The sequence below is a fragment of the Cellulomonas sp. URHE0023 genome (assembly GCF_000688475.1).
GTDB lineage: Bacteria > Actinomycetota > Actinomycetes > Actinomycetales > Cellulomonadaceae > Cellulomonas.
This window is the reverse complement of sequence record NZ_JIAN01000006.1, coordinates 56,776-169,236: the sequence shown is the minus strand read 5'-3', so window position 1 is coordinate 169,236 and position 112,461 is coordinate 56,776. Positions and strand designations below refer to the sequence as shown.

118 protein-coding genes and 1 riboswitch (2 of these 119 cut by a window edge) are annotated in these 112,461 nt (G+C 70.7%); of the genes, 31 read left to right on the top strand and 87 right to left on the bottom strand.

Features of this window, described 5'->3' with window-relative positions; translation table 11 throughout:
* Window positions 1–254, top strand: the 3' portion of a protein-coding gene (locus tag N553_RS0110075) for a PspC domain-containing protein (protein ID WP_028046415.1). The gene continues 7 nt to the left of window position 1, outside the view; 254 of the gene's 261 nt are visible here — the last part of the coding sequence; the start codon falls outside the window, past its left edge; its stop codon occupies window positions 252–254.
* 23 nt (window positions 255–277) lie between these two features.
* On the opposite strand, the gene N553_RS0110070 is transcribed toward N553_RS0110075, so the two are convergent.
* A complete protein-coding gene (locus N553_RS0110070) occupies window positions 278–1,144 on the bottom strand; it encodes a sigma-70 family RNA polymerase sigma factor (RefSeq protein ID WP_028046414.1) in 867 nt (288 codons plus the stop codon).
* Between the two features lie 137 nt (window positions 1,145–1,281).
* Between N553_RS0110070 and N553_RS0110065 the strand changes: the two genes are divergently transcribed.
* Window positions 1,282–1,662 carry a VOC family protein gene (locus N553_RS0110065; RefSeq protein WP_028046413.1) on the top strand — a complete coding sequence of 127 codons (381 nt, stop codon included), beginning with the start codon at window positions 1,282–1,284 and terminating at the stop codon, window positions 1,660–1,662.
* Window positions 1,663–1,666: 4 nt separating this feature from the next.
* On the opposite strand, the gene N553_RS0110060 is transcribed toward N553_RS0110065, so the two are convergent.
* Window positions 1,667–2,212, bottom strand: a complete 546-nt coding sequence (locus N553_RS0110060; RefSeq protein ID WP_034621722.1) for a hypothetical protein — start codon at window positions 2,210–2,212, stop codon at window positions 1,667–1,669.
* A gap of 138 nt (window positions 2,213–2,350) precedes the next feature.
* Between N553_RS0110060 and N553_RS0110055 the strand changes: the two genes are divergently transcribed.
* Both N553_RS0110055 and N553_RS0110050 read left to right on the top strand, forming a co-directional pair.
* A complete protein-coding gene (locus N553_RS0110055; RefSeq protein WP_028046411.1) occupies window positions 2,351–2,857 on the top strand; it encodes a sigma-70 family RNA polymerase sigma factor in 507 nt (168 codons plus the stop codon).
* Complete coding sequence (locus tag N553_RS0110050) at window positions 2,854–3,540, top strand: zf-HC2 domain-containing protein (protein ID WP_028046410.1); 687 nt, start codon at window positions 2,854–2,856, stop codon at window positions 3,538–3,540. Before N553_RS0110055 ends, N553_RS0110050 begins: the two co-directional genes overlap by 4 nt.
* Window positions 3,541–3,567: 27 nt before the next feature.
* Here the strand turns inward: N553_RS0110050 and N553_RS0110045 are convergent, their stop codons facing one another.
* Genes N553_RS0110045 through N553_RS0110020 form a run of 6 tightly spaced genes read right to left on the bottom strand, consistent with a single transcriptional unit; the run spans window position 3,568 to window position 10,238 of the window.
* Entirely contained in the window at window positions 3,568–5,145 is a 1,578-nt protein-coding gene (locus tag N553_RS0110045) for a triacylglycerol lipase (protein WP_028046409.1), read from the bottom strand.
* Window positions 5,146–5,203: 58 nt separating this feature from the next.
* The gene (locus tag N553_RS0110040) at window positions 5,204–5,542 is read right to left on the bottom strand and encodes a UBP-type zinc finger domain-containing protein (protein WP_028046408.1); all 339 of its coding nucleotides are present in this window, start codon (window positions 5,540–5,542) and stop codon (window positions 5,204–5,206) included.
* Complete coding sequence (locus N553_RS0110035) at window positions 5,539–7,029, bottom strand: ATP-binding protein (protein WP_028046407.1); 1,491 nt, start codon at window positions 7,027–7,029, stop codon at window positions 5,539–5,541. The genes N553_RS0110040 and N553_RS0110035 overlap by 4 nt, the downstream gene beginning before the upstream one ends.
* A 28-nt stretch (window positions 7,030–7,057) precedes the next feature.
* Window positions 7,058–8,731: an FAD-dependent oxidoreductase gene (locus tag N553_RS0110030; RefSeq protein WP_028046406.1), complete on the bottom strand. Its 1,674-nt coding sequence runs from the start codon at window positions 8,729–8,731 to the stop codon at window positions 7,058–7,060.
* Between the two features lie 59 nt (window positions 8,732–8,790).
* Window positions 8,791–9,267: a YbaK/EbsC family protein gene (locus tag N553_RS0110025; protein WP_028046405.1), complete on the bottom strand. Its 477-nt coding sequence runs from the start codon at window positions 9,265–9,267 to the stop codon at window positions 8,791–8,793.
* Window positions 9,264–10,238: a pirin family protein gene (locus N553_RS0110020; RefSeq protein WP_034622006.1), complete on the bottom strand. Its 975-nt coding sequence runs from the start codon at window positions 10,236–10,238 to the stop codon at window positions 9,264–9,266. The genes N553_RS0110025 and N553_RS0110020 overlap by 4 nt, the downstream gene beginning before the upstream one ends.
* Window positions 10,239–10,301: 63 nt before the next feature.
* Between N553_RS0110020 and N553_RS0110015 the strand changes: the two genes are divergently transcribed.
* The 3 genes from N553_RS0110015 to N553_RS0110005 are packed head-to-tail and all read left to right on the top strand — an operon-like array spanning window position 10,302 to window position 11,738.
* Window positions 10,302–10,778 carry an RNA polymerase sigma factor gene (locus tag N553_RS0110015; RefSeq protein ID WP_197030005.1) on the top strand — a complete coding sequence of 159 codons (477 nt, stop codon included), beginning with the start codon at window positions 10,302–10,304 and terminating at the stop codon, window positions 10,776–10,778.
* Complete coding sequence (locus tag N553_RS0110010) at window positions 10,775–11,383, top strand: methylated-DNA--[protein]-cysteine S-methyltransferase (RefSeq protein WP_028046402.1); 609 nt, start codon at window positions 10,775–10,777, stop codon at window positions 11,381–11,383. Before N553_RS0110015 ends, N553_RS0110010 begins: the two co-directional genes overlap by 4 nt.
* A gap of 10 nt (window positions 11,384–11,393) precedes the next feature.
* On the top strand, window positions 11,394–11,738 hold the full coding sequence (locus N553_RS0110005) for a DUF2277 domain-containing protein (RefSeq protein ID WP_028046401.1): 345 nt from the start codon (window positions 11,394–11,396) through the stop codon (window positions 11,736–11,738).
* On the opposite strand, the gene N553_RS0110000 is transcribed toward N553_RS0110005, so the two are convergent.
* Window positions 11,735–12,013, bottom strand: a complete 279-nt coding sequence (locus N553_RS0110000) for a hypothetical protein (RefSeq protein ID WP_028046400.1) — start codon at window positions 12,011–12,013, stop codon at window positions 11,735–11,737. The two genes, N553_RS0110005 and N553_RS0110000, sit on opposite strands and share 4 nt — an antisense overlap.
* A 14-nt stretch (window positions 12,014–12,027) precedes the next feature.
* On the bottom strand, window positions 12,028–13,536 hold the full coding sequence (mqo, locus tag N553_RS22115; RefSeq protein WP_231505233.1) for a malate dehydrogenase (quinone): 1,509 nt from the start codon (window positions 13,534–13,536) through the stop codon (window positions 12,028–12,030).
* Between the two features lie 146 nt (window positions 13,537–13,682).
* On the opposite strand from mqo, the gene N553_RS0109990 reads away from it, so the two are divergent.
* The gene (locus N553_RS0109990) at window positions 13,683–13,889 is read left to right on the top strand and encodes a hypothetical protein (RefSeq protein WP_028046399.1); all 207 of its coding nucleotides are present in this window, start codon (window positions 13,683–13,685) and stop codon (window positions 13,887–13,889) included.
* 5 nt (window positions 13,890–13,894) lie between these two features.
* On the opposite strand, the gene N553_RS22110 is transcribed toward N553_RS0109990, so the two are convergent.
* The 3 genes from N553_RS22110 to N553_RS0109975 all read right to left on the bottom strand — a co-directional run bounded on the left by N553_RS22110 (window position 13,895) and on the right by N553_RS0109975 (window position 16,932).
* Window positions 13,895–14,950: an App1 family protein gene (locus N553_RS22110; protein ID WP_231505232.1), complete on the bottom strand. Its 1,056-nt coding sequence runs from the start codon at window positions 14,948–14,950 to the stop codon at window positions 13,895–13,897.
* Between the two features lie 180 nt (window positions 14,951–15,130).
* On the bottom strand, window positions 15,131–16,009 hold the full coding sequence (ligD, locus tag N553_RS0109980; protein ID WP_028046398.1) for a non-homologous end-joining DNA ligase: 879 nt from the start codon (window positions 16,007–16,009) through the stop codon (window positions 15,131–15,133).
* Window positions 16,006–16,932: a DNA ligase gene (locus N553_RS0109975; protein ID WP_369796714.1), complete on the bottom strand. Its 927-nt coding sequence runs from the start codon at window positions 16,930–16,932 to the stop codon at window positions 16,006–16,008. Before N553_RS0109975 ends, ligD begins: the two co-directional genes overlap by 4 nt.
* A gap of 113 nt (window positions 16,933–17,045) precedes the next feature.
* Here N553_RS0109975 and N553_RS22105 point away from each other — a divergent pair, with 113 nt between their 5' ends.
* The 4 genes from N553_RS22105 (at window position 17,046) to N553_RS0109955 (ending at window position 19,878) form a co-directional block, all read left to right on the top strand.
* On the top strand, window positions 17,046–17,900 hold the full coding sequence (locus tag N553_RS22105) for a Ku protein (RefSeq protein ID WP_051640056.1): 855 nt from the start codon (window positions 17,046–17,048) through the stop codon (window positions 17,898–17,900).
* Window positions 17,897–18,943, top strand: coding sequence for a PHP domain-containing protein (locus N553_RS0109965; RefSeq protein ID WP_051640055.1), 1,047 nt, complete (start codon window positions 17,897–17,899; stop codon window positions 18,941–18,943). The genes N553_RS22105 and N553_RS0109965 overlap by 4 nt, the downstream gene beginning before the upstream one ends.
* 144 nt (window positions 18,944–19,087) lie before the next feature.
* Window positions 19,088–19,369: an HU family DNA-binding protein gene (locus tag N553_RS0109960; RefSeq protein ID WP_028046395.1), complete on the top strand. Its 282-nt coding sequence runs from the start codon at window positions 19,088–19,090 to the stop codon at window positions 19,367–19,369.
* Window positions 19,370–19,470: 101 nt separating this feature from the next.
* The gene (locus N553_RS0109955) at window positions 19,471–19,878 is read left to right on the top strand and encodes a Fur family transcriptional regulator (RefSeq protein WP_028046394.1); all 408 of its coding nucleotides are present in this window, start codon (window positions 19,471–19,473) and stop codon (window positions 19,876–19,878) included.
* Between the two features lie 18 nt (window positions 19,879–19,896).
* Here the strand turns inward: N553_RS0109955 and N553_RS0109950 are convergent, their stop codons facing one another.
* A complete protein-coding gene (locus N553_RS0109950) occupies window positions 19,897–20,385 on the bottom strand; it encodes a DUF6328 family protein (protein WP_034621995.1) in 489 nt (162 codons plus the stop codon).
* A gap of 37 nt (window positions 20,386–20,422) precedes the next feature.
* Between N553_RS0109950 and N553_RS0109945 the strand changes: the two genes are divergently transcribed.
* Entirely contained in the window at window positions 20,423–21,505 is a 1,083-nt protein-coding gene (locus tag N553_RS0109945; RefSeq protein WP_051640054.1) for a low specificity L-threonine aldolase, read from the top strand.
* Window positions 21,506–21,556: 51 nt separating this feature from the next.
* On the opposite strand, the gene N553_RS0109940 is transcribed toward N553_RS0109945, so the two are convergent.
* Together N553_RS0109940 and N553_RS0109935 are read right to left on the bottom strand one after the other, a co-directional pair.
* The gene (locus tag N553_RS0109940) at window positions 21,557–23,332 is read right to left on the bottom strand and encodes a DEAD/DEAH box helicase (protein WP_028046391.1); all 1,776 of its coding nucleotides are present in this window, start codon (window positions 23,330–23,332) and stop codon (window positions 21,557–21,559) included.
* Between the two features lie 257 nt (window positions 23,333–23,589).
* Complete coding sequence (locus N553_RS0109935) at window positions 23,590–24,006, bottom strand: CoA-binding protein (RefSeq protein WP_028046390.1); 417 nt, start codon at window positions 24,004–24,006, stop codon at window positions 23,590–23,592.
* Window positions 24,007–24,118: 112 nt separating this feature from the next.
* On the opposite strand from N553_RS0109935, the gene N553_RS0109930 reads away from it, so the two are divergent.
* From N553_RS0109930 to N553_RS0109895, 8 genes are all read left to right on the top strand, one after another.
* Window positions 24,119–24,703 carry a CDP-alcohol phosphatidyltransferase family protein gene (locus tag N553_RS0109930; RefSeq protein WP_028046389.1) on the top strand — a complete coding sequence of 195 codons (585 nt, stop codon included), beginning with the start codon at window positions 24,119–24,121 and terminating at the stop codon, window positions 24,701–24,703.
* A gap of 62 nt (window positions 24,704–24,765) precedes the next feature.
* A complete protein-coding gene (locus N553_RS22100; RefSeq protein WP_231505230.1) occupies window positions 24,766–25,677 on the top strand; it encodes a DUF881 domain-containing protein in 912 nt (303 codons plus the stop codon).
* Complete coding sequence (locus tag N553_RS0109920) at window positions 25,674–26,006, top strand: small basic family protein (protein ID WP_028046388.1); 333 nt, start codon at window positions 25,674–25,676, stop codon at window positions 26,004–26,006. Before N553_RS22100 ends, N553_RS0109920 begins: the two co-directional genes overlap by 4 nt.
* Window positions 26,007–26,008: 2 nt before the next feature.
* Complete coding sequence (locus N553_RS24270; RefSeq protein ID WP_051640052.1) at window positions 26,009–27,256, top strand: DUF881 domain-containing protein; 1,248 nt, start codon at window positions 26,009–26,011, stop codon at window positions 27,254–27,256.
* Window positions 27,257–27,387: 131 nt separating this feature from the next.
* Window positions 27,388–27,852 carry an FHA domain-containing protein gene (locus N553_RS0109910; RefSeq protein ID WP_028046387.1) on the top strand — a complete coding sequence of 155 codons (465 nt, stop codon included), beginning with the start codon at window positions 27,388–27,390 and terminating at the stop codon, window positions 27,850–27,852.
* Between the two features lie 34 nt (window positions 27,853–27,886).
* Window positions 27,887–28,663, top strand: a complete 777-nt coding sequence (locus N553_RS0109905; RefSeq protein ID WP_231505229.1) for a MerR family transcriptional regulator — start codon at window positions 27,887–27,889, stop codon at window positions 28,661–28,663.
* Window positions 28,664–28,731: 68 nt separating this feature from the next.
* A complete protein-coding gene (locus N553_RS0109900) occupies window positions 28,732–29,244 on the top strand; it encodes a bifunctional nuclease family protein (RefSeq protein WP_034621715.1) in 513 nt (170 codons plus the stop codon).
* A gap of 148 nt (window positions 29,245–29,392) precedes the next feature.
* Entirely contained in the window at window positions 29,393–29,986 is a 594-nt protein-coding gene (locus N553_RS0109895; protein ID WP_028046384.1) for a MerR family transcriptional regulator, read from the top strand.
* 17 nt (window positions 29,987–30,003) lie between these two features.
* Here N553_RS0109895 and N553_RS0109890 read toward each other — a convergent pair whose 3' ends face one another.
* Window positions 30,004–30,768: a ParA family protein gene (locus N553_RS0109890; protein WP_028046383.1), complete on the bottom strand. Its 765-nt coding sequence runs from the start codon at window positions 30,766–30,768 to the stop codon at window positions 30,004–30,006.
* A gap of 93 nt (window positions 30,769–30,861) precedes the next feature.
* Here N553_RS0109890 and N553_RS0109885 point away from each other — a divergent pair, with 93 nt between their 5' ends.
* The 3 genes from N553_RS0109885 (at window position 30,862) to N553_RS0109875 (ending at window position 32,269) form a co-directional block, all read left to right on the top strand.
* Entirely contained in the window at window positions 30,862–31,497 is a 636-nt protein-coding gene (locus N553_RS0109885; protein ID WP_028046382.1) for an MBL fold metallo-hydrolase, read from the top strand.
* 62 nt (window positions 31,498–31,559) lie between these two features.
* The gene (locus N553_RS25060) at window positions 31,560–31,700 is read left to right on the top strand and encodes a hypothetical protein (RefSeq protein ID WP_156043797.1); all 141 of its coding nucleotides are present in this window, start codon (window positions 31,560–31,562) and stop codon (window positions 31,698–31,700) included.
* Between the two features lie 62 nt (window positions 31,701–31,762).
* Window positions 31,763–32,269, top strand: a complete 507-nt coding sequence (locus N553_RS0109875; protein WP_231505228.1) for a GNAT family N-acetyltransferase — start codon at window positions 31,763–31,765, stop codon at window positions 32,267–32,269.
* Window positions 32,270–32,290: 21 nt separating this feature from the next.
* Here N553_RS0109875 and N553_RS0109870 read toward each other — a convergent pair whose 3' ends face one another.
* From N553_RS0109870 to N553_RS0109855, 4 genes are all read right to left on the bottom strand, one after another.
* Window positions 32,291–33,502, bottom strand: coding sequence for an RNA polymerase sigma factor (locus N553_RS0109870; RefSeq protein ID WP_034621714.1), 1,212 nt, complete (start codon window positions 33,500–33,502; stop codon window positions 32,291–32,293).
* Window positions 33,503–33,505: 3 nt separating this feature from the next.
* The gene (locus N553_RS0109865) at window positions 33,506–33,916 is read right to left on the bottom strand and encodes a YciI family protein (protein ID WP_028046379.1); all 411 of its coding nucleotides are present in this window, start codon (window positions 33,914–33,916) and stop codon (window positions 33,506–33,508) included.
* Between the two features lie 130 nt (window positions 33,917–34,046).
* Window positions 34,047–34,688 (bottom strand): helix-turn-helix domain-containing protein, encoded by a 642-nt coding sequence (locus tag N553_RS0109860; RefSeq protein WP_028046378.1) that lies wholly within the window; start codon window positions 34,686–34,688, stop codon window positions 34,047–34,049.
* Entirely contained in the window at window positions 34,688–35,254 is a 567-nt protein-coding gene (locus tag N553_RS0109855; protein ID WP_028046377.1) for a dihydrofolate reductase family protein, read from the bottom strand. The genes N553_RS0109860 and N553_RS0109855 overlap by 1 nt, the downstream gene beginning before the upstream one ends.
* A 127-nt stretch (window positions 35,255–35,381) precedes the next feature.
* On the opposite strand from N553_RS0109855, the gene N553_RS0109850 reads away from it, so the two are divergent.
* Window positions 35,382–36,509: an epoxide hydrolase family protein gene (locus N553_RS0109850; protein WP_028046376.1), complete on the top strand. Its 1,128-nt coding sequence runs from the start codon at window positions 35,382–35,384 to the stop codon at window positions 36,507–36,509.
* A gap of 149 nt (window positions 36,510–36,658) precedes the next feature.
* Here the strand turns inward: N553_RS0109850 and N553_RS0109845 are convergent, their stop codons facing one another.
* The 3 genes from N553_RS0109845 to N553_RS0109835 form a co-directional block, all read right to left on the bottom strand.
* Window positions 36,659–37,087: an iron chaperone gene (locus N553_RS0109845; RefSeq protein ID WP_028046375.1), complete on the bottom strand. Its 429-nt coding sequence runs from the start codon at window positions 37,085–37,087 to the stop codon at window positions 36,659–36,661.
* A 119-nt stretch (window positions 37,088–37,206) separates the two neighbouring features.
* Window positions 37,207–37,644 (bottom strand): iron chaperone, encoded by a 438-nt coding sequence (locus tag N553_RS0109840; protein WP_028046374.1) that lies wholly within the window; start codon window positions 37,642–37,644, stop codon window positions 37,207–37,209.
* Window positions 37,645–37,706: 62 nt separating this feature from the next.
* Window positions 37,707–40,058, bottom strand: coding sequence for an excinuclease ABC subunit UvrA (locus N553_RS0109835; RefSeq protein WP_231505227.1), 2,352 nt, complete (start codon window positions 40,056–40,058; stop codon window positions 37,707–37,709).
* A 125-nt stretch (window positions 40,059–40,183) separates the two neighbouring features.
* Here N553_RS0109835 and N553_RS0109830 point away from each other — a divergent pair, with 125 nt between their 5' ends.
* The 3 genes from N553_RS0109830 to N553_RS0109820 all read left to right on the top strand — a co-directional run bounded on the left by N553_RS0109830 (window position 40,184) and on the right by N553_RS0109820 (window position 43,522).
* A complete protein-coding gene (locus N553_RS0109830; protein ID WP_028046372.1) occupies window positions 40,184–42,454 on the top strand; it encodes an LLM class flavin-dependent oxidoreductase in 2,271 nt (756 codons plus the stop codon).
* Entirely contained in the window at window positions 42,451–42,933 is a 483-nt protein-coding gene (locus N553_RS0109825; RefSeq protein WP_028046371.1) for a heme-degrading domain-containing protein, read from the top strand. The genes N553_RS0109830 and N553_RS0109825 overlap by 4 nt, the downstream gene beginning before the upstream one ends.
* 76 nt (window positions 42,934–43,009) lie before the next feature.
* Window positions 43,010–43,522, top strand: a complete 513-nt coding sequence (locus N553_RS0109820) for a hypothetical protein (protein ID WP_028046370.1) — start codon at window positions 43,010–43,012, stop codon at window positions 43,520–43,522.
* A gap of 1 nt (window position 43,523) precedes the next feature.
* On the opposite strand, the gene N553_RS0109815 is transcribed toward N553_RS0109820, so the two are convergent.
* On the bottom strand, window positions 43,524–44,459 hold the full coding sequence (locus N553_RS0109815) for an aldo/keto reductase (RefSeq protein ID WP_028046369.1): 936 nt from the start codon (window positions 44,457–44,459) through the stop codon (window positions 43,524–43,526).
* 173 nt (window positions 44,460–44,632) lie between these two features.
* Here N553_RS0109815 and N553_RS0109810 point away from each other — a divergent pair, with 173 nt between their 5' ends.
* On the top strand, window positions 44,633–44,977 hold the full coding sequence (locus tag N553_RS0109810; RefSeq protein ID WP_028046368.1) for an RNA polymerase-binding protein RbpA: 345 nt from the start codon (window positions 44,633–44,635) through the stop codon (window positions 44,975–44,977).
* A gap of 17 nt (window positions 44,978–44,994) precedes the next feature.
* Here the strand turns inward: N553_RS0109810 and N553_RS0109805 are convergent, their stop codons facing one another.
* The 10 genes from N553_RS0109805 to N553_RS22085 form a co-directional block, all read right to left on the bottom strand.
* The gene (locus N553_RS0109805; protein ID WP_028046367.1) at window positions 44,995–45,762 is read right to left on the bottom strand and encodes a polyprenol monophosphomannose synthase; all 768 of its coding nucleotides are present in this window, start codon (window positions 45,760–45,762) and stop codon (window positions 44,995–44,997) included.
* Window positions 45,759–47,324 carry an apolipoprotein N-acyltransferase gene (gene lnt / locus N553_RS0109800; protein WP_034621710.1) on the bottom strand — a complete coding sequence of 522 codons (1,566 nt, stop codon included), beginning with the start codon at window positions 47,322–47,324 and terminating at the stop codon, window positions 45,759–45,761. The genes N553_RS0109805 and lnt overlap by 4 nt, the downstream gene beginning before the upstream one ends.
* A 429-nt stretch (window positions 47,325–47,753) precedes the next feature.
* On the bottom strand, window positions 47,754–49,391 hold the full coding sequence (locus tag N553_RS0109795; RefSeq protein WP_028046365.1) for an amidohydrolase: 1,638 nt from the start codon (window positions 49,389–49,391) through the stop codon (window positions 47,754–47,756).
* Between the two features lie 19 nt (window positions 49,392–49,410).
* Window positions 49,411–52,293 carry an RNA helicase gene (locus N553_RS0109790; RefSeq protein ID WP_028046364.1) on the bottom strand — a complete coding sequence of 961 codons (2,883 nt, stop codon included), beginning with the start codon at window positions 52,291–52,293 and terminating at the stop codon, window positions 49,411–49,413.
* 56 nt (window positions 52,294–52,349) lie between these two features.
* Window positions 52,350–53,267, bottom strand: coding sequence for a diacylglycerol kinase family protein (locus N553_RS0109785; protein WP_028046363.1), 918 nt, complete (start codon window positions 53,265–53,267; stop codon window positions 52,350–52,352).
* A complete protein-coding gene (tatC, locus tag N553_RS0109780; protein WP_028046362.1) occupies window positions 53,264–54,052 on the bottom strand; it encodes a twin-arginine translocase subunit TatC in 789 nt (262 codons plus the stop codon). The genes N553_RS0109785 and tatC overlap by 4 nt, the downstream gene beginning before the upstream one ends.
* Before the next feature lie 43 nt (window positions 54,053–54,095).
* Window positions 54,096–54,389 (bottom strand): Sec-independent protein translocase subunit TatA, encoded by a 294-nt coding sequence (tatA, locus tag N553_RS22090; RefSeq protein ID WP_034621708.1) that lies wholly within the window; start codon window positions 54,387–54,389, stop codon window positions 54,096–54,098.
* A 62-nt stretch (window positions 54,390–54,451) separates the two neighbouring features.
* On the bottom strand, window positions 54,452–54,781 hold the full coding sequence (locus N553_RS0109770; RefSeq protein WP_028046361.1) for a hypothetical protein: 330 nt from the start codon (window positions 54,779–54,781) through the stop codon (window positions 54,452–54,454).
* A 1-nt stretch (window position 54,782) separates the two neighbouring features.
* Window positions 54,783–55,757: a YafY family protein gene (locus N553_RS0109765; RefSeq protein WP_028046360.1), complete on the bottom strand. Its 975-nt coding sequence runs from the start codon at window positions 55,755–55,757 to the stop codon at window positions 54,783–54,785.
* Window positions 55,750–56,787, bottom strand: coding sequence for a YafY family protein (locus tag N553_RS22085; RefSeq protein ID WP_034621704.1), 1,038 nt, complete (start codon window positions 56,785–56,787; stop codon window positions 55,750–55,752). Before N553_RS22085 ends, N553_RS0109765 begins: the two co-directional genes overlap by 8 nt.
* Window positions 56,788–56,821: 34 nt before the next feature.
* On the opposite strand from N553_RS22085, the gene N553_RS0109755 reads away from it, so the two are divergent.
* On the top strand, window positions 56,822–57,955 hold the full coding sequence (locus tag N553_RS0109755; protein WP_028046359.1) for a DUF3866 family protein: 1,134 nt from the start codon (window positions 56,822–56,824) through the stop codon (window positions 57,953–57,955).
* On the opposite strand, the gene N553_RS0109750 is transcribed toward N553_RS0109755, so the two are convergent.
* The 27 genes from N553_RS0109750 to N553_RS0109620 all read right to left on the bottom strand — a co-directional run bounded on the left by N553_RS0109750 (window position 57,945) and on the right by N553_RS0109620 (window position 85,011).
* Window positions 57,945–58,175: a hypothetical protein gene (locus N553_RS0109750; protein ID WP_028046358.1), complete on the bottom strand. Its 231-nt coding sequence runs from the start codon at window positions 58,173–58,175 to the stop codon at window positions 57,945–57,947. The genes N553_RS0109755 and N553_RS0109750 overlap by 11 nt on opposite strands.
* Before the next feature lies 1 nt (window position 58,176).
* Entirely contained in the window at window positions 58,177–58,632 is a 456-nt protein-coding gene (locus tag N553_RS0109745) for a PH domain-containing protein (RefSeq protein ID WP_051640051.1), read from the bottom strand.
* Window positions 58,620–59,468, bottom strand: coding sequence for an ATP phosphoribosyltransferase (gene hisG / locus N553_RS0109740; RefSeq protein ID WP_028046356.1), 849 nt, complete (start codon window positions 59,466–59,468; stop codon window positions 58,620–58,622). Before hisG ends, N553_RS0109745 begins: the two co-directional genes overlap by 13 nt.
* Window positions 59,469–59,484: 16 nt before the next feature.
* On the bottom strand, window positions 59,485–59,748 hold the full coding sequence (locus N553_RS0109735; protein ID WP_028046355.1) for a phosphoribosyl-ATP diphosphatase: 264 nt from the start codon (window positions 59,746–59,748) through the stop codon (window positions 59,485–59,487).
* Window positions 59,745–60,239 (bottom strand): 6,7-dimethyl-8-ribityllumazine synthase, encoded by a 495-nt coding sequence (gene ribH, locus N553_RS0109730; protein ID WP_028046354.1) that lies wholly within the window; start codon window positions 60,237–60,239, stop codon window positions 59,745–59,747. Before ribH ends, N553_RS0109735 begins: the two co-directional genes overlap by 4 nt.
* The gene (locus N553_RS0109725) at window positions 60,236–61,591 is read right to left on the bottom strand and encodes a bifunctional 3,4-dihydroxy-2-butanone-4-phosphate synthase/GTP cyclohydrolase II (protein WP_028046353.1); all 1,356 of its coding nucleotides are present in this window, start codon (window positions 61,589–61,591) and stop codon (window positions 60,236–60,238) included. The genes ribH and N553_RS0109725 overlap by 4 nt, the downstream gene beginning before the upstream one ends.
* Window positions 61,588–62,211, bottom strand: coding sequence for a riboflavin synthase (locus tag N553_RS0109720; RefSeq protein ID WP_028046352.1), 624 nt, complete (start codon window positions 62,209–62,211; stop codon window positions 61,588–61,590). Before N553_RS0109720 ends, N553_RS0109725 begins: the two co-directional genes overlap by 4 nt.
* On the bottom strand, window positions 62,211–63,278 hold the full coding sequence (gene ribD, locus N553_RS22080) for a bifunctional diaminohydroxyphosphoribosylaminopyrimidine deaminase/5-amino-6-(5-phosphoribosylamino)uracil reductase RibD (protein WP_034621985.1): 1,068 nt from the start codon (window positions 63,276–63,278) through the stop codon (window positions 62,211–62,213). Before ribD ends, N553_RS0109720 begins: the two co-directional genes overlap by 1 nt.
* Before the next feature lie 75 nt (window positions 63,279–63,353).
* Window positions 63,354–63,486: riboswitch (FMN riboswitch) on the bottom strand.
* An 84-nt stretch (window positions 63,487–63,570) separates the two neighbouring features.
* Window positions 63,571–64,233 (bottom strand): ribulose-phosphate 3-epimerase, encoded by a 663-nt coding sequence (gene rpe / locus N553_RS0109710; protein ID WP_028046351.1) that lies wholly within the window; start codon window positions 64,231–64,233, stop codon window positions 63,571–63,573.
* A 20-nt stretch (window positions 64,234–64,253) separates the two neighbouring features.
* Complete coding sequence (locus N553_RS0109705) at window positions 64,254–65,750, bottom strand: RsmB/NOP family class I SAM-dependent RNA methyltransferase (protein WP_034621695.1); 1,497 nt, start codon at window positions 65,748–65,750, stop codon at window positions 64,254–64,256.
* On the bottom strand, window positions 65,747–66,685 hold the full coding sequence (locus N553_RS0109700; protein WP_028046349.1) for a methionyl-tRNA formyltransferase: 939 nt from the start codon (window positions 66,683–66,685) through the stop codon (window positions 65,747–65,749). Before N553_RS0109700 ends, N553_RS0109705 begins: the two co-directional genes overlap by 4 nt.
* A 10-nt stretch (window positions 66,686–66,695) precedes the next feature.
* Complete coding sequence (locus N553_RS0109695; RefSeq protein WP_028046348.1) at window positions 66,696–67,310, bottom strand: HAD family phosphatase; 615 nt, start codon at window positions 67,308–67,310, stop codon at window positions 66,696–66,698.
* Window positions 67,307–69,355: a primosomal protein N' gene (locus N553_RS0109690; RefSeq protein WP_051640143.1), complete on the bottom strand. Its 2,049-nt coding sequence runs from the start codon at window positions 69,353–69,355 to the stop codon at window positions 67,307–67,309. Before N553_RS0109690 ends, N553_RS0109695 begins: the two co-directional genes overlap by 4 nt.
* Window positions 69,356–69,452: 97 nt before the next feature.
* On the bottom strand, window positions 69,453–70,655 hold the full coding sequence (gene metK, locus N553_RS0109685) for a methionine adenosyltransferase (RefSeq protein WP_028046346.1): 1,203 nt from the start codon (window positions 70,653–70,655) through the stop codon (window positions 69,453–69,455).
* A 37-nt stretch (window positions 70,656–70,692) separates the two neighbouring features.
* Complete coding sequence (coaBC, locus tag N553_RS0109680) at window positions 70,693–71,889, bottom strand: bifunctional phosphopantothenoylcysteine decarboxylase/phosphopantothenate--cysteine ligase CoaBC (RefSeq protein WP_028046345.1); 1,197 nt, start codon at window positions 71,887–71,889, stop codon at window positions 70,693–70,695.
* A 9-nt stretch (window positions 71,890–71,898) separates the two neighbouring features.
* On the bottom strand, window positions 71,899–72,162 hold the full coding sequence (rpoZ, locus tag N553_RS0109675; protein ID WP_028046344.1) for a DNA-directed RNA polymerase subunit omega: 264 nt from the start codon (window positions 72,160–72,162) through the stop codon (window positions 71,899–71,901).
* A 40-nt stretch (window positions 72,163–72,202) separates the two neighbouring features.
* On the bottom strand, window positions 72,203–72,772 hold the full coding sequence (gene gmk, locus N553_RS0109670) for a guanylate kinase (protein ID WP_028046343.1): 570 nt from the start codon (window positions 72,770–72,772) through the stop codon (window positions 72,203–72,205).
* 67 nt (window positions 72,773–72,839) lie between these two features.
* Entirely contained in the window at window positions 72,840–73,151 is a 312-nt protein-coding gene (mihF, locus tag N553_RS0109665) for an integration host factor, actinobacterial type (protein ID WP_028046342.1), read from the bottom strand.
* A gap of 171 nt (window positions 73,152–73,322) precedes the next feature.
* Window positions 73,323–74,165 carry an orotidine-5'-phosphate decarboxylase gene (pyrF, locus tag N553_RS0109660; protein ID WP_028046341.1) on the bottom strand — a complete coding sequence of 281 codons (843 nt, stop codon included), beginning with the start codon at window positions 74,163–74,165 and terminating at the stop codon, window positions 73,323–73,325.
* On the bottom strand, window positions 74,162–77,506 hold the full coding sequence (gene carB / locus N553_RS0109655) for a carbamoyl-phosphate synthase large subunit (protein ID WP_028046340.1): 3,345 nt from the start codon (window positions 77,504–77,506) through the stop codon (window positions 74,162–74,164). The genes pyrF and carB overlap by 4 nt, the downstream gene beginning before the upstream one ends.
* Window positions 77,506–78,699, bottom strand: coding sequence for a glutamine-hydrolyzing carbamoyl-phosphate synthase small subunit (gene carA / locus N553_RS22075; protein ID WP_034621691.1), 1,194 nt, complete (start codon window positions 78,697–78,699; stop codon window positions 77,506–77,508). The genes carB and carA overlap by 1 nt, the downstream gene beginning before the upstream one ends.
* Window positions 78,696–79,241 (bottom strand): hypothetical protein, encoded by a 546-nt coding sequence (locus N553_RS0109645; protein ID WP_028046339.1) that lies wholly within the window; start codon window positions 79,239–79,241, stop codon window positions 78,696–78,698. The genes carA and N553_RS0109645 overlap by 4 nt, the downstream gene beginning before the upstream one ends.
* Window positions 79,238–80,557: a dihydroorotase gene (locus tag N553_RS0109640; RefSeq protein ID WP_028046338.1), complete on the bottom strand. Its 1,320-nt coding sequence runs from the start codon at window positions 80,555–80,557 to the stop codon at window positions 79,238–79,240. Before N553_RS0109640 ends, N553_RS0109645 begins: the two co-directional genes overlap by 4 nt.
* Window positions 80,554–81,555 carry an aspartate carbamoyltransferase catalytic subunit gene (locus tag N553_RS0109635; protein ID WP_028046337.1) on the bottom strand — a complete coding sequence of 334 codons (1,002 nt, stop codon included), beginning with the start codon at window positions 81,553–81,555 and terminating at the stop codon, window positions 80,554–80,556. The genes N553_RS0109640 and N553_RS0109635 overlap by 4 nt, the downstream gene beginning before the upstream one ends.
* A complete protein-coding gene (gene pyrR / locus N553_RS0109630) occupies window positions 81,552–82,136 on the bottom strand; it encodes a bifunctional pyr operon transcriptional regulator/uracil phosphoribosyltransferase PyrR (RefSeq protein ID WP_028046336.1) in 585 nt (194 codons plus the stop codon). Before pyrR ends, N553_RS0109635 begins: the two co-directional genes overlap by 4 nt.
* A gap of 62 nt (window positions 82,137–82,198) precedes the next feature.
* Window positions 82,199–83,617, bottom strand: coding sequence for an aminotransferase class V-fold PLP-dependent enzyme (locus tag N553_RS0109625; protein WP_028046335.1), 1,419 nt, complete (start codon window positions 83,615–83,617; stop codon window positions 82,199–82,201).
* Window positions 83,614–85,011, bottom strand: coding sequence for an MFS transporter (locus N553_RS0109620; protein WP_028046334.1), 1,398 nt, complete (start codon window positions 85,009–85,011; stop codon window positions 83,614–83,616). Before N553_RS0109620 ends, N553_RS0109625 begins: the two co-directional genes overlap by 4 nt.
* Window positions 85,012–85,128: 117 nt before the next feature.
* On the opposite strand from N553_RS0109620, the gene N553_RS22070 reads away from it, so the two are divergent.
* Window positions 85,129–87,414, top strand: a complete 2,286-nt coding sequence (locus tag N553_RS22070; RefSeq protein WP_051640050.1) for a bifunctional diguanylate cyclase/phosphodiesterase — start codon at window positions 85,129–85,131, stop codon at window positions 87,412–87,414.
* Window positions 87,415–87,471: 57 nt separating this feature from the next.
* Here N553_RS22070 and nusB read toward each other — a convergent pair whose 3' ends face one another.
* The 25 genes from nusB to alaS form a co-directional block, all read right to left on the bottom strand.
* A complete protein-coding gene (gene nusB / locus N553_RS0109610; protein WP_028046333.1) occupies window positions 87,472–87,888 on the bottom strand; it encodes a transcription antitermination factor NusB in 417 nt (138 codons plus the stop codon).
* A 1-nt stretch (window position 87,889) separates the two neighbouring features.
* A complete protein-coding gene (gene efp, locus N553_RS0109605) occupies window positions 87,890–88,453 on the bottom strand; it encodes an elongation factor P (protein ID WP_028046332.1) in 564 nt (187 codons plus the stop codon).
* Window positions 88,454–88,600: 147 nt separating this feature from the next.
* A complete protein-coding gene (locus N553_RS0109600) occupies window positions 88,601–89,041 on the bottom strand; it encodes a type II 3-dehydroquinate dehydratase (RefSeq protein WP_028046331.1) in 441 nt (146 codons plus the stop codon).
* Window positions 89,042–89,090: 49 nt separating this feature from the next.
* The gene (gene aroB, locus N553_RS0109595; RefSeq protein ID WP_028046330.1) at window positions 89,091–90,215 is read right to left on the bottom strand and encodes a 3-dehydroquinate synthase; all 1,125 of its coding nucleotides are present in this window, start codon (window positions 90,213–90,215) and stop codon (window positions 89,091–89,093) included.
* Window positions 90,212–90,766 carry a shikimate kinase gene (locus N553_RS0109590; RefSeq protein WP_034621980.1) on the bottom strand — a complete coding sequence of 185 codons (555 nt, stop codon included), beginning with the start codon at window positions 90,764–90,766 and terminating at the stop codon, window positions 90,212–90,214. Before N553_RS0109590 ends, aroB begins: the two co-directional genes overlap by 4 nt.
* A gap of 5 nt (window positions 90,767–90,771) precedes the next feature.
* Window positions 90,772–91,962, bottom strand: a complete 1,191-nt coding sequence (gene aroC / locus N553_RS0109585) for a chorismate synthase (protein ID WP_028046328.1) — start codon at window positions 91,960–91,962, stop codon at window positions 90,772–90,774.
* Window positions 91,963–92,083: 121 nt separating this feature from the next.
* Window positions 92,084–92,887 carry a hypothetical protein gene (locus N553_RS0109580; protein WP_028046327.1) on the bottom strand — a complete coding sequence of 268 codons (804 nt, stop codon included), beginning with the start codon at window positions 92,885–92,887 and terminating at the stop codon, window positions 92,084–92,086.
* A 1-nt stretch (window position 92,888) separates the two neighbouring features.
* Window positions 92,889–93,590 carry a hypothetical protein gene (locus tag N553_RS0109575; RefSeq protein WP_028046326.1) on the bottom strand — a complete coding sequence of 234 codons (702 nt, stop codon included), beginning with the start codon at window positions 93,588–93,590 and terminating at the stop codon, window positions 92,889–92,891.
* Window positions 93,587–94,654 carry a type IV pilus assembly protein PilM gene (gene pilM / locus N553_RS0109570; RefSeq protein WP_028046325.1) on the bottom strand — a complete coding sequence of 356 codons (1,068 nt, stop codon included), beginning with the start codon at window positions 94,652–94,654 and terminating at the stop codon, window positions 93,587–93,589. The genes N553_RS0109575 and pilM overlap by 4 nt, the downstream gene beginning before the upstream one ends.
* A gap of 96 nt (window positions 94,655–94,750) precedes the next feature.
* Window positions 94,751–95,542, bottom strand: a complete 792-nt coding sequence (locus tag N553_RS22065; protein ID WP_034621974.1) for an A24 family peptidase — start codon at window positions 95,540–95,542, stop codon at window positions 94,751–94,753.
* Window positions 95,539–97,110 (bottom strand): ricin-type beta-trefoil lectin domain protein, encoded by a 1,572-nt coding sequence (locus N553_RS24730; protein ID WP_197030003.1) that lies wholly within the window; start codon window positions 97,108–97,110, stop codon window positions 95,539–95,541. The genes N553_RS22065 and N553_RS24730 overlap by 4 nt, the downstream gene beginning before the upstream one ends.
* Complete coding sequence (locus N553_RS25055; protein WP_156043795.1) at window positions 97,110–97,790, bottom strand: prepilin-type N-terminal cleavage/methylation domain-containing protein; 681 nt, start codon at window positions 97,788–97,790, stop codon at window positions 97,110–97,112. Before N553_RS25055 ends, N553_RS24730 begins: the two co-directional genes overlap by 1 nt.
* Window positions 97,787–99,604 (bottom strand): prepilin-type N-terminal cleavage/methylation domain-containing protein, encoded by a 1,818-nt coding sequence (locus N553_RS0109535; RefSeq protein WP_028046321.1) that lies wholly within the window; start codon window positions 99,602–99,604, stop codon window positions 97,787–97,789. Before N553_RS0109535 ends, N553_RS25055 begins: the two co-directional genes overlap by 4 nt.
* Window positions 99,605–99,735: 131 nt before the next feature.
* The gene (locus tag N553_RS25840; protein WP_051640048.1) at window positions 99,736–100,197 is read right to left on the bottom strand and encodes a prepilin-type N-terminal cleavage/methylation domain-containing protein; all 462 of its coding nucleotides are present in this window, start codon (window positions 100,195–100,197) and stop codon (window positions 99,736–99,738) included.
* 265 nt (window positions 100,198–100,462) lie between these two features.
* Complete coding sequence (locus N553_RS25835) at window positions 100,463–100,915, bottom strand: prepilin-type N-terminal cleavage/methylation domain-containing protein (RefSeq protein ID WP_028046320.1); 453 nt, start codon at window positions 100,913–100,915, stop codon at window positions 100,463–100,465.
* Between the two features lie 265 nt (window positions 100,916–101,180).
* Window positions 101,181–101,621 (bottom strand): prepilin-type N-terminal cleavage/methylation domain-containing protein, encoded by a 441-nt coding sequence (locus N553_RS25830; RefSeq protein ID WP_028046319.1) that lies wholly within the window; start codon window positions 101,619–101,621, stop codon window positions 101,181–101,183.
* A gap of 273 nt (window positions 101,622–101,894) precedes the next feature.
* On the bottom strand, window positions 101,895–102,335 hold the full coding sequence (locus N553_RS25825; protein ID WP_034621953.1) for a prepilin-type N-terminal cleavage/methylation domain-containing protein: 441 nt from the start codon (window positions 102,333–102,335) through the stop codon (window positions 101,895–101,897).
* A 230-nt stretch (window positions 102,336–102,565) separates the two neighbouring features.
* A complete protein-coding gene (locus tag N553_RS24245) occupies window positions 102,566–102,997 on the bottom strand; it encodes a type II secretion system protein (protein ID WP_051640047.1) in 432 nt (143 codons plus the stop codon).
* Window positions 102,998–103,008: 11 nt separating this feature from the next.
* Complete coding sequence (locus N553_RS0109505) at window positions 103,009–104,241, bottom strand: type II secretion system F family protein (protein ID WP_028046318.1); 1,233 nt, start codon at window positions 104,239–104,241, stop codon at window positions 103,009–103,011.
* Window positions 104,241–105,821, bottom strand: coding sequence for a type IV pilus twitching motility protein PilT (locus tag N553_RS0109500; RefSeq protein WP_028046317.1), 1,581 nt, complete (start codon window positions 105,819–105,821; stop codon window positions 104,241–104,243). The genes N553_RS0109505 and N553_RS0109500 overlap by 1 nt, the downstream gene beginning before the upstream one ends.
* Window positions 105,822–105,973: 152 nt before the next feature.
* Window positions 105,974–107,647, bottom strand: a complete 1,674-nt coding sequence (locus N553_RS0109495) for a GspE/PulE family protein (protein ID WP_028046316.1) — start codon at window positions 107,645–107,647, stop codon at window positions 105,974–105,976.
* 119 nt (window positions 107,648–107,766) lie between these two features.
* Window positions 107,767–108,612 carry a shikimate dehydrogenase gene (locus tag N553_RS0109490; RefSeq protein ID WP_028046315.1) on the bottom strand — a complete coding sequence of 282 codons (846 nt, stop codon included), beginning with the start codon at window positions 108,610–108,612 and terminating at the stop codon, window positions 107,767–107,769.
* A complete protein-coding gene (mltG, locus tag N553_RS0109485) occupies window positions 108,609–109,760 on the bottom strand; it encodes an endolytic transglycosylase MltG (protein WP_028046314.1) in 1,152 nt (383 codons plus the stop codon). The genes N553_RS0109490 and mltG overlap by 4 nt, the downstream gene beginning before the upstream one ends.
* Before the next feature lie 55 nt (window positions 109,761–109,815).
* Window positions 109,816–110,385: a Holliday junction resolvase RuvX gene (gene ruvX, locus N553_RS22045; protein ID WP_034621682.1), complete on the bottom strand. Its 570-nt coding sequence runs from the start codon at window positions 110,383–110,385 to the stop codon at window positions 109,816–109,818.
* Window position 110,386: 1 nt separating this feature from the next.
* On the bottom strand, window positions 110,387–112,461 hold the 3' portion of the coding sequence (gene alaS / locus N553_RS0109475; RefSeq protein ID WP_028046313.1) for an alanine--tRNA ligase. Its footprint extends 616 nt past the window's final position; the window shows 2,075 of its 2,691 coding nt (coding positions 617–2,691); its start codon lies beyond the right edge, outside the window; its stop codon occupies window positions 110,387–110,389.

Sequence of the window (112,461 nt, the reverse complement as noted above, 5' to 3'; positions counted from 1 at the left end):
CGATCCACGAGAGCATGACCGAGCAGGGGCTGGTCCGTCCGGTCCAGGGCAGGGTCCTGGGTGGCGTCTGCGCAGGCCTGGGGCAGCGGTTCGGCATCGAGCCCTGGCCCGCACGCCTGCTCTTCGTCCTGGTCCTGCTCGTCCTCCCGGGCAGTCAGCTGCTCATCTACCCGATCCTGTGGATCCTGATGCCCGCCCAGCGCGTGACCTACGTCCCGAGCGCGCCGCAGGGGTCGACGCACGCCACGGCCTGATCGGGCGCCCCGGAACCCGGTCCTCAGAAGTCGAGGGGGACCGGGTCGAGGCGCTTGAGCACGTCGGGGTCCATGGACAGGTCGATCGCCACGATCAGTCCGTCCTCGATCGTGACCACGAACGCGGTCCGCGGGACACCGCCCGGGGCCCACATGAGGCCGACCGCGCCGCCCAGAAGGGCGAGCTCGGCGGTCTGCGCGGCGCCGTTGAACCCGAGGGCGACCTCCTGCGCTCCCACCGTGTCCTTGAGGAACCCGAACGAGGCGACCTTGGCGTCGACCCGCAGGACGACATCGGGGTCGAGAGTCGCGAGCAGGGCCTCGAAGTCGCCGCCGCGCGCCGCGGTCAGGAACGCGTCGACGACCTCGCGCTGACGGACGAGATCGGTCTCAACACGAGTCGGAGCGCCCTGGACCCGGCGTCGGGCCCTGCTGGCCAGCTGGCGGGTGGCCTCAGGCGTCCTGGCGACCATGGGTGCGATCTCGTCGAACGGGACCGCGAACATGTCGTGCAGCACGAACGCGAGCCGCTCGGCAGGGGTCAGGTGCTCGAGCACCACGAGCATCGCGAGCCCCACCGAGTCCGCCAGCACGGCCTCCTGCGCGGGGTCGACGGCGTCCTCGTCGACCCAGGGCCGCTCGACGTCGAGCGGGTCCTCGCGCCGAGACGTCCGGCTGCGGAGCCGGTCCAGGCAGATGCGCGCGACGACGGTCGTGAGCCAGCCGGGGAGGTTGTCGACCCCCTCGGAGTCTGCTCGGTCGAGGCGCAACCAGGCGTCCTGCACGGCGTCGTCCGCCTCGGCGGTCGAGCCCAGCATCCGGTAGGCCACCGCGGTCAGCCGTCCACGGTTCTCCTCGAACCGGCGGGCCAGGTACTCGTCGTCGCTCATCGCGGTCATCCTCTCGTCGTTTCACCCTCCTGACGTAGCCGACACCCACGACGTGACCGTTGACCGCCTCCGCGCGTGGTCCTACGGTCGAACCAGCCGGCCAGCCGATGGTCGTCTGGCCCGCGCTGGAGGCCGCCATGCTCTCCGCCCACCCCGCGATCCCCGTCCTGGCAGTGACGGATCTCGATCGGGCACGCGCGTTCTACGAAGGGACGCTGGGCTTCACCGCACGGGACGAGGAGATCCCCGAAGGTGTCCTGTACCGATCCGCCAACGGCGGGTTCCTCGTCTACCCGTCGAGCTATGCCGGGACCAACAAGGCCACGGCGATCTCGTTCCAGGTCGCGGGTGACGCGTTCGATGCCGAGGTCGCGGCCCTGAGGTCGGCAGGCGTGGAGCTGCAGACGTTCGACGTGCCCGAGGGTGAGTGGGTCGACGGTGTGCTCACGTCCGGGTCGATGCGTGCCGCGTGGTTCGCCGACCCGGACGGGAACGTCCTCAACGTGGAGACCAGCTGAGCGCTCAGTCCTCGATCATCGTCCCGTCGGGCGCGATCACGTACCAGACGCCGTTGGCGTCCTGGCCGTTGACGTCACCTGCCGCCATGTCCTTCGCGAAGGTGTAGATCGGCATGCCGTTGATCGTGATCTGCTTGCCGCCGTCGGCCGCGGGGATCGTGCCGACCGTTCCGGTGACACCGTCGACGCTCGGGGTGTCCGACGTCGTCTCGATCGCGGGCCACGCTGTCGCGCAGTCGCCCGAGCACGCGCTCACGCCCGAGTCCTTGGTGTCCTTGGTGAAGTAGTACGCGGTCATGCCTCTGCCGTCGACGACCACGGTGCCGAGCGACGTGTCGGCGGTGGACAGGTCGGCGGCCTGCGCGCCCGAGGCCGGCGCCGAGCCGGACGGCGCCGCGCTCGACTCGGCTGCCTCGCTGGGCGTGCTCGAGTCGCCGCCGCCGTAGGCGCCGCCTCCGCTGTCGCCCGAGCTGCCGCAGGCGGCGAGAGCGCCGACGGCGAGCATCATGGTGACGGGGAACAGGATCGAGAGCCGCTTGGACGTGCGCACGATGTACCTCCTGGGTTCATGGCTTCCGGTGCTGCACCGGCTACCTGGACCACGAGCCCGAGGCGGGTGAGGTTCATCGACCGTTGAACTTCGTACGCCCCGGCCCCGTTGACCGGGTAGGACGCCGGAAGGAGAGATGTGGGCGACGAACCGGACGCGCTGATGCGCGCGCTGCACCAGGCGTACGCGCGCCCGCTGCAGTCGTACGTCGTGCGGCTCACCGGTGACCACGCGCTCGCTCAGGACGTCGTCCAGGAGGCCATGGTCCGTGCCTGGAAGCACCCGGAGGTGCTCGCTCGTGAGCAGGACGCGACCCGCGCCTGGCTGTACACCGTGGTGCGCAACCTCGTCATCGACGACCGCCGCAGCGCCCGGCACGCCCGAGAGCGGACCGTCGACGCGACCCCCGACCGTGTGCAGCCCGACGAGTCGCAGGCGGTCCTGGACCAATGGCTCGTCTCGGACGCGCTCGCGCAGCTGTCCGCCGAGCACCGCGCCGTCGTCGTGGGTGCCTACTACGGTGGCCGGTCCGTCGCGGAGCTCGCGCACGAGCACCAGATCCCTGAAGGCACCGTGAAGTCGCGCCTGCACTACGGCCTGCGTGCCCTACGGCTCGCCCTGCAGGAAAGAGGGGTGTCGTCATGACCGGCATCGACCACCGGTACCGCGAGTGGGACGCCGCGTACGTGCTCGGCGCTCTGGGCCCGCAGGACAGGAGGGACTTCGAGGAGCACCTGCGCACCTGCGCCGAGTGCAGCGCCGCTGTCGCGGAGCTGGCCGGGATGCCCGGACTGCTCCGTCTGGTCCCGGCACAGGAGGCACTCAGCGAGATCGACGACTCCGTCGCAGGTGACGTGGTCCAGCTCGCCGCGCTCGCCCACAGGGCCAGGCGGGTGCGCAGGCGTCGGTTCGTCGCCCTGGTGGGGGCTGCGGCGGTCCTCCTCGTCGTGGGTGGTCTCGCCGGCACGTTCCTGTCCGGGCCCGCACCGGAGCCCCCGAGCGCGAGCGTCACCACGAACCTGGAGCTCGAGCCGGTGGGTGACGTCGCCGTGACCGCGGACCTCACGCTCGAGAAGAAGGGCTGGGGAACCCGGATCGACTGGGAGTGCAGCTACCCGGCCAACCTGTGGTCGACCGGCGACGGACCCACCTACGAGCTCGTCCTGGTCGACGACGCCGGACAGCGGACCGTCGTCGCGACCTGGTTGGCCCGTACGACGGGTGCGCGTGGGCTCGGGGCGTCGTCGAGCATCGTCACGGAGGACATCCGCAGCGTGGAGATCCGGGTCGCCGGATCGGACACCGCCCTCGCATCCGCCCGGACCTAGGCGCCGAGGGCGCGCGACCGCCCGGACCTAGACGACGAGGTCCAACGTGGTGCGCCCGGAGACCTCGATCGTGACCGAGGCCTGGGCGCCGAGCAGCTCGCGCGCCGAGGGCGGGACCGGGACGCGAACGACCCAGCGCCCGGACGCCGCATCCTCGTCCTGCAGAGGAGGGTTCACGGCCGGGTCGGGGACCCAGTCGCTGATCGCACCGGGGATCGCCGAGTTCCACACCGCCCACGACTTCGGGGGAGCACCCGGCTCGAACGCGATGTCGACGACGAGGACGTCCGACCAGTCGGCGGTCGACTCGAGGTGGTCGAGGAAGGTGAGCAGGCCCCCCTTCTTGCGCAGCGAGACCAGCCGCAGCTGCAGCACGTGCCGCATCGTGGGTGACTGCTGTCCCGTCGCGGCGTCCGACGGTCTGCGCACGGCCGTCGACAGGTAGGTGCGCACCACCGGCACGGGCGTGCTCGGGACGTCCTCGCTGACCGGCTTCTCGATCTGGATGGGGCACAGGTGCGCTGCGGTCTGCTCGTGCAGCACGACCGGAAGGCCCCGGATGGAGAGCGCGATCTCGAGCTGCCAGTCCGTGTCGTCGTCCGGCGTCCCGGGGAGCCGGCAGTCCGTGAGGTCCGCGCGCACCTCGACGTCCCCGAAGAGGAACCGGCGCAGGTTCTGGTAGCCCTCCTCGGAGTTCACGATGCCGAAGCGACCCGAGTGGCTGCGGTGCACGAGCGCGCGCGGAGCGCCCTGCACGGAGGCGTTGTCGATCTGCACGAGACCGTCGCTGCGGGGACCGACGACGCGCGAGGAGAGGCCTCTGGCGACGGGGTAGTCCTCGGCGTTCGTGCCGACGAGGCAGAAGAGCCTGTCCTTGGGGAAGCCGTCGTCCGGCATCCGGGTCGCGTCGAACGGCTCGGCCGGGTCGCGAGACCCCGACCAGGTCAGGTACTCGTGCATCCGTTCCGGCCCGAAGATGTCCGCGCCGGCGACGCCGGTGTCCCGCAGCCGCTCGAGCGCCCCGAACCCGACCGCGAACTCGATCCCGCCGTGCGGCGTCGCGTACGTGAAGACGCGGTCGACGAACGCGGTCGCCGCGTCCGGCCGGCCGCCCACGTCGGGGTCGTCCGGGATCGTCCGCTGGATCATGGAGCGCACGACCAGCCCGCCCATGGAGTGCGCGACCAGGAACACGCGCGGTGCACCGGTCTGCCGGCGCACGAGCTTGACCAGGGTGAACAGGCTCTCGGCGGCGCGTTGCAGGCTGAACGCGTTCGGGTCCCTCGTGACGTTCGGCGCGAACTCGTCGTAGAACCTGTGCACCCAGATCGACGCCGCCGGGACCGTGCCCGGCTCCTGCTCGGTGAGATAGGAGAGCTGGTTGCCCTGGACCAGGAGCCGGTAGTCGTGGTCGATCATCAGGCGCAGCAGCGGACTCTCGAACTGGTGGAACACCGGGCGGTCGCCGCCGTCGACCCGCACCTGGACCGACCCCACGTTGAACCCGTAGAACGGGTCGTCGACCGCCTCGTCGATTCCCGACGGGCCGCCGGCGTACCCGCGGACGTAGATGACCGGAAGCCTGCCGTCGTTCGCGTACGCCATCGTCGCTCCTCTGTTGGGGCTCTCGACGACGACACCGGCGTCGACAGCGACCTCGGACTCATCGGTGCAGGTGGGACCGCCAGTCGTCGGGGACACGACCCGCGGGGCCGGGAACGGTCTGCTCGACCGGGCGGTGCTCCGGGCCTGCGAGCGCAGGACCCACGGTGTACGCGTCAGCGGTGTAGTCCCAGAACCAGTCCTCGTCGGGCTCGAACGTCCGCATCACGGGGTGCCCGGTGTCCCGGAAGTGCGCCGTGGCGTGCTGCGAGGGTGACGTGTCGCAGCACCCGATGTGACCGCACGTCGCGCAGCGCCGCAGGTGGAACCACCAGCCGTTCGCTGCGTCGCACTCGAGGCACCCGTCCCCGCTCGGCGGAACGGTCGGGTCGATGCTCATGCGGTGGGCCCTTCGGTCGGCGAGTAGGGGAGCCGGACGCGGAACCGGGTGTCACCCGGGCGTGAGGTCACGGACAGGTCGCCGTGGTGCTTGTCGACGACGATGCGCCAGGAGATGTCGAGGCCGAGGCCCGTCCCCGAGCCGACGTCCTTGGTGGTGAAGAACGGCTCGAACACGCGGCCGATCACCTGCTCGGGGATGCCGGAGCCGGTATCGGCGACCTCGACCTCGAGCCAGTCGTCCACGCCCCGGGTGGTGAGCGTCAGCGTCCTGTGCCCGTCCGGCTGTCCCGCCATCGCCTGGACGGCGTTGTCGACCAGGTTGGTCCACACCTGGTTGAGCTCGGCTGCGAAGACGACGATCGGCGCGAGGTCGCGGTCGTAGTTCCGGACCACGGTGACCCCGTCGCCCAGCTTGCGGTCGAGCATCGTCAGGGTGCTGTCGAGCAGGTCGTGCACGTCGACCAGCTGCTCGGGTGCGTGCCCGATCTGCGAGTACTGCTTCGCGGCGCCGACCAGCGACGAGATCCGGCTCGTGGCGTCCTCGACCTCGGTCATGAGCAGCTCGGTCTCGAGGGTGTAGGCGAGCCAGCGCACGGCACCCTCGAGCACCTCGTCGCCCACCCAGGCCGCCACGGCGTCGAGCCACGCCGGGTCGATCCCCGCGGTGACGAAGCTCTCCGCCAGCTCCCACCCGCCCTCGATGCCGTGCGCGTCCATCCAGTCCCCGATGGCGTCCTCGAGGTCGGACACCTCCATCGCCGACAGCTTGTGGCCCGCTGCTCGCGTCGCAGCCAGGGAGTGGACCGCCTTCTCCTGCAACGTGATGATCTGGTTCAGCTGCTCGCTGTCGTACGCGCCCGAGGCGATGAACGCGAGCTTGTGGCGCATACCGGCCACGCGCTCGCGCAGCGTGGCGGTCGCCCGGGTGGCCGCGGCGGCGGGGTTGTTGAGCTCGTGGGTCAGGCCCGCGGACAGCGAGCCCAGCGCCAGGAGCCGCTCGCGCTGACCGATCGCACGGTGGGAGTTCTGCTGCCCGAAGAAGAGCCCTTCCAGCAGGTGGACCGCCATCGGGAACCAGTCGTTCATGAAGGCGGAGAAGTCGCCCGCGGACAGCACGTACCAGCGGGACGGCTCGAGGATCCGGATGGTCTGGGTGTAGGTCTGCGCGCGGTCGCCCAGGTAGGACGCGAAGGCGCCCGCGTAGACGCCCTTCTGGCTCGTCCGGCTGACCTCGATGTCGTCGTCGCCGACCCGGCGGTACAGGGCGACCGACCCGTCGAGCATCACGTAGAACTCCGTGGCCGGCTCGCCCTCGCGGTACAGCACGCCGGGTTCGTACCGCTCCACGTGGCCGTGACCGCACAACCACAGGAGCTGTTCGTCGCTGAGCTTCTCGAACAGGAACGTGGACCGCAGCTCGTCGATGTCGCAGGGCAGGTGCTCGCGCGTCGGTTCTGCCGTCGTCGGCTCTTCGGTCGTGGTCACAGCTGCTCCAGGTAGCGGTGGTGGGTGGTTACAGCTGGTCCAGGTAGCGGTGGACGAGCATGACGGCCATGGCGCCCTCGCCGACGGCGCTGGCTACGCGCTTGGCCGACTCGGCCCGCACGTCGCCCGCGGCGAACACCCCGGGCACGCTCGTCTCCAGGTGGTAGGGCGGCCGGTCGAGGGGCCACGCCTCCGGGGGACGGCCGTCGACGAGCAGGTCGTGCCCCGCACGGACGAACCCGTGCGTGTCCCTGGTCACGACACCGTCGAGCCAGGTCGTCAGGGGTGCGGCGCCGATGAACACGAACAGCCAGCCGGTCTCCACCGTCTCCTTCTCACCGGTGACCGTGTCCCGGAGCACGAGCTGCTCGAGGTGGTCGTCGCCGACCGCCTCGACCACCTCCGACCTGGTCCGGACGCGGATGCGCTCGTTGCTCTCCACCTGCTCGACCAGGTAGTGCGACATCGACTGGACGAGAGAGTCGGCCCGAACTACGAGCGTCACCGAGCGGGCGTGCGCCGACAGGAACATCGCCGCCTGCCCCGCGGAGTTGGCCCCGCCGACGACGTAGATGTCCTGGTCGGAGCACGCGTTGGCCTCGGTGAGCGCTGAGCCGTAGTAGACGCCCCGGCCCGTCAGCGCCCCGATGCCCGGTCCGTCGAGCTCCCGGTAGGCAACTCCGCTGGCCAGGATGACCGTGTGCGCGTCCACCGAGCTGCCGTCGGCGAACCGCACCGACCGGGCCGCGCCGTTGACCTCGAGCCCGACCGCGTCCTGGGTCATGACGATCTCGGCCCCGAACTTCAGCGCCTGCCGGCGGGCCCGCTCGGTGAGCTGAGCGCCGGACACCCCGTCGGGGAAGCCGAGGTAGTTCTCGATCCGCGAGCTCTGGCCCGCCTGTCCGCCGGTCGCGGTCCGCTCGACCAGCGCCGTGCGCAGCCCTTCCGAGGCGCCGTACAGCGCGGCGCTCAGCCCGGCCGGGCCACCCCCGATGACGACGAGGTCGTAGAACTGCTCGGCGGGTGACACGGTCAGTCCGACCTCGGCGGCGAGCTCGGCGTCCGTCGGCGCGACGAGGGCCTTGGCCTCCGTCGTGATCACGAGGGGCAGGTTCAGCCCGTCCTGTCCGGCGGCCTCCAGCAGCCGTCGGCCCTCGGGCTCGTCGGACGCGTACCAGCGGTAGGCCACCTGGTTGCGCGCCAGGAACTCGCGCACCTCGGACGACCGGGCCGACCAGCGGTGACCGACCACCTTCGTCTCGGCCACCGACTTGTGCGGCGACGTCTTCCACGCCTTGAGCTGGGCGTCGATCACCGGGTAGAACTTCTCCTCCGGCGGGTCCCAGGGCTTGAGCAGGTAGTGGTCGAGGTCGATCACGTTGACCGCGTCGATCGCGACGTCGGTGTCCGCGTACGCGGTGAGCAGGATGCGGCGGGCCGCAGGGAACAGGTCCATCGCCTGCTCGAGGAACTCCAGACCGTTCATCTCCGGCATGCGGTGGTCGGCGAGCAGCACGGCCACCTGGTCGCCGCGGAGCTTGAGCTCGCGCAGCGCGTCCAGCGCGGCTGACCCGGACTCGGCGCGCACCACCCGGTACGCCGACCCGTACTGGCGCCGCAGGTCCCGGGCCACCGAACGGGAGACAGCGGGGTCGTCGTCGACCGTCAGAAGGACCGGTTGGCGTTGTTGCACCTGCTCCACGTGACTCCTTCTTCGGTCCAGGGTCTCTGCGCACAGTCTGTGCTCCGGAGCCCGAAATGTCAGTCGCCGACGACGAGCGGGCGACCATGCGTGACGCGCACGAGCTCCTCGAACGTCGTCGGGAACACCGTGTGCGGAGTCCCGCCGGCCGCCCAGACCTGCGGGTAGTCCTCGAGTGCCACGTCGACGACTGTCTCCACAGGCGTCGGATGGCCCAGGGGTGCGACTCCGCCGATGGCCTGGCCGGTTGCCGTGCGCACCTGGTCGGGGGTCGCCCGTGCCACGTGTGCCTTGCCGAGCGTCGCGGCGAGGGTCGCCGTGTCGACGCGGTGACGTCCGCTCGTGAGGACGAGCAGGGGTGCGTCGTCGGCCCAGAAGATCAGGCTGTTGGCGATCGCACCTACCTCGACGCCGAGTGCAGCCGCAGCCTCGGCGGCCGTGCGGGCCGAGTCGGGGAGCTCGCGGACGAGACCCACGACGCCGGCGTCGGCCAGGGCCGTGGCAACCAGACGGGAGCGGACCGGCAGCTCGGTCATCCTGGTTCCTCGGGGGGCCGGCGGCGCCGCGGCTGCAGGCGGATGTTCGGGAGCTCGGGCGCCGGGATGCGCAGGTCCCCGTGCCCGTGGACGACTCCGAACCGGTCCGCGCGCTCCGGTGACTCCCAGTCGGCCCGGGCCTGGGCGATGTCGGCGTGGTCGCGGCCGACGAAGTTCCACCACATCACGAGGTCGTGCTCGAACGGTGCTCCGCCGAGGAGCAGGAGACGGGCTCCCTCGCGCGAGCGCAGGTGGACCGACGAGCGGCCGTCGCCGAGGTACAGCAGCCCGCTCGGTGCGTGCGCCGTGCCGGCGACGTCGAGCGCACCGTCCAGGACGAGAACAGCGTGCTCGAACCCCGGGACCAGAGGAACCTCCGCCGCCGCACCGGCGTCGACGGTCACCTCGGCACCCAGCAAGGGCGTGTGCACGCGCGCCGGCGACGCGTGACCGTCGAGCTGCCCGACGAAGACCGTCGCGCGGACGCCCGTAGTCGACCACTGCGGCAGGTCGCCCACCTGCTCGAAGCCGGCCGCACCCTGGGCGACGCCGTCGGGCAGCGCGATCCACAGCTGTGCGGCGTGCAGCAGCGGTGCTGAGCCGAGCGAGAACTCCGAGTGCGACACGCCATGACCGGCCGTCATCAGGTTGAGCTGCCCCGGTCGGACGACGGCCTCGGAGCCGACGCTGTCGCGGTGCAGGATCTCGCCCGCGACCGGCCACGTGACGGTCTGCAAGCCGGTGTGGGGATGGGGGAGCACCCGCATGTCGACGTTCTGCGGGCCGAACTCGTCGAGGAAGCACCACGCACCGACGAGCGGCAACCCTCGCTGCGGAAGCGTCCGGCGGACCTGCATCGCGCGGACGCCGCCGAGGGGGACGTCGCGCGACGCGTGCAGCTCGACGACCGGCCCTCGCGTCGGTGCGAGGTCGCAGAGCTCGGGCACCGGCCGGACCTCCAGGTTCGTCACGAGGACCACCCTAGAAGTCGGACCTCACGTACGGGCACCCCCACGCGTCTGCACACTGTGAGCGTGAAGCAACCCTTCGAGGCAGTGGTCGCCGCGCACGGTCCCACCGTGCTGCGTGTCTGCCGTGCCGTGGTGGGACCTGCGGACGCCGACGACGCCTGGTCCGAGACGTTCCTGTCGGCGCTCGGTGCCTACCCCGACCTGCCCGACGACGCGAACGTCGAGGCGTGGCTCGTGACGATCGCGCACCGCAAGGCGATCGACGTGGTCCGTCGCGCCGCGCGCCAGGCGGTCCCCGTCGCCGAGGTCCCGGACAGGTCGACCACGGCGGGTGGTCGGGACCTCGACCTCTGGGCCGCGTTGGCCGCTCTGCCCGACAAGCAGCGGCACGTCGTCGCCTACCACCACCTCGGCGGACTCCCGTACGACGACGTCGCTGCGCTCGTCGGAGGTACGGCGGCCGCCGCGCGACGCGCCGGGTCGGACGGTATCGCGGCACTGCGCAGGACCTATCCGGGGATCGAGGGAGGACGACCATGAGCGACGACGACACACCCACCGGCCTGCTCGGGGACATCGACCCGGCCGACCTGGCGCGCCTGCACGCGGACCTCGTCGAGCGGGGAGCGGCTCTGGTCGACGTCGCCTACCGCACGCTCGACAGCCCGGTCGGTCCGCTGCTGCTCGCGCGCACCGAGCGCGGCCTCGTCCGCGTCGCGTTCGCGGTGCAGGACCACGACGCGGTCCTCCAGTCGCTCTCGGACAGCATCAGCCCCCGAGTGCTGGAGGCGCCCGGGCGTCTCGACGACGTGGCTCGCGAGCTCGACGAGTACTTCGCGGGGCGACGCACCACGTTCGACGTCCCTCTGGACCTGAGGCTGCTGCACGGATTCCGAAGGGTCGTCGTCGAGCACCTGCCCGACATCGGCTACGGCCGGACGGCGAGCTATGCCGAGGTGGCGAGCCGTGCCGGCAGCCCCAAGGCGGTGCGGGCCGTCGGGACGGCGTGCGCGCTCAACCCGCTGCCCCTGGTGCTGCCGTGCCACCGGGTGGTCCGTTCGGACGGGTCGCAGGGGCAGTACGTCGGGGGTGCGGATGCCAAGCGCACGCTGCTGGCCCTGGAGACGACGGTGCCTGCCGCGTAGCGTCGGTGCCATGTGCCGGAACATCACCACGCTCCGTGGGCTCGAACCGCCCGCCACCTCCGAGGAGATCACCGCCGCAGCGCGCCAGTACGTGCGCAAGGTGACGGGGGTCCAGACCCTCAGCGACCACACACGCGACCCGTTCGAGGCGGCCGTCGCCGAGATCGCCGCCATCACGGCCCGTCTGCTCGACGAGCTGCCCGAGCGTCGTCAGCCGCCGACCACGGTGCCGCCCTTGCGTCGCGCCGAGGTCCAGGCGCGCATCGCGGCCCGGGAGGCGCACGAGCGGGCTCACGAGCTGGGGCTACCCCATGAGCACGACGACGACCACGACCACGACCTGGCGAACGCCTAGCGCGGCGGCCAGTCCACGAGCCGGGGGATCCCCACCGGGGCGACGGCCGCGAGCGCCAGGAACCGTGCCTCGGCGCGGTGCAGTCGGATGTGTTCGTCGAGCGACCACGTCGGCCCGTTGCTCAGCACCATCCCGCACGCGCAGTCGATCGTCACGCGACCGTCGTCGGTGGTCGTCACCTGACCGACGGTCGTGTGCTCGGTCGCGGCGCGCAGCTTGGCGCGCCGCATCTCTGCACTGACGGCCTCGGGTGCGGTGGTGGAGTCGTGGGGCACGACCCCATCGTCTCTCAACGCTCGCTGGGCAGCTCGTCCATGAGCTCGTCGAGGTGCGCGAGCTCGAAGGACTCGTCCCAGGCCCCGCCGCCGAGGCTCGGCATCATCGCGCGCAGGCGCGGCTGCCACTGCGCCGACCGCTCCGGGAAGCAGCGGTCGAGCAGGTCGAGCATCGTCGCGACGGCCGTCGACGCGCCCGGCGATGCACCGAGCAGACCGGCGATGGAGCCGTCGGCGGACGTGACCAGCTCGGTGCCGAACTCGAGCACGCCGCCGAGCTTCTTGTCCCGCTTGATCACCTGGACGCGCTGACCTGCGGTGATGAGCTCCCAGTCCCGCGGGTGGGCGCTCGGCATGAACGCGCGCAGCGTGCGCAGGCGGTCGGCGTCGTTCGCGGTGACCTCGCCGACCAGGTACTTCAGCAGGTCGGAGTTCTTCAGGCCGACCGCGAGCATCGGGACCAGGTTGCCGGGTCGCACGGATCGCACCAGGTCGGTCCAGGAGCCGTGCTTGAGGAACTTCATGCTCCAGCCGGCGTAGGGGCCGAACATGAGCGCGGACCCGCCGTCGACCACACGGGCGTCCAGGTGGGGCACCGACATCGGGGGAGCGCCGACGTCCGCCTTGCCGTAGACCTTGGCCTGGTGCGCGGCGATGATCTCCGGGTTGGTGGTGCGCAGGAACTGCCCGCTGATCGGGAAGCCGCCGAAGCCCTTCGCCTCAGGGATCCCGGACCGCTGGAGCAGGCGCAGCGCGCCGCCGCCGGCCCCGATGAACACGAACCGCGCGCGGACCTTGCGTGCCCTGACGTGCCCGTTCCACCGGCGGTCCTTGATGCGCAGGTTCCAGGTGCCGTCGCGTCGCTGCCTGAGCCTGGTGACCTCGCTCTCGAGGTGCAGGCGCGCGCCGCGGTCCACGGCGTCGGCAACCATCGCGCGGGTCAGCCGACCGAAGTCGACGTCCGTGCCGGCGGCCGAGCGCGTCGCTGCGACGACCTCGGACGGGTCGCGGTCGGCGAGGAGCAGCGGGGCCCACTGCGCGATCTGCTCGCGGTCGGTGCTGAACTCGATGTCGTCGAAGAGGGGGTGCGTGCGCAGCGTCTCGTACCGCCGGCGCAGGTAGTCCGCGTTGGCCTCGCCGCGCACGAACGTCATGTGCGGGGTCGACGACAGGAAGCCGTCACCGTCGGGCAGGCGGTTCGCGGTGGCGAGGTGGTTCCACAGCTCGCGCGACAGCTCGAACTGCTCGTTGATGGCGACGGCCTTGCTGATGTCGATCGAGCCGTCTGCACGCTCGGGGGTGTAGTTCAGCTCGCAGAGTGCGGCGTGGCCGGTGCCCGCGTTGTTCCAGGCGTTCGTGCTCTCCTGCGCCAGACCGGGCCGGACCTCGTGGATCTCCACGGTCCAGGTGGGTTCGAGGGTCGTGATCAGCGCGGCCAGCGTGGCGCTCATGATCCCGCCGCCGACCAGGACGACGTCGACCGTCTTGTCGGGCAGGGCCGCTGTCTTCTCGTGTTCCGCCACGTTGTCGATCGTATGTTGACGTCGAGATACCTCTACCCCGAGGGGCTGTGATCTTCGTCGCGGGCCTACGTCACATTTTCCGGTGCGGGGTGCCCGAACGGTGGTTCGTGCGTGCATCGGGGGGACGCGCGGGGTACAACCAAGACATGAGCCGTGACCGGGACCTGACCTCTGACCCGTCCGCCGAGCACCTGGCGGACCCGCTGCAGTCGCAGGCCGACCTGGACTCGGCCGACGCCCGTTCCGGCGGCAACGCGGCCCGTGCGCCCCGGTCCCTGCACGCGGTGGAGCTCGTGGCCGATGACGAGGCGATCGCCAGCAGCGACGAGTGGGACGACCCCGAGCGCCTCTGAGCGCCTCAGCGCAGCCGGAGGCCCCGGCTCCGGACCTGCCGTGCGATGGACGGTCCGTCCGGGCCCTGCAGGACGGGGATGCCGTCTCGCTGTGCCCGCAGCTCCGCCCGCAGCGAGTCGGTCGTCGGTGTGGGCACGCCGTGCGCAAGGACGTGCTCGGTGAAGGTGAGCTGGCGGATCAGGATCGCGTGCACGTGGCCGGGATGGTGCTGTGCGGCCCCGGCGTAGATCTGCGGGTCACGTTGGCCGTCGTCTCCGACCAGCACCCACTTCACGTCCGGCAGCTCGCGCATCAGGCGCCGTAGCTGGGTGATCTTGTGGGTCGGACCGCTGCGGAACCAGCCGCTGTTCGTCGGACCCCAGTCGGTCATGAGCAGAGGCCCGGAGGGGAAGCCGAACTGCCGTAGGAACCGACCGACCGTCGGCGCCGCGTTCCAGGCCCCGGTCGACAGGTACACGACCGGCAGGCGATCGTCGCCGTCGACCAGCTCGGCGTAGAGCGAGGACATGCCAGGGACCGGCTCGCGGGCGTTCTCGTGCCGCATGAACACGTTCCACGCGGCGACGAAGGGCCGCGGAAGCCGCGTGACCATGACGGTGTCGTCGATGTCGCTGACGATCCCGAACCGGACGTCGGGCGCGATGACGTGGACGGGGGCCATGGCGACGGCGCCGTCCTGGGACGTGATCCGGACGTCGTGCCAGCCGGGCGTCAGGTCGGCGGTCAGGACGACGTCGACGAACCCGCCCCTGTCGGTCGTGACCCGGTGGACGCGGCCCCCGACCGCGACCTCGAGCACCGCACCGGGCACCTGGGCCGTGGCGAAGCTCCGCCAGCCGCGCAGCGCCGGCGCGGACCGTGCGCCCGCCTGTGCGGAGCTGCCGGCGCCCGGCAGGTCGTGGTCCTCGACGATCGGTGCGGCAAGCAGGGCGCGAGCCATCACGCGAACCCACCCTGCGGCCCCGTAGCCGGCGTAGGGCTCCACCCGGACGGTCCAGCCGCGCCGGCGCAACCGAGCGTCGATGCGCCTGTCGATGGCGCTCTCGATGCGTGCCGCCACGTGCGGCCCCTTGGTGCGCACGTCGGACCGTCGGGACGCCGTCACGCGTCGCCCGTCCGCACGGCGCCTACCTGCTGGGCCGTGAGCGACGGGACGGCGGATGTGGGCAGCGCCATGGTGGACCTCCTCCGGGGTGTATCCGGATACGGTGCCCCACGGCTCGACCGCTCGCCATCGGAGTCAGGCGAACGGGTCGCCCCTCTCGGCGTACCGCGCGACGACGTCGTCGGGAGTCAGCTGCGTCAGGCCGGGTCCGATCTCGTCCCACCACCGCGGTGCCGCGACGTGCGGGTACTCCCGACCGCGGAGCGAGTAGGGCGTGATCGTGGTCTTCGCCGGATGGTTCTGCGACCAGTCGATCAGCACCTTCCCGCCACGCAGGTCCTTCTTCATGATCGCGACCACGAGCTTCGAGTTCTCGGCTGCGATGTCGTACGCCAGGTCGTGGGCGTACTGGCGCACCTCCATGACCGTCTGCGTCCCCGGCAACGGCGCGTAGAGCTGCATGCCCTTGCTTCCCGAGGTCACGGGCACGATCGCGTCGTGCCCGTCCGCACGCAGCCGTTCGGCCACGAGGTGGGCGACCTCGGCACACGCGTCCAGCCCTGCCGGGGGCCCGGGGTCGAGGTCGACCACGAGCCGGTCCGGGTGGTGGACGGCGCCGCGCGGGCCGACGCGCCACTGCGGGGTGTGCAGCTCGAGCGCCCCCTGGTTCGCCGCCCACACCAGCCCGGCCAGGTCGTCGAGGAAGGGCAGCTCCAGCTCTGCGCCCTCGTCGTCGGAACCGGGGGCGGCCCGGATCTTGCGCCGACGGACCCAGGCGGGTGCACCGCGTGGCGTGTTCTTCTCGAAGAACTTCTCTCCGCCCACACCGTCGGGCCAGCGGATGCGCGTCACCGGCCGTCCCTTGAGCTGGGCGAGCAGCGCAGGTGCGATGCCGACCGAGTAGTTCATGACCTCGGCCTTGGTCATCCCCGTCGCCGGGTACATGACCTTCTCCAGGTGGCTGACGCGGACCGAACGGCCCTCGACGTCCACCATCTGCCGTTCTGGTGTCACGGCTGCTCCCAGGGGTCGGCGTCGGTATCGGTGCGGATCCCACGGACCACCGGCTGGCGCAGGCGCCCCGTGGGGTTTCGGGCCAGGTACAGGGTGTCGACGATGACGACGGGGTCGACCCAGCGGGTCCCGCGCGCGTCCTCGACGGGGATCGGCTCGTCGAACGGCGAGTCCGCGCGCGCGTGCTCCTCCAGGAGCTTGCGCAGGCTGGTCGCCTTCTGACCGGTCAGGCCGCTGCCTGCGCGTCCGAGGAACCGCAGGGCGCCGGCCGCGTCGCGCGCGCCGAAGAGCACGGCACCGAGCCGTCCCGACCCGGTGGTCTCCGGGCGCCAGCCGCACACGATCGCGGCGCGCGTCCGACGGTGGGGCGCCTTGACCCAGTCGTCGGATCGGCGGCCGGGCTGGTAGGTCGACGAGCGTCGCTTGGCCACCACACCTTCGAGCCCGAGCTGTTCCGTCACCCCCCACAGCTCCTGACCGTCGGGATAGATGGGGGAGAGCTGCACGTTCCGGGGCAGAGCGAGCTGCTCGAGGACCACGCGCCGCTCGTCGTACGTCGTCCGGGTCAGGTCGTCGCTCGCGTGCCTGAGCACGTCGAACACCATGAAGGTCACCGGTTGACGTGCGGCCAGCGCGGCCGCGCGGCGGACGTCGCGCACGTGCATCCGCTCGGCGAGGGCGGTGAACGACGGGATCCCGTCGGCCATGAGGACGATCTCCCCGTCGAGGATCGTGTCCTGGACAGCTGCCAGGCCGTCCAGCTCGGGGTAGGCCAGGGTGATCTCGCGCTCGGTGCGGCTCCAGAGCTGCAGGACGCCCGACGAGGTGTCCGCGATCGCCCGGACGCCGTCCCACTTGACCTCGAACGCCCACGCCGACCCGCGCGGAAGTCCCGTCGGTCCGGTCGCGGGGGTGGCGAGCATGGGCTCCACGGGTCCATCCTGCCGGTAGAAGGTCGCGCGGGTCGCGCCCTGTGAAAGGCGTGCCCGTGATGGTTCGGGCCACCGCACCTCGACGACGGAAGGCAGCACACACCATGCGAGCGATCTGGAAGGGTTCCGTCGCCTTCGGGCTGGTCAACGTTCCCGTGCGGCTCTACTCGGCGACGGGGGAGCACGAGGTGACGCTTCACCAGGTGCACCGAGAGGACGGCGGCCGCATCCGCTACCGCAAGTTCTGCAGCATCGACGGCGAGCCAGTCGAGATGTCCGACATCGCCAAAGGCTACGAGACCGAGGACGGTGAGCTCGTGGTGCTCACCGACGAGGACTTCCGCTCGCTGCCCTTGTCCACCGAGCGGGAGATCGAGGTGCTCGAGTTCGTCCCGGTGGACCAGGTGGACCCGATCCTGCTGCAGAAGACGTACTACCTCGAGCCGGAGAAGTCCGCCGCGAAGCCGTACGCGCTGCTTCGCGGGGCGCTCGAGCAGGCCGACCGGGTGGCGGTCGTGAAGGTCGCGCTGCGGCAGCGTGAGTCCATGGCGATCTTGCGGGTCCGCGACAAGGTCATCGTCATGCAGACCCTGCTGTGGCCCGACGAGGTCCGGGCGGTCGACTTCCCCGTCCTGGACGACGAGGTCACGGTCCGTCCTCAAGAGCTCGCGATGGCGTCGTCGCTCGTCGACTCGCTCGCCGCGGACTTCGACCCGACGCAGTACGAGGACCGGTACGCGGGCGCGCTCGAGGCGATGATCCAGGCCAAGGTCTCCTCGGGGGACACGCAGTCCGTTCCGGTCCCGCCCGGGGAGGACGACTCCGAGGGTGGTGGCGACGTGGTCGACCTGCTGGCCGCGCTGCAGCGCAGCGTCGAGAAGGCCCGCAGCGCACGTGGTGACGAGCCGGAGAAGGCCACGAAGGACGCGCCGAAGAAGCGGAAGTCCAAGGCGTCGTGAGCCCGTCGGACCGCTCGGCGTCGGGCCGTCAGGCCGACGCCGTGACAGCACTGCGCCGGATCGCGTTCCTCCTGGAGCGTGCACAGGCCAGTGCGTACCGCAGCGAGGCGTTCCGCAAGGCCGCGGTGAGCGTCGAGAAGCAGGACCCGAACCGTCTCGCGGTCCTGGAGACCACGGGTGCCCTGGCGACGTTGCCGTCGGTCGGCGCCCGCACGGCGGACGTCGTCGCGCACGTGCTCCGAGGAAAGCCGGTCGAGTACCTGGACGCGCTCGAGCAGGAGTACGCCTCGTCGTCCATAGCGCCCGAGGCGAGCGCCCTGCGCCAGGCGCTGCGGGGCGACCTCCACGCGCACACGGAGGCCAGCGACGGCTCCACGCCCATCCAGGAGATGGTTCTTGCGGCGATGGAGCTCGGCCACGACTACCTGGCGATCACCGACCACTCACCCCGGCTCACGGTCGCGAACGGGCTGTCGGCCGCCCGGCTGCGGGCCCAGCTGGCGCAGGTCGCCGCCCTGAACACCGTGGTGGGGCCCTTCCGGGTCCTCACCGGCATCGAGGTCGACATCCTCGACGACGGCCAGCTGGACCAGGACCCGGCCCTGCTCGACGAGCTCGACGTGGTCGTCGCCTCGGTGCACTCCAAGCTGCGCATGGACCGCGGACCGATGACCGAGCGGATGCTTGCGGCCGTGCGCAACCCGCGCACGGACATCCTGGGCCACTGCACGGGTCGACAGGTCAAGGGCAAGAGCCGCCCGCAGAGCGAGTTCGACGCGCGTCGTGTCTTCGAGGCCTGCGCCGAGAACGGCGTGGCCGTGGAGATCAACTGCCGGCCAGACCGCCTCGATCCGCCGCACGAGCTGCTGGCCCTCGCCATCGAGGCCGGCTGCCTCTTCTCGATCGACACGGATGCGCACGCCCCCGGCCAGCTCGACTGGCTCGGGGCCGGCTGCGAACGCGCCGCGCAGCACGGTCTCAACCCGGCCCGAGTGATCACGACCTGGCCGCTCGACGACCTGCTGGAACGCGCGCACAGGTGACACGACACGCCCCGGATCGGTCTGAGGGCACTTCACGGGTTAGTGTCAGCCGGTCGTCCCCGGGCAGTCGGTCCCTCTGCATGCCCGGGCACACCTCGGCCCGCACCTGGGCCCGCATTCCCGAGTGAACAAGGAGCACATCCAGTGAGCGTGAACCGCACCGAGCTCGTCCAGGCCCTCGCAGCCAAGGCCGGCCTCACCAACACGGACGCCGACAAGGCCCTCAAGGCCCTGCAGGAGGTCGTGGTCGAGAACCTCGCCAAGGGCGAGGCCGTCACGATCCCCGGCTTCCTTGCCGTCGCCCGCGCCGAGCGTGGTGCCCGCACCGGCATCAACCCGCAGACCGGCGAGAAGCTCGAGATCCCCGCGGGCTTCCGCGTGAAGCTCACCGCGGGCAGCGCCCTCAAGCGCGCCGTCCAGGGCTGACGCAGCACCTCGAGAACACCAGGCCGGGCCCCTGATCCACGCGGATCGGGGGCCCGATCTCGTATGATCTTGGGAACGACTCTCAGGAAGGTGGCTCGGTCATGGTGGTCGTCCCGCGCCAGACTCGGCAGCGCGCAGAGATCCTGGACCTCCTCGAGGACATCGACGAGTTCCGCAGCGCGCAGCAGCTGCACGAGATGCTGCGTTCCCGCGGTTCGAGCGTCGGTCTGGCCACCGTCTACCGCGCCGTGCAGAGCCTCACCGAGCACGGCGACGTCGACGTGCTGCGGACCGAGGAGGGGGAGTCGGTCTACCGGCTCTGCGATCAGCGCAGCCACCACCACCACCTCGTCTGCCGCTCGTGCGGTCGCACCGTGGAGATCGAGGCCGGTCAGGCCGAGGCGTGGGCCACCCAGGTGGGAGCCGCAAACGGGTTCGACGACGTCGAGCACACCATCGAGCTCATCGGTACCTGCGCGTCGTGCAGGTCGGCCGCAGCAGCGTCCTGATCGGGCCTAGGACCCGTCCTAGTGCCGCCTGCGGCGCCCGATCGCCGTCGGGAGAGCCCACCAGAAGCCGGCCAGCACGACGATCGAGGCGATGCCGACGACCTGACCGGCCGTCCGACCGAGGACCACGTCGAAGAGCAGCATCGCTCCGCCCGCCAGGACCAGTGCGAGGACAAAAAGGCCGGTCCGGGCGAACAGGTTCCCCCACGCGACGAGCTCGGGCTTGAGCCGCCTCTGGAAGAGCACCCGGTGCAGGCTCACCGGTGTGAGCAGCAAGGCCGTGGCAAGCACCGCCAGAAGCACGAGCACCAGGTAGAGGTTGCGCTCGTAGGTGTCCAGCGTCGCGAACCGCTGCTGGAACGGGATGGTCAGGAGGAAGCCCGTCAGGATCTGCGTGCCGGTCTGGGAGACCCGCAGCTCCTGCAGGAGCTCGTTCCAGTTGCGGTCCGCCCTCTGGTTGACGGTCTCCGTACGGCCGTCGTCAGGTTCTGTGTCCCCTTGCCCCACCTCGCGCACCTGTCACCTCCCGTGGCTTCCTCGGATCATGCCGCACCCTCGACGTCAGGGCACACTGGTGCCCGTGACCCGACTGCACGACGCCGAGCGCCGCGACTTCGCCTCCGACAACTACGCCGGGACGCACCCCGAGATCCTCGCCGCGATCGCGGAGGCGAACGGCGGGCACCAGACCTCCTACGGCGAGGACCGGTACACAGAACGCCTTCAGGAGGTCGTGCAGCAGCACTTCGGGTCGGCCGCATCAGCGTTTCCCGTGTTCAACGGGACCGCCGCCAACGTCCTGTCCTTGCAGTCGCTCCTGCCGCGCTGGGGTGCGGTGATCTGCGCCGAGACCGCACACATCCACACCGACGAGAACGGCGCACCTGAGCGCGTCGGGGCCGTCAAGCTGCTCACCGTCCCGACACCCGACGGCAAGCTCACCCCCGACCTCGTCGCCAGGCAGGCGTGGGGGTTCGGCGACGAGCACCGCGCGCAGCCCGGGGTCGTCTCCATCACGCAGAGCACCGAGCTCGGAACGCTGTACACGCCCCACGAGGTGCGCGCGCTCGCCGACCAGGCGCACTCGCTGGGCATGCGGCTCCACCTCGACGGTGCGCGCATCTCGAACGCGGCAGCAGCGCTCGGCGTCCCGCTGCGCTCGTTCACGACGGACGCCGGAGTCGACGTCGTGTCCCTGGGTGGGACCAAGAACGGCCTGCTGTTCGGCGAGGCCGTCGTCGTGCTCACCCCGGACGCGGACGGTGGGCTGACGTACCTCCGCAAGATGGACATGCAGCTGGCCTCGAAGATGCGGTTCGTGTCGACCCAGCTGGTCGCCCTGTACGAAGGTGACCTCTGGCTGCGGTCGGCCACTCACGCGAACGCGATGGCGACGCGGCTCCGTGCGGGCATCGAGGACCTCCCCGGGGTCCACGTCACGCGACCGACCCAGGCCAACGGTGTCTTCGTGGTGTTTCCGCCGGGGGTCGCTGACGTTCTGCGTCGCCGCTGGCGGTTCTACGACTGGGACGTGGCGACGAGCGAGGTGCGGCTCATGTGCTCGTTCGACACCACCGAGGCGGACGTCGACGAGCTCGTCTCGGCCGTGGCCTCAGCCGTCGCCTGAGCGCGAGGAAGCCCCGCCTCTCGAGCGAGAGACGGGGCTTCTTCCGTCAGGTCAGGAGCGACCGCGTGCTGGACCGTGGCTCGGACGCGAGGCGCCCTGGCCGGGACGGGGACCCGTGTCCTGGCGGATCCGCAGCGGGCGCCCGGCGACGCGCGTGCGCGCGAGGCGGTCGATGACCTCCGGGGTCAGGCCGGCCGGGATGTCGACCAGTGCGAAGCTGCCGAAGATGTCGATCTTGCCGACGTCCTTGCCGGTCAGGCCGCCCTCACCGGTGAGAGCGCCCACGAGGGCACCCGGCTGCAGGCCGTCGCGGTGGCCGACCGCCACGCGCCAGCGCGGCGAACCGCCCGCGATGTGCGTGTTGGTGTTGCGGCGGTCGCGCTCCGGCCGGTCGTAGCCACGCTCGCTGTCGCGGTCGCGCCCGTTGCCGCCCGTGAGGTGCGCGCGCGACAGGGCGTCGTCGAGGTCGTCGCCGGACGCGGCCACGGGGCCCTCGTCGCCCACCGCGAGCGCGGTGAGGACCGCCAGCAGGTCGACAGGGTCGACGTCGGGGTTCTTCGCCAGGTGTACGGCGATGGCCTCGCGGTACAGGTCCAGGCGACCGATCTCCTTGCGCTCGGCGGTCCGGGCCAGCAGGCCCGTCACCTTGTGCGCGGACACCTCGACGGGCGTGGGGATCTCGACCTGGATGAGCGACTGACGCGTGGTCCGCTCGATCTGACGCAGGCGCGACTGCTCGGCGGGCGTGACGAACGACAGCGCCTCGCCCTCGCGGCCGGCGCGGCCGGTACGACCGATGCGGTGGACGTACGTCTCGGGCTCGCGCGGCACGTCGAAGTTCACGACGAGGCCGATGCGGTCGACGTCCAGGCCGCGGGCGGCGACGTCGGTGGCGACGAGCACGTCCAGCGCACCGGAGCGCAAGCGGTCGACGATCTTCTCCCGCTCGGTCTGTGCGACGTCGCCGGAGATGTACGCAGCGGAGATCCCGCGCTCGACCAGCGCGCTGCCGACCTCCTCAGCCGCACCGCGGGTACGCACGAACACGATTGCCGCGTCGGCCTCCGACACGGCGAGCACGCGGGCGAGCGCACCGGTCTTGTGGCGGTGCGGCACCACGGCGTACGTCTGGCGGACGCTGGTCACCGTGGACGCCTGGCGCGAGACGGTGATCTCCACCGGGCGGTTCAGGTGCTGCTCGGCGACCCGACGGATGGGCGGCGGCATCGTCGCGGAGAAGAGGGCGACCTGGCGCTCACGCGGCGCGGCCGACAGCACGCGGTCGACGTCCTCGGCGAAGCCCATGCGCAGCATCTCGTCGGCCTCGTCGAGCACGAGGAAGCGGACGTCGTCCATCTTCAGCGTGCGCCGGTCGAGGTGGTCGAGCACCCGACCGGGTGTTCCGACGACGACCTGGGCGCCGCGGGACAGCGCGCGCTGCTGCGGGAGGAACGGGGAACCGCCGTAGACGGCGAGCACGTTCAACCCGGGCAGGTGCGTCGCGAACGACTGGATGGCGTCGGCCACCTGCATGGCGAGCTCGCGCGTCGGGGTCAGGACGATCGCCTGGACGGCGTGCACGTCGGGGTCGATCGACGCGAGCAGCGGGAGACCGAACGCTGCGGTCTTCCCGGTCCCGGTCTGGGCGACGCCGACGATGTCGCGGCCGCTGAGCAGGGCGGGGACGGCCTGCGCCTGGATGGCCGAGGGTGTGGTGAAGCCGAGGTCCGCGATCGCGGCCTGAAGCGCCGGCGGGAGGCCGAGCTCGTCGAAGGTGCCGTTCTCGGGCATGGAAGAGGGCGCAACTGAGGACACAGCAGAGCTCATGAAATGAGGAACCGATCATCGCGGGGCGGAGCCCTGAACCGTGCACCAGGTCGGCGAACAGCGGGTCGCAGCCCCGGACCACCCAGTGGCAACCGCGACTCGCGGTGCCTAGACCTCACACAAGAGGCGAGCCACGACCGCATGTGCGGTGGTGGCGACGCCTCGACGGGGGACGCGACGAACTCCAGATTCGAGGACAGCCTACCGGGGGCGGCAGTCCTGTGTCCGGAACGGGGTGCGTGACGTCGCGCACAGGGTCATCCGAGGCCGAGTCGCGGTCCCTCGATGGCCGGGCAGGCGTTCATGACGACGTCGACACCCGCGGCCTGCGCTCGCGCCGCGGCCTCCTCGTCGACCACGCCGAGCTGGAGCCACACCGCGCGGGCGCCGATCGCGACGGCCTGGTCGACGACCTCACCCGCCAGGCTGCTGTTGACGAACACGTCGACGACGTCCACGGGCCCCTCGACCTCGGCGAGCGAGCGGACCCCGGCGGCACCGTGCACCGTCTCGCCGCTCGGGTGCACCGGGACGATCTCCTTGCCGATGGAACCGAGATAGGCCGAGACCCCGTAGGCCGCGCGGGCACGGTTCGAGGAGAGGCCGACGACCGCCCATCGGCCCGGACCGGTCAGGAGCCGTCGGATCACCTCAGGGTCGTTGCGATGCGTCATGGCGCCAGCGTCGCACCATCGGCACCCGAACGCCGAGCCACGGTCATGAGCGCCTCGCTCGCCCGCATAGGATCGACGCCGCGCCCAGTCGGCACAGGGATCAGGGGAGGCAGTGGCAGGCAACGACGTCGTGAGCTCGCGCGTGCTGACGATCCCCAACGCGATCAGCTTCCTGCGACTCCTCCTGGTACCCGTGTTCGCGGTGCTCCTGGCCATGGGTAACGACGGCTGGGCGATCCTCGTCCTCGCCGTCTCCGGCGCGTCCGACTGGCTCGACGGTGTGCTCGCGCGGCGGCTCGGACAGGTCTCCAGGCTGGGCCAGCTGCTGGACCCGGCGGCGGACCGTCTCTTCATCATCGTCACGCTCGTGGCCCTGGCGTGGCGCGACGTGGTCCCGTGGTGGCTGCTCGTCGCGCTCGGGCTCCGCGACGTGGTGCTCGGCATCATGCTGCTCGTTCTCGGTCATGCGGGCTACGCACCGCTTCCGGTGCACCTGGCAGGGAAGGCCGGCACGTTCGCGCTGCTGTACGCCTTCCCGTTGCTGCTGCTCGCCGAGCTGGACTCGTGGGTCGGTGTGGTCGCGGGGGTGGTGGGCTGGGCCTTCGCCCTCTGGGGCGTCGCTCTCTACTGGTTCGCGGGCTTCCTCTACCTGGCGCAGGCGGCGCGTCTCCTGCGCGCGCCCGCGGAGCCCGCATGACCTCGCGGCACGGTACGGACGGGCCATGGCCGGCCGCACCGGTGAGACAGCCCGACGCCTCCATGACCCTGCTGACCGAGTTCTACCGCAGGCCGCTCGACCCGGGCTACGCCGAGGCGGCCGTCAAGAAGGCGCAGGGCCGGGCACACCCACGGACGTTCAGGTCGGTCTCGACGCTCGTCGCGATCGCGGTGGCACTCGGTCTGGGCACCACCGCCGCGACGGTCGCACTGCGCCAGCCTGCGAGCTCGGCCCAGCGGGCGCGCGAGATCCTCGAGGGGCAGATCCAGGAGCGGACCACGAAGGCGGAGGATCTCCAGGAGCAGATCGACGACCTGACGTCCGAGGTCGGGTCGCTGCAGAGCGACGTGCTCGGAGGCGAGGACGCCGGGCTCCACGACGGTACGAGCCCCGTGCTCGTCGAGGCGGGTGTGGTTCCGGTCGCGGGCCGCGGACTGCGCATCGAGCTCGCCGACGCGCCGTCGGACGACCAGGACGCGCAGGACCCGACCTTGCGCGTGCAGGACGTCGACCTGCAGGTCGTGGTCAACGGGCTGTGGGCATCGGGCGCTGAGGCGATCGCGATCAACGGCCACCGGCTGACAGCGATGACCGCCATCCGCTCCGCCGGTGACGCCGTCCTCGTCGACCTGGTGTCGTTGAGCAGCCCGTACAAGATCGACGCCATCGGCGACCCTGTCGCGATGCAGCCGGCGCTCGCCAGGACCAGCGCCGGCCAGCACATGTCGACGCTTCGCACCACGTACGGGATCGGCGTCCAGATGTCCTCGAAGTCGCGCCTGGAGCTGCCGGGTACGGGTCCCGTGACGCTGCACGACGCGACGGTCCTGGGCGCGTCGGACGAGCCTTCGCCAGCACCTGCTGCGACGCAGGACGTGAACAGTGCGGGACGTGCACCGGGAGCCTCCGGTGTGGCATGGTCGGCACGTCTTTCGGGGAGGGAGCGCGCATGATCGCAGTCGTCGGGCTGCTCATCGGCATCGTCGGAGGGCTGCTCCTCCAGCCGACCGTGCCCACAGAGCTGCAGCCGTACCTTCCGATCGCGGTGGTGGCGGCCCTCGATGCGCTCTTCGGCGGCCTGCGCGCGATGCTCGACGGCATCTTCGACGACCGCGTGTTCCTGATCTCGTTCCTGTCGAACGTCGTCGTTGCGGCCCTGATCGTGTTCCTCGGCGACCAGCTCGGCGTCGGCACGCAGCTCTCGACCGCGGTCGTGGTCGTCCTCGGCATCCGCATCTTCTCCAACGCGGCCTCGATCCGTCGGCACCTGTTCAAAGCATGACCATGAACGACGAGCAGGGTCAGGACGTCGGGGCCGACGACACGGACGTCGGGCGACCGAGCCCTCTCGAGGTCTACGACGCGCTGAACGAGCCGCGACCCGACCTTGCCGGTCCGGTCACCAACGACGACGAGTCACCGCTGGCTGCGGCCGCCGCCGCCGAGCTGGCGCGCGCGGAGGCCATCGAGCAGTCGCTCGCGGACGCGATCGAGGAGCAGGCCTTCGACGTACCCGAGGTCGACGTCGACGAGAGTCCGCCGGACGCGTTCGACGACTCCGCCGCCGCCGATCTCGGCCCGGGCGCTGAGCAGGGCACGCAGGATGGCCCAGAGGACCGCCCTGGGGCGGACGCGGACCGGCCGGACACGGACCCGGACGCGACGGACCACGCGGCATGGGAGCCCGTCGGGGGCGACGAGACTCGATCCGCGCAGGGTGGTGTCGAGGACGAGCTGTCCGGGGCGGCCCTCGCGGAGAGCGCGTCGCCCGGCCCGGACGAGCTGCGCATCCCGGAGCTCTCGGCGGAACCCGGGGCGTGGTCCGTCCTCGGGCGAGCCCTCAAGCCGCGGATGACGCGGGCGCAGGTGCTCGCCGGTGTGCTGTGCGCGCTGCTCGGGTTCGCGCTCGTGGTCCAGGTGCGGCAGGCCGCGGGCGCCGACCTCAACTCGATGCGCCAGCAGGACCTCGTGCGCATCCTCGACGAGGTCACGAACCGCGGCGACGCACTGGCGAGCGAGTCCGCCGACCTCACTCGTGAGCGCGACCAGCTCCTGTCGGGCTCCGACCGTCGCCAGGCTGCGCTCGACGCCCTCCGTCGTAGCGCGGAGACCCAGGGCATCCTCACGGGTCGGCTCCCGGCCGAGGGACCGGGAGTCGCTGTGACGCTCACGGAGCCGGACGGGCTCATCAAGCCGGTGACGATGCTCGAGGTGCTCGAGGAGCTGCGCAACGCGGGCGCCGAAGCCATCTCGCTGAACGGCCAGCGGGTGACCGCCAGCAGCGCCTTCACCGGCACTGCGGGCTCGGTGGTGCTGGACGGCGCGACCCTGAGCTCCCCGTACGTGTGGCTGGTCATCGGCGATCCCGACACCATCGACCCCGCCCTCCAGATCCCGGGTGGCGCGATGGCGCAGGTGCGACTGAACGGTGGCCAGGGCGAGGTCGAGCAACGTGACAACGTCCAGATCACAGCCTTGCGGGTGATTCCGGACCCGGTCTTCGCCACGCCGATCCCGCTCTCGGGCGACTGATCCGGGCCTGCGACGGCCTCCGGCGCGCGGGCGCGCGCCGGCGGTGCTGCGCCAGGCGCCTTCGTCCGCATAGGGTGTGAACGCGCGGCTGCGAGCCCGCACCAATCGTCGGGACCGGGCCGGGAGGTGGCATGAACAGCGAGGATCCGCAGGTCGGGGGACCTGGGCCGGACACCACGATGAGCTTCGGCGCGATCGAGCCGATCGAGGTGGAGATCGAGGCGGGCGCCCCGGTCGGACTGACCCAGGACGAGGTCGGCGCGGTCAACGCGCTGCCGCCCACGTCTGCTCTGCTGGTCATGCAGCGCGGCCCGAGTGCCGGTGCACGGTTCCTGCTCGACGCGGACCGCACGGTCGCGGGCCGGTCGACCGGGGCTGACATCTTCCTCGACGACGTGACCGTGTCCCGCAAGCACGCCGAGTTCGTCCGAGAGGGCAGCCAGTTCGTCGTCCGAGACATCGGGTCGCTGAACGGCACCTACGTGAACCGCACGCGCATCGACCAGTCCGTGCTCCGCGCGGGCGACGAGGTGCAGATCGGCAAGTACCGCATGACGTTCCACCCCAGCCCGCACCGGGACGCGGCCGGCGCGTGAACCGACCGGACACAGCACCCGGAGGAGCGGCCCGGTGAGCGCACGACCGCAGCGGCTGGCCGCGGTGCAGGAAGCCGCGACGACCCATGACGAGGCTCCGCCGACGCAGGAGCGCTGGCCCCGGGGCATCTCACGCCGGGCGACGATGCGGATCTCGGACATCCTCGCGTCGCTGCAGATCGAGTTCCCTGCGGTGACCACCTCCAAGCTTCGCTTCCTCGAGGAACAGGGCCTCATCGAGCCGGTCCGGACCGCCTCGGGCTACCGCCAGTACTCGCCTGCCGACGTGGAGCGCCTCCGGTTCGTCCTGCGGCAGCAGCGTGATCGCTACATGCCCTTGAAGGTCATCGGTGAGCGTCTTGCCGCTCTGGACGCGGGGGAGGAGGACGAGCCGGCGCCGCGTGCACGGCTCGCTACCCGCGACGGCGTCCGGGAGTCGAGCGGTACGCGTCTGACCGTCGACGTGCTCGCCCACGAGGCCGGGGTCGAGCCGTCGTTCGTCGAGGACCTGGCCGCGGCCGGTGTCCTTCGGCCGCACCCGTCGGGTGCCTTCGACTCCTGGGCACTCCAGATCGTCGTCTCGGCCGCGGCGCTCGCCCAGCACGGGATCGACCCTCGGCACCTGCGCCAGTTCCGTGCCGCCGCGGACCGGCAGGCGGACCTGGTCGAGCAGGTGGTCGCGCCCTGGCGCGGACAGCGCAGCGCCTCGAGCCGCGCCCGTGCGGGGACGCTTGCCGCTGAGGTCGGCGAGCTGTGCACGCAGATGCACACCGCGCTCGTGCGCGCGGCCGTCGCGGACCTCGCTCCGTAACGGGACCGATACACGCGGATCGTCGCCGAGGGGCGCCGGATCGCCTGCGGCGTCGTAGGTTGGGCCGTATGGGGGACGACGCCGAGCTGATTCCCGTCGAGATCGTGGGCGTGCGCCAGCATCTCGCGGACGACGAGATCGTCGTGCTGCTCCTCGACCCGGACTCCGAGCTCCTCGTCCCCATCCTCATCGGTCCGTCCGAGGCGAGCGCGATCGCGTCGGCACAGGCGGGCATCGTGCCCCCGCGGCCCATGACGCACGACCTGCTCCGCGATGTGCTGGTGGCCACGGGCTCGGGTCTGACCCGGGTCGAGATCACGCGGCTCGAGGAGGGGGTGTTCCACGCAGAGCTGGTGCTTCGCACAGGTCCGCGCGTCGACTCGCGCGCATCTGACGCGATCGCGCTCGCCCTGCGGTTCTCCTGCCCGGTCCTGTGCTCCGCCGAGGTCGTCGCTGTGGCCGGCGTCGAGGTCCGGACCACGTCCTCCGAGCAGGACCTCGAGCGGTTCCGCCGGTTCCTGGACCTGGTCACGCCGGAGGACTTCGGGACGGGCAGCGAGCCCGACGACGAGGGGCCCTGAGCCTCAACCTTCGTGTTCAGGTTGAAGGTGAGACTCGCGTGCCGCGACACGCCCGGGCGCGTCGTGGCGTCTGCACCACGACGGGCCTACTGTGGCTCGTAGCCGGGGGAGATGTCGGCCCGACCGGCGCACGACGAGTGGAGGATTCGTGACCAGCACCGAGAATGCCGAGAGCGTCGCAGGGGTCGTGCCCCAGCGCGCGCAGGGCATGCTGTTCGACGACGACCTCCCCGATCTCGACACCTCGACGGGCTACCGCGGACCGACGGCGTGCCGCGCAGCCGGCATCACGTACCGCCAGCTCGACTACTGGGCCCGGACGGGACTCGTGGAGCCCTCGGTCCGCCCGGCGACCGGCTCAGGGACGCAGCGGCTCTACAGCTTCCGCGACATCCTCGTGCTCAAGGTGGTCAAGCGCCTGCTGGACACGGGGGTGTCGCTCCAGCAGATCCGTACCGCGGTCGCGCACCTGCGCGAGCGCGGTGTCGACGACCTTGCGCAGATCACCCTGATGTCCGACGGCGCCAGCGTCTACGAGTGCACCTCGGCCGACGAGGTCATCGACCTGGTGCAAGGTGGCCAAGGAGTGTTCGGCATCGCCGTGGGACGCGTGTGGCGTGAGGTAGAGGGGACGCTTGCCGCGTTGCCCACCGAGCGGGTCGACGAAGAAGACGACGTGGTCTCGGAGCCGTCGCCGCACGACGAGCTCGCGATGCGTCGTCAGGCCCGCACCGCAGGCTGACCTGCTGGGGCAGCGGCTCAGCGGCGGGGTGCCCGCAGCGCCCTCTCGAGGAGGGCGTCGAACGTGCGCGCCAGCTCGGCGGCAGCCGTCCCCGGCCACGCGTGCACGGGCTGTGCGGCGCCCTGAGCCTGCTGCAACGCCGCGCGCTCCGGAACGCTCGGGCTGAGCAGAAGCGGCCCGTACAGCGCCTGCAGCTCCTCCAGGCGGTACGCCTGCTCGACGGAACGGGCGCGCACGCGGTTGACCACGATCCCGAGCGGCTGCAGGGCCGGAGCCTGGTCGCGTCGCAGCTCGTCGATCGTGCGCATGGCCCGCCCGACTGCCATCACCGCGAACAACCCGGGCTCGGTGACGACGATCGCACGGTCCGCTGCGACCAGCCCCGTCCGCGTGAGACCGCCGAGCGAGGGCGGGCAGTCGATCAGGACCAGCTCATAGCCGCTGACCCACGACAGCGCGTACCTGAGGCGTTCGACGTCGTTGTCGCGCAGCCGGTCGTGCTCGGCCGAACGTTCGGAGCCCACGAGCACGTCGAGACCGTCGTCCGCCCAGGACGAGGGAACCGTCGCAGCTTCCATGGTGGCGGCGCCAGGAAGCGCCAGCACCGAGGCCACATCCGCGGTGTCGGGCCGTGCCCCGAGCGCCATCGTGGCGTCGCCTTGAGGATCGAGGTCGATCACGAGGGTGCGCATGCCGCGCTCCAGCGCGGCCGACGCGAGGCCGAGGGTCACCGAAGTCTTCCCGACCCCACCCTTGAGACTGCACACACCGAGCACCAGCACGGCGACACCGTATCTGGGCCGTGTGTCGTTCACGAATCGCGTCGGTCACGCATTCGGTCAGCACCGTCGTCCCGGTCAGGGAAGACTGCGGGAATGAGCACTCGCCTGTCCCGCTGGGGCCACTCCTGCATCCGTCTCGACCGCGGCGACGACCACCTGGTCATCGACCCCGGTGGCTTCTCGGACGTCTCCGGCGCACTTGACGGTGTCGCGGCGGTTCTGGTCACCCACGAGCACCCCGACCATCTCGCGACCGAACCCGTGGTCGCCGCCGGCGTGGACGTGTGGGGTCCGCAGGCGGCGCTCGACCTGCTGGCTGCGGCCGGAGCCCCGGGTGACCGGTTGCACGCCGTCGCTGCCGGCGACTCGATCCAGGCAGGCGGGTTCCAGGTCGCCGTGCTGGGGGAGTGGCATGCCCTGATCCACGCAGACATCCCGCGCGCCCCGAACGTCGGCTACCTGGTCGAGGGTGTCCTGCATCCCGGCGACGGGTACGTGGACCCGCTGGGTGCGTCCGTCGACGCGTTGCTGACGCCCGTCGGCGGCCCGTGGCTCAAGGTCGGCGAGGTGGTCGACTACGTGCGCTCGGTCGCACCCCGCCGGCTCGTCGCGATCCACGACGCCCATCTGTCGGCACCCGGCCTCGCGCTCGCGTCGACGCTCCTGGGGCGGCTCGGTGGAGCCGGGGACGTGATCCTGCTCGATGCCGGAGACGGGATCGACCTGTAGACGACCAGGCTGGTCAGCGCACCCGCGCATGCGTACGGTGAACCACGTCGGAGGAGACGAACATGACGCACCCTGAAGGGCACGACGGCCAGTCCCACGAGGTGCCAGAGCTCGAGTTCGACGAGTCCGTGCCACCCCGGCCGGAGGAGGAGATCGCCGACGCTGCCCGGTCCGTGCCCGATCCGGCGGGCCACGGCGGCTGACGGAAGCTCATCTCCGCGCGTCGCGCCTGGCAGCGCCGATGCTCAGCGTGCGGCATCCTGTCATGGTGCTGATTCAACGCGTGGGGGAGGACGACTGGGAGATCGTTCGCGACGTCCGGCTTCGTGCCGTGCGCGAGAACCCCGGGATCTTCGGCGCCTCGCTGGCCCGGGAGAACCGGTTCGTCGAGTCGCACTGGCGGATGCGGTTGCGTACGAGCCCTACGTGGATCGCCGTCGACGACACGGGGACCGGCCGCGGCATCGTGCAGATGCTCCAGGAGCCCGGCTCACCGACGGACGACCGTCATCTGATCTCGCTGTGGGTTGCCCCCGAGACACGTCGTCGTGGCATCGGATGGGCGCTCGTCGACGCGGTCTGCAAGGCGGCAGCCGCGGACGGTGCGAGCACCGTCTCTCTCTGGGTCGTCGACAACAACCACGCCGCAGGAGACCTGTGCGTCCGTGCTGGTTTCACGCGCACGGGGGAGCGGCAGGCATTCTCGCGCGACGACTCGCTGACCGAGGAACGGTTCGTGCGAACGATCACGGCGGACGACCCCGCGGAGTAGCTCGTCGGGTCCGCTCGCAGGTCACGGCGAGGTTCGTCCCTGTGCGGCAGCCCGAGCCAGGGCGGCCTGCCTGACGAGGTGGTCCCGTTCGACCACGTCCGTCGCACGGTGAGCCGCCTCTGCGTAGGCCGCGGCGGCGGCGGGAAAGTCGTTGCCCAGCTCGTACAGGTGGCCACGGACCGCGTGCCACCGGTGGCGGTCGCCGATCACGGCGCGCAACCGTTCGGTCTCACGGATCCCTGCTCCGGCGTCCAGGACGTGGCCGACCGCGACGGCGCGACCGAGCACCGCGGCCGGGTCCTGACGGACCGGGTCGTCGCTGAGGTCGACGAGGTCGTCGTACCAGGCGAGGATCTGCCGCCAGTCGGTCTCCTCGGCCCGGGCCGCGTCATCGTGCAGGGCGGCGACGGCCGCCTCGATCTGGTAGCGCCCGGGTCGCTGCGCCGCGAGCGCCGTCTGGAGCACGCGGACGCCCTCGGCGATCTGCCGTGTGTCCCACAGTCCGCGGTCCTGCCGGTCGAGCGTGACGATCCGGCCTGCGGCATCCAGCCGTGCGCGACGGCGGGCGTGGTTGAGCAGCATGAGTGCCAGCAGGCCTCGGGCCTCCGGCTCGTCCGTGGCGAGGGTGAGCTGGCGCGCGAGCCGGATCGCCTCACCAGCGAGGTCCACACGGCCGGCGTGGCCGGTCGAGTACACGACGTACAGCACGCGCAGCACGACGGCGAGGTCCCCCGGCTGGTCGAGGCGACGTCCGTGCAGAGCGCGCTTGGCCCGGCTGATCCGCTGGGCCATCGTCGCCTCGGGGACGTAGAAGGCGTCCGCGATCTCCCTCGTGGTCAAACCGCCGACCGCTCGCAGCGTCAGAGCCACCTGGCTGGCGGGGGAGAGGTCCGGGTGGCAGCAGCAGAAGAGCAGGAACAGGGTGTCGTCACCCTCTTCGGTGCCCGCCGGTCGCGGCCGGTCGTGGACCGCTTCCTCGCGACGGCCGCGGGAGGCCTGGCTCCGGCGGGCGTCGACGAGCCGTCGGGTGGCAACCGTGGTCAGCCACGCGCGCGCGTCACGTGGGGGATGCTCGGGCCACACCCGGAGCGCCTCCAGGAGAGCTTCCTGCAGCGCATCCTCGGCGGCGTCGAAGTCCTCGCCGCGCCGGACGAGCGCCGCGAGCACCCGCGGGACGAGAGCACGCAATGCGCTGTCGTCCCGCGGGTCGACCGGTGGTGTGTCGAGGACCACCGCTCAGTCTCGTGAGGGGATCTCGGACATGACCTCGCGGACGTCGATCCACTCGTAGAGCGGTGTCCCGCCCGGTCCGGGCTCGGACGAGACATACGCGGCGAGCTCGACCGCGCGCTCGTGGGAGTCGACGTCGATCATGTACCAGCCGGCCGCGAGGTCGCTCGTCTCCGGCAACGGGCCGTCGGTCACGACGGGCGCGGCGTCGGGGCCGCCGTAGCGCACCCAGGTGCGCTCCGGGGTGAGCGCCTGGGCGTCCACCCACTCGCCGTTCTCCTGGAGCAGCTCGTTGACGTGCTGCAGGAAGGCCATGTGTGCCTCGACGTCCTCGGGTTCCCACTGGTCCATCGGCGGCACGGGACGGTACTGGTCCGGTCCACCGCGGTAGTGCTTGAGGAGCAGGTACTTCGGCATGGTGGTTCTCCTGTGCTGTGAGCCGCGCCGGTCGCGGCCTTCACCGGGTGAGCGGAGCCGATGACGACTTCTCGACATGCTCCCTCGAAGTGCTTCACAGCGCTTTCTGGAGCCCGTGGTGCGCGCTCGGTCAGGCGGCTAGGCGGAACGTGGCGCTGAAGCGCTCGAGGATCTCGCCGCGACCGCGCAGCACCTCGACCACGCCCGTCTCGATCGCGCGCCTCCAGTCGAGCTCGCCGGAGATGAGGCGGCGGATGCCTGCGCCTGCGGCGAACGCGAGGTCGACCGGACCGTCGCCACGCGTCACGTCCAGGGCGGGACCGTCCACCATGACCATCAGAGCCGTGGGACCGAAGTGTGCCGCGTAGGCCGTCGGCGGAAGGTGCGCTGCCTCCTGTGGCTGGAAGGCGGTGCGCAGGGCCATGGTCATCGAGTCGGCCGTCACGATCTCGCCCTCCCGCGGATCGCCCATGGCCTTGAAGCCCCAGGCGCCCAGCGCGAGCACGATGGGCTCGAGCTCCTGGCCGTAGGGCGTGAGCTCGTAGCGGATGACGCTCGAGCGCACCACCCGGCGGACGACGCCTGCCGCCTGCAGCTGCGTGAGCCGCGTCGCGAGGATGTTGCTCGGGATCCGGGGGAGTCCGGCTGCCAGCTCTCCGAAGCGACGGGGACCCACGAGGAGGTCCCGGACGATGAGCAAGGCCCAGCGCTCGCCCACGAGCTCGAGGGCACGCGAGACGCCGCAGTACTGCCCGTAGTCGCGTGCGGCCATCAGGCGCGCCCCTGCGCGTTCACGACCTCGTAGTCGAGGATCAGGAGCCCCGAGGGCGAGACCACGCTCCGGATCGGGACGAGGGGGATCGGAGGTAGGCCGTCGAACAGCCGACGGCCGACACCGGCGATCGTCTGGGCGACCACGAGCCTGAGCTCGTCGACGACACCCGCGGCGAGCAGCGTCTGCGCGACCGAGATGCTGCCGTGCACCCCGACGTCGCCTCCGGGGCGGCTCTTCAGGTCTGCCACGAACTCGACCAGCCCACCATCGATGGCACGGGCATGGGCCCACTCGGCGGCGAGCGGCGACGAGGTCGCCACGTACTTCGGCACGGAGTTGATGAACGTCGCGAACGGTTCTATCTGGCTGCCCGGCCAGAAACCGACCCACTCGTCATAGGTGCGGCGACCGAAGATGACAGCGTCCTGGCTCGCGATCACCGCAGCAGCGGCGGCGTCATCCACCTCGTTGTCCTCGACCTCGGTGAAGAACCCTGCGACGTTTTCGGCAACGCCGTCGAGCGTCAGGAACTCGTAGACGACGACCTTCCGCCCAGACGCCATGGTGAGTCGCCTTCCCGGTCGTTCGGATGACTTCGAGATCCTGATACTTGCAAAAAACAAGTCCTTGGGTCAACGGCCCGCTCGGTGGTACCGCCGGGGTGTCGGAGGGCGTCCGTAGCGTCGGGCCATGAGCACCCGACCGTTCACCGTCCACGTGCCCGACGCGGTCCTGGAGGACCTGCGGGGCCGCCTCGCTGCCACCCGGTTCCGCGACGACTCGCCGCGCCGCCCAGCCTCGGGGATGTCGGCCACCTACCTGCGGGAGCTGGTCGGCTCCTGGTCTGCATTCGACTGGCGTGCCCGGGAGGCGTGGCTCAACGGGCACCCGCAGGTCCTGGCGGACGTCGACGGCACGACGCTCCACGTCGCCCACCTGCGCTCGTCCAACCCCGACGCCCCCGCGATCCTGGTCATGCACGGCTGGCCGCACACGTTCGCGCTGCAGCTCGACTTCGCCGACCTGCTGCCGGACTTCCATGTGGTGGTGCCCAGCCTGCCGGGCTTCGCCTTCTCGCCCGCCTGGGGCGACGAGGCGATGAGCGAGCAACGACTGGCGGAGCTGATGCACACGCTGATGACCGATGTGCTGGGCTACCGCCGGTTCCTGACCTACGGCGAGGACCTCACCGCCAACGTGAGCGACCTCCTCGCCGCCACGCACCCCGAGTCCGTGGCAGGCATCGTGGTGACGCACGCGCACTTCCTGACGCAGGACGAGCGCGAGGCGACGACCGACCCGGTGGAGCGCGCCTTCTACGACCGGATGGGGGAGGGCTGGTACGACCAGGCCGGCTACGCCCACGTCCAGAGCACCCGTCCGGACACGGTCGCTGCGGCGCTGAACGACTCACCCGCCGGGCTCCTCGCCTGGATCACCGAGAAGCTCGTCGAGTGGAGTGACACGCCGAAGGGAGATCCGGCAGCCGTCGAGTCGCGCATCGCTCGGGACCGGATCCTCACGGAGGCGACGATCTACTGGGCGACGCAGTCGATCGCCACGTCCTTCCGCACATCCTTCGACGGCGCGGACGCGACGATCCCACCTGTCGAGGTGCCGGCCGCGGTCTTCGTGCAGCGTCACGAGCACGACAACCCGGAGAGCGTCGCCCGCCGGTTCTACCGCGATCTGCGGGTCTTCGAGCGGCTCGATGAGGGCGGCCACTTCACGGTCGCGGAGGTGCCCGCAGCGATGGCGGCTCGTGTCCGTGCGTTCGCCCAGTCCGTGGGCGTGCGCCACGAAGACGTAATGTCATAATGTGCATTATCGGCACTTAACTAGGACGAGTGCGCCGGTGGACCGATGCCGGGCAGCTGCGCCGCGACGGTCGACTCGTCGCAACCTGATACGTCTGTGTACCAGTCCGGAACGCGACCCTAGACGCGCCGGCTCCGGGACCCGACCGGTCAGCCGACCGCGTTCTTCACCAGCTCGGCGATCTTCTTCTCGTCGGCCTGCGTCAGCTTGGTCAGCGCGAACGCCACCGGCCACATCGAACCGTCGTCCAGCGCCGCGGAATCGTTGAAGCCGAACGTCGAGTACCTCGTCTTGAACTTCGAGGACGCCTGGAAGAAGCAGACGATCTTGCCGTCCTTCTCCCATGCGGGCTGCCCGTACCAGGTCTTGGGCGTCAGGTCCGGGGCGACGTCTTGGACGATCGCGTGGATTCGTTCGGCGATCAAACGTTCTTCGGGGTTCATCTCGGCGATCTTGGCGAGCAGGTCCGCCTCGCCGTCCGCCTTCTTGCTCTGGCGGCGGACCTCCCTGGCGCGTTCCTTCATCGCCGCGCGCTCTTCCGTGGTGAAGCTTTCGGACGACTTGTTCGTCTCCGCCATCGCACACTCTCCGTACCAGGTCGAGGGTCGCCACCGGCCGCGTGTGGGCCGGCGACCGGTGACGAGCCTACGGAGACGGTGTGCGGCCCGCGAGGGGCCGGAAGCCGCCGCGACGGACGCTAGGCCGCCGCCTGCTTCACCAGGGACACGATCCGGTCCTCGGCGGCGGTGGTCAGCTCGGTGAGCGCGAACTCCGTCGGCCACATCGGGCCGTCGTCGAGCGCGGCCGAGTCGCTGAACCCGATCGTCGCGTAGCGGGCCTTGAACTTGGCGGCCGGCTTGAAGAAGAGCACGACCTTGCCGTCCTTGGCGTAGGCGGGCATGCCGTACCAGGTCTTCGGTGTGAGATCAGGGGCCGCGTCGCTGACCAGCATGTGCAGCCGCTCGGCCATCACCCGGTCGGCGTCCTCCATCTCGGCGATCTTGCCCAGGAGCTCGACGAGACCGTCGCCCTTCTTCCCGTGGACCTCCGCGGCGCGCTCCTTCATGGCGTCGCGCTCTTCGTCCGTGAATCCGCCGGTCGTCGTTGCTGTCGTGGCGTTCGTCATGTCCGTCATCCCCTTCGAGTTGTGGTCTCGATGGGTTGACGTTTCCCGCCGTGGAGATGTGACGGCAGGCCTCAGGCGCCGACGTAGGCCGCCAGGTGCTCGCCCGTCAGAGTCGTTCGGTGCGCGACGAGTTCCGCCGGTGTCCCCTCGAAGACGACGAGACCGCCGTCGTGGCCGGCCCCGGGGCCGAGGTCGATGATCCAGTCGGCGTGCGCCATGACGGCTTGGTGGTGCTCGATCACGATGACGGACTTGCCGGAGTCGACGAGCCGGTCGAGCAGGCCGAGCAGGTTCTCGACGTCCGCCAGGTGCAGGCCGGTCGTGGGTTCGTCCAGGACGTAGAGGTCGCCCTTCTCCCCCATGTGCGTTGCCAGCTTGAGCCGCTGGCGCTCCCCGCCGGAGAGCGTCGGCAGTGGCTGGCCGAGGCGCAGGTAGCCGAGGCCCACGTCGACCAGGCGGGCAAGGATCGCGTGTGCTGCGGGAGTCTTCGACTCCCCCGTCTTGAAGAACGCCTCCGCCTCTGTGACCGACATGGAGAGCACCTCGCTGATGTCTCGTCCTGCGAGGTGGTACTCGAGTACCGAGGCGTCGAACCGCTTGCCCTCGCAGACCTCGCACGTCGTCGAGACGGTGGCCATGGGACCCAGGTCGGTGTAGATGACACCGGCGCCGTTGCAGTTCGGGCAGGCGCCCTCCGAGTTGGCGCTGAACAGCGCTGGCTTGACGTTGTTGGCCTTGGCGAACGCCTTGCGGATCGGCTCGAGCAGACCGGTGTAGGTCGCGGGGTTGCTGCGTCGCGAGCCCTTGATCGCACCCTGGTCGATGGACACCACACCCGCGTCGGACGGGATCGAGCCGTGCACGAGCGAGCTCTTGCCGGAGCCGGCGACACCCGTGATGACGACCAGGACGCCGAGCGGGATGTCGACGTCGACGTCGCGCAGGTTGTTCGCGGACGCCCCGCGGATCTCGAGCCGCCCCGACGACGGACGCACCGTGTCCTTGACTGTCGACCGGTCGTCGAGGTGTCGCCCGGTGAGCGTGCCGCTGGCGCGCAGGTCGTCGACCGTGCCCTCGAAGCAGATCGTGCCCCCGTCGGTCCCGGCGCCCGGGCCGAGGTCGACGACGTGGTCGCCGATCACGATCGTCTCGGGCTTGTGCTCCACGACGAGGACGGTGTTCCCCTTGTCGCGCAGCGCCAGGAGCAGGGTGTTCATCCGTTGGATGTCGTGCGGGTGGAGCCCGATCGTGGGCTCGTCGAAGACGTACGTGACGTCGGTGAGAGACGACCCGAGGTGCCGGATCATCTTGGTCCGCTGCGCCTCGCCACCGGAGAGCGTGCCCGACGGCCGGTCGAGCGAGAGGTAGCCCAGCCCGATGTCGACGAACGAGTCGAGGATCTCGCCCAGTGCCTTGAGGAGCGGCGTGACCGACGGCTCGTGCAGTCCCCGCACCCACTCGGCCAGGTCGCTGATCTGCATGGAGCAGGCGTCGGCGATGTTGATCCCCCCGACCTTCGACGACCGCGCGCCCGCGTTGAGCCGCGTGCCACCGCAGTCGGGACACGTGGTGAACGTCACCGCGCGGTCGACGAACGCGCGGATGTGCGGCTGCATCGCCTCCCTGTCCTTGGTGAGCATCGACTTTTCGATCCGCGGGATCAGTCCCTCGTAGGTCATGTTGATCCCGGCGATCTTCATCCGCACCGGCTCGTGGTACAGGAAGTCGTGCAGCTCCTGCTCCGTGAAGTCGCGGATCGGGGTGGCCGGGTCGAAGAAGCCGGACTCCATGTACAGCCGCGTGTTCCAGCCGCCGCCGGTGTAGCCGGGAATGGTGAGCGCGTCCTGGTTGAGCGCCTTGGAGTCGTCGTAGAGCTCGGAGAGGTCGATGCTCGTCGCGCTGCCCATACCTTCGCAGCGCGGGCACATGCCGCCGGTGACCGTGAAGCTACGACTTTCCCTGACCGTCTCGCCGCCGCGTTCGGTCGTGATCGCCCCCGCCCCGGAGACGGAGGCGACGTTGAACGAGAACGCCTGGGGCGAACCGATGTGTGGCTGCCCGACGCGGCTGAACAGGATGCGCAGCAACGCGTTCGCGTCGGTCGCCGTCCCGACGGTGGACCGCACGTTCGCGCCCATCCGCTCCTGGTCGACGATGATCGCGGTCGTCAGCCCGTCGAGCACGTCGACGTCCGGGCGCGCCAACGTCGGCATGAAGCCCTGGACGAAGCTGCTGTACGTCTCGTTGATCATGCGCTGCGACTCGGCCGCGATCGTTCCGAAGACGAGCGAGCTCTTGCCTGATCCCGACACCCCGGTGAACACCGTGAGCCTGCGCTTCGGCAGCTCGACGCTGACGTTCTTGAGGTTGTTCTCCCGCGCGCCCTGCACACGGATCAGGTCATGGCTGTCAGCTACGGTCACCCGCGAGATCTTGCCACGCGGGTCCGACGCACGGGCAGGTCAGCCGCCGCTCCCCCGTTCGCGAGTGGACGACGCGAAGCGGCGTATGGTTGAAGCATCAATTACCTACGCGGAAGGTGCGCACCGTGCCCGACTACGGCCATGACCTCGTCTTCGGCAGCTTCCTGACGCCGTCGGCGAAGGACCCGCAGCGGGTGGTCGCCCTGGCGCAGACCAGCGAGCGGGTCGGGCTCGACCTCGTGACCTTCCAGGACCATCCGTACCAGCCCGCGTTCCTGGACACGTGGACGCTCCTCTCATGGGTGGCGGCGTCCACGTCGACCGTGCAGCTGTCCGGCAACGTGCTCAACGTGCCGCTGCGTCCACCAGCGGTCCTCGCAAGGGCAGCTGCGAGCCTCGATCTGCTGTCCGGGGGTCGGCTCGCACTCGGACTGGGCTCCGGCGCGTTCTGGGACGCGATCGTCGCCATGGGAGCGCCGCGGAAGACCCCAGGCGAGGCCGTCACCGCGCTCGACGAGGCGATCGACATCATCCGTGGCATCTGGGACGCCGACGAGCGGGCGCCGCTGCGCGTGCATGGCACGTTCCATGCCGTCGACGGCGCGAAACGCGGACCGGCGCCAGCCCATGACATTCCGATCTGGCTCGGCGCGTACAAGCCGCGGATGCTCCGGCTCGTGGGCGCCAAGGCTGATGGGTGGCTGCCGAGCCAGGGCTATCTCCAGCCTGGTGACCTGGCTCGGGGCAACGCCGCGATCGACGAGGCGGCCCACGCCGCAGGCCGCGACGCTCGTGAGATCCGGCGGCTGCTCAACGTCGGCAGCGGTCCGCAGGGCTCGACGGAGCAGTGGGTGGACGAGCTTGTCGCGCTGGTCCTCCAGGACGGGATCGCGACGTTCATCGTTGCGAGCGACGACGACCGTGCGCTGGCAGTCTTCGGGCAGGAGGTTGCGCCCGCGGTGCGTGAGGCAGTCGCGGCTGAGCGATTCTCGTCGGGCACAGCGACCGGGGCGGTCCGTCCGGCGGCGGCCCTCGCCAGACGTCATCCGGGCATCGACTACGACGGTCTCCCGGCCTCCCTCGTCGGCAAGGCCGTGGAGCCCGGGGACCGGGAGTACGGGCGCGTACGTTCCACCTACGTGTACTCCGGCTCCCCCGGCATCGTGATCCGTGCGACGTCGCCCCAGGACGTCAGCGACGCGATCGTGTTCGCACGAGCCCAGGACGTTCCGTTGGCCGTCCGTAGCGGCGGTCACGGGATCAGCGGCCGTGCGACCAACGACGGTGGCATCGTCATCGACGTCGGGAGGCTCGACACCATCGAGGTGCTGGACGCGGACCGCGGGCTGGTCCGGCTCGGCGCCGGCGCCCGCTGGGGCGACGTCGCCTCCGCGCTCTCGCCGCACGGGCTCGCGATCAGCTCAGGAGACTACGGCGACGTCGGAGTCGGTGGTCTCGTCACGGCCGGCGGCCAAGGGTTCCTCGCACGCTCGTACGGCTTGACGCTGGACCACGTGGTCGCGGCCGAGCTCGTGCTGGCGGACGGCAGGATCGTCCGTGCGGATCACGAGCACGAGCCCGACCTGCTGTGGGCCGTCCGCGGCGCGGGCGCGAACTTCGGCATCCTCACGGCCGTCGAGATCGAGGCGGCGCAGGTGGGCGACGTCGTCCACGCGACGATCCTCTTCGACGCCACGGACACCGCCGCCTTCCTGGAGTCCTGGGCTGCGCTCGTGGAGAGGTCGCCGCGCGAGCTCACCAGCTTCCTCACGGTGATCCCCGCGAACGGCCAGAACCCCGCCATCGGGTACACGATCGTCGTCTGGGCGAACGACGACACGGACGCCGCGGTCGCGTCGTTGGAACCGTTCCTCGACCTTGCACCCGTCCTCCAGCAACACGCTCGGGTGGTGCCGTACTCGACCGTCGTGCCCGCGCACCACGGTCCGCACACCGGCGGTCCTGCGCCCGCGTCCCGCGGCGGGCTCATCGACCACGTGACACCCGAGCTGGCCGCCTTGCTGGGCGACCTCGTGGCGTCGGGGGTGTCCGACATGGTGCAGCTTCGGTCTGTCGGAGGTGCCGTCAACGACCTCGACCCCTCGGCCACGGCGTACGCGCACCGGACGCAGAACTTCTCGCTCGCCGCAGCGGTGAGAGGCAGCAGGCGGGCACAGATCGACCAGTGGTGGGAACGGCTCGCGCCGCACCTGGACGGCGTCTACCTGAGCTTCGAGACCGACCAGTCGCCCGCCCGCCTCGCTCAGGCGTTCCCGCCCGAGACGCTGAGCAGGATCGCCCGTCTCAAGGTGACCTACGACCCGGAGCACGTGTTCGACGGCAACTTCGGCGTGCAACCGGAGGCCGCCGCGCCGCGTGCCACGATGTCGTCATGAGCGCCGACGACGTCACCCAGATCCAGCGAACCATCGCCACCATCGAGCAGCAGGAGCGCGACCTGGTGTTCAGCCGGTTCACCCACGACGACGCGTGGGAGCTCGGCTGCCTGCTGGTCGAGCTGGGGCAGGAGCGCGACCTGCCGATCACCGTGGACATCCAGCACGGCACGCAGCAGGTCTTCCACGCCGCGCGGGCAGGCACGACGGCCGACAACGACACCTGGGTCGCCCGCAAGGTCCGGGTCGTCCTTCGGTTCGGCGCGCCGTCCTACCTCGTCGGCCTGCGTGCCAAGGCCAAGGGCACGACATTCAACGAGCAGCACGACCTGCCGCTGCGCGAGTACGCCGCCCACGGTGGCGCGTTCCCGATCCGTGTGCGCGACGTCGGCATCGTCGGTGTCGTGACCGTCTCGGGCCTTCCGCAGGCGGACGACCACGCCCTCGTCGTCGAGGCGTTGACCGCGCACCTGGCCTGAGCCGACCCCAGCCCGGCCCTGACGTCGGCACCCAGCTAACCCGTTCGAGCCGTTGCCCGGCATCCAGGGTTGTCGCATGACGGCGCACGGGTACGACGACGACTGGTACGACCGGCAGTGGGACGCCCACCGCGCGAGCAGGGAATGGGACGCGCTCGAGTGGGAGCACGGCGGTCCGGACGACGACCTGCCGGAGCACCCGGTCGGGCCGGTCCGGACGCCCGATGACGCGCTGGCCGTGCTCCTCGCACTGGTGGGTGCGCAGCGCGCGGGTGAGCCGGCCCTGTGGTTCGTCATGGTCGACGCCCAGGGGTACACGCTCCCGACAGTGCTGCCCATCACGGACGTGCCGCTGCACGCCGACCGAGAGGTGGTGCGACGCCTGCTGGACGTCCTCGGATCGGTGCTCGCCGAGGACGGGCCGGGAGGATCGGTGCTCGTCGGCCTCGTGCGCGCTGCCGGTGGAGACCGAGGGGCGTTCGAGGAGTCCTGGACGCGTTCGCTCCGGGAGGGCGCCGACGCGATCGGCATGCGCCTGTGGGGCGTCGCAGCGATCGGCCAGAGCCGCGCACGAATGCTCGAGTGGTGAGTCAGCCGGCTGGGCTGGTCGACGCGTCGTCGATGGCGGCGAGCTGGTCGAGCGTCGGCTCCCAGAGGATCGACGCGACGTTCGCGCGCAGCTGCTCAGGGGTCCGTGCGCCGGCGATGACGGTGGCCACCGCAGGCTGCGCCGCCAGTCCGCCCAGCGCGAGGGTCGGAAGGTCGATCCCCCACTCCCGAGCCAGCGTGGTCAGCGCGTCGATCCGGTCGAAGTCCGCGCGCGCCAGTCGGTCCGGCCACCGCGACAGGCGCGAGCCGTCCGGTGCGGACTCGTCGCGCCGGTACTTGCCGGTCAGGAGTCCGGAGGCGAGCGGGACGTACGGGATCAGCGCGACCCCCACCTGCTCGAGCGCGGGGACGAGCTCGCTCTCTGCGGCGCGATCCAGCAGGTTGTACCGGTTCTGGGCCGACACGAACGCCGTAGCTCCCGCGGTCCGGGCAGTCCAGTCGGCGTCGACCACCTGCCAGGCGGCGAAGTTGGAGGAGCCGATGTGGCGGACCTTTCCTTCCACCACCAGCTCGTGCAGCGCCGCGAGCGTCTCCTCGATCGGCGTCACCGGGTCCGGGACGTGCATCTGGTACAGGTCGATCCGGTCCGTCCGTAGCCGCCTGAGCGACGCCTCGACAGCTGCCCGGATGTACTCACGTGAGCCGGCAGTGACGCCCTCCGGAGCGCCGGCGCCGAACTTGCTCGCGACCACCACCTGGTCGCGCGCGCCCGCGAGGGCCGCGCCCAGTAGCTCCTCGCTCTGGCCGAACGTGCCGCCGTAGACATCGGCTGTGTCGAAGAACGTGATGCCCGCGTCGAGCGCCGCCGACACGAGACCCGGCACGCCGCCCGGGGTGAGCGTTGCGCCGAACGTGTTGCATCCGAGACCTGCGACGGACACGGACGGGCCGAGGTCGCCGAGCTGCCGGAAGGTCATCTGCCTGGTGGGGGCCTCGAACGTCACGATGCGACATTAAGCCTCTCCGTCAATTGCTGACACCGTTCACCATCCCTTCACGTCTACCTGGAACACTGGAGGGGCGTCCACCGTTGGAACCGGTGGAAGTACACACTCTCGACGGCCGTACAACGGCACGGAGGTTCCCCACGATGGCAAACCGGTCCCTGCGCGGCATGCGCATCGGGTCCCACAGCATGGAGACGGAAGACGGCGTCGAGTTCGCGCCCCGGCTCCAGGCTCACTACGACTGCCCCAACGGGCACACGATCATTCTGCCGTTCTCGGTCGAGGCCGACGTTCCGGTGGTGTGGGAGTGCCGTTGCGGCGAGGAGGCACTGCTTCGCGACGCGTCGCGACCCGAGGTGAAGGCCGGCAAGCCGCCGCGCACGCACTGGGACATGCTGCTCGAGCGTCGCACCGTCGGTGAGCTCCAGGAGCTCCTCGACGAGCGTCTTGACCTGCTCCGCTCGGGGAAGTTGCGCCGCAGCGCCTGACGACGGGTTCGAACCCCTCACGAACGCCTGAACGCTCCCGCCACACGGCGGGAGCGTTCTGCTATCCCCCACCGGGTCACGCTGACCAGCGCCTCCGCGACGATCGCGCGGCTCATCTTCGACGTACCGATCTCGCGCTCGACGAACGTGATCGGGACCTCGCGCACCCGCGCACCCTGCCGGACCGACCGCCACGCCATGTCGACCTGGAAGCAGTAGCCCTGCGACGCGATGTCGTCGAGCACGAGGTCGCGCAGCAGGCTCGCGCGGTAGGCACGGAAACCTCCGGTGGCATCGCCGAGCGGGATTCCCAGCATGACGCGGGTGTAGATGTTGGCGCCGCGCGACAGGACGTGCCGGCTCAACGGCCAGTTGAGCACAGCTCCGCCGGGCACCCACCGGGAACCGAGCACGAGGTCCGCGTCCTGGACCGCGTCCAGGATCGTGGGAAGGTCCTCCGCCCGGTGCGATCCGTCGGCGTCCATCTCGACGACGACGTCGTACGACCGCTCGAGCGCCCACCGGAACCCCGCGATGTACGCGGTCCCGAGCCCGAGCTTTCCGGACCGGTGCATCACATGCACCCGGCGCAGCCCCGAGCCGGCTGCCTCGAGCGCGGCGAGGTCCTCGGCGAGCTGGCCTGTACCGTCCGGCGAGCCGTCGTCCACGACCAGCACGTCCGCCTCCGGCACGTGCGTGCGCAACCGGTCCAGTGCGATGGGCAGGTTCTGGGCCTCGTTGTAGGTGGGGACGATGACGAGCACGCGTCCGAGCGAGGCGCTCACGCCGCTGCTCCGGTCCGGTCCTCGCGACGAAGCGCACGGGCTCCCGCGACCCCGGCGACGACCATCGCGATCGCCAGGCCGTCGATGATCCACGCCGGCCACGATCCCCACCTGGTCGCGAGGGTCTGGGAGGTGCGCAGAGGCAGCGACGCCACCATCTGCGCCGCCGTGAACAGGTCCGTGTCCTGAGCCACCACACCGTTGGGGTCGATGACCGCGCTGACGCCGACCGTCGAGATCTGGACCGTCGCGCGACCGTGCTCGATCGCGCGCATCCGTGACATGGCCAGCTGCTGGGTGGACTCGTCGGAGACGCCGAAAGAGGCGTTGTTGGTCTGCACGACGAGCACCTCTCCCCCGGCTCTGACCGCCTCGCGGACGATCGAGTCGTACGCGACCTCGAAGCAGATGACGTCACCGATGCCGACCGTGCGGCCCAGCCGCTCGGACTCCAGGGGGATGTACCCAGGCTTGTCGCCCGGCAGCATATCTCTGGTCACCAGGTCGACCGCCGAGGAGAACGGGCGCACGAGCGAGCGCATCGGGATGTACTCGGCGAACGGCGCGGGGTGCTGCTTGGAGTAGGTCGCCGTGACCCCGACGCCGGGCTCCCACAGCACCGCTGTGTTGTACCGGCCACCGCTCTGCGGGTACTGGACCGTGCCGACGAGCATGGGCGCGTCGACGGCTTGCGCCGCGTCGTCGATCAGCGTGGCTGCTTCCACGTCCACCTGAGGGTCGATGTCCGTGCCGTTCTCCGGCCACAGCACGAGGTCGAGCTCACCGGGGTCGACCTGGTCGAGCAGGGCGTACGTCCCCTGCACGTGGTTGTTGAGGACCGCCTTACGCTGCCCGAACGCGTCGAGACCGGTGCCCGGGACGTTGCCCTGGACGGCACCGATCTCGAGGTTCCCGTCCTCGGCCTGGGTGTCGAGAGGTATGACGAGCCCGATGACGAACAGCGCCGCCACGGTCGCGACGGCGGCGCCCAGCCGTACAAGGTGCAACCGGCGTGCGGCGAGCCAGATCCGCGCGAAGAGCACGCCGATGGCAACGACGACACCACTGAGCAGCGGGCTCCCAGCGATCGACGCGAAGGCCGCGAGGGGCGAGTCCGCCTGCGAGAAGACGAGCCGCCCCCAGGGGAAGCCCCCGAACGGCCAGGTCGACCGGAGCTCCTCGGCCGCCACCCACAGGACGGAGAACACGACGACCTGGAGAGCCCGGTTGCGCCAGACCGCATGCCCTCGTCGCGCCCAGGACCATGCCGCGCCGAACAGCGCGACGTACGACGCTTCGAGCGTGGACAGCGCCAGCCACGGCACCTGTCCCACGGCGTCACCGGTCCAGCTGATCAGCGGGACGAAGAACGCCAGCCCCCACGCGAACCCGACGAGCGCGTTCCAGCGCGCACTGTCCCGGCGCATCGCCAGGTACAGCAGGGCGATGCCGACGAAGACGGTCCCCCACCACCCTGGCGCAGGAAACGCGAGCCGGGTCAGGTAGCCACCGGCGAGAGCGAGAACGAGAGTCCACCAGCGGGCGGGTTCACGGGCGGGCACCTCAGGAGAGTACGTCAGCCGGGCCCCGCAGATGACCGCCGCGGTGCGGATCTGTGGGCGCCGACCGACCGGCCCGCGTGTCCTTCGTACCGGTCTGCGTGCATGCGCACGGACCGTTGTCTACTGAACACGCGGGCCCGGTCGGAGCCCTAGCTCTCCACCCTTGCCCCCCATGGCCCGACGTCGTCGTGGGCATGTCGCTCCGGTGGATCTCCTGAAACCTACCGAGATCCCAGGGAGTGTCAAGGCCACATCGGCGCAGGTGGGAGCCGTACGTGCAGGTCACCTGTGCCCCGTGCGCACGGTCTGTCCCGTTCGGTGCGGCGTGTCGGTCCGCGTGTCGCAAGATCGGTCGGAATCGGACGGGACCGCACCGAGGACGACCGCGGGTTTTTCACCCGGTCGGCCGTCCAGGATGCTCGACGAGTCTCAGAACGTGTCGAAAAGGACGGTCGACCCGCGGACGGTGCGCAAGCACTCGGGCATCGGTGCCCCGGGCGACATGTCGGGCAGGAGCGGGATCCCGGCACGGGCGTCGGTGCTCCAGGACGAGAACCGACCGTCGGCGGCCTGCACGGTCAGGTGCTCGGCGCGCCACACCGCCAGGTGCGCCGGAGACCCGACGCGCAGCTCTCCGGCGCCGTCGTGGTCGAGGCCGGCCAGGCGCCAGCCACCGCGGGTCGAGGCCCGGAACGCCGCTCGTGCGGAGATCCGCTGGTCGGACGACCTGTGCTGCACGGCGGCCCGGACGGCGGCCCACGGGGAGATCGGTGTGACGGGCGAGTCCGAGCCGAACGCCAGAGGGACCCCGGCTGCTGCCAGGTCGGCGAAGGGGTTGAGGGCGGCCGCACGACCAGCGCCCAACCGCGCCGCGTACATGCCCTCGGCGCCGCCCCAGGCGGCATCGAACCCGGGCTGGACGCTCAGCTGGATGCCGAGCAGGACGAACGCCGCGAGCGTCGGAGCGTCGACCAGCTCCGCATGCTCGAGCCGATGACCTCGACGGGCGATCGCTGCGACTCCCTCGACGTCGGCAGCGGCGCGCAGCCCGATCAGCAGCTCGTCCATGGCGCGGTCGCCGATGACGTGGAAGCCACCCTGGACGCCTGCGCGGGTGACCGCCGTGAGGTGGTTGCAGATCTCCTCAGCGGTCAGGTACAGCACACCCGTGTGGTCCGGCGCATCCGCGTAGGGGCCGCGCAGCGCGGCCGTCCGCGAGCCGAGCGAGCCGTCGACGTTCAAGTCTCCGCCGATGCCCGACAGTCCGGGGATGGCAGCGAGGATCTCGCGTGCGTCGTCGACCGTCACGCACTTCTCACCGCGGTAGCCCACCAGGTGAGGCAACGCGCTCTGCTCGTCAGCCGTGAGCTCGAGGAGCTCGACGAGCCCGGCCCGCGTGTCGATGAACGGGGCCGACTGCTCGTGCACCGACACGACACCCTGGGCGGCCGCGTGCTCCAGGGCGTTCCGGTACAGCGCAGTCCTGCGGTCCGGCGCGACGGTGCGGGCCGCGTCCCGCGCCGCGTGGTGGGCGTCGCGCTCGACCCGCCCGTCGAAGTTCCAGCCCGGAAGGACGTCGAGGCCGGCGCGTGCCGTCAGGGCGCTCGAGACGACCGCTGAGTGCACGTCGACCCGCGCGAGGTACACCGGTGCCCCGCCCCCGGCGGCGTCCAGCTCGTCCCGCGTGGGCGGCCGGCGCTCGGGCCAGTGCTGCTCGTCCCACCCGAAGCCGAGCAGCGGGCTGTCCTGCAGAGCGGCTGGTCGTCTCCCGGCGGCGCGGTGCACGGCGTCGAGCGCGTCCGCGAGCGAGTGCACTCCCCCGGCCGGCGAGAGGTCGATGCTCTCGAGCGCGAGGCCGGTCTCCAGGACGTGCACGTGTGCATCCACGAAACCCGGGGCGACGAGCGCGCCGTCGAGGTCGATCACCTCGTCGGCCCGGGCGACGAACCCGTCGGCGGTGTCGTCGGCCCCGACCCAGGCCACCACTCCGTCCTCGACGAGCAGCGCCTCGGCGAACGGGTCAGCGGACGTGTGCACCGCGCCGTGGCGGTAGAGGGTCGAGCTCACACCGGCACACACTAGGGCCCTACACCGAGGAGTACGCCACCACTCCGTGCCGGAGCGCGTCGACCGCCTTGCGTGCCGTGTCCCGGACACGGTCCTGGGGGGCGGCCTGGGCGATCTGGTCGAGCACGTCGATGACCTGCTTGCACCAGCGCACGAAGTCCCCGGCCGAGAGCTCGTTGCCCTTGAGCACGGCGTCCAGGCTGCGTCCGGCCGCCCACCGGTGCACAGCCTCGACGAGCCCCGTGTCCAGCGGCTGCGTCGTCTCCACCTTGTGGGCGGACTCGAGGTCGTCGAGCTCCGACCAGGCCCGGACGGTCGCGTCGAGAGCGACGCCGAGCCTGCTCGAGGGGCCTCCCGGGACGTGCGGCTCGCCCTGGTCGTCCCGGCGGGACCGGTAGACGAGGGTCGAGACGGCCGCCGCCAGACCCGGGGCGTCGAGCTCGTCGAAGACGCCGCGGCGCAGGCACTCCGCGAGCAGCAGGTCGTTCTCCGCGTAGATCCTGCGGAGCCAGCGGCCCGCGTCAGTGACCTCGAGGGTGGAACGACCGTCCCCCGGGCCGGAGTGCGCATCAGACTGCGACAGGTATCCCAGCTCCAGCAGGACGTCGCAGATGCGGTCGAACACCGCCGCGATCGAACCCGTGCGGCCGGCGATCCGAGCGACCAGCGCGTCGTGCTCGCTGGACAGACGCGCCCAGCGCTCGGCCCAGCGCATGTGGTCCTCGCGTTCCGGGCACCCGTGACAGGGGTGCGCGCGCATCCTGCGGCGCAGCTCGGCGATCTCGGCGTCGTCGGTGGCCGCGACGCGGCGCGTGGGGCGAACCCTGTTCTTCGAGGTGTGTGCGTGGCCACCGTCGTCCACGGCCGTGCGGAGCTGGGCCGCGAGGTCACGGCGGGCAGCCGGGACACGCGCCGTGAACCCCTTCGGAACCCGCAGGAACCCCACGGTCCGCGCGCCGGTGCCGACGTCGGCGACGGTGAGCTTGCGAACCTGGCGGTCGACCGTCAGGACGGTCGGCTTCGGCCCGTCGAACCCGGCGTCGCCACCGGGGTCAATGACGACGACGTGGCCCGATCGCCGAGCGACCGGGATCTCGAGCACGTCACCCACGCGCAGACCCTCGAGGGTCCGCGCCACCTCGGCCCGCCGGGCGGAGGCCTCGGCGCGTGTGAGGTCCTTCTCACGGGCGGTGATCTGGCGACGCAGGGACGCGTACTCGGCGAAGTCGCCCAGGTGGCACTCCATCGCCTTCGCGTAGCCGTCCAGGGCCTCTGTGTGGCTCTGCGCCTGCCGTGCCAGGCCCACCACTCCGCGGTCGGCCTGGAACTGCGCGAAAGACGTCTCCAGCACCTCTCGTGCGCGGTCGCGACCCACCTGCGCCACCAGGTTGACGGCCATGTTGTACGTGGGGCGGAAGCTGGACCGCAACGGGTAGAGGCGCTTGGACGCCAGCCCCGCGAGCTGCACCGGGTCCAGCCCCTGGTGTGCGACGACGACAGCGTGGCCCTCGGTGTCGATTCCCCGACGCCCGGCACGCCCGGTGAGCTGGGTGTACTCCCCCGGTGTCACGTCGACGTGGTTGGAGCCGTCCCACTTGACGAGCTTCTCGAGCACCACGGACCGGGCGGGCATGTTGATGCCCAGCGCGAGGGTCTCGGTGGCGAACACAACCTTGACCAGCCCCTGCGAGAACAGGTCCTCGACCGTCTCCTTGAACAGCGGGAGCATCCCCGCGTGGTGCGCGGCGACGCCTCGGCTCAGAGCCTCCGCGAACTCCCAGTAGCCGAGCACGGGCAGGTCCTCGGGCGGGACCGCCGCGCAGCGCTCCTCGACGATCATCCGGATCCGTGACTGCTCCGCGGGGCTGGTCAGGCGCACGCCGGCTGCCAGGCACTGCTGCACGGCACCCTGACAGCCGGCCCGGGAGAAGATGAAGACGATCGCCGGCAGCAGCCCGTCAGCCTCGAGCGCGTCGACGACGGCGAAGCGGGGCGTCGGCTTCCCGCCGCCCGGCCGGCCCGGTCTGCTCTGGCGGCCCTGCTGCCGGCCACGATGGGCCGGCCCCCGCCGAGCAGGGACCTCCTCACGGTTGCTGCGACGCAGGAGGTGGCTCAGATCCGGGTTGATCGGAGGGTCGACGCCGGGCGCAGTGGGATCGACATGGCCGGCGTACAGATCCAGCAGCTCGCCGCGTACAAGCACGTGCTGACCCAGCGGGACCGGGCGGTGCTCGCTCACGACCACCGTGGTGTCACCCCGCACGGTGGCCAGCCAGTCTCCGAACTCCTCGGCGTTGGACACGGTCGCCGACAGCGACACGAGCTGGACGTCGTCGGTGAGGTGGATGATCACCTCCTCCCACACGGGGCCGCGGAACCGGTCGGCCAGGTAGTGGACCTCGTCCATGACGACGAACCCGAGCCCGTGCAACGTCGTAGACCCTGCGTAGAGCATGTTGCGGAGCACCTCGGTGGTCATCACGACGACGGGCGCATCCCCGTTGATCGTCGTGTCGCCCGTCAGGAGCCCGACCTTCTCTGGTCCGTAGCGGCGGACTAGGTCTCCGTACTTCTGGTTGGAGAGGGCCTTGATGGGCGTCGTGTAGAACGCCTTGCGGCCCGACTGCAACGCCAGGTGCACTGCGAACTCGCCGACGACCGTCTTGCCTGCGCCGGTCGGTGCGGCGACCAGGACACCACTGCCCCGCTCGAGGGCCAGGCATGCGTCCACCTGGAACTCGTCCAGCGGAAACGCAAGCAGCTCCCGGAACCGGGCGAGCTCCGTGCGCTCCTCCTGCGCCCTGCGCCGTGACGCCGCGTAGCGCTCGGCCGGCGAGGGCTCCGCGGAAGGTGCAGCAGGACGTGCCTCAGGAACCGACGACTTGCGGGAGCGGGCCACCACACGCACACCCTAGGCACACCGCGACCTCCGGGGCAGGCCGCCGCGCCCCGTCGCGGTCAGCGCAGCACGGACAGGGCGCCAGCCTCGACCGTGACGCGCAGCGGGATCGGGCCCACCCGCTCGCCGTCGGCGAACGCAGCGGGAGGTGGGCGCCCCAGGTCAGACATGGGCTCGATGAGCACCGACCTGCTGCGAAAGACGTCCACGGACGGGTGCGCGAGGTGCTTCCCGCGGTAGATGCCGGGGAAGATCTTGACCACGCCGGTCTTGCTGAACGGTCCTGCGACGATGACGTCGAGGAGCCCGTCGTCCACCACGGCGTCCGGGGCGATGTGCAGGCCGCCACCGAACCACTGCGCGTTGGCGACGGCGACCAGGCTGCCGGTCGACTCCCAGACGTGGTCGTCCATCGTCACGCGGTACCCGTAGGGAGCGAAGCTCGGCAGCTCGGCGACGAGCGCGCGGACGTAGCGGCCCGAGCCCTTGGGCCAGGTCATCTCGTTCGCGCGCGCGTTGATCGCAGCGTCGAAGCCACAGGACAAGACGCCGAGGTACCACTCGTGCGCCGCCGTCCCCGGCGGGCCCACCCGCACCGCGTCGACATGCCGCGGTCCCTCTCGCAGGCCGTGCTCGATTGCGGCGACCGACGCGTCGACATCGCCCGGCTTGGGCAGGCCGAGCGTGCGCGCGATGTCGTTGCCCGTCCCCGCCGCGACGATGCCCAGGGGCAGGTGCGAACCTGCGACGACGTTCACACCGAGGTGCACCATCCCGTCGCCCCCGACGACCACCAGTGCATCCAGACCGTCGAGTACGGCCGCGCGGGCGCGGTCGGTGGCCAGCGCGAGCGAGGTTGCGGACAGGTCCTGCACCTCGTACCCGCGACCGCGCAGGAGCTCATGTGTGCGCCAGCCGGCCGCCGTCCCCCGTCCCTTGCCCGCAGTGGGGTTCACGACCACGCCGAGCCGGGTCACGCGGTCTCGCCCGTTGCCTCGTCGGGCAGGTAGCCGTCGAGCGTCGGCAGGCCTTCGGCGAGGCGACGCTTGTTCACCCGACGGTCGTGCAGCGCGCACACACCGAGCGCCACGAAGTACAGCCCGCAGATCGGCAGCGCGACCATGATCATCGTGATCGCGTCGGGGGTCGGCGTCATCACGGCGGCGAACACGAACGCGACGAGGATCGCCCAACGCCAGCCGCGACGCCAGGCACCGGCCGAGACGAGTCCGGCAAAGTTCAGGGCCACCATGAGCACCGGCAGCAGGAACGCCAGCCCGAAGGCCAGGACGAGCCGCATGACAAAGCTGAGGTACGTCTGGGCGTCGGTGATGTTGGTCGCGCCCTGGGGCGTGAAGTCGATCAGGAGCCGGACCGCGTTGGGCAGCGCCCACCAGGCCAGGGCCGCACCGGCGAGGAACAACGGCACGGCAGCACCGACGAACGCGTAGGCGTATCCGCGTTCCTTGCGGGTCAGTCCTGGCGTGACGAACGCCCACAGCTGGTAGATCCACCACGGGCTCGAGATCAGCACACCGAGGAAGAACGCGACCTTGACCTGCATGTCCAAGGCCGTGGCAAGTCCGGCGAAGTTCAGGGTGATGAGCTCACCACGTTCGGCCGCGACGTCGTTGACCGGTTGCTGGAGCGCCTCGAACACCGGCGTGTAGAGGAACCAGCCGATGACGGCACCGACGAGCAGGCCCAGGACGGCGAGGAACAGCCGGTGACGCAGCTCGACCAGATGTGCCCGCAGCGGCATCCGGCCGCCGGGTTCACCCCCGCGGCGTGCGCTCACCTGTGGTTCAGGCCTTCGGCGGGGCGGAGCCCTCGGTCGGCTCGGGCCGGTCCGGGGTGACCACGGGAGTCTGGACGACCACGGGAGGAGGCACCACGGTGTTCTGCGCAGCGGGCGGCGTGTTCGGCGGGTCCGTCAAGGGCGCGTCGTCGGTCCTGAGGTCCTTGACCTCGCTCTTGAAGATCTTCAACGACTGGCCGACGCTCTTGGCAACGTCCGGGAGGCGCTTGGCTCCGAAGAGGAGCAGCACGACGATGAGCAGCACGATGACGTGCCACGACTGGATCCCGTTCCTGAGCACGGCGCTGACCCTCCTTCGTCAAGATGACCTGGTGATCGTACCCGCGTGGCGAGGGCGGTCGTTCACCGCCAGTATGCGCGCCATGTACGACGTGTCGCTTCGCGACGATCCGCTCGGGCCGCACGACGTCCGGCGGCGGCGACCCGCAGCTCGGCATACCGGTCGTACACCTCGCCAGGGTCAGCGAACACCGTCGGGCCCGTGTCCGGCCGGAGCGCGGCCTGCGCGGCCTGCAGCTCCTCGACCCGGACGGCGAGCCGCTCCGCAACCTCGGCGGCGCGCCCCAGCTCCTTGGCCAGTGCCACGCCCGAGCGCCACAGCCGGCGGCCGACGAAGAAGGCACCCACGAGCGTCGCCAGCACGAGGACCGTCCACACCGAGAACCACAGCATCTCAGGCCTCCGACCCGGCGAGCGCGCCGTAGGCCCGAAGTGCGGCTCGAGCGGACGCCGCAACCTCCTCGGCCACCCGACGCGGCCTCACGTCGAGGACGTCGTCGGCGACCTGCAGCACGACGTGACGGAGCCACGACTCCTGCACGATCCGCAGGTCGACCTCGAACGAGCCGTCGTCGTGGTTGCGGACGACCTCCACGGGCGCCGTCTCGGCGACCCATCGTGCGCGGCTCGTCAGGTGCAGGGTGACCAGCTCCCCCTCCGGCCCGGGCGCGAACAGGTGCGCCTGGTCGCTCACGGGGTGCACGAGGCTCGGTTCGTCCAGGACGCGCGCGGCGAGCACACGGTCGATGCGGAACAGGCGCTCGCCGTCGACCAGCAGGCACCACGCGAGCAGGTAGGTCCGCTCGTCGTCGGTGGCCAGGCGGATGGGGTCGACGTCGCGTTCCGTGGTGATGTCCGCCGCGTTCACGTAGCGAAGGTGCAGGCGTCGTCCCTCCTGCAGCGCTGTCGCCACCGCGGAGGCGACCTCGGGTGCGGCGTCCACGGACAGCCGGACGTCCACCGCAGCGGCGGCATCGCCCGTCGCCGCAGTCAGCTTCCCGAGCGCGGACCGCAGGACGGCCGCCCGCTCGGGGTCCATCGCCGAACCCAGCGCCGAGTCCAGCGCTCGAAGTGCGGCCACCAGCGCAACGGCCTCCCGAGCACCCAGACGCAACGGTCGCGTCATCCCGCGCGACTCCGTCAAGCGGACGACACCTTGCTCGTAGGACGCCGCATCGAAGTCGATCAGGTCGTGCGGGTAGTAGCCGGGGGTCCCCGTGACCCAGAGCGTGTCGATGTCCGACATCACCTGGTGGGTGGTGACGCCGAACTGGTCCGCGATCTCCTCGACCGACACGCCTTCGTGACGGTCGAGGTAGGTGATCATGCCGAGCATCCGCAGGAGCCGGTCACTGGCGCGCTCAGCCATCGACGGTGACCTCCGTGTCGCTGGTCCGGTCGAGGGTCGCGGCCGTGCGCAGCAGGTGCAGCACATGGTCGCGCAAGTTCGCCGGTGCGAGCACGACGACGGCCGCACCGTAGCCCACGAGCTCCTCGGCGAGCTCCCACTCGGCGCGGTACGGCACGTGGACCAGCTCCCTGTTGGTGAGGAGCGGGGCCGTCGCCGGGTCCGCGGTCCAGTCCGGGGCGTCGACGGGGGCAGGCACCGCGCGGACGCGTGCAGCGCTGGCACGCTCCGGCAGGATCGCGAGTGTCGCAATCGTCTCCGGTCCGCCTCCCCAGGCACGCAGAGCCTCCGCCATGGCGTCGGGTGACGGCGCCGCGAACGAGCCGGGCTCGCCCGCGGGGCGCACGGAGCCCTCGATGCGGGTCAGCCGGTACGACCGGCTCGCACCGCGCTCCCGGTCCAGCCCGACGAGCACCCAGCCGCCGCGGCGGGCCAGCAGCTTCCACGGCTCCACGACCCGGTCGCGCACCTCGCCGGTCGTCGCGGCGCGGTACCTGAACCGGACCGGCTGGCGTGCCTGGACCGCGTCGACCAGCGGGCTGAACGCGCCGCCCCCCGCCCGGACGCGGGGCGCGAGACCCGCGACGAGGTCCGTCGACTCGACGCCCTCGCCGACGGCCCTGAGCTTGGTGAGCGCGCGGGACGTGTCCGCGCGGACGGCCTGGTCCTGCCACACCTGGGCCGCCATGGCCAGCACACCCAGCTCGGCGGCCGTCAGGTCGAGCGGGGGCAGCGCGTAGGCGTCGAGGTCCACCCGGTAGCCGATGTCGTCGCCGTGGCCCGCGTCCGTGATGGTCAGGATCGGGATGCCGAGGTCACGCAGCGTGTCCTTGTCGCGCTCGAACATCCGCTCGAAGGCGTCGTCGGACGGTGCCTCCTGGTAACCGGCGACGCTTGTGCGCACCTGCTCCTTCGTCATCCGGCCCGCGGTGTTGACCAGGGCGATGACGAGGTTGAGCAGGCGCTCGGCAGGGGCGATCTGAGCGGCCATCGAGGACAACCGTAGTGGCCGGTAGCGTGGGCGCGTGATCACGTGGCGTGCGGGAACCGTGGTGTCGCTCGGATCAACGTGGTCGGGCGCCGCCGAGATGACCGTCGAGCTGGAGTCGCCCGTGGGCGCGATCCCCGCAGGTGGGACCGTGCGAGCGCTCGCCTACCCGGCGCTCGTCGGCTCTCCCGTGATCGGCGACCGGGTCCTGCTGAACGTCTCGGCGCTCGCCCGCGGGCTCGGCACGGGTGGGTACGCGCTCGTCGTCGCACGCCCCGACAACCTTCCCGCAGATCCCTCGGACGGTCCCGGTCACCTGGTCAAGGCCCGGTACACGCCGCTGCAGGCGATGGTGCTGGGCGTCGACGACCAGGAGTCGCCGCACCACGAGGTCCTGCGTGACGCGGACGACCTCGACGGTCTGCCGGTCGTCGTCGCGGACCTGCACTCCGCCCTCCCCGCGATCGTGGCCGGTGCTCGGTTCGCTGCCGCGCGTGCCGGCGCGGCACCGCCCCGGGTCGCCTATGTCATGACGGACGGCGGCGCCCTCGCGGCTTGGTTCTCCCGCGCGGTCGCGGGCCTGCGCGATGCCGGCTGGATCGACGCGTGCATCACCACCGGGCAGGCGTTCGGCGGTGACCTCGAGGCGGTCACGGTGCACACCGGGCTGCTCGCGGCACGACACGTCGTCGGCGCCGACGTCGTGGTGGTCGCACAAGGACCCGGGAACCTCGGCACCGGCACGCGCTGGGGATTCTCGGGCGTCGCCGCGGGCGAGGCCGTGAACGCCGCGGCGGCACTCGGTGGCCGTCCGGTCGCCTCGTTGCGGGTCTCAGGTGCCGACGAACGCGAGCGGCACCTTGGCGTCTCGCACCACTCGCTCACCGCCTATGGCCGCGTCGCGCTCGCGGCCGCCGACGTCGTCGTGCCCGTCTTCGACCCGGGTCCGCTCGACGGGCTCGGCCACCGGATCGACCACCAGGCCGCGGCGCTGTCGTCTCGGCACCGCCTGGTGCGCGTCCCCGTCGGGGCAGACCTGTTCAGCGCGTTGGGGGGCTCACCGGTCCGCCTCTCGACGATGGGCCGAGGGCTCGACGCGGACCCCGCCGCATTCCTGACCGCCGCCGCGGCGGGTGTGCATGCTGTCCGCCTGGACGACCTCACTCCATGAAGCCGGTCACGGGGTCCACCTGCGCGAGGAAGCTGCGGATCTGGTCGACGAGCTCCTGGTCGCCGAGCCGGCGAGCCGCGTACCCGACGCCCTCGCCATGGGTTCGGCCCGAGACGGAGAATCCGTAGCCCGGGTTGGGGCCCGTGAGCCACGAGGCGTCGTACGTGCCGCACCCGCGTTCGGTCACCGAGAACCGCTCGCCGTCGACCTCGATCTCCACGTCAGTCGTCCCGCGGCGTCTCGGTGTGCTGCGCGACCAGCGTCGCCAGGCGCCGGGCCTCCGCCTGCGCGTACTGGCCGTCTGCGCGCTGAATGCCCATGACGGCCAGCGTGTCGCCGTCAGACAGGTCGAGCTGGACCCACGGTCGTCCGGAGCCGAAGCGCACCGAGACGATCTCCGCCCACTCGAGCCGCCGCGTGTAGACGAGGTTGCGGACGGTGACGCCGTTGTCATCCACGCGCGCACGGACCGTTCCCTGCCGCCAGCAGAACGCCGCGATCATCAAGGCGACGAGCGCGAAGCCGACCCGGTCACCCGTGTTCAAGCCAGGCATGAAGGCGATCAGCAGCCCCGCCAGCGTGAGGACCACGACCGCCAGGGTGAGCGTCACCACCCGCGCGGCGCGTGGGCGGAACGTCCGGTACGACGCCACGTCGGTTCCGCTCAGAGCCGGCACGCGTGGATCGAGGTGACCAGGATGGCGCGGGCGCCGATGTCGTACAGCGAGTCCATCACCCGGTTGGTCTGGTCGCGGCGCACCATCGCCCGGACGGCCGCCCAGTCCCGGTTGTGCAAGGGGGACACGGTCGGCGACTCGAGCCCGGGTGTGATCGCGACTGCGGCGTCGACGAGATCCAGAGGCACGTCGTAGTCCATGAGCACGTACTCGCGCGCGGTGAGGACGCCCTGGATGCGCCGGGTCAGCACGTCGAGGCCCGCAGGTTCGTCCACGTCGGACCTGCGCACCAGGACGGCCTCGGACCGCAGGATCGGCTCGGCGAAGATCTCCAGGCCCGCGGCGCGCAGCGTCGTGCCGGTCTCCACCACATCGGCGATCACGTCGGCGACACCGAGCTTGATCGCCGACTCGACCGCACCGTCGAGACGCACCACACCGGCCGGCTCTATGCCGAGGGAGCGCAGGTACGAGCGGACCAGCACGGGGTAGCTCGTCGCGACCCGGCGGCCCCCGACCTGCTCGACGGCGGTCCACTCCCCCGCCGCACCGGCGAACCGGAACGTCGAGCGGGCGAAGCCGAGCGGCAGGTGCTCGACCGCCGCGGACTCCGAGTCCAGCATGAGGTCGCGTCCGGTGATCCCGACGTCGACCGTGCCCGCTCCGACGTAGACCGCGATGTCGCGCGGGCGCAGGAAGAAGAACTCCACGTCGTTGTCCGGGTCGGGCAGGACGAGCTCACGCGAGTCACGGCGCTGCTTGTAGCCGGCCTCCTTGAGCATCTCGACGGCAGGCTCCGACAGGGATCCCTTGTTCGGGACGGCAATCCTCAGCACAGCGGGTCCTCGGGTCTCAGAGGTGCGCGTACACGTCGTCGAGCGTCAGTCCGCGCGCGATCATGAGCACCTGTAGGTGGTAGAGCAGCTGGGAGATCTCCTCGGCCGTCCGCTCGTCCGACTCGAACTCGGCGGCCATCCAGACCTCGGCGGCTTCCTCGACGACCTTCTTGCCGATGCCGTGGACACCCGAGTCGATCTCGGCGACGGTACGTGAGCCGGCGGGACGGCTGGTCGCCTTCTCCGTCAGCTCGGCGAACAGTGCGTCGAAGGTCTTCACGCGCGCACTCTAGACGTCCCAGGGCGCAGCCCGCGCAGCGCGACCACGGTGGCGACCGCGGCCTCAGCAGCCTCGGCGCCCTTGTCCTCGTGCGAGCCGGGCAAGCCTGCCCGGTCCAGCGCCTGGGCATCGTCGTCACACGTCAGGACACCGAACCCCACCGGGACCCCGGTGCGGATGGCGACGTCCGTGAGCCCGAGCGTCGCCCCCTGGCACACGTACTCGAAGTGCGGCGTTCCGCCGCGGATGACGACGCCGAGGGCGACCACCGCGTCGGCACCGTTCTCCGCAGCGACCTGGGCGGCCACAGGAAGCTCGAAGGTGCCCGGCACACGGACGATCGTCACGTCGGACACATGAGCGGCCGTCAAGGCGCGCTCCGCACCGGCGAGCAGGCCGTCCATCACGACGGTGTGCCAGCTCGCGGCCACGACGACGACCCTCAGGCCGGTCCCGTCGACGGTCAGGGTGGGTGCTCCGGCACCGCTCATACCAGGTCCTCCAGGTTCTCGAATGCGTGGTCCTCGTGGTCCGCCCCGGGCGTCGCCGGCGTCGCACGGACGGGTGCCACGGCGATGGGCTCGCGCTCCGTGCCCACGGGCAGGTGAAGCAGGTGGCCCATCGACGTGGCCTTGGTGCGCAGGTACGCCTCGTTCTGAGGCGTGCGCCCGACCTCGAGGCTGTGGATCTCGGCGACGTCGATGCCGTGCGCGCGCAGGCCGGCGACCTTGGCGGGGTTGTTGGTCAGGAGGCTTATCCGGCTGACTCCCAGATCCGTCAGGATCGCAGCGGCCGCGCCGTACTCGCGCCGGTCCGCGGGCCAGCCCAGGTCGAGGTTCGCCTCGACGGTGTCCCGGCCCTCGTCCTGCAGCGCGTAGGCGGCCACCTTGGCCAGCAGGCCGATGCCGCGACCCTCGTGCCCGCGCAGGTAGACGACCGCACCGCCCTGTGCGGAGGCGAGCTCGAGCGCCGCGTCGAGCTGCGGGCCGCAGTCGCAGCGGGCAGACCCGAACGCGTCCCCGGTCAGGCACTCGGAGTGGACCCGGACCACCGGCTGCTCGGCCAGGCCACCCGTGGGGACGAGTGCGACGTGCTCGGCACCGGTCCGGAGGTCGCGGTAGCCGTGGATGCGGAACTCCCCGTGCTTCGTGGGCAGGTACGCGGTGTGCGTGGCGTGCACCCGCTCGCGCGGCGATGCGGCGACGGCGACCTCGTTGGTCACGTCGTCACCGTGGCTGGTCCGCCACGCGACGATGTCCTCGATGGTCAGGAGCACGAGACCCTCGGCCTCGGCCAGCGCGGAGGAGTCGTCGAGCCGGGTCATCGTCCCGTCGTCGTTGACCAGCTCCGCGATCGCGCCGACGGGTTCCAGACCGGCGAGCCGGCACAGGTCGACGGCAGCCTCGGTGTGTCCCGCGCGGTGCAGCACACCACCGGGGACGGCGCGCAGGGGAAGCACGTGCCCCGGGCGGATGAGGTCCTCGCGGCCCGACGCCGGGTCGGCGAGCACCCGCAGCGTGCGTGCTCGGTCAGCGGCCGAGATACCGGTGCTCACGCCCGTGGCCGCGTCGACGGTGACCGTGTACGCGGTCCGTCGAGGGTCCTGGCTGTGCGGGACCATCAGCGGCAGGTCGAGGGCGTCCGCACGCGATGCCGTCATCGGTGCGCACAGGTACCCCGACGAGTGCCGGATGGTCCACGCGACCCATTCGGGCGTCGCGGACTGTGCTGCCAGGATGACGTCGGCCTCGTTCTCGCGGTCGGGCGAGTCGGCGACGAGCACCGGACGGCCTTGGCGCAGCGCCTCGAGCGCCTCCTCGACGGTGCCGAGACGGATGCTCATCGCAGCACCCCCGCCGACGACAGCAACCGCTCGGTGTACTTGGCCAGGACGTCGACCTCGATGTTCACCCGTGCGCCGGGTGCCAGGGTGCCGAGGGTCGTCGCCTCCAGCGTCGTGGGGATGAGTGAGACACCGAACGACTCGTCGGTGACGTGCGTGACGGTCAGCGAGATGCCGGAGACGGCGATCGAGCCCTTCTCGGCGATGTACCGGGTGAGCTCGGGCGCGAGGCCGATCTCGATGTCGTCCCAGCGGGGTCCGGGCGTGCGGCTCAGGATGGTCCCGACGCCGTCGACGTGTCCCTGGACGACGTGCCCGCCGTACCGGCCGCCGACGGCCAGCGCGCGCTCGAGGTTCACCGGGCTGGACACGCCGAGGTCCTCCAGCGCGCTTCGGCGCAGCGTCTCGGGCATGACGTCGGCCCAGAACGTGCCGTCACCCGGCAGCTCGGTCACCGTGAGACAGACGCCGGACACGCTGATGGAGTCTCCGAGGCGGGCGTCCGAGACGACGAGCGCGCCGCGCACGCGCAGGCGGGCGTCCTGGGGTCCCTGCTCGAGAGACCCGCTGCTGGTGATCTCGACAACAGTGCCGATCTCCTCGACGATTCCGGTGAACATCAGTGCTCCTTGCTGCTGGTGCTGGTCGGTTCTGGGGTGGCGACGATCAGGACGTCCGGGCCGAGCGGAAGCACGGACCGCGTGGTCAGCCGGACGGCGTCACCGATGGTCGCGATACCGAGGTCGGCCAGTGCGGGCGGTCCGGCTCCCAGCAGGACCGGTGCGACGTAGGCATGCACCTCGTCGACGAGCCCGGCCCGGACGAACGCCGCGGCCAGCGTCGGGCCGCCCTCGACGAGCACATGCCGCACCTCGCGCTCCGCGAGCACCGCGAGCACCGCGGCAGGATCGTGGGACTGCACGGTGAGCAGCTCGCCGCCCGGCCCGTGGAGTCGTGCCCCCGGCGGGACCCGACGGTGGCCGACGACCACCCTCAAGGGCTGCTGCCCGTGCAGCTCGTCCGCGGCGTTGCGCGCGGTGAGCGAGGGGTCGTCGGCGAGGACCGTTCCCGTCCCGACGACGATCGCACCCACCTCGGCCCGCAGGTCGTGCGCGTGGCGTCGTGAGACCTCGGACGTGATCCACCGGCTGGATCCGTCGGCCGCGGCGACCCGGCCGTCGAGCGAGGTGGCCAGCTTGAGCGTCACGAACGGTCGACCACGCTCGACGGACGGCAGCCACGCACCGAGCAGCTCGCGGCCCTCGTCTGCGAGCACGCCGGTCTGGACGTCGACGCCCGCATCCCGGAGCCGCTGTGCTCCACCTGCGGCCACAGGGTTCGGGTCGGCCACCGAGACGACGACGCGTCCGATGCCGGCGGCGATCAGCGCCTCCGAGCACGGACCGGTGCGGCCGGTGTGGTTGCACGGCTCGAGCGTCACGACCGCGGTGGCGCCGGCGGTGTCGCTCCCGCGCGCCGCGGCGTCCACGAGGGCGGCGACCTCGGCGTGCGGGGTTCCCGCACCACGGTGCCACCCCTCGCCGAGGACCTCACCTTCAGGACTCAGCAGAACCGCGCCGACGCGCGGGTTGGGGCCGTTCGACGGGCCGCGGCGAGCGATCGCCAACGCGTGCCGGAGCGCAGACAGCTCGGCGGGAGCGACGCGCTCGACCTCCGTGCGGGACATGCTCACCTCCGGGCGCGTCGGCTCCGGGGTGAGGGCGGCAGGAAGAGTCCCGCTACCACGGCGCACAGGCGCCGCCACGTGATCCTCCCATCCGGACTTTCACCGTCGGTCCTGGAGTTCCACCAGGTCAACCGCCCGGTCCTTGCGGACCGGTCGGGTCGCGGACTGTCACCGCCGGCTCGGAATTACACCGACCCCGGAGCACGTGTATGTGTGTTCGTACTGCGCCAACGATCATGCCACACGAGACATTCCCGTCCGAAATCCGGACACGCAGGGTCGGGATTTCGGTTCAAGCCGCAAGCGTTTCCGCGAGCTGGCGGAGCGCCGCGATCTCGCCCGCGACGTCGGCTGCCCCGTAGACCGCCGAGCCGGCGACGAAGACGTTCGCGCCCGCCTGCGCGATGCGCCCGATCGTGTCACGGGCGACCCCGCCGTCCACCTGGAGCCACGTCGAGGAACCCGACTCCTGGATCGCCTGACGGGCCCGCCGGATCTTCGGCAGCATCCCCTCGATGAACGACTGACCACCGAACCCCGGCTCGACGGTCATGACGAGCACCATGTCGAACTCGGGAAGCAGGTCCAGGAGCGGCTCGACCGGCGACGCCGGCCGCAGTGCGATGCCCGCGCGAACACCGTTCGACCGCAGCTCGCGGGCCAGCCGCACGGGGGCCTGCGTGGCCTCGGCGTGGAAGGTCACGGACGCCGCACCGGCAGCCGCGTACTCCGGGGCCCAGCGGTCGGCGTCCTCGATCATGAGGTGCACGTCCAGCGGAACCGGCGACACCTCCGCGATCCGGCGCACGATCGGCAGGCCGAGCGTCAGGTTCGGGACGAAGTGGTTGTCCATGACATCGACGTGCACGTAGTCGGCGGCGGCGATCGCTGCCAGGTCGCGCTCGAGGTTGACGAAGTCCGCGGACAGGATGCTCGGGTTGATCAGCGCAGGCACGTGAGCAGCCTAGTCAGGGCCTACGTCCTGCGCCGCAGAAGGGTCAGGTGCATGGCATCGGTACCGTGCACGTGCGGCCAGAGCTGGACGTCCAGCCGACCCTCGGGCAGGTCGACCTCGCCGCCCGCGACCTGACGGACCACCGCCTGGGCGTCGATCTGCTCGACGGACAGTCCGTCTCGACCGGCCGCCCGCAACGCGTCCTTGACGACGAGCTGGGTCTCGACGAGGTGCGGTGAGCACGTCACGTAGGCGACGACGCCGCCAGGACGAACCGCACGCAGTGCCGAGACGAGGAGCTCACGCTGCAGGGCGCTCAGCGCGGCCAGGTCGGACGGGCTGCGCCGCCACCGGGCCTCGGGGCGCCGACGCAGGGCGCCGAGTCCTGTGCACGGCGCATCGACCATGACCCGGTCGAACGAGTCGGGCTCCTGGGTTCCGAGAGCGCGGCCGTCGCCGGTCCGCACGTCCTCGACCGCGTCGGCGGGTACGGCGCGCAGCGCCTGCTCGACCAGCTGCGTGCGGTGCGGCTGCAGCTCGTTGGCGACGATGCAAGCACCGCGCTCCCCCGCCACCGCCGCCAGCAGCGCCGCCTTGCCACCCGGACCGGCGCACAGGTCGAGCCACCGGTCATCGCGACCCTCGACCGGTACCGCGGTGAGCGCGAGCGCGACCAGCTGGCTGCCCTCGTCCTGCACACCGGAGCGCCCGTCGCGCACGCTCGGCAGGCCGGCGGGGTCGCCGCCGGCGAGCACGACGGCGGTCGGTGCGAGCGCGCCGCGGGTGGACCCCGGAGAGTCCGACAGGACCTCGTCCGCCGCCGCGAGGCCGGGCCGAGCCACGACCGTCACGTGCGGCGCGACGTTGTCCGAGACGAGCAGCTCCTCGATCTCGTCCGCCGACCTGCCGTGACCGACGAGCGCCTCACGCAGCGCGCGCACGACCCACACCGGATGGCTCTGGAGCACAGCAAGGGCACCGAGCTCGTCGGTGCCGTCCGTGATCCGCCCCTCCCAGACCTCGAGCGGCTCGCGGCCGATCGCCCGCAGGACCGCGTTGACGAACTGGGACGCGCCGGTGCCCAGCTGTTCGCGCGCCAGGCCCACCGTCTCGGACACCGCCGCATGGGCGGGCACGCGCATCCCGAGCAGCTGGTGCGCGCCCAGGCGCAGCACGTCGAGAACCGGGGGGTCGATCTTGTCGGTCGGCCGTGAGGCGGCCAACCCGATGATGGCGTCGTACCTGCCCTGCAGGCGCAGGGTGCCGTAGGCGAGCTCCGTGGCGAAGGCGGCATCGCGGGCGTCGATCCGGCGCTCGCGCAGCAGTGGCGGCAGGACCAGGTTCGCGTACGAGTCGGTGCCGGCGACGGCACGCAGGACGTCGTAGGCGGCGGTTCGTGCCGCGTCGCTGCCCTTGCGTCGCTGCGACGGCGCTGACGTCGAGCGCTGGGTCCGGCCCTGCGCGCGTGCGGAGCCGCGTTGCCGCCCGGTGGCGTCCCGGCGGTCGTCGGCGGTCACGCTGCGCCCCCGAGGACGACTGCTGTGCCGAGCCGTGCTCCGCGAGCCCAGTCGGCCGCAGCCATGGGTCGCTTGCCCTGCGGCGTCACCTCGCCGAGCCTGACCGCGTGGCCGCCGGTGCCGACCAGCACGTCCCGCTTTCCGACGCGAACCTCACCGGGCGTCAGGTCCGTGACGTCGGGTGCGCCGAGCACCGGTCCCAGGCCGAGGCGAGTGCCGTCCGGCAACGTGGTCCACGCACCGGGTGCGGGCGTGCAGCCGCGGATGCGGCGGTCGACGGCGTGCGGCGGCTGAGACCAGCGCACGCGGGCGTCCTCCGTCTCGAGCTTCGGGGCGTGGCTGACGCCGTCGGTTCCCTGGGCGACGGGGCTGAGGATCCCGTCCTCGATGGCGTCGAGCGTCTGGACGAGGAGTCCGGCACCGGCGACGGCGAGCCGGTCGAGCAGGTCTCCCGCCGTGTCGCGCGGACGGATCGTCTCGGTCAGGAACCCGTAGACCGGCCCGGTGTCCAGGCCTGCTTCGAGCCGGAACGTCGAAGCGCCCGTCACGTCGTCGCCCGAGATGAGCGCGTGCTGGACGGGCGCCGCACCCCGCCAGGCCGGCAGCACCGAGAAGTGCAGGTTGACCCAGCCGTGCACCGGGACGTCCAGCAGCGCCGGCGGGATCAGGGCGCCGTACGCGACGACCGGAGCGGCGTCGACGGCCAGCTCGGCGAGCCTGGACTGGAACGCCTCGTCGCGCGGCTTGTCGGGCGTGAGCACCTCGAGGCCCGCCTCGAGTGCGCGCGCCTTCACTGCGCTGACCCCGGAGGTGCGTCCACGGCCCGACCGGGCGTCCGGGCGGGTGAGCACCGCGACGACCTCATGACGGGATCCCAGGAGAGCCTCGAGCGACGGCACCGCGGCCGCGGGGGTTCCGGCGAAGAGCAGTCGCATGGCCCCGATCTTAGGTGCGCGGCAGCGCGACCCCGCGCGAGACGAGCTCGCGACGCAGGTCCTGCGCCGAGGTGAACGTCACTGTCTGCAGGCCCAGGCGGGCAGCAGCCTCGATGTTCGTGGGCGAGTCGTCGGTGAAGAGCGTGGTCTCGGGCGTCAGGTCGAACCGGTCGACCAGCATCCGGAAGATCCGCTCGTCCGGCTTGGCGAGCCCGACGGAACCCGAGACGAGCACGTCCTCGAGCAGCCCGACGGCCGGAGCTGCAGGCTCCGCGAGGTGGAACGTCTCGGAGGACCAGTTGGTCAGGCCCAGCGCGCGCACACCGGCGTCCAGCAGGTCCCGCACGAGCCTCTCCGACCCGGGCACAGGGCCGGGCAGGGCGTCGGCGAAGTGGTGCACGTACAGGTCGAGGGCCGCCACGTGCTGCGGGAAGCGCGCGAGCACCTCGGCGCGCGCCTGGGCCCACGGCCGTCCTGCGTCCTGGTGGTGGTTGAACGAGGGGAAGTCGATGTCCTCGAAGAACGCCTCGACGTCCTCGCGGTCCATCCGGCCGACGAACGGCCCGTACGGGTCCCAGCGGACCAGGACCTGCCCCAGGTCGAAGACCACCGCGTCGAGCGTCATCCGAGGTCCGCCGGGTCGAGCTGGACACGCACCGTGCCACCCTCACGACGCGCGCTCCGGACCGCCAGGGACGCGGCGAGGGATCGTGCCAGAGCGGCGCCCTGAGCACGCGGGACGCGTGCGAGAGCACGGACCTCGGGCTCGAGCGACTGCTCCCGCGCCTCGACCGGCACCGGGCCGAGCACCTCCAGCTGTGGCACGTCGAGGCGGGCGACGAGCGCGTCCACCGCATCCCGTGGGCCGGTGACCGACGCGATCCGGACCGTGGGAGGAAGCGCCAGCTCGGTCCGCTCGGCGAGCTCTCGCGATGCGTACCCGGCCGGGTCCCAGCGCACGAACGCCTGCGTCGCGCGTTCCTCGGCGTCACCGACGAGCAGCACGACTCCCCCGTCGGGCGCGGACCGGACGAGCGACGCGGCCGTGAACCACCGGCGCAGTGCGTCCTCCCCGGTCCGCAGCGCGGCGCCCGCGGTGCTCACCGACGCGTCCAGCAGCAGGGCGGCCGCATAACCGCCGGGTGCGACCGGCTCGGCACCCGGCGTCGAGACGACGACGGACGGCTCGTCCTTGACGCTCGCCAGTACTCCGCCCGCAGCACGCGCACCGGAGACGCGCACCGGCACACCAGGAAACGCCCGACCGAGCTCCTCAGCGGTCCGTTCCGACCCGACCCGAACCGACCGGAGCGCAGCTGCTCCGCACTCGGTGCATCGCCAGTCCGTGGCCAGCCGGCCGCACCAGCCGCAGGTGGGCACCGAGGTCGCAGACGTCAGGCCAAGGGGTCCGTGACACTCACCGCAACGCGCCGAGGCCCGGCAGCGCCCGCACGCGACCGCGGGGAGGTAGCCCGCGCGAGGCACCTGGACCAGCACCGGTCCGTCCGCCAGCTTGTCGCGGACGGTCCGCCACGCGGGTGCGGGCAGCCGGGCGGCCGCCGCGGGACCTTCGCGGGCCAGCTCGACCGAGGTCAGGGCCTGCACCCGCGGCGCGCGGTGGCGGGTGGTCGCCCGGTCTGCCGCCACCTCGCGCGCCCAGCCGCTCTCCACGAGCGCCTGCGCCTCGACGCTGCGCCCGTGCCCGGCGACCAGGAGAGCGCACGACTCGAGCTCCGAACGCAGTGCCAGCACCTCACGGACGTGCGGGTACGGCGCCCGAGGCTCCGCGTGCAGCGGGTCTCCGTCGTCCCAGACGACCGCGAGTCCCAGGTCCCGCACCGGCGCGAACGCTGACGCACGCGTCCCGACGACCACGTCGGCGTGACCTCTCAGGGCTGCCAGGAACGAGCGGTACCGCAGCGCCGGACCGTCGTCGGCTGCGAGCCGGACCGCACCGCCCCCGCCGCCAGGAACCCACAGCGGGATCCCGACGTCGGCCAACGAGCGCAGCACGCGGTCGATGTCCCGCGCGTCCGGGACGACGACGAGCGCTCCGCGGCCACCCAGCACGCATGCGGCGACCGCCTGGGCTATCGCGTCCGGCCACCGGTCGGAGGCTGGCCCGGGCAGTGCAGACCAGACGGCTCGCGGTGCGCCGCGAGCCGTCAGGTGCGACAGGAACGCGGGGCCGCCCCGGTAGGGCGCCCACGCCGTCGCGGACGAGGTCGGTCCGGCGGGTCGCTCGGCGATGGCGGGGACCTCCGCCTCGACGCGGGCGTGGCGGGCGGGAACGGCGAGCCGCACGACGTCCGCGAGCGTCCCCGCCCAGCGATCCGCCACCGCCCGGGCGAGCCGCGCGATCTCGGCCGAGAGCACAGGCTCGGCGGACACGACCTTGCGCAGGGGCGTGAGCGCGCCGTCGTGGTCGGCTTCCTCGACCCGCTCCAGCACGTACCCGTTGACGTCCTGACCGCCGAACCGCACCTTCACCCGCGTTCCGGGGACGGCCGTGTCCGCCATCGTGGCCGGGACGAGGTACTCGAACGTCCGGTCGAGGTGCGCGGGAGGGAGGTCGACGCACACGCGTGCGACGGGCAGCGTCTCGGCTACCGGCGCTCCGATGGTCGTGGGTCGGGACCGACGACGCGGGCGGGGCAGCCCGTCGAGCATGAGCTGCTCACCATCCGTCGTCACGTCCACCCGCCCATCCCATCACCAGCGACCCACGGTCGACGTCGGGTCGCCCAGCGCAGAAGGGCCCCGCGGGTCAGGCGAGCGCAGCCTGGAGCTCTGCGACGCGGTTGGTCCGCTCCCAGGTGAACTGGGGAAGCTCGCGGCCGAAGTGCCCGTACGCGGCAGTCCCTTGGTAGATCGGACGCAGCAGGTCCAGGTCCCGCACGATCGCCGCGGGGCGCAGGTCGAACACCTCGCGGATCGCCGCGGTCAGGCGATCGACCGGGACGGTCTCGGTACCGAACGTCTCCACGTACAGGCCGACAGGGTTCGCCTTGCCGATGGCGTAGGCGACCTGGACCTCGCAGCGCCGGGCCAAGCCGGCCGCGACGATGTTCTTGGCCACCCAGCGCATCGCGTAGGCCGCCGACCGGTCCACCTTCGACGGGTCCTTGCCGGAGAACGCGCCGCCCCCGTGGCGCGCGATGCCACCGTACGTGTCGACGATGATCTTGCGGCCCGTCAGACCGGCGTCGCCCTGCGGGCCCCCGACGACGAAGTTGCCCGTCGGGTTGACCAGCAGACGGTAGTCGGACGTGTCGAGGTCGAGCCCTTCGAGGACCGGAGCGACGACGTGCTCCGCGATCGCCGGACGCAGCTGCGTCTCCAGCACGACGTCCGGGTCGTGCTGCGTCGACAGGACGACCGTGTCGAGCTTGACCGCCCGGTCACCGTCGTAGCCGATGGTGACCTGCGTCTTACCGTCGGGCCGCAGGCCGGGCACGATGCCCTCCTTGCGGACCAGGGTCAGTCGCTCCGCGAGCCGGTGCGCGAGCCAGATCGGCAGCGGCAGCAGCGACGGCGTCTCGTCGGTCGCGTAGCCGAACATCAGGCCCTGGTCGCCGGCACCCTGGAGGTCCAGCGGGTCGAGGTCGGACGTGTCGTCGCGTACCTCGAGCGCCTTGTCGACACCGGCGGCGATGTCCGGCGACTGCTGCCCGATCGAGACCGAGATGCCGCACGAGTCACCGTCGAACCCGATGTGCGACGAGGTGTAGCCGATGCTCCGGACGACCTGGCGCACGATCTGCGGGATCTCGACGTACGCGCTCGTGGTGACCTCGCCGGCGACGTGCACGAGACCCGTGGTGACCATGGTCTCGACGGCCACACGCGCCTGCGGGTCCTGCTCGAGGATCGCGTCCAGGATCGCGTCGGAGATCTGGTCACAGACCTTGTCCGGGTGACCCTCGGTGACGGATTCCGACGTGAACAGGCGCAGGGTGGGCTCGGTCATGGCGGACAGCGTAGTGGGCGTGCGAAGGATCTCCGACTCAGAGCCGGGCAGTGACCGCATCCCAGACACGGTGCGCGACCACGTCCTTCGTACCCGACGCGGAGGCGACGAACTCACCCGTGCCGTCGAGGATCGTGACGTCGTTGGCCTCGGTACCGAACCCGCGCCCCTCGCCCACCGCGTTGACGACCAGGAGGTCGGCACCCTTGCGGAGGGCCTTCGCCCGGCCGTGCTCGAGCACCGACCCGCGGGCGTCACCGGTCTCGGCGGCGAAACCCACCACGACCTGGTCCGTGCGCAGACGCTCGTGCGCGAGCTCGGCCAGGATGTCGACCGTCTCGACGAGCTCGAGAACCGGCGCGGAGCCGTCGGAAGACTTCTTGATCTTCGTCTCCACGGCCGTCCGGGGGCGGTAGTCCGCGACGGCGGCAGCCATGACCACGACGTCCGCGTCCTTAGCGGCGGCGCGGACCGCGTCGCGCAGCTCGGCCCCGGTCTCGGCGCGCACGACGTCCAGTCCGGCGGGCGTCGGCACGGTCAGGTTCGCGGCGACGAGCGTGACGTGGGCCCCACGGTCGCGCGCCGCACGGGCGAGCGCGACACCCTGCCTGCCTGACGAGCGGTTGCCCAGGAAACGCACCGGGTCGAGCGGTTCCCGGGTCCCGCCCGCCGAGATCACGACACGGCGGCCGGCGAGGTCCTGCACCGTCGTCGTGACCAGTGCGAACGCGGCCTCGGCGATCGCCTCGGGCTCGGGCAGGCGACCCGGGCCCGTGTCCGCTCCGGTCAGTCGTCCTGCGACGGGGTCGAGCACGTGCACGCCCCGAGACCGGAGGGTGGCCACGTTGGCGACAGTCGCCGGGTGCTCCCACATCTCGGTGTGCATCGCCGGCGCCAGAAGGACAGGGCACCGGGCGACCAGCAGCGTGGCGGTGAGCAGGTCGTCCGCCTGGCCCGTGGCGGCCCGGGCGAGCAGGTCGGCGGTCGCCGGTGCCACGATCACGAGCTCAGCCTGCTTGCCGACCGCGACGTGCGCGACCTGGTCGACGTCCTCGAAGACGTCGGTCGTCACGGGCTGCGCAGACAGAGCCTCCCACGTGGCGCGACCGACGAACTCCAGCGCGGCGCGCGTAGGCACGACCCGGACGTCGTGGCCGGCCTCGCGCAGCAGCCGGAGCAGCAACACGGACTTGTAGGCGGCGATGCCGCCCGCGACGCCGAGGACGATACGCATCCGGGCAGGTCAGCCCTCGGTGGCCTCGGACGTCAGCAGACCGGCGTCGATCTCGCGCATGGCGATCGAGAGCGGCTTCTCCTGGGGACGCGTGTCGACCAGCGGGCCGACGTACTCGAGGAGGCCCTCGTTGAGCTGCGAGTAGTAGGCGTTGATCTGCCGTGCGCGCTTGGCCGAGTAGAGCACCAGGGCGTACTTGGAGTCGGCACGCTCGAGCAGGCGGTCGATGGGGGGGTCGGTGATGCCGGTGGGGGCTGCGACGGTTCCGGACACGGTGATCTCCCGTTACGTAAGGGTTGGGACTAGCCCCATCCTACCTGGTCGGGATGCCCATGCCGTGGACGAGCTCGTCGGTGGCCCGGTGCACGTCGTCGTTGACGATGATCTGGTCGAACTCCGTGGCCGCCGCGAGCTCTACCCGCGCTGTCTCCAGCCGTCGTGCGCGTTCCTCGGATCCTTCGGTACCCCGCCCCACGAGGCGCCGTTCCAGCTCCTCGAAGGACGGCGGGGCGAGGAAGACGAAATGAGCGTCGGGCATCGAGGCGCGCACCTGCCGGGCGCCCTGCAGGTCGATCTCGAGGAGGGCCGGCTCCCCCGCGGCCAGTCGTTCCTCGACCGGCCGGCGGGGAGTGCCGTACTTGTTCTGGCTGTGCACGACCGCCCACTCCAGGAACTCGCCCTGGGCAGCCATCCGGTCGAACTCGTCTCCCGACAGGAACAGGTAGTGGACCCCGTCCACCTCGCCCGGCCGGGGTGACCGCGTCGTCGCGGACACCGAGAGCCAGACCTCGGGATAGCGGGACCGGACGTCGGCGGACACGGTCCCCTTGCCGACGGCGGTCGGTCCGGCGAGAACGGTCAGCCGGGCGGGCGTCGTCGTCATGGGTGGTGCAGCACTCCTCGAGCGGGGACGGGACGGGTCTCGACCGGCGCCTCAGGACCGGGCAGCGTCACCCGAATCGGTCGACGAGAGCCTTCACCTGGTGCGGTCCGAGCCCACGGACACGCCGCGTCTCGGAGATTCCGATCTCGGAGATGATCGCACGTGCCTTGACCTTGCCGACGCCAGGCAGGGACTCGAGGAGCGCAAGCACCTTCAGCTTGCCGATCGTCTCGTCAGCCTGTCCCTGCGCGATCACCTCGGAGAGCGTCCCCTGGGAGTACTTGAGGCGGTTCTTCACCTCGGCGCGAGCCTGCCGGGCGGCGGCCGCCTTCTGGAGCGCTGCCGCTCGTTGTTCGGGAGTCAGCGGAGGGAGTGCCACGCGCGTCACCTTCTCGTCGTTGGGCTGGCGATCCAGCACGCGTCTACGCGGGACCGATGGAACGAAACTAGCGACCCCCCTGGTGAACGGCAACGTGGGGGGATGATCCGCTCTGTCGCGCACCACCGCGCCTGACCTGCGGCGGCGCGCCACCGCGGCGGGGCTCGAGGCTCACAGAGCCAGCGCGGCCGCCGCCTCGTCCGCCGCAGCCCGACCTGCGGCGCGCAGGGCCGCTGGGCTCGGTCCGGCAGCCAGCACGGCTCGGGACGACGACGCGAGCACGAGCCGGCGGGCCGAACCGAACACGCGTGCCAGCTCACGCGATCCGGCACCCTGTGCGCCCACGCCGGGCGCGAGCAGCGGACCGTTGACGGCGTCCAGGTCGACGCCCGTGCGCTCGGCGGCGTCGCCGACCGTCGCGCCGACCACCAGACCGATCGAGCCGAGCGGGTTCGCGTCCGCGTTCAGGGCGGCGGCGCGCGACGCCATGCGTGCGGCGATGCTCACACCGTCGGACGTCCGGGCGTGCTGGACCTCCTGGCCCTCCGTGTTCGACGTCAGGCACAGGACGAACAGGCCGCGACCGGTCGCGAGCGCGAGGTCGACCGCGGGGTCGAGCGACCCGAAGCCGAGGTACGGCGACACCGTCAGGGCATCACCCGCGAGAGGGGACCCGTCGCGCAGGAACGCGTCCGCGTATGCGGACATCGTCGAGCCGATGTCGCCCCGCTTGGCGTCGACGATCACGAGCGTTCCGGTGTCCCGGCCCGCTGCGATGACCTCTTCCAGCACCGCGACGCCCTGGGACCCGTGCCGCTCGAAGAACGCCGCCTGCGGCTTGACCGCCGCGACGTGCCCGCCGACGCCCTCGAGCACCGTGAGCGCGAACCGGCGCAGACCCTCGACGTCGTCGTCCAGCCCCCATTCGGCGAGCAGGCCGGGGTGCGGGTCGATGCCCACGCAGAGCGGACCGTGCTGCGCCGTGGCGGCGGCGAGCCGCTGACCGAAGGTCATGCGGACACCCGGGCCGCGGCGCGGGCCTCCCGACGGACCAGCGCGGCCGCGTCGTGCTCCTGCAGGCTCGTGACCTGGAACGGTCCAGCCTGAGCCGCCTCGATCGCCTGGACGGCCGCACCGAGCTGCTGGACGGTGGTGACCATCGCCTTGTCGGCTGCCGTGGTGGCGGCGCGGATCTCGTAGCCATCCGCACGCGCACCCTGACCCGACGGGGTGTTGACCACGATGTCGACCTCGCCGGTCGTGATGAGGTCCACGATCGTCGGCTCCCCGTCGGCGCCACGCCCCGCGGAGTACTTGCGCACGATCCGCGAGGTGATGCCGCTGCGGTGCAGCACCGCTGCGGTCCCCTCCGTGGCGAGGATCTCGAAGCCGAGCTCGGCCAGACGCTTGACCGGGAAGACGATCGAGCGCTTGTCGCGGTCGGCCACCGAGATGAACGCACGCCCGCCGCTGGGCAGACCACCGAACGCCGCTTCCTGGGACTTGGCGAACGCGGTCGGGAAGTCCACGTCGAAGCCCATGACCTCGCCCGTCGAGCGCATCTCGGGACCGAGCACGGTGTCGACGACCACGCCCTCCTTGGTGCGGAACCGCTTGAACGGCAGCACGGCCTCCTTGACCGCGACGGGCGAGCCCAGGTCGAGGACGCGCGCGTCGTCCACCGGAAGGATGCCGCGCGTGCGCAGCTCGGCGATCGAGTGGCCGGCCATGACGAGCGCCGCGGCCTTGGCCAACGAGACCCCGGTGGCCTTCGAGACGAACGGCACCGTGCGCGAGGCCCGCGGGTTCGCCTCCAGGACGTAGAGCACGTCGGACACCAGCGCGAACTGGATGTTCAGCAGGCCGCGGACGCCGACGCCGCGCGCGATGGCTTCGGTCGACAGTCGGATGCGCTCGAGCTCGCTCACCGAGAGCGTGACGGGTGGCAGCGTGCACGCCGAGTCGCCGGAGTGGATCCCGGCCTCCTCGATGTGCTCCATGACGCCGCCGAGGAAAAGCTCGGTGCCGTCGAAGATCGCGTCGACGTCGATCTCGATCGCGTCGTCGAGGAAGCGGTCGATCAGCAGAGGCGACAGCGTGCCCGCACGTCCGCCGTCGGCGGCGTTGTCGAGGGCGCGCTGGACGTACTCGTCGAGCTGGTGCTCGTCGTAGACGATCTCCATGCCGCGACCACCGAGCACGTACGACGGACGCACGAGCACGGGGAATCCGATGCGACGCGCGGTGTCGCGGGCGCCTGCCAGCGTGGTGGCCGTGCCGAACGCGGGCGCGGGGAGCCCGGCAGCCTCGAGGACCTTGCCGAACTCTCCCCGGTCCTCCGCGGCGTCGATCGCGGCGGGTGACGTCCCGAGGATCGGCAGGCCGGCGTCCGCGAGACGCTGGGCGAGGGACAGCGGCGTCTGGCCGCCGAGCGTGACGATCAGGCCCGCGATCGGCCCCGCGGCCAGCTCGGCGTGGTACACCTCGAGCACGTCCTCGAAGGTGAGCGGCTCGAAGTAGAGCCGGTCCGAGGTGTCGTAGTCGGTGGAGACCGTCTCCGGGTTGCAGTTGACCATGACCGTCTCGAACTCGTCCTTGAGCGCCAGCGCAGCGTGCACGCACGAGTAGTCGAACTCGATCCCCTGACCGATGCGGTTGGGACCCGAGCCGAGGATGAGGATCGCCGGCCTGGTGCGCGGCTCGACCTCGGTCTCCTCGTCGTAGGACGAGTAGTGGTACGGCGTGCTCGCGGCGAACTCCGCCGCGCACGTGTCGACCGTCTTGAACACCGGCCGCAGGCCGACCGCGTGCCGGGCACCGCGGACGGCGTCCTCGGAGGTGCCGCGCAGCGTCGCGACCTGCACGTCCGACAGACCGTGCCGCTTGGCGTGCAGGAGGACGTCACGCGTCAGCGCCGGTGCGGCAGCCGTGTCGGCCGCCACCTGGTTGATGAGCTGGATCTGGTCGATGTACCAGGGGTCGATGCCGGTCAGCTCGTAGACCGTCTCCAGGGACACCCCGGCCCGCAGCACCTGCTGGACGTCGACGAGGCGGTGCTCCGTCGGTCGTCCGATGGTCGCGGTGAGCGCGTCGAGGGCGTCGCCGGTCAGGACGTCGCCGGTCCAGTGGAACGTCGAGCCCTTCTTGTCCAGCGACCGCATCGCCTTGCCGAGGGCCTCGGTGAAGTTGCGGCCGAGCGCCATCGCCTCGCCGACGGACTTCATGGTCGTGGTCAACGTGTCGTCCGCTGCCGGGAACTTCTCGAACGCGAACCGCGGCACCTTGACGACCACGTAGTCGAGCGTGGGCTCGAACGAGGCCGGCGTCGATCCCCCGGTGATGTCGTTCGGGATCTCGTCGAGCGTGTAGCCGATCGCCAGCTTGGCGGCGATCTTGGCGATCGGGAACCCGGTCGCCTTCGACGCCAGCGCCGAGGACCGCGACACGCGCGGGTTCATCTCGATGACGACCACGCGGCCCGTGGAGGGCTCGATCGCGAACTGGATGTTGCAGCCGCCGGTGTCCACGCCGACCTCGCGGATGACCGCGATGCCGATGTCGCGCAGCCGCTGGTACTCACGGTCGGTGAGCGTCAGGGCCGGTGCCACCGTGACGGAGTCGCCGGTGTGCACGCCGACCGGGTCGAGGTTCTCGATCGAGCAGACGACCACGACGTTGTCGTTCTTGTCACGCATCAGCTCGAGCTCGTACTCCTTCCAGCCGAGGATCGACTCCTCCAGGAGCACCTCGGTGGTCGGCGAGTAGTGCAGACCCTGGCCGACGATGCGCCGCAGGTCCGGCTCGTCGTACGCGATACCGGACCCGAGGCCGCCCATGGTGAACGACGGCCGCACGACCACCGGGTAGCCGAGGTCCTCGACAGCGGCCAGCGCGTCCTCGATCGTGTGGACGATCGCGGACCGCGCGCTCTCCGCGCCGCAGACAGCGACGACCTCCTTGAACTGCTCGCGGTCCTCGCCCTTCTGGATCGAGGCGATGTTGGCGCCGATGAGCTCGACGTCGTACATCTCCAGCACGCCCGCCTCGTCCAGGGCGATCGCGGCGTTGAGCGCCGTCTGGCCGCCCAGGGTCGGCAGGATCGCGTCGGGGCGTTCCTTGGCGATGATCGTCGTGAGGACCTCGGTCGTGATCGGCTCGACGTAGGTGGCGTCGGCGAACTCCGGGTCCGTCATGATCGTGGCGGGGTTGGAGTTGACCAGGATGACCCGCAGGCCCTCCTCCTTGAGCACGCGGCAGGCCTGCGTGCCGGAGTAGTCGAACTCGCAGGCCTGGCCGATGACGATCGGGCCGGACCCGATGACGAGGACGCTGCTGATGTCTGTGCGCCGGGGCATCAGGCGGCACCCTTCTTCTGTGCGTTCGCGGGATCGGTCATGAGGTCGAGGAAGCGGTCGAAGAGATAGGCGGCGTCGTGCGGGCCGGCCGCGGCCTCCGGGTGGTACTGGACCGAGAACGCCGGCAGGTCGAGCGCGCGCAGGCCCTCGACGACGTCGTCGTTGAGGTCGACGTGACTGACGACGACGCGGCCGTAGCGGCCGTCGTCGTGCGGCGCGACCGACTCCCCGTCGAGCGGTGCGTCGACCGCGAAGCCGTGGTTGTGGGCGGTGATCTCGACCTTGCCGGTGAGCCGGTCCATGACCGGCTGGTTCACGCCACGGTGGCCGTATCCGAGCTTGTACGTGCCGTAGCCGAGCGCCCGCCCCAGGATCTGGTTCCCGTAGCAGATGCCGAAGAACGGGATCCTGTGGTCCAGCACCTCGCGCAGCAGCTCCACCTCGTGGGTCGCGGCACCCGGGTCACCTGGCCCGTTCGAGAAGAAGACACCGTCCGCAGACACCGCCTCGATGTCCGCGAACGTCGAGCTCGCGGGCAGCACGTGCACGCGCACCCCGCGCTCGGCGAGACGCTGCGGGGTCATCGCCTTGATCCCCAGGTCGACCGCTGCGACGGTGGCGACGGGCGTCTCCAGGGGCGACCCGTCGGGGCCGAGGGCCTCGACCACGTACGCCACGTCGGTGGACACCTCACCTGCAAGGTCCGCGCCGGCCATCGCGGGTGCGGACAGCACCTGCGCGACGAGCTCGTGCTCGGGCCGACGTTCGCCGTCGGGACCCGTCAGGGCGTCGCCCGAGAAGATGCCGGCACGCATGACGCCGCGCTCACGCAGGTGCCGGGTCAGGGCGCGCGTGTCGATCTCGCTGATGCCGACGATCCCCTGTGCCACCAGGTCGTCATCGAGCGTGCGCACGGAGCGCCAGTTCGACGGGCGCCGAGCGGGGTCACGGACGACGTAGCCGGCGACCCAGATCTGGGCGGACTCCTGGTCCTCGTCGTTCACGCCGGTGTTGCCGACGTGCGGCGCCGTCATGACGACGATCTGGCGGTGGTACGACGGGTCGGTCAGCGTCTCCTGGTAGCCGGTCATCCCGGTGTTGAACACGATCTCCCCCAGCGTCGAGCCGTGTGCTCCGTAGGGGCGTCCCGTGAACGTGCGGCCGTCCTCGAGGACGAGCAGTGCCTGGGTCATGAGTTCTCCTCCTGCGCGGGGGCCGTGGCCCCCGGGGTCAGACGAATGAGTGGTGCGATCGCGTCGACGAGACGTTCGCGGTCGGCGGCGTGGCGGGGGCGCAACCCGGTGTCCACGCCGCGGGGGTCGTCAGGCGTGGCCAGCCAGGTCACGACGACGATGCCGTCGCCACCGACCACCTTGCCCGCGATCCCCGGGGCGACGGTCACGTCACGCAGCGCGCTCGTCGGTACGAACAGGTCAGGTGCTCCTGTACGGAGCACGCGGATGCCGCGGTCGAACACCTCGACCTCGGCTCGGCTCCGCGCGCCCAGCCCGTGTGCCGTGATCCGCTCGAGCCAGTCACCGGAGCGCGTGGTCGACACGTAGACCACCGCCACCGGCCCGAGCAGCGACCGACCGAGCTCGGTCGGGACCTCAGGCAGCGACGGCACGAACTGGATGGTCCGGCGCGCGCGGGCGTTCCAGCCCATCCGCATCACCAGCAGGGCCACGACGACCATCCCGATCAGGATGACGACCGCGAGGGTGGCAGGTCTCAAGAGCTCACCACCACGGACTCGTCGCACGCCGACCCGTCCATCACCGTGGCACGGCCCCGCAGCCACGTCGCGATGACGCAACCTGCCAGCTCGCGACCACGGAACGGCGAGTTCGTGCTGTGCGTCGCCTGCTCCTCGGGCACGACGACACGGCGGATGCCCGGGTCGACGAGCACGAGGTTGGCCGGCTCCCCCACGGCGATCGGTCGGCCGTGGTCGCTGACCCGGCCGATCTGCGCCGGCGCCGTGGACATCACTCGGGCCACGTCTGCCCACGTGAGGCGACCGGTGTCGACCATCGTCTCCTGCACGACGGAGAGCGCGGTCTCGAGGCCGGTCATCCCGAACGCGGCCGCGCCCCACTCGCAGTCCTTGTCCTCGCGGGTGTGCGGGGCGTGGTCGGTCGCGACGATGTCGATCGTCCCGTCCGCCAGGCCTGCCCGGACGGCCTCGACGTCGCGCTGCGTGCGTAGCGGCGGGTTGACCTTGAACACCGGGTCGTAGCCGCGCGCGAGCTCGTCGGTGAGGATCAGGTGGTGCGGGGTGACCTCGGCGGTCACGTCGATTCCTCGGGACTTCGCCCACCGGATGATCTCGACAGACCCGGCGGTCGACAGGTGGCAGACGTGCAGGCGGGATCCCACGTGCTCGGCCAGCAGCACGTCACGCGCGATGATCGCCTCCTCCGCGACAGCAGGCCAGCCCGGCAGCCCGAGCTCCGCCGAGACGACTCCCTCGTGCATCTGGGCGTCCTCGGTGAGCCGTGGCTCCTGCGCGTGCTGCGCGATCACACCGTCGAACGCCTTGACGTACTCGAGGGCCCGGCGCATCAGCACGGGGTCGTGCACGCACTTGCCGTCGTCGGAGAACACCCGCACGGCCGCAGCCGACTCGGCCATCGCGCCCAGCTCGGCGAGGCGCTCCCCGTCGAGCCCGACCGTCACCGCACCGACCGGTCGCACGTCCACCCAGCCCGCGTCCCGACCGAGCCGCCAGACCTGCTCGACGACGCCCGCGGTGTCCTGGGTGGGCGACGTGTTCGCCATCGCGTGCACCGCCGTGAACCCGCCCATCGCGGCCGCTCGCGTGCCGCTGCGCACGGTCTCGGCGTCCTCACGGCCCGGCTCACGCAGGTGCGTGTGCAGGTCGACCAGGCCGGGCAGCAGCACGAGGCCCGAACCGGCGATGATCACGGGGTGGTCGCCGGCCTTGGCCTCGGCGTCCGCGCCGATCGCGGCGATCACTCCGTCCGCGAGCAGGACGTCGGTCGTGCCGTCGCCCAGCGGGCTGACGTCACGCAGCAGGTAGGTCCTCACGCGTTCACCTTCGCTTCGTCGTTCGTCGGACGTGCCGGGGCGGCGTCGCCACCAGCCAGCAGGAGATAGAGGACGGCCATGCGCACGGCGACACCGTTCGCGACCTGCTCGACGATCACCGCGCGAGGTGAGTCGGCCGCGTCGGCGGAGATCTCCAGGCCCCGGTTCATCGGACCGGGGTGCAGCACGATCGCGTGGTCCGACAGTGCGGCGAGCCGGCGAGCGTCGAGCCCGTACCGGCGGGTGTACTCGAGCGGGCTGGGGAAGAACCCGCCGCCCGCGCTCGACATCCGCTCGCGCTGCACGCGGAGCATCATCACGGCGTCGGGCTTGTCGTCGGCGATCGTCTCGTCGAGGTGGTACGAGACCTTCGCCGGCCACGCCTCGACCCCGACCGGCACGAGCGTGGGTGGAGCCACGAGCGTGACGTCCGCACCGAGCGTGTGCAGGAGCTGGACGTTGGAGCGCGCGACGCGGCTGTGCAGCACGTCCCCCACGATCGCCACGCGCAGCCCGGTCAGGTCGCGACCCGTCACGTCCCCAGGCCCCGACAGGTGCCGGCGGAGCGTGTACGCGTCCAGCAGCGCCTGCGTCGGGTGCTGGTGCATCCCGTCGCCGGCGTTGATCACGGCGCCGTGGGTCCAGCCGCTGGTGGCGAGGGTGTGCGGTGCGCCGGACGCGTGGTGCCGGATGACGACCGCGTCGGCGCCCATGGCCTGCAGCGTCAGCGCGGTGTCCTTGAGGGACTCGCCCTTGGACACGCTCGACCCCTTGGCCGAGAAGTTGATGACGTCCGCCGACAAGCGCTTCGCGGCCGTCTCGAACGAGATGCGCGTCCGGGTCGAGTCCTCGAAGAAGAGGTTGACGACCGTGCGGCCGCGCAGCGTGGGCAGCTTCTTGATCTCCCGGCCCTGGGTCGCGGCCATCGACCCGGCGGTGTCGAGGATCCGGATGGCGTCGGCCAGGGTGAGGTCGGCCGTCGACAGCAGGTGCTTCATCGGGTGCCTCCTTCGATGAGCACGGCGTCTCGGCCGTCGCTCTCCTGAAGCAGGACACGCACCCGCTCGGTGGTGGAGGTCGGCAGGTTCTTGCCGACGTAGTCGGCCCGGATGGGAAGCTCTCGGTGGCCGCGGTCGACGAGTGCGGCGAGCTGGACCGCCCGCGGGCGGCCGAGGTCGCTGATCGCGTCCAGCGCCGCACGGATGGTTCGCCCGGAGAACAGGACGTCGTCCACGAGGACGACGACCTTGCCGTCCAGACCGCCACCGGGGATGTCGGTCTCACCGATCGTGCGTGTCGGGTGGTGGGCCAGGTCGTCGCGGTACATCGTCACGTCAAGGCTCCCGACCAGGCGCGACGCGTCCAACCCGGGTTCGACCGCCTCCAGGCGCTCGGCGAGACGCCGGGCCAGCGGCAGGCCACGGGTGGGGATGCCGAGCAGGACGACGTCGGAGCCGCCCTTGTTGCGTTCGAGGATCTCGTGCGCGATGCGCGTCAGCGCCCGGGCGATCTCCGGGGGGCCGAGGACGAGGTTGCCGACTTCGTCGTCGGACTCTTCCAGGGGCACGGCAGGGCTCATCCAGCAGCTCCTTCCCCGCCTCACAGGACGGGCCTTAAAGGAATGTCTGTCGACCAGCCACCCTACCTCCCGGAAGGCGCCGTCCGAGCCGGGTCGACTGTGGCGGCGAGCACCTCGACGAGCAAGGGCTGCACGACCTCGGGCGGCAGCGCCTCGAGCGTCGCCATGACGACCGCGAGGTCGTCGGGCAGGCCGTCGCTCAGCACCGTGCTCGCCAGCGACGGGTCCGGTGCGGCGGCCGGCAGGCCACGGACCTCAGCGGCGGCAGCGGTGAGCGCCGCGACGAGCTCGCCCACCACCCGCCGGGTCACGGGGGTGACCGTCACGTGCGCGGTGCGTGGCAGAACCGAGCCGTCGCCCTGCGTCATCGCCGGCTGCGCCTGCAGGAGGAAGCCGCGACGGCGCACCGCGTCGATCAGGAGGAACGGGTCCACCTGGTCGGCGGGGTCCGCCGCGTCGTCGGTGGCGATCGCCACGAGGGGGCCTGTCGGGTTGCCGACGACGCGAAGGCCCGCGATCTGCGAGACGGCCACGGCGAGCGCGTCGGTGGCCTGCCGGGTCTCACCGACGAGATCCCGCAGCCCGTCTGTGCCCAGGACCTGCAGGACCGCCCACGCGGCGGCCATCGACCCCACACCGCGCGAGCCGAGCATCGTCGGGTTCACCACCGGGTAGCCCGGCCACGCCGTCGTGGCGAAGTACTGCGCGCGGTGCTGGGCGCGGGTGCGGTAGAGGACGACGGAGGCACCCTTGGGGGCGTAGCCGAACTTGTGCAGGTCGGCGGAGACCGACGTGACGCCCGGGACCGCCAGGTCCCACGGCTGATCGATCCCGCCCCACCACGGCAGGACCCAGCCGCCGATGCAGGCGTCGACGTGCACGGGGACGCCTGCCGCGGCCGCGACCTCGGCGACCGGGTCGATCACACCGAACGGGTAGCTGGGCGCGCTGACGACCACCAGGGCCGTCCGCTCGTCGACGCGGGCGAGGACGTCCGCGGCCGAGGGCGCACCCGTGCGCGGGTCGACAGGCACCGCGACGACGTCGAGGTCGAGGTAGTGCGCAGCCTTGTGGAACGCCGGATGGGCGGTCGTCGGCAGGACCAGCGTCGGACGGTCGGTCGGATCGTGGGTCGCGCGCCAGAGGTCGCGGGCCGACTTCACCGCGAGCATGCAGGACTCGGTCCCACCGGACGTCACCGACCCGACCGTCTGCTCGTCGCCGTGCAGCACGTCCCGGGCGAACGCGACGATGCGGCTCTCGAGCTCGGCGACCGACGCGAACGTGGTGGGATCCAGCCCGTTGACGGGCATGTACATGCGGACGGCGTCGGCGGCCACGTCGTCGAGGTCGGCGCGTCCAGGGTCGTAGACGTACGACAGGATCCGGCCCCCGTGCGTCGGGGGGTCTCCCGCGCGCCACGACGCCAGGTCGGCGAGGACGTCGGCGGCAGGCCGCCCGGAGCTGCGGTCGGTGCTCACGGGTGGGCCTCCAGCAGGGTGGTGTGGTCGACCACGTCGGCCGACAACGGGTAGCGGGACAGGGGTACCAGGCTGAGCAGCGCGAGGGCAGCAGGAAGGAGCGAGAACGCGAGGGATATCCCGGTCAGAGCGGAGCCGGGCTGCGTGACCGTCTCGTCGACGGTCTTGGAGGCGAACCCGGTGACGGCCAGCGTGCCGAGCACGAGCGTCGGGCCGAGTGCCAGCCCGGCCGTCTCCCCCGCGGTCCACACCCCGCCGAGCACGCCGGCACGGTCCTCGCCCCGCTCCCGCGCGTCGACGGCGATCACGTCAGGGAGCATCGCGAGCGGGTAGAGCTGCATCCCGGCGTAGGCCACCCCGGCCAGGGCGACTGATGCGTAGACCCACCCACCGGGCGCCCACCGCATCGGGACCAGGGAGAGCGCGGCGACGCTGAACAGCAAGGACGCACCGATGAACGAGCGCTTCTTGCCGAACCGGCGGGCCAGCCTGGTCCCTACCGGCATGACCAGGAGTGCAGGTGCGACGAGTGCGACGAAGAGGAACGTCACGGCGTTCTCGTCACCCAGCGTGTAGGTCGCGACGTACTGCGCGCCGGCGAGCATCGCGCCGGTCGCGAGCGCCTGCAGCAGGAAGGCTGCGAGCAGGAGCCGGAACGCGGGAATCTCCCGCAGAGCGGCGAGCCCGAGCCGCAACGCCTCGCCCCGGGCCTGGGCGTGCGTACGGACGGGCTTCGCGGAGGCGACCTCCGCGCGTCGAGGTGCACCCGACCAGGTCGCGAGCATCCCGAGGCCGATCGTGAGACCGCCCACCAGGCCCATGACCGCATAGCCGGCCCGTCCGCCCCCTGCGGCGTCTCGCACCAACGGTCCACCCGCGCCGAAGGCGAGGATCGCCAGTGCGAGGACGGCGATCCTCGGGGCGAGCAAGCGCGTCCGCGACGCGTAGTCGGGCGCGATCTCTGCGGGCAGGGCGATGTACGGGACCTGGAAGACCGAGAACGAGGTCGCGGCTGCGACGAACGCCAGCACCACCCATACCGCCGCCGACGTGCCCTCGAGCGCGCGCGGAGTGGCGAAGACGGCAGCGAACAGCAGCGGCAGCGTCAGGGCGCCCGTGAGCAGGAAGCTGCGGCGGCTCCCGTGCCGAGCCGCCGAGGTGTCTGACCGGGCGCCGATGAACGGGTCGATGACCACGTCCCACAGCTTGGGGACGGTGACCACGAGACCTGCCAGACCGGCCGCGACGCCCAGGGTGTCCGTGAGGTAGTACGCCAGGACCAGTCCCGGCAGCGTCCCGAAGCCACCGGTCGCCACCGAGCCGATCGCGTAGGACGTGATGGTGCGCCGCGGGAGCCGATGCGGGGGCACGTCCGGGCCGGGAGCGGTGGTCACGGGGACATGATCGCAGCCCGCCGCCCGTGTCCGAGGACACCGCAGCCAGGGCGAATGGTGTGTCCGTCACCCGGATGCCACGTCATCCGGAGGCCTCCGCGTGACGATGTCCAGTTCGTGCTGGCATCCGTTCCGACGTGGGTCACCATCCTCCAGCTGCTCGCTGCCGGAGTGGTGGGCGGCTTCTGCGTGCTCCAGTGGATGTGGTGGCGGGGTGAGCGGCCCCTGAGTGCCGCGTGGTCGTTCACGTGGTCGCTCAACATGTCCCTGGTGCTCGCGCTCGGTGGCCTGCACGCCCTGACGCTTCCCGGAACGTTCCAGGACACGCTCCTGTTCGCCCACGCACAGCTCATCGCCACGTTCATCGTCCTCGCCGTCCCGGCTACCCGGGCGATCGCGGGCGGCCCACCCATCGGGGTGTGGGTCTGGGCGGCGGGTGGCCTGTTCGCGGTGCGCGCCGTCGTGTGGTGGGTCCCCGACGAGCTCCTGCCGAGCGCCGTGGATCCGGACCTGCTCAACGAGGCGCTGCTGCTGGTGCCCACGATCATCGTTGTCGGCTACGTCGTCGTCGCCGTCGGCCGGACTCGACTGACCAGGTTCGGGACGCTCGTCGTGGTGGCCGGAGCAGAGTCGCTCGCGATCTTCACCGCGGGTGTCCTCACCCCCGACCGTGGTCTCGGTGGCATCTTCGGAGCACTGTGGGCGATCCCTCTCGCGCTCGCGCTCGAGGTGGTCGCGCTGAGCCGGCTCCGCGACGCTCAGGACAACGCCGCGCTGCAGCACCTGATGCGCGACGCCGTCGCACGCCTGGCCAACGCCGCCTGGTTCGTCAAGGATGCGGACCCGCTGCTGGAGAGTGCGCGCGACGAGGCCCGCACGGTGCTCGCCGACCCGAGCATCGAAGGGTCGCTGCGCCCCATCGCGCGAGACCGGTTCGTCACCGAGCTGTACAGCTCCGAGAAGGTGGACCACTCCGCGCAGGCGCGGGCGTTCCTGATCGACCTCGCACAGATCGTCTCCGCGGCCGCTGAGCGCTACCAGCTCGCGGAGCGTCTGCAGACGACCGCCTACGCCGACTCGCTGACGCGGCTACCGAACCGCCGGTCGGTGGAGCGGCACCTCTCGGACGTGCTGGACCAGGCGAACGTCGAGCGCACCCGCGTCTCGCTGATCTACTGCGACCTCGACGGGTTCAAGGGCGTCAACGACGCGCTCGGCCACGCGAGCGGCGACGCACTCCTCGTCCGCGTCGCCGACTACCTGCGATCCGCGCTCCAGGACCGTGAGGCCTACATCGGCCGGTTCGGCGGTGACGAGTTCGTCGTCGTCCTGTCACGTGCACCGTCCGACGTCGACCTGGTCGCGCTGGCCCGCAACCTGCGCGAGGGGTTCGTCGACCGCAGCGTGGGCAGCCGACCCGCCCGACTGACGGTCGGTGTCGCTACCTGGCTCCCCGGCGACATCGTCGACGCCGACGCCCTGGTCCGGCACGCGGACACGGCGATGCTCGAGGCCAAGCGCACCCATGCGGGCTTCCGGGTCTTCGACCGTGTCCTGCGCCGCCGCGTCGAAGCCCAGCGGCAGCAGCGTGCGGCGCTGGAGTCCGCCGTGACCGCGGGGCACTTCACCGCCTACTTCCAGCCGATCGTCGACGCCCACACGCTCGAGATCGTCCAGGTCGAGGCGCTGGCCCGCTGGGACCACCACGGCCACATGATCCTGCCGGCCGACTGGCTCGAGCTCGCAGAAGAGACCGGTCTCATCGTGCCCATCGGGTTGTCGGTGCTGGGCCAGGCCCGTCAGGCGCTCGAGCGGTTCCAGATGCCCGTGGCAGTCAACATCGCCGCGCGACAGCTCGCCGAGCCCGACGCGCTCGCCCAGATCGAGACTGCCTGGGGCGACGCGTTCTGGGAGCACCTGACGCTCGAGATCACCGAGAGCGCCCTCGTGCACACGACGTCAGCGATCCCCGTGCTGTCCGAGCTCCGCGCCCGCGGCGCCCAGATCGCCGTGGACGACTTCGGGACGGGCTACAGCTCGCTGGCGCGCATCGCCCGGCTTCCTGTCGACCAGCTCAAGATCGACCGCTCGTTCGTGCGCGACATGGGGACCGAGCGTGGTCAGGGCGTGGTCCGCGCGATCGTCGCGCTCGCGCAGACGCATGGGCTGGAGGTCGTCGCCGAGGGCGTCGAGACACCCGACCAGCTGACGGCGCTCGTCGCCATGGGCGTCACGCGCGTCCAGGGCAACTTCCTGGGCCGCGCCGCTCCGGGGATCCCCGTCCGTGGGCCGCGGCCCACCACCGGGGTGCTCTCGGTCGTCCCCCCGGCGCGCACGCTGCGCGCTGTCCCGACGCAGGGACCACGCGAGGCGCCCGTGCTCTCGATGCAGCAGAGGGTCTGACCCCAGAACAACGAAAGAGCGCCACCCGAGGGTGGCGCTCTTGTCGTACGTGCCGTGTCAGGCGAGCAGCGTCGGCTTCAGGTCGACGATCCTGCCGAGGAGCCCGTTGACGAACGTCGGAGAGTCGTCGGTGGACAGCGAGCGTGCCAGCTCGACGGCCTCGTCGACCGCGACCGCGTCCGGGACGTCGTCGTTGAACAGGATCTCCCAGGTGCCGATCCGCAGCAGCGCACGGTCGACGGCAGGCATCCGGTCGATGGTCCAGCCGTGGGCGTGCGTCGCCAGCAGCTCGTCGATGCGGACCTGCTCCGCGATGACACCCTCGACCAGGTCGACGGAGTACTGGGGCAGCGACGCCTCGGTGCCCGGCTCCGTGATGCGCCGCGCGAGCAGGCTCACCGGGTCGACGCCGCGCTGGTCCGCCTCGAAGAGGACGTCGAGCGCGCGCTTGCGTGCCTTGGTGCGAGCGCCCACCTCAGTCGTTCACACGGCCGAGGTAGCTCCCGTCGCGGGTGTCCACCTTGACCTTCGTGTTGGCCTCGAGGAACAGGGGCACCTGGATCTCGTACCCGGTCTCGAGGGTCGCGGGCTTGGTGCCGGCGGACGAGCGGTCGCCCTGCAGGCCCGGCTCGGTGTAGGTGACCTCGAGCACGACGGACGGCGGGAGCTCGACGTACAGCGGGGCGCCCTCGTTCGTGGCGACCATCGCGCTCTGGCTCTCCAGGAGGAAGTTGGCGACGTCGCCGACGGTGGCCTCGGGGATGTTGATCTGGTCGTACGTGTCCGTGTCCATGAACACGAAGTCGGTGCCGTCCTTGTACAGGTACTGCATGTCGCGCTTGTCGACGTTGGCCGTCTCGATCTTCAGGCCGGCGTTGAACGTCCGGTCCACGACCTTGCCGGACAGCACGTTCTTCAGCTTGGTGCGGACGAAGGCGCCACCCTTGCCGGGCTTGACGTGCTGGAACTCGATGACGGTCCACAGCTGGCCGTCGATCTTCAGCACGGTGCCGTTCTTCAGGTCGTTGGTGGTCGCCACGATCGTCGCTTTCCTGTCGAGTGATGAGTCCTCGGAGCGGTCCGCCGGCGGCTCACCCCTGGGGCATGCTCGACCTCGACGGCCGCAGACCGTCGACCATTCTACCGTGCGGGTCAGGCACCGCCTCACACGTGCGAGGCGATCGGCTCAGACGCGCGAGGCGATCGCCTCCAAGGCGAACCGGTAGCCCTCGAGGCCGAACCCTGCGACGGTTCCGGTGGCGACGGGCCCGATGACCGAGACGTGCCGCCACGCCTCGCGGGCGTAGGGGTTGGAGAGGTGGACCTCGACGAGCACCAGCCCGGCGTGCGTGACCTGCGCGGCGGAGTCGCGGAGCGCGTAGGAGTAGTGCGTGAACGCCGCGGGGTTGAGGGCGACGTGCGCGCGGCTGTCGACCGCCTCGTGCAGCCAGCCGACGAGCGTCGACTCGTCATCGGTCTGACGGAGCTCGGCGTCCAGCCCGAGGTCGGCGGCCCACTTCTCGACGGCCGCCGCGAGATCGTCGTGGGTCGCCGAGCCGTAGACCTCCGGCTCGCGGATCCCCAGGCGCCCGAGGTTCGGTCCGTTGAGCACCAGCACACGCGTCATGGCCGCGAGCCTAGGACGGTGTGCTCGCCTGCGGGTGGCGCCGCGCGGCTCACAGCGAGATCGCCCGCGACGGTTGCGGAGCGCCCTCGCTGACCTCGGCGTACGCGGCCGCAAGGAGCGTCGGGTCCGGACCCTCGAGGCGCGCCGGCTTGCCGATGTCCTCCAGGACGACGAAGCGCAGCAGGTCTCCCCGCGTCTTCTTGTCCCGACGCATCGCCGCGAGCAGCCGGTCCCACCGGTCGCCGCGGTAGCTCACCGGCAGACCGAGCGACGTCAGGATCGACCGGTGACGGTCGACCACCTCGTCGGACAACCTGCCCGCAAGGCGCGCCAGCTCAGCGACATAGATCATGCCGACCGAGACGGCCGCACCGTGACGCCACTGGAACCGTTCGACGTGCTCGACCGCGTGCGCGAACGTGTGCCCGTAGTTGAGGATCTCGCGCAGGCCGCCCTCCTTGAGGTCCTCCCCCACCACGCGTGCCTTCACGGCGACCGCACGCTCGACGAGCTCGAGCAGCACGGGCGACGACGCGGCGGTCGCCGGGTCCAGGAGCACGGCGGTGTTCTCCTCGACGAGCTCGAGGATCCTCGGGTCGGCGATGAAACCGCACTTGACCACCTCGGCCAGCCCAGCGACGAAGTCGTGCTTCGCCATCGACTCGAGCGCGGCGAGGTCGCAGAGCACCCCGGCCGGCGGGTGGAACGCACCGACCAGGTTCTTGCCCTCGGCCGTGTTGATACCCGTCTTGCCGCCGACCGCGGCGTCGACCATCGCGAGAAGCGTCGTGGGGACGTGCACCACCCGGATGCCGCGCAGCCACGTCGCCGCGACGAAGCCCCCGAGGTCCGTGGTCGCTCCACCGCCCACCGTCACGACCGCGTCGCTTCGGGTGAAGTCGGCCTGGCCGAGCACCTGCCACAGGAATGCCGCGACCTGCGACGTCTTGGCCTCCTCGGCGTCGGGGATCTCGGCGATGAACGCCTCGTAGCCGTGCGCGAGCAGGTCCTCCCGGACCGCGTCGGCGGTCGTCGCGAGCGCTGTCGGGTGCACGACGAGCACCCGACGGACGCTGGACCCGAGCATGTCAGGCAGCTCTCCGAGCAGGTGCCGGCCGATGACGACGTCGTACGGCTGGTCGCCCTCGACCCGAACGGTCCTGGCCTCGCTCACGGCGTCTCCCCCTCGATGTCCAGTCGCCGCAGCGCGGCCAGCTCCAGCTCGATCACCTCGGCGACGTCCGTCGGGCGCTGGCCGTCGGTCAGCACGCGGATCGTCGCCACACTCTCGTAGACGGGACGACGTGCCTCCATGAGGGCGCTCCACTGCGCTCGAGGGTTGCCCAGCAGCAGCGGGCGTGACGTGTTGAACCCCACGCGTGGCGCAGCGTGTGCGAGGCTCACGTCCAGGAACACCACGACCCCACCACCGCTGCGGTACTCGGCGAGCAGGGACTGCGTCCCGGGGTCCAGGACCGCTCCCCCGCCCAGCGACAGCACGCCGTCGTGCTCGGCGAGCGCGGCTGCGACGGCCGCGGCCTCGAGCGCGCGGAACTGCGGCTCACCGTCCTCGACGAAGATCTCAGCGATCGCCTTTCCAGCCACCGCCTCGACGTCGGCGTCGGTGTCCCGGAAGGACAGCTGCCACCGCTCGCCGAGCGCGAGCCCGACCGTCGACTTCCCCGAACCGGGAGGGCCGACGAGCACGACGTGCGGACCGGGCACGACGGTCACGCGAGGAGGTCCGGGATGGCTGCGACGTAGGAGGCGAGGTTGCGACGCACCTCCGCCACGGAGTCGCCACCGACCTTCTCCAGCAGGGCGTCCGCAAGCACGAGCGCCACCATCGCCTCAGCGACGACAGCCGCCGGGGGGACCGCGCAGACGTCCGAGCGCTGGTGCTGCGCCTTGGCGGGCTCGCCCGTCGACGTGTCGACCGTGGCCAGCGCGCGCGGCACGGTCGAGATCGGCTTCATCGCGGCACGGACGCGGAGCACCTCACCGTTCGTCATCCCGCCCTCGATGCCGCCGGCACGGTTGGTGACCCGTGCGATGCGGCCCGAGCCGTCGCGCACGATCTCGTCGTGCGCCTGCGAGCCGCGGCGGGCGGCCGTCCGGAACCCGTCACCGACCTCGACGCCCTTGATCGCCTGGATCCCCATCAGCGCTGCGGCCAGGCGGCCGTCCAGCTTGCGGTCGGCGTGCACGTACGAGCCGAGACCCGAGGGCAGGCCGTAGGCCAGCACCTCGACGACGCCGCCGAGCGTGTCGCCGTCCTTGTGGCACTCATCGATCTCGGCGACCATCGCAGCGGACGCGTCGGCGTCGAAGCACCGGACCGGGTCGGCGTCGAGCGCAGCGAGATCATCAGGGGTCGGCAGGGCGGAACCCTCGGGGACGTCGGCTGTGCCGATGCTCACGACGTGGGAGACGAGCCGGACGCCGGCCGCCTGCTCGAGGAACCGGGCCGCGACGGTCCCGAGTGCGACGCGCGTGGCCGTCTCGCGGGCGCTCGCACGCTCGAGCACCGGCCGGGCGTCGTCGAACCCGTACTTGCGCATGCCGACCAGGTCGGCATGCCCGGGGCGCGGGCGCGTCAGAGGTGCGTTGCGGGCACGGTTGAGCACGTCGGCGTCCTCGAGCGGGTCGGACGACATCACATCGACCCACTTGGGCCACTCGGTGTTGCCGATCTCGATGGCGACGGGACCGCCCTGCGTCCGCCCGTGCCGGACACCGCCGAGCAGCCGGACCTCGTCCTGCTCGAACTTCATGCGCGCACCCCGGCCGTAGCCGAGGCGGCGGCGGGCCAGCGCCTCCTGGATGTCCGAGCTCTGCACCTCGACGTCCGCCGGCAGCCCTTCGAGGATTCCGACCAGTGCCGGGCCATGGGACTCACCGGAGGTCAACCAACGCAACATGGCACGGATCTTCCCACGGTCACCACGCGCTCCGGGCAGCGTTCCGGGTGCTGGTCGTGCACAGACAGCGACGCCGCAGACCAGAGGTCCACGGCGTCGCTGTGCGTGCTGATCGGTGCTGCTAGGAGATCGGCACCAGGGGGTTCTTGTCGCCCGGCGGGACCGGCAGCGCGGGCGGTGCCGCAGCCGGGTCGACGGGTGCGGGCGGCGCCGCGTTGGTGTCCTGCAGGACCAGGACGGATCCGGCGATGAGCATCTCCACGTCACCCGGGCTGGTCGTCGGGCGGCCCCCGCTCCCCTCCGAGTCCGACTGACCCGTCGCCGTGAGCGCCGAGACGACGAACAGTCGCCCGTCACCGAGCTGCAGGTCGTTGAGGAAGGCCTCCACGTTCGTGTAGGAGCCGACCACGTCGAGCGAGATGGGCATCTGGTAGAAGCCCTGGACGCCGGCAGGCGCGGCCGGCGTGACCGTGCCGTCCTCCGCGACGGTTCCCTCAGCAGGTGCAGACGCGTCGGTCGTCGTCGCGGGGTCCGTCGCCGCCGGGTCGGTCGCAGCAGCGACGGGGACCAGAGGAACGACGGTCTCGGACGGTGAGACCGCCACAGAGATGATCGTCACCGAGTGCGTCGCTGCGAGTGCAGACAGCTGGCGGTTGAAGTCCGCGACGGCGGTCACGGGCGGAACCCGCAGCTGCAGGCCCGCGAGCTCGGCCTTGTACTCGTCGAGCTTGAGCGACTGCGCCTTGAGCTGCACCACCTGGTTCTGGAGCATCTCGTTCTGCTGCGCCTGGGACTCCGTCTGCTCGTTCGCCTCCGCGGTTGCGGTGGTGACCGGCGAGATCAGCAGGAACCAGGACGCTGCGATGAGCAGCAACGAGATGATGACGGTGCCCGCGATCCAGGGGGCACTCTTGGAGCCGGCCATGTCAGCCCTCCTTGGTGTCGGCGAAGCGGGGCACGACCGCGGTGGCGTCGACCTGGAGGGTTGACGTGACGGCGAAGTAGGGCTCGCCCGTGTCGGCGGTCAGGGACGCCATGGACATGGACGGGCTCGAGACGTTGGGGATGCTGTCGAGCGCGTCGAGCCATGCGGCGGTGTCGGGCAGCGTGCTCGCACGGACCGTGAACGAGATGTTCGCGACGCCGGGCGTGACCAGCGGGTCCTGCGTTCCGGCAGCGGCCATCCAGGGCGTGCTCTGCGCCACGGTGAACGAGTCGATGCTCACGTCCGCCGGCAGCACCGCGGTGATCGCGTCGAGGTACGTCTTCCACTGGATCTCGGTCGATGTGCCGAGCTTCAGTGCATCCTCGGTACGGGCGAGGTTGGCGAGAACACGCGGCACCTCCGCATACTTCGCGACCTCGGCCTGGAGCTCGTCGGTGCGCGCCTGCTCCGAAGCGAGCGAGTCCTCTGCCGAGCCCTTCGCGAAGAGCGCGATCGCGTAGACCAGACCGATCCCGACGACGACGATCACGAGCGCGATGGCCAGCCAACGCTTGACGTTGACCAGACCACGAGCGGCGCGGACCTCGGGCGGCAGCAGGTTGACCTGAGGCAGGGACGTCGCTCCGACGCTGCCCCCGGCTGCCCGTGCGGGCACCTTGGTCTTTGTCATGGTCAGACTCATGCTGCTACTCCGTATGCCAGGCCCACGGGCAGTGCCATGAGCGACTCGCGACCGGCGAAGGCCTCACGGCCACCCGCGGTACGGGCGACCGAGATCGTGGACAGAGGGTCGCCCAGGGTGACCGGCAGGCGGCTCGCGCTGGACAGGTACTGCCCGAGGCCCGGGAGGTGCGAGCCTCCCCCGGTGAGGACGACGACGTCGATGCTCGCCCCGGGGTTGTTGGTCGCGTAGTACACGAACGTGTTGCGCACGGCCTCGACGAGGTTGCGCGTGACGGTCGCCAGCGCGTCGCTCGCTTCCTGCAGCTCGGGGCTGACGGCGAAGCCGACACCGATCTGTCGCTTGAGCGCCTCGGCCTCGAGGCCGGAGATGTTCATGCCGCGCGCGATCGTGTCCGTCGCGTCCTGGCCGCCGTTGGGCAGCGTCCGGACGAACTGCGGAACGCCGTTCGCGACGATCGTCACGTCCGTGACGCGCGCACCGATGTCGACCAACGCCGCCGTGCGCTGCGCGAGCTCACCGCGGGCGATGCTCCGCAGGAGCGCGAACGCGTTCAGGTCGACCATCGTGGCCCGCAGGCCGGCCGACTCCACTGCCATGACGTTCGCCGTGACGGTGTCGCGCACAGCGGCGACGAGCAGCCCGTTCACGATGCGCCCCTGCTCGTTCTGGCCCTCACCCGTCGGGTAGAAGTCGAGGAGTGCCTCATCCGCTGCCATGGGCAGGAGCTCCTGCACCTGGAACGGCAACGACGAGCGCAGCTGGGCCAGCGGCATGTACGGCAGCGACAGGTCGCGGACGACCACGCGCTGGTTGCCGACGCCGATGACGACGTCCTTCGACTCGAACTTCGCCGTCGCCCACAGCTGCTTGATCGCCTGCGTCACGGCTGCCTGGTCGGCGACCTCTCCGTCGCGCACTGCACCCAGCGGGAGAGCGACCTCGCCGAACCGGACGAGCGTGGGCGCCGTCTTTCCTCCCGGTCCGCCTGCGCCGAACTCCAGCTGTGCCGCACGTACGGCGGTCGTGCCTATGTCGAGCCCGATGACCCGCGTCTTAGCCACGCTCTACCCCTTCCGGTAAGCACTGCTGTGCTTCTACCCGTATCGGGTCACCGGCCGGACGACTTGAGTGATTCGCCGCGCGTGGATCGGCTGATCTCAGCCCAGCAGGGAGAGGTACGCGGAGCCGAGGCGCTCGCCGGCGACGATGCCGATGCCTGCGCCGAGAAGCATGTACGGGCCGAACGGGATGCCTGACTTGCGCGTGGCGCGTCCGCTGAGGAGCAGCCCGATGGACACGATCCCGCCCACGAGGAACGCAGCGAAGGCGCCCACGACCAGCGACGACCAGCCGAGCCACCCGAGGTACAGACCGAGCACGCCGGCGAGCTTGACGTCACCGAAGCCCATGCCCCCGGGCCGCAGCACCATGAGGGCGAAGTAGAACCCGTACAGTGCCGCCGCGCCGATCGCACCACGACCTAGCGCAGCCCAGTCGTCGTTGGCCCAGCTGGCGACGGCGAGCAGGACGAGTGCGACCGGGTACGCAGGAAGCACGATCGCGTTGGGCAGGCGGTGCGTGTCCAGGTCGATCATCGTCAGCGCGACGCCGATCGCCGCGAGGTAGAGGAATGCCGGCAGCTCGGCCGAGAGCCCCGCCCACCAGCCGACCGCAGCGAAGAGCACGCCGGTCGCGGCCTCGACCAGCGGGTACCGCGCCGAGATCGGTGCCCCGCAGTCGCGGCACCGTCCGCGCAGCAGGAGCCACGACAGGACCGGGACGTTGTCTCGTGCGCGGATCCGGGCGCCGCACCGCGGGCACGCGCTCGGCGGCGACACGATCGACTCGCCCCGAGGGACGCGCCAGATCACGACGTTGAGGAAAGACCCGACAAGCAGCCCGAGGACACCGCAGAAGACCGCGACCGTCGTGAGCTCCGAGGCACTCAGTTCTTCAGCTCCTTGTAGTCGCTCAGACCGGCTTCCTTGTTCACGACCGGAGCATTCCACTTCTGCTCAGGACCGCCGCTGCAGGTGGCCATGATGAGCTTGGACCACGAGCTGTCCAGCTTGTCACCACTCAGGCTGATGCATCGACCGTACTGGTCAGTGAACGTCCAGCTGTCCGTGTACACGCCGGTGTCCGCGGTCCGGGTCCACTTCTGGTCCGCTGCCGTGCTCGAGCACGGCGTCACGAAGGTGACGTACGCGGGGCTTGCCGACGCGGACGGGGTCTTGAGGCAGTACGTCTTGTACGGGTCGCCCTTTTTTGTGTCGGAGCTGTCGTAGTACACCGAAATCTGGCCGGTGTAGGTGCCGACGAGGCCCGGAGGCTCCGTGTACTTCCACTTGTGGTTCCACTTGAGCTTGCCGCCGCCGCTGGGGTCCTGCTTGCAGGGGTAGTCGATCATGTACGTCTCGATGACCTTCTCGCCGGTGACGTCCATGCACCGGCCGAACTCCAGGGAGTTCACGATCTGCCCCGTCGTATAGCTCGCCGCACCGGCGCCGACGCGCGGGTCCGGGTCGAACGACGCGTACGCGGTGTTGTCCCCCAGGCAGTCCCCGTACTTCAGCGTCTTGTTGATCAGCTTGGTGTCGTCGTAGGTGTCGCCCGACGTGAGGCAGTAGGTCGAGTAGTCCTTCCCCGTGGAGAGCTGGCCGATCCACTTCGCGCCACCCTTCCAGCTGAACTGCTGGTCGGTGTTCCCCGTGACGCACTTGGTCAGGGTCACATCGACGTTGCCGCCCGTGCTCGAGTTGCCGGTCAGGCACAGCGGCGTGGCGCCCAGGTCCGTGACGGACAGGTGGATCTCGTAGTCCTTGCCGTAGGTCCACAGCTGGCGCGGGTCGTCGCCGCCGCAATTGGACTGGTCGACGTAGGTCACCTTGTCACCGACATTCTGGCCCGCCGCCTGAAGGCAGTGCTTGTCACCGAACGCGTAGATCGTGCCGCCCTCGATGTTGTTGTGGGTCACCTTGAACGTGTACATCGTCTCGAGAAGTCGGTCCCCAGCAGTGGTGGCCAGGCCGGCGACACCGGCGTCGAGGCCCGTGGCCGACAGGATCGCGAAGCTCGGCGAGATCGTCACACCTGCGCCGGAAACGCAGGCGAGCTTGTTGGTGCTGCGCCACGCATCGTCCTTGCCGGTCGGGTCCTGGTCGAAGTACGAGACGTTCACGGCGTACGTGAGCGTGCTGGTCGAGCTGTCCACCTTGCCCTGGACGCTGCAGGGCAGCAGGGTCGGGGCACCGTAGTACTTGCCGTCCATGTCCACGGGGCCGATGGCTGAGCGGATCTGGCTCAGCGCCGAGTCGAGGCCGGTCTCGGCAGCGAAGATGGTGCGCGTGTTCTTGCCCGCGTACATCGTCGGCTTGACCTGCGCGACCATGACCCCGAGCATCAGGACGCTCAGCGCGCTCATGACCATGATGAGCATGATCACCGTGAGCATGGCGACGCCCTCGTCGCGCGCGGCTGCTGCCCGTCGACGCTCGAGAAGTGTGTGGAGTGACATCACGGCCTCCCGGGCCCGGTGCAGACAGGGTTGGCGCTCTGACCAGGAACCGAAACCGACTCGGGATTCGACTGCGAGGCGGCGCTGGTGTTTCGAGCGAAGAAGTAGGAGTCCAGCTGGGCGCCAGCCTTGGCAGTGGTACCTGAACCGACTCCCATGTCCAAGAAGACGCGTAGCTGTTGGCGCTGGTACGTGCTGCCGGCGGGCGTGAACACGAAGGGAAGCTGGGTAGAGACGGACAGGTTGTTGCGCACGTTCACCGCCATGGTGTTCCAGCCGGACACAACCGGCGTCGCCTGGACACGCCAGGTCCGGACGTCGAGCGTGCGGGTCGACGACGTGTACCGCCATTGCGTGCACAGCGGCTTCTGGCCGGCACCGACGGCGGAGATCAGGTACTCGACGTAGTACGTGCCGGCCGTCGTACCCACGCCCGGCCGGTTGATGCTGGACGAGTAGCGGATCTCCTTGTCCATGCGCTGGAACACCTTGCGCGCGGCATCGCCGGCGTTGCTGACGCCCTGCGCGCGCGAGGTGTCCTTCGTCATGACGACGACGCCGCCCATGAACATCCCGATGATCACCGTGAGGATGCCCATCGAGACCAGCAGCTCGACCAAGGTCATGCCGTTGTCGGTCTCGCTCGTGCGCCGCTGCAGCGCGGCTCGGATCCGGGTCACGGTCGGCTCACCGCGATCGTGACCGTCGCCGGATCGGACGACAACGACACGGATGGGGTTCCGCCCGTCCACGTCATCGTGTACGTGAAGGTGCAGCTGCCGGTCTTGTCACCGGTGTTCCAGGTCGGCGCCTTGAACGTCAGCCCCGGGCCGCCGGTGGCGGTCGCGACGTTGGGCGCCGTGACTGTCGCACCACCGCCGATCGTGCAGACCGGCACCGTCGCCGCGTAGGTCATGTTCGTGAAGGTCGTCGGGACGCCCGTGAGGGTCAACGTCTTCGATGCCCCGGAGGAGACGGCGTTCACGGCCTTGATATCGATCGGCGCTGACACGGGCTTGAGCCTCACGGTGATCGTCTTCACGTCAGACGTCGCGCTCAGGCCCTTCTTGATCGTGTACGAGAACGTGTACACGCCCACCTGGTTGAGCTGGCTCGACGTGATCGTCCAGGTGAAGTCGGTCTTGGCCCCGTTGACGCTCGGTGTCCCGAGTGTGCTCGCGGGCACCGTCCCGGAGAGTGCCACGACATAGGCGCTCTTGGGCTCCGACAGTCCCAGGGCCTGGAAGATGTCGATGTTGTAGGTCGTGGCGACGGAGCTCGAGTTGAAGGTGAATTCCCGGTTGTCCGCGACGGGCTTGGCCGGCACGGTCACCTGGACCGTGATCGTTCCCTCAGCACTGTCGAGGCCGCTCGAGTCCTTGACCATGTACTTCACGATGATGTTGCCCGTGGTTGAGGTCGACTTGACCGTGAGAGTCGTTCCTGAGGCGGTCGCAGTGCCGCCGATCCCGGTGACCCCCGTGACGGTGGCGTTGAGCCCGGTTCCGACGGCGGGGAGCGCGAAGTCCTTTTGGGCGTTCGTCTCCATCCCGACGGTCTGGGCGCTTGCCAGCGGGTGCACCTCGATCGTCATGGTTGCCTCGTTCGACGTGCGCCCGGCGCCGTCCTTGATCCGGTACTTCAGGGTGGCGATACCCGAGGCGTTCGTCGGCGGCGTGTACTTGATCTTGCCGATCTCGTCGACGGGTGTCGTCACGACGGCGGCGGTGCCGATCGTCGGTGGCTGGGTGATGGTCGTCGGGTTCACACCGGCGGCGATGAAGCCCTTGACGTCGTTGTGGAGGATGTCCGAGACGGCACCGGCACTTCCGGTGAACGTCGAGCTCGGGTCGTCATAGGCGACGGGCTTGGCCGTGAGGTTCCAGTTCGCGTCGACCGTCGGGTCGATCAGCGTGGACACCTTGTACTGGCAGGACGTGCCCTTGCACTCGGTCGCCTTGCCGGGCAGCCACGTGACGACGACGGTGACGCGGTAGAGCTGAACTGTCGAACCACTAGGCGCCTTCGTGCAGTTCTGGTCGGACGCGCTCGCGGTCTTGGGGCGGTAGCAGGTGCCGATGAGGGTGGTCACCTTGTAGGTCGCGTTCGAGACCTTGGTCGTGTAGCTGATGTCCAGCGCCACACCGGGACGGGTCGCCGCATTGGCGTCATAGGCGGCGGTCATCTGCGCGACGTCCGCGGGGTTCGCTGCGGCGAACGACGCGTCGACCGCTGCCTTGGAGCGGCCGAGGATGAGCCCGTTGACAGGTGTCCCGGCGCCGGTATCACGCGGGTAGACAGCGTGAACCTTCTCCATCGCCTGGCTGGCCACCGTGACGGCGGCCTGGTTGCGCTGGAGGTGGGAGGTGCTCTGCATGCCGCGGACGAAGAACGTCAACGCGGCGGCGGCCACCACCCCAAGAAGGGTCAGGGCCACGACCACCTCGATCAGCGACAGGCCGGACTCCGACCCTCGCTCGATCGCTCGCTGCATACGCCGCGGTGTCATCGGTTCCCTCTCGTCCGAACTCAGGGCCGGGGGCGGCTAGCTGCCGTCCCCGGCCCTGAGGTGAAGCCGGTCTACCCGCGAGCCGGGTAGAACTGGTGGTGCCTAGCTGCTCAGGATCAGAACGCGCCGGTCGGGCAGACCGTGGTCGCCTTCGACTGCAGGCCGCCCTTGCTGCTGATGTAGACCCAGGGCTGGGTCGACTTGCCGGTCGGGGCGGTGCCCAGCAGGCAGTACGCGTTCTTGTCGGTGTTCAGGTTGCCGACGACGGTGTTCTTGCCCGAGAGGGTCACCGTGACGTCCGTTGCGGGCGCCGTGAGGTCGATCGTCGAGATGCCCGAGTCGGCGGCGGACGTGACCGGGTAGTAGGTCGTCTCGTCGGTGTAGACCGTCTCGAGCTCGTTGGCGACCGTGCGCAGGTCGGACTTGATCGACGCGTCGACAGCCTTCTTGCGCTGGTTCAGGAACACCGGGATGGCGATGGCGGCGAGGATGCCGATGATGATGATGACGACGAGGAGCTCGATGAGCGTGAAGCCCTGGTCCTTCTCGTCGATGGACTTGCGAACGCGAGCGATCATGAGACCGTCCCCATTTCAGTGTCGTGGCGAGTACTTCGGCAGGTGCTCTCCGCCGGAGCGTCGTGCACAGGATGGATGTCGGCATCCGACTCGTGCACTTGAGCGGTGGGGCCAGCAAGAAGAGCGGTTCACCCGGACGGCCCAGATGTGCTGCTCGTGTCTCGGAGGTGTCCGAGACGACCGATGGCCATGCCCCCCGTGAGGGAGACATGGCCATCGGTAGAGGAGGGCCCGCGTCGTTCAGACGTCGAGCCGATCAGTCAGATCAGAAGCTGCCGCAGGTGGTGACGGACTTGGCCTGCAGGCCGCCCTTGTTGCTCATGTAGACCCAGTCCTGCGTCGCCTTGCCGGTGTCGCCCTTGCCCACCAGGCAGTACGCGTTCTTCTCGGCGTTGAGGACGCCGGTGACCGAGTTCTTGCCCGACAGAGTCACGAGGACGCCCGCGGCGGGGGTCGTGGTCTCGATCTTGGCCGTGCCGGCCGTGGCGCCATCGACCGTGTAGTAGGTCGTGTCGTCGGTGTAGACCGTCTCGAGCTCGTTGGCGACCGTGCGCAGGTCGGACTTGATCGACGCGTCGACAGCCTTCTTGCGCTGGTTCAGGAAGACCGGGATGGCGATGGCGGCGAGGATGCCGATGATGATGATGACGACGAGGAGCTCGATGAGCGTGAAGCCCTGGTCCTTCTCGTCGATGGACTTGCGAACGCGAGCGATCATGAGACCGTCCCCATTTCAGTGTCGTGTCGAATACTTCGGCAGGTGCTCTCCGCCGGAGCGTCGTGCACAGGATGGATGTCGGCATCCGACTCGTGCACTTGAGCGGTGGGGCCAGCAAGAAGAGCGGTTCACCCGGACGGCCCAGATGTGCTGCTCGTGTCTCGGAGGTGTCCGAGACGACCGATGGCCATGCCCCCCGTGAGGGAGACATGGCCATCGGTAGAGGAGGGCCCGCGTCGTTCAGACGTCGAGCCGATCAGTCAGATCAGAAGCTGCCGCAGGTGGTGACGGACTTGGCCTGCAGGCCGCCCTTGTTGCTCATGTAGACCCAGTCCTGCGTCGCCTTGCCGGTGTCGCCCTTGCCCACCAGGCAGTACGCGTTCTTCTCGGCGTTCAGCGAGCCGCTGACCTGGTTCTTGCCCGAGAGCGTCACGACCACGGCGGTCGGCGCGGCGATGGTGGCCTTGCCCGCGGCGGCCGTGACGTCGTAGTACGTCGTGTCGTCGGTGTAGACCGTCTCGAGCTCGTTGGCGACCGTGCGCAGGTCGGACTTGATCGACGCGTCGACAGCCTTCTTGCGCTGGTTCAGGAACACCGGGATGGCGATGGCGGCGAGGATGCCGATGATGATGATGACGACGAGGAGCTCGATGAGCGTGAAGCCCTGGTCCTTCTCGTCGATGGACTTGCGAACGCGAGCGATCATGAGACCGTCCCCATTTCAGTGTCGTGTCGAATACTTCGGCAGGTGCTCTCCGCCGGAGCGTCGTGCACAGGATGGATGTCGGCATCTGGCTCGTGCACTTGAGCCGTAGGGCAAGCACACAAGGGGGTTCACCCGATCGGCTCAGATGTGTTGGCCGGCATCCGGGCCGTCCGAAAACGACCGATGGCCATGCCCCCCGTCAGGGAGACACGGCCATCGGTCGAGCAGGCGATCGCCCTGCGTGCTGCGGGCCGAACCAGCCGATCGGTCAGATCAGAACGTGGTGCAGTCCGTGACCGACTTGGCCTGCAGGCCGCCCTTGTTGCTCATGTAGACCCAGTCCTGCGTGGCCTTGCCGGTCTCGCCCTTGCCGATCAGGCAGTACGCGTTCTTCTCGGCGTTCAGCGAGCCGCTGACCTGGTTCTTGCCCGAGAGCGTCACGACCACGGCGGTCGGCGCGGCGATGGTGGCCTTGCCCGCGGCGGCCGTGACGTCGTAGTACGTCGTGTCGTCGGTGTAGACCGTCTCGAGCTCGTTGGCGACCGTGCGCAGGTCGGACTTGATCGACGCGTCGACAGCCTTCTTGCGCTGGTTCAGGAACACCGGGATGGCGATGGCGGCGAGGATGCCGATGATGATGATGACGACGAGGAGCTCGATGAGCGTGAAGCCCTGGTCCTTCTCGTCGATGGACTTGCGAACGCGAGCGATCATGAGACCGTCCCCCATTTCAGTGTCGTGGCGAAGACTTCGGCAGGCGCGACCTCCCAAGCGGCGCGCATGGGTTCTTTGTCGGCATCGTGAGTGTTGACTTGAGCCGCGGGAACCGGCCGACAGCGGCAGTTCACCCGAACGGCCGTCGTGCCGTTCCCGTCCTCGACGCGAACGACCGATGGCCACGCTTCAGAGACGAAGACATGGCCATCGGTCGAAAGAACCACACGTCACGGCAGGGAGAACGTCACGGCTCCTGAGCAGGGAGTGCCGCCATCCGCCACGAGACCGCCCTGCGTCGTGTCGTAGACCCACGTGTGCGACGGTCCGACGCCCAGGGGGTTGTCCCCCAGGAGGCAGTAGTCCGTCCCGCTGATCACCACGTCGATCGTGTTGCCCTTGCTCGTGACGGCATCCGCGTGGATCTTGTCCACGGTCAGGGGCAGCTCTCCCTCGGCCGTGCGCTCGGCCTCGAGGGCCGTTGCCACCGTCCGGAGGTCCGACTTCAGGCTCGCGTCCGTCGCCTTCTGGCGGTTCGCGATGAACATCGGGATCGCGATCGCCGCCAGGACCCCGATGATCACGATGACCACGAGGAGCTCGACGAGAGAGAAACCGGTCTGCCGGTCGGCAGGTCTGTGGGCCGACGCGTCGGCGTGCACGGGTCGGCGCCTCAGTTGATGAGGTTGAAGACGGAGAAGATCGGCATGTACAGCGCGATGATCATGCCGCCGATGAGCGATCCGAGCACGACGATCATGAGCGGCTCGATGAGCGACGTCAGCTGCTCGGTCGTCGCCTCGACCTCCTGGTCGTAGAACTCGGCGATCTTCTCGAGCATCGTGTCCAGCGCACCGGTGTCCTCACCGACGGCCATCATCTGCACGACCATGGGCGGGAAGACCGGGTGCTGCGAGAGCGGGCCGGACAGCGAGTGACCCGAGCGGACCGACTCCTGGACGGCCTTCGCCGCCTTCTCGATCACGAGGTTGCCGCTGGTCTCACCGACGATGTCGAGCGCCTGCAGGATCGGGACGCCGGCGTGGATCATCGTGCCGAAGTTGCGCGTGAACCGGCTCACGGCGATCTTGCGGAACAGGTTGCCGAAGACCGGCACCTTGAGCTTGATCGGGTCGAGCTTCTCGCGCACACCGCGGTCGTTCTTGTGCCTGCCCCACCACACGCTGAACACGCCGATACCGATCACCAGCGGGATCGCGATGATCTTGAGCAGACCGGAGAGCATGACCAGGACGCGGGTCGGAGCCGGAAGCTCGCCACCCAGGCTCTCGAACATGCCCGCGAACACCGGGACGATGAACAGGAGCATGCCGACGACGGCAAGGATCGCGATGAAGAACACGACGACCGGGTACGTCATCGCCGACTTCACCTTGCCGCGGAGCTTGACCTCGGCCTCGTAGTTCTCTGCCACGGAGATCAGGACGCCGTCCAGGAAACCGCCGACCTCGCCGGCCTTGACCATGTTGATCATCAGTGGCGGGAAGACGTCGGCGTGCTTGGCAAGCGCGACGGAGAACGAGACACCGACCTCGACGTCGCCGCGCACGAGCGCGAGGCGCTTGGCCAGCGGCTTGCTCTCGGTCTGCTCGGCCAGGATCGTCAGCGAGCGGAGCAGCGACAGTCCGGCGTTGATCATGGTCGAGAGCTGCCGGGCCATGATGGCCAGGTCCTTGAGGGTGATCTTGTCCCCGAAGCCGGGGATCGAGATCTCCTTCTGCAGGCCGCCCGTGCCGATCTCGTTGATCGACATGGGCGCCATGCCCAAGGTCTTGAGGCGGTTGGCGACCGCGGCCTGGCTCGGGGCCTCGATGCGGCCCTTGACGATCTTGCCCTCGCGGTCACGGACCGCGTACTCGAAGGTCTTGGCAGTGGTCGTCGCCATCAGTGTGCTCCCTCAGCGAAGAAGTTGCCGCCCATGCCGGCCTTGGTCAGCCCGGCACCCGCGGTGCCACCGTGGTCACGGCCGGTGAGCCGGTTGAAGTCCTCGATGTGGTGGCACTTGTCCAGACCGGTCTCGTACGAGATGCGTCCCGTCTTGACCAGGTCGGCGAGGTGCTGGTCCATCGTGTGCATGCCCTGCTGGGCACCGGCCTGCATCGCCGAGTAGATCTGGTGCGTCTTGCCCTCGCGGATCAGGTTGCGGATAGCCGGCGTCGCGATCAGCACCTCGGTCGCAACAGAACGCCCCGACGCGTCGGCACGCTTGGCCAGCGTCTGGCAGACCACGCCCTGCAGGGCGCTCGCCAGCTGGGTGCGGACCTGTGCCTGCTGGTGCGCGGGAAAGACGTCGATGACGCGGTCGATCGTCTGCGCGGCATCCGAGGTGTGCAGGGTCGCGAACACCAGGTGACCGGTCTCTGCGGCAGTCAGGGCCACGGAGATGGTCTCCAGGTCGCGCATCTCACCGACGAGGATGATGTCGGGGTCCTGGCGCAGCACGTGCTTGAGCGCGTTCGCGAACGACAGCGTGTCCGAGCCGACCTCACGCTGGTTGATCAGCGACTTCTTGTGGCGGTGCAAGAACTCGATCGGGTCCTCGACCGTCATGATGTGGTCCTCGCGCGTCCGGTTGGCGAGGTCGACGATCGCGGCGAGCGTGGTCGACTTGCCGGAGCCGGTGGGTCCCGTCACGAGGACGAGCCCGCGCGGCAGGCCGGCGAACGAGCCGACGATAGGCGGCACGCCGAGCGCCTCGAGCGGCTTGATCTCGTACGGGATCACACGGAAGGCGGCACCGATGGACTCGCGCTGCTGGTAGATGTTCACGCGGAACCGGGCCAGGCCGCGCACCGCGTAGGACAGGTCGAGCTCGAGGTTCGCCTCGAACTTCTCCCGCTGCTTCTGGGTGAGGATCCCGTAGAGGACGCGACGCAGGGGCTCGGGCATCACGGTGCCGAACCCGTCGAGCGCCTTGAGCGAACCGGAGATGCGGATCATCGGCGGCGCACCCGTGGTCAGGTGCACGTCGGAGGCGCCGTGCCGGACCATCTCGGTGAGGACGGCGTCGATCGAGAAGTCGCCCTCCTGCGAGTCCTGGCCCAGTGCGCGACGGGCGCCCGGGCGAGCCTTCTGGACCGGCACGTCGGCGACGGCCTGCGGGCGGGCCGGCGGCTGAGCCGGGGGCGCCTCGACGGGCGCCGGGGCCTGCGGTGCAGGCATGAACACGCCTGGTGCCGCTGCGGGCGGCGCACCGGCGTACTGGCGCGTCGGGTCTGCCACGGGGGCGTACTGCTGAGTCATGCCTGGCGCAGGTGCGTAACCCTGCGAAGGCGCCGGCTGGGCCGCGTACGGCTGTGCGGCCGCCACAGGTGCGGGCGCGACGCTCTGCGACGGGATCGGCGAGAACATCGTCGGCGCCTGCAGCGGCGGCGCCGCGGGCGCTCCCGCCTGTGGCCCCATGGGCCGGTACGGCGGCAGGGGCCGGGTGGGCTCCCCGGCGGATGCCTGGTAGGACTCGCTCACGTCATTCCTCCACAGTCGACCGACGTGCTTATCGGTACGCGGACCTGCACAGCGACCGCTTGGTTCTGCCCGTTCATCGGTCACGCGGGCGACCGACTTGAGGTGTCGGTGCACGTCAGTAGCGACAAACGGGCCCGATCAGGAAAATCACCTCACGCGACGACACGCAGGATCTCCTCGATGGAGGTCTGCCCCAGGGCCACCTTGTGCCAGCCGTCGTAGCGCAACGGGATCATCCCCTGCGAGACCGCTGTGGCAGCGATGTCAGCGCTCGACGAGTGCGCCACCGCGTGCCGTTCGATCTCCTCGGTGACCCGCATGACCTCGTGCAGCGCGATGCGACCGCGGTAGCCGGTCTTCGAGCAGGTCACGCACCCGACCGGGCGCATCAGCTCGGGGATCGCCTCACCGTCGACCCACGGGAAGCGGGCCGCGCGCATCTCCTCGGGGGACGGCGTGTACGGCTCCTTGCAGTTGCCGCAGAGCTTGCGCGCGAGCCGCTGGGCGACCACGGCGTCGAGCGCCGACCCGACGAGGAATGGCTCGATGCCCATCTCCGTGAGACGCGTGATCGCCGAGGGGGCGTCGTTGGTGTGCAGCGTCGACAGGACGAGGTGACCGGTCAAGGCCGCCTCGACAGCGATCTGCGCGGTCTCGTGGTCGCGGATCTCACCGAGCAGGACGACGTCGGGGTCGGACCGCAGGATCGAGCGGAGCGCCCCCGCGAACGTCAGGCCGGCCTTCGGGTTGACCTGGACCTGGTTGATGCCCGCCAGCCGGTACTCGACCGGGTCCTCGACAGTGATGACGTTGATCTCCGGCCGCGAGACGGCGTTGAGCGTCGCGTAGAGGGTCGTCGACTTTCCCGAACCGGTGGGTCCGGTCACGAGGATCATCCCGTAGGGCTTGGTGTAGGCCTCGTGGTACGTCGCGTAGTTCTCCTCCAGGAACGAGAGGTCACGCAGGTCCAGGCTCGCCGTGGAGTTGTCGAGGATTCGCATGACGATCTTTTCGCCCCAGACCGTCGGCAGCGTCGCCACACGGAGGTCGATCTTGCGGCCGTTGTGCACGACGGACATGCGGCCGTCCTGCGGCTTGCGCCGCTCGGCGATGTCGATGTCGCTCATGATCTTCACGCGGCTGATGACACCGCTCTGGATCTGCTTGGGAGACCTCTGCGTCTCGTGCAGCACACCGTCGATCCGGTACCGGACGCGCAAGTCGTGCTCGGTGGGCTCGATGTGGATGTCGGACGCGCGGTCGGTGATCGCCTGGGTCACCAGGAGGTTCACGAACCGCACGATCGGCGCGTCGTCGTCGACGACGTCCCCCATGCGGGACAGATCCGTGTCGGTGTTCGGGACCTCGTCCTCGAAGGCCTGCGACAGGCCTTCCATCTCGTCGTCGGCTCGGCAGAACCGGTCGATGGCACGCAACAGGTTGTCGTGCGTCGAGATGACCGCGATCACGGGGCGTCCGGAGATCGTCCGCACGTCGTCCACGGCCATGACGTTGCCAGGGTCCGACGTCGCCAGGAGCAGCGAGTTGCCCTCGAACCCGACCGGGAGCACCGTGTACCGCCGGCACAGGGCGCTCGGTACCAGTGAGGTCGCCGCCCTGTCGACGGGGTACTCGTCGAGGTCGACGAACTGCATCCCGACCTGTGCGGCCAGGGCCTTCACCAGCTGGCCCTCGGTGAGCACGCCGAGCTCCACGAGCGTGCGCCCGAGCGACGAGCCGCGCGCCATGGTCTCGTCCAGCGCGGCGAGAAGCTGTGCCTCGGTCACGAGCCCTTCGTCGAGCAGGATCTCCCCGAGCTGCCTCACGCGCGTACCTCCCCGTCAGCCTGCCGCCGTGGTTGGTAGCAGGACCTCTTGGGAACATCGGCACGGCCACCCGTCACCGTGAGGAGAACTGACCGAAATCTCCGACGGAGCCGCGAGGCTCAGCGCGACAGCTGCGTCTCGAGCCCGGCGGCCATCGCGTCGACCGGCCCGGGGTGGCCGGTCATCAACCGGACCTGCTCGGCGGCCTGGTGCAGCAGCATCCGCTCGCCACCGACGACTCCCCCGCCGGCTCGCGCCCAGGCCGTCGACAGGGCGGTGGGGCGCGGGTCGTAGGCGACGTCGAGCAGCACACCGCTGGCGGGTCCCGTGAACGCCGCGGCCAGTGCGTCCGCCGCGTGGGGCGGAAGGGTCGAGACCACCGCATCCGCTCGACCGATCTCGGTCGCCGCGTCCTCGAGCGTCCGGAACTGGGGCGTCACACCCATCCGGTGCGCGGCACGCATGAGCCCTCCGGCACGGGACATCGCCCGGACGTACACGACCGGTGACACGCACCCCAGCTGCGCCAGGGCAGCGAGTGTGGAGGAGGCCGTCGCACCCGCACCGACGACCGCGGCGCTCGTGACCGGTGCGCCGCGCAGGCCCTCACCGAGCGCCTGCACCAGGCCGTGCACGTCCGTGTTCGCCCCCACCAGCACCCTCGACGCTCCGCTGCCCTGGAGCAGGACGGTGTTGACGGCGCCCACCACCTGCGCCAACGGCTCGATGTGGTCGAGCAGCGGTATGACGGTCTGCTTGAGCGGCATGGTCAGGCTCAACCCGGCCCACGTGCCGTCCAGGCCCGCGAGGAAGCCCGGCAGGTCCTCCTCGGTCACGTCGAACGCGTCGTACTGCCAGTCGCCGAGCCCGAGCGCCTCGTACGCAGCGCGGTGCAGGGTCGGCGACAACGAGTGCGCGACCGGGTGTCCCAGGACTGCCGCTCGCCGCGGAGCGGCGGCCGTCACTTGCCGTTCGCCGCGTTCCAGTCGCGGAGCTTCTGGATGTTGGCGTTCTGCTCCTCCGACGAGTCGGTGAACAGCGTCTCGCCGGTGACGGGGTTGACCGTCACCCAGAAGATCCACGGCCCCTCGGCGGGATGCATGACCGCGTCGATCGACACCGCACCCGGCGAGGAGATCGGACCGGGCGGCAGGCCGACGTGCGTGTACGTGCTGTACGCGTTGCCGGGGTCGTTGTTCTCGGCCGGTGTCGGAGCACGCGTGACGCCGAGTCCGTAGGCGGTCGTGGAGTCGATCTGCAAGCGCAGACCGCGCTCGAGACGGTTCTCGATACCGCGGGCGACCTTGTACCTGTCCTCGTCGAGTCTGGCCTCACGCTCCACGATCGAGGCCTTGGTCAGGACGGTCTCCCACTGGTCTTGCGGCACGCCCTTGTCCTGGAGCTGCTTGATCGTCTGCGCCGTCATCTGGCTGAGCACGCTCGCCGCCGTCGAGCCGGGCTCCACGTCGTACGTCGCCGGGAAGAGCCAACCCTCGACGTTGCCGCCAGCCTCGGCCGGAAGACCGATCGACGCGGGGTCCGCGATCGCCGCGGTCAGCTGGTCGACCGGGATCAGCGTCTTCTCGGAGATCTTCGCGAGCGTCTGCGCCTGGTTGAGGCCTTCGGGGATGGTGACCTTGAACGACACACGGCTGGCCGGGTCGAGCAGCGCGACGATCGCGTCCGACGCCTTCATCTCGAGCAGCATGCTGTACGTGCCCGGCTGGATCGATGCGCCAGCAGGGTTGGCCGCGAACGCCTTGTTGAACGCCTTGCTGCTTCCCACGACCCCGGCCTCGACGAGCGTGGCCGCCATCTGGGCGCCGGTGTCACCGGGCTTGACGGTCACGGTCACGTTGCCGTGGCCCGGGCCCGGGTAGTCCTCGACGCTGCCCGCGGTTGCGGACCCGCCGTTGAAGAAGCCGCCCATGAGCTCGACGACGACGTACGCCGCACCGAGCACCATGACCAGTGCGACCGCCAGAACACCGATGGAGCGGCGGCGGCGGCGCTTGCGCTCACGCTGCTCCTTGGCGCGTCCACGAGAACGAGACGAACGTCGAGGGTCCGGGGCGTTGCCGCGCGGGTCACCGCCGAACAGATCGGTCGCCACGTCCTCACCTCGCTCCACTGGGGCCCACCACTCGGTCTGATTGCTCACGTGCGCGTCACTCCACCGTCGTCTGTGCGTCGCCCGCAGCCCCCCCGCGCGCCACCGGAGGGTGCTGAACTGGATCGACGACGACCCGTTCTCCGGGACGTCGCCCCGTTGCACTCTCCGTGTCCAACGCGGACTGCAAGATCACCACCGCGGCCGCCTGGTCGACAACCTGCCGGTGGCTGCGTCCGGATCGGCCGGACGCATGTAGCGCCTGATGCGCGGACACCGTGCTCATCCGCTCGTCGACCATCCGCACCGGAACCGGTGAGATGGCCTGCGCCAGTTGGACAGCGTACGCGCGCGCGGCCTGCGATGCGGCACCTTCCGACCCGGACATGTGTCGCGGGAGGCCGACGTACACAACACCCACACGTCGCTCGCCCACCTCTGCCACCAGCGCCGCGATGTCCGAGGGTGCGCGGCCTTTGCCGCTGTTGTCCCGGGCGAGGGTGGCTACCGGCGTGGCGATCAGACCGTCAGGGTCGCTCGCGGCGACGCCGACGCGGACGGATCCGACGTCGACCGCGAGCCGAACCCCGCGGACGACGGGGTCGGGCGTGTCGCGACGACCTGACACGTCAGCCCTGCGCTGCGCCGGCGCCCGCGGCGATCTCAGCGAGCGCGTCGGCGAGCTTGCCGGCGTCCGTACCGCCACCCTGCGCCAGGTCGTCCTTGCCGCCGCCGCCGCCGCCGAGGATCGTCGACGCGGCACGCACGAGCGCACCCGCACGGACGCCGCGCTCGCGCGCTGCGGCGTTGGTCGCGACGACCACGACGGGTCGCCCCTTGCTGGTCCCGCCGACCGCGACGACCGATGCGCTGGACTCACCGAGCCGAGAGCGCACGTCCAGGACCAGGGTGCGCAGGTCGTCGCTCGACGCCACCTCGCCGGCGTCGTGCGTGACGACGCGGGTCTCCCCCACGGTCTGCGCCCCGGACGCCAGGGCGCCGGCCTCTGCCAGCAGGGCGGCCTGTCGGAGCGCTGACAGCTCCTTCTCCGACTCCTTGAGCTTGGTGAGCAGAGACGACACCCTGTCCGTCAGGTCGTCCGGGCGAGCACCGAGCAGCCCGGACAGCTGGCCGACGAGCGCCCGCTCCTTGGCCTGGTAGCCGTACGCGCCCTCCCCCACGAGCGCGTCGACGCGCCGGACGCCCGACCCGATCGAGGCCTCGCCGAGCAACGTGACCAGACCGAGCTCGCCGGACCGCTTGACGTGCGTACCCGCGCACAGCTCTCGCGACCAGTCACCGCCGATCGACACCACGCGGACCTCGTTGCCGTACTTCTCGCCGAACAGGGCCATCGCACCGAGCGCGCGTGCCTCCGCGATCGGCATCGTCTGCTCGGTCACGTCGAGGTCGTCCTGCAGGCGCGTGTTCACGCGCTCCTCGATCTCCGCGAGTGCGCCCGCGGGAACCGCGGACCCGGACCGGAAGTCGAACCGGATGCGGCTGGGTGCGTTCTCAGAGCCGGCCTGCGTCGCGGTGTCGCCGAGGGACTCGCGCAAGGCCTTGTGCACCATGTGCGTCGCCGAGTGCGCACGCGAGATGGCACGCCGACGGTCCAGGTCGATGGTCGCGGTCCCCGGGTCACCGAACGTCACGGTGCCGTCGACCAGCCGACCGTGGTGCACCGAGAGACCCTTGACCGGAGCCTGCACGTCGTCCACCTCGATACGCGCACCGCTGTCGAGGACGATGACGCCCGTGTCCGCCAGCTGACCGCCCGACTCCGCGTAGAACGGTGTGACGTCCAGGACGACCTCGACGTCCGCCGGAGCGGTCGCTGCGGGTGCGGGAACGCCGTCGACCAGGAGGCCCACGACGCGGGACCGTGCGGTCGAGTCCGTGTACCCGATGAAGCGCACCGGCTTGGCGTTCTCGCTGCTCAGCGTGCCGTGCAGCTCCTGGTAGGCGGCGGTGTCCGCCCGACCCGCACGCTTGGCGAGCGCGTCCGCGCGTGCCCGGTCGCGCTGCTCGTTCATGAGGGAACGGAACGCGGTCTCGTCGACGGCCACGCCCTGCTCGGCGGCCATCTCCAGCGTCAGGTCGATCGGGAAGCCGTACGTGTCGTGCAGCTGGAACGCCTGCGGGCCGGACAGTGCGGGGAGCGCGTTCTTCTTGACGCTCTGCACAGCCGTGTCGAGGATCGTCGTCCCCGCCGCGAGCGTTCGCCGGAACGTCTCCTCCTCCGCGTACGCCACCTGGCTGATGCGGTCGAAGTTCGTGGCCAGCTCGGGGTACGACGGGCTCATCGCGTCACGGCTCAGCGGCAGCAGCGTCGGCAGCGCGAGGTCCTCGACGCCCAGCAGCCGCATGGCACGGATCGAGCGACGCAGCAGCCGTCGCAGGACGTACCCGCGGCCCTCGTTCGACGGCGTGACGCCGTCGCCCATGAGCATGAGTCCGCTGCGGACGTGGTCGGCGACGACGCGCATCCGGACGTCGTCCTCGTGCACCGCCCCGTACCGCTTGCCGGAGAGCTCCTGGGCACCCTTGATGACCGGGAACACCTCGTCGATCTCGTACATGTTGTCGACGCCCTGCAGGAGGTAGGCGACGCGCTCGAGGCCCATGCCGGTGTCGATGTTCTTCTGCTTCAGCTCGCCGAGGATGGGGAAGTCCTCCTTGCCGCCCCCGTCACCGCGCTCGT

Bases quoted from the DNA above. Each gene is read 5' to 3' on its own strand.
- coaBC (WP_028046345.1), bottom strand. From the start codon at position 71,889: ATGCGTATCGTCCTCGGCGTCGCGGGCGGCATCGCCGCCTACAAGTCC.
- N553_RS0109855 (WP_028046377.1), bottom strand. From the start codon at position 35,254: ATGGCGTCTGGGCGGAAGGTCGTCGTCTACGAGTTCCTGACGCTCGAC.
- N553_RS0109940 (WP_028046391.1), bottom strand. From the start codon at position 23,332: ATGAGCTCTGCTGTGTCCTCAGTTGCGCCCTCTTCCATGCCCGAGAAC.
- N553_RS25835 (WP_028046320.1), bottom strand. From the start codon at position 100,915: ATGATCGCTCGCGTTCGCAAGTCCATCGACGAGAAGGACCAGGGCTTC.
- N553_RS22105 (WP_051640056.1), top strand. From the start codon at position 17,046: ATGCGAGCGATCTGGAAGGGTTCCGTCGCCTTCGGGCTGGTCAACGTT.
- N553_RS0109770 (WP_028046361.1), bottom strand. From the start codon at position 54,781: ATGCTGTGGTTCTCGGTGTGGACGGTCCTCGTGCTGGCGACGCTCGTG.
- N553_RS0110005 (WP_028046401.1), top strand. From the start codon at position 11,394: ATGTGCCGGAACATCACCACGCTCCGTGGGCTCGAACCGCCCGCCACC.
- N553_RS0109975 (WP_369796714.1), bottom strand. From the start codon at position 16,932: ATGCTCGCCACCCCCGCGACCGGACCGACGGGACTTCCGCGCGGGTCG.
- N553_RS0109635 (WP_028046337.1), bottom strand. From the start codon at position 81,555: ATGAAGCACCTGCTGTCGACGGCCGACCTCACCCTGGCCGACGCCATC.
- N553_RS24270 (WP_051640052.1), top strand. From the start codon at position 26,009: ATGAACGACGAGCAGGGTCAGGACGTCGGGGCCGACGACACGGACGTC.
- N553_RS0109850 (WP_028046376.1), top strand. From the start codon at position 35,382: ATGAGCACCCGACCGTTCACCGTCCACGTGCCCGACGCGGTCCTGGAG.
- N553_RS0109845 (WP_028046375.1), bottom strand. From the start codon at position 37,087: ATGGCGGAGACGAACAAGTCGTCCGAAAGCTTCACCACGGAAGAGCGC.
- N553_RS25825 (WP_034621953.1), bottom strand. From the start codon at position 102,335: ATGATCGCTCGCGTTCGCAAGTCCATCGACGAGAAGGACCAGGGCTTC.
- N553_RS0110050 (WP_028046410.1), top strand. From the start codon at position 2,854: ATGACCGGCATCGACCACCGGTACCGCGAGTGGGACGCCGCGTACGTG.
- N553_RS0109955 (WP_028046394.1), top strand. From the start codon at position 19,471: ATGGTGGTCGTCCCGCGCCAGACTCGGCAGCGCGCAGAGATCCTGGAC.
- N553_RS0109840 (WP_028046374.1), bottom strand. From the start codon at position 37,644: ATGACGGACATGACGAACGCCACGACAGCAACGACGACCGGCGGATTC.
- N553_RS0109720 (WP_028046352.1), bottom strand. From the start codon at position 62,211: ATGTTCACCGGAATCGTCGAGGAGATCGGCACTGTTGTCGAGATCACC.
- N553_RS0109535 (WP_028046321.1), bottom strand. From the start codon at position 99,604: ATGCAGCGAGCGATCGAGCGAGGGTCGGAGTCCGGCCTGTCGCTGATC.
- N553_RS0110065 (WP_028046413.1), top strand. From the start codon at position 1,282: ATGCTCTCCGCCCACCCCGCGATCCCCGTCCTGGCAGTGACGGATCTC.
- N553_RS25840 (WP_051640048.1), bottom strand. From the start codon at position 100,197: ATGATCGCTCGCGTTCGCAAGTCCATCGACGAGAAGGACCAGGGCTTC.
- N553_RS0109505 (WP_028046318.1), bottom strand. From the start codon at position 104,241: ATGGCGACGACCACTGCCAAGACCTTCGAGTACGCGGTCCGTGACCGC.
- N553_RS0109820 (WP_028046370.1), top strand. From the start codon at position 43,010: ATGACGGCGCACGGGTACGACGACGACTGGTACGACCGGCAGTGGGAC.
- N553_RS0109945 (WP_051640054.1), top strand. From the start codon at position 20,423: ATGCCGCACCCTCGACGTCAGGGCACACTGGTGCCCGTGACCCGACTG.
- N553_RS0109860 (WP_028046378.1), bottom strand. From the start codon at position 34,688: ATGGCCGCACGCGACTACGGGCAGTACTGCGGCGTCTCGCGTGCCCTC.
- N553_RS0110070 (WP_028046414.1), bottom strand. From the start codon at position 1,144: ATGAGCGACGACGAGTACCTGGCCCGCCGGTTCGAGGAGAACCGTGGA.
- N553_RS0109875 (WP_231505228.1), top strand. From the start codon at position 31,763: ATGGTGCTGATTCAACGCGTGGGGGAGGACGACTGGGAGATCGTTCGC.
- N553_RS0110040 (WP_028046408.1), bottom strand. From the start codon at position 5,542: ATGAGCATCGACCCGACCGTTCCGCCGAGCGGGGACGGGTGCCTCGAG.
- pyrR (WP_028046336.1), bottom strand. From the start codon at position 82,136: ATGAGCCCTGCCGTGCCCCTGGAAGAGTCCGACGACGAAGTCGGCAAC.
- ribH (WP_028046354.1), bottom strand. From the start codon at position 60,239: ATGAGCGGTGCCGGAGCACCCACCCTGACCGTCGACGGGACCGGCCTG.
- N553_RS0109910 (WP_028046387.1), top strand. From the start codon at position 27,388: ATGAACAGCGAGGATCCGCAGGTCGGGGGACCTGGGCCGGACACCACG.
- carB (WP_028046340.1), bottom strand. From the start codon at position 77,506: ATGCCCCGGCGCACAGACATCAGCAGCGTCCTCGTCATCGGGTCCGGC.
- N553_RS0109810 (WP_028046368.1), top strand. From the start codon at position 44,633: ATGGCAAACCGGTCCCTGCGCGGCATGCGCATCGGGTCCCACAGCATG.
- aroC (WP_028046328.1), bottom strand. From the start codon at position 91,962: ATGTTGCGTTGGTTGACCTCCGGTGAGTCCCATGGCCCGGCACTGGTC.
- N553_RS0110045 (WP_028046409.1), bottom strand. From the start codon at position 5,145: ATGGCGTACGCGAACGACGGCAGGCTTCCGGTCATCTACGTCCGCGGG.
- N553_RS0109825 (WP_028046371.1), top strand. From the start codon at position 42,451: ATGAGCGCCGACGACGTCACCCAGATCCAGCGAACCATCGCCACCATC.
- N553_RS0109900 (WP_034621715.1), top strand. From the start codon at position 28,732: ATGGGGGACGACGCCGAGCTGATTCCCGTCGAGATCGTGGGCGTGCGC.
- N553_RS0109990 (WP_028046399.1), top strand. From the start codon at position 13,683: ATGAGCCGTGACCGGGACCTGACCTCTGACCCGTCCGCCGAGCACCTG.
- N553_RS25060 (WP_156043797.1), top strand. From the start codon at position 31,560: ATGACGCACCCTGAAGGGCACGACGGCCAGTCCCACGAGGTGCCAGAG.
- N553_RS0109600 (WP_028046331.1), bottom strand. From the start codon at position 89,041: ATGACGCGTGTGCTGGTGCTCAACGGACCGAACCTCGGGCGCCTGGGG.
- N553_RS0109765 (WP_028046360.1), bottom strand. From the start codon at position 55,757: ATGGCTGAGCGCGCCAGTGACCGGCTCCTGCGGATGCTCGGCATGATC.
- gmk (WP_028046343.1), bottom strand. From the start codon at position 72,772: ATGACGACGACGCCCGCCCGGCTGACCGTTCTCGCCGGACCGACCGCC.
- N553_RS0110025 (WP_028046405.1), bottom strand. From the start codon at position 9,267: ATGACCGAGCTGCCGGTCCGCTCCCGTCTGGTTGCCACGGCCCTGGCC.
- N553_RS25830 (WP_028046319.1), bottom strand. From the start codon at position 101,621: ATGATCGCTCGCGTTCGCAAGTCCATCGACGAGAAGGACCAGGGCTTC.
- pyrF (WP_028046341.1), bottom strand. From the start codon at position 74,165: ATGACCTTCGGTCAGCGGCTCGCCGCCGCCACGGCGCAGCACGGTCCG.
- N553_RS0109700 (WP_028046349.1), bottom strand. From the start codon at position 66,685: ATGCGACTGCTCTTCGCCGGAACCCCCGCGGCCGCGGTGCCGTCGCTC.
- metK (WP_028046346.1), bottom strand. From the start codon at position 70,655: ATGACCGAGCCCACCCTGCGCCTGTTCACGTCGGAATCCGTCACCGAG.
- N553_RS0109690 (WP_051640143.1), bottom strand. From the start codon at position 69,355: ATGCTCGACGGGCTGCCCCGCCCGCGTCGTCGGTCCCGACCCACGACC.
- N553_RS0109580 (WP_028046327.1), bottom strand. From the start codon at position 92,887: ATGGCCGGCTCCAAGAGTGCCCCCTGGATCGCGGGCACCGTCATCATC.
- N553_RS0109695 (WP_028046348.1), bottom strand. From the start codon at position 67,310: ATGACGCTCGACGCGGTGGTCTTCGACCTGGGGCAGGTCCTGGTCCGC.
- ribD (WP_034621985.1), bottom strand. From the start codon at position 63,278: ATGTCCCGCACGGAGGTCGAGCGCGTCGCTCCCGCCGAGCTGTCTGCG.
- N553_RS0109865 (WP_028046379.1), bottom strand. From the start codon at position 33,916: ATGCCGAAGTACCTGCTCCTCAAGCACTACCGCGGTGGACCGGACCAG.
- N553_RS0109885 (WP_028046382.1), top strand. From the start codon at position 30,862: ATGAGCACTCGCCTGTCCCGCTGGGGCCACTCCTGCATCCGTCTCGAC.
- N553_RS0110010 (WP_028046402.1), top strand. From the start codon at position 10,775: ATGAGCGACGACGACACACCCACCGGCCTGCTCGGGGACATCGACCCG.
- N553_RS0109725 (WP_028046353.1), bottom strand. From the start codon at position 61,591: ATGAGCATCCGTCTCGGCACCGTCGAGGAGGCGCTCGAGGCGCTGCGC.
- N553_RS24730 (WP_197030003.1), bottom strand. From the start codon at position 97,110: ATGTCACTCCACACACTTCTCGAGCGTCGACGGGCAGCAGCCGCGCGC.
- N553_RS22085 (WP_034621704.1), bottom strand. From the start codon at position 56,787: ATGGCCGCTCAGATCGCCCCTGCCGAGCGCCTGCTCAACCTCGTCATC.
- N553_RS0109935 (WP_028046390.1), bottom strand. From the start codon at position 24,006: ATGACGCATCGCAACGACCCTGAGGTGATCCGACGGCTCCTGACCGGT.
- N553_RS0109920 (WP_028046388.1), top strand. From the start codon at position 25,674: ATGATCGCAGTCGTCGGGCTGCTCATCGGCATCGTCGGAGGGCTGCTC.
- carA (WP_034621691.1), bottom strand. From the start codon at position 78,699: ATGACCCAGGCACTGCTCGTCCTCGAGGACGGCCGCACGTTCACGGGA.
- N553_RS22100 (WP_231505230.1), top strand. From the start codon at position 24,766: ATGACCCTGCTGACCGAGTTCTACCGCAGGCCGCTCGACCCGGGCTAC.
- N553_RS0109815 (WP_028046369.1), bottom strand. From the start codon at position 44,459: ATGACCTTCCGGCAGCTCGGCGACCTCGGCCCGTCCGTGTCCGTCGCA.
- N553_RS0109575 (WP_028046326.1), bottom strand. From the start codon at position 93,590: ATGAGTCTGACCATGACAAAGACCAAGGTGCCCGCACGGGCAGCCGGG.
- tatC (WP_028046362.1), bottom strand. From the start codon at position 54,052: ATGCCGCTGCGGGCACATCTGGTCGAGCTGCGTCACCGGCTGTTCCTC.